The organism is uncultured Hymenobacter sp. (assembly GCF_964242765.1).
Lineage (GTDB): Bacteria > Bacteroidota > Bacteroidia > Cytophagales > Hymenobacteraceae > Hymenobacter.
The window spans coordinates 175174-275417 of the sequence record NZ_CAXTBM010000001.1; the positions used below are offsets into that span (position 1 = coordinate 175174).

Consider the following 100244-nt stretch of genomic DNA (forward strand, 5'->3'; position numbering starts at 1 on the left):
CAGTGAGACGGCGGGTAAACCAAGCTTGATGCGAAGACCAGGCAATGGGAGCAGTGTGCACCGCCTGCTGACGTACCCGTGCCTCATTAGCCCACGTGAAATACAGCCGCATATCAGCAGTAGTAGCCCGCCGAATGGATAGGGAATACGTGAGGTGCAATGCTGCAAATACCTGCTGATAGCGCTGAGCGGCGGCTCCGTCGAAAATAGCCCGCTGCCGGATCTGCATTGCACTGGCTAGGTCAGGCAGTGCATTATCAACTAGAGTAGGCAAACTTGGGAATAGTAGCGCCAGATTTGCATTGACGAGAAAATCTAGAATGCGCCGTTGGTTCTCGGCCGTAGGATAAAGCAGCAACAGTCCTCCTAGTGCGCAGCATTCATACGCCATGCCACTCGGTGGGCACACAAAAATCCCGCAGCTAGCCAACAATTCGGCCATTGCCGCTGCTGATAGATTGTGGTATAAGCGCACGGCTGGCTTATGAGCAGCGTACTCGTTTAGAATCTGTTGATGAGGATAAGCGGCCCCCGTAACCACTGCTACCTTTCGCTCGGGGAAGCGCTGCTGTAGTTGCTTCAGCACCAATAAAGTATGATTGTGAGGGTCAGCGCCGCCCATATTTAAAAAAATGCGCTTGGTGTCTGGTTGGTGAGTTGGACGTAGCGCGGCCTCCCGAAACGGCCGACGCAACAAGGCGTACGCTGGTCCTAAGCACAGGGTGGCACCCGGTTCAGGGGAGTAAAAAGCGCGTGTTATGCCTCCCGCAGCGTTAACGATAACATCGCACCAGCTGTGCTGCGTGCCCATATCGTCCAAGCAAATTAGTGCCCGCGACGTGCGTTTGAGTTCACGGCGATAAGCATCATCGAAATCATAGCCATCCAATACCAGGATGGTGGTAGCAGATACCTGTTGCTGGAGCCAAGTAGCTTCTTCTAGTAGCGTCAGGCCACTTGGAACCAGATCATAGGTGAAACCACTAGCTAGGATTTGGTCTTGTATAGCGCTATCTGAGTCTCGAATTATAAAGCGGCAAGCAAACTGCTGGTGCAGCATTTCAGCCAGGGCCAAGCACCGCATAAGGTGCCCCAAGCCGATACGCTGGTTAGCATCAGCCCGAAATACGACTTGCGGTAAGCTCCCAGCCATGCGCTACACCTTTTTTTGCTCGACGTGAGCATTCAGCGCGACCAGTTCCGGGTGCTGAGCCAGCAAAGAAATGAGTGAATCAGTAGAGAGAGTGTCTGCCTGGTACTGCTCAATCAGTTGCTGAATCAGGAGAAAATCCTCGGCTGTATCTACCGTCAGGCGGTATTGGCTGTGGTCCTGTGGAAGAACAACGTGTTGGAACCGAACTTTCCCCGACCGGTTCTGATGAATGTAGGGCGTAACATGTTCCCGGTCGGAATCTAGTGTAGCTTTTAAAGCCGCTTCTTCTACTAGTTCACGCGAGAAGATTTCAAAATCAAGGCCTCGCGGATACGTACGATGCAATACGTTTGACAGATAAAGCCGCGGGTCGTTCTGCTGCACATAGTCGTGTACACCTTGCGCAATGAGCGCACCATCTAATAGAGGGCAATCGGATGTAACTCGTACAAGTATATCGAGGTTGTACTGAGTTGCGCATTGCTGATAGCGGCTCAATACATCGTGTTCATTACCACGGGTAAAGGGTAGATTGGCAGCTAGAGCAAATTCAACCAGTGGGTCATCAGCAGCGTTTGTGGTTACGGCCAGATACAGCGGCAAGCCACTTTGCAGCACTCGTTTCACATGATAATGTAGCAGCGGCCGCCCGGCAATTGGTTGCAGTACTTTGCCCGGCAGCCTAGTGCTAGTCATTCGCGCTTGTGAAATGATGCCAATACGGGGAGAAGATGATTGCACAGGATCAGCGTTACGACAAAAACTTTCGAATGCAGGCAACAACGTAGTCTTGCTGCTCATCTGTTAAGCTCGGAAACATAGGTATGCTCAGGCAATGCGCATAGTACTGCTCCGCTCTTGGAAAATCACCAGTTTTCCAGCCTAGCTCCTGATAGTAGGGCATAGTGTGCACCGGAATGTAGTGCACTTGCGCATAAATCTGCTGCTCCCGCAGAAAGTCATACAAACCTTTACGGTCCTCAATCTGAATCACATACAAGTGATAGGCATGGCCAGCAGCAGCAGCCAGAGGCCGCACGCCGGGTAAATCAGCAAACGCGGCGTCATAACGGGCGGCCAGTTGTTGCCGCCGCGCTAGTCCTTCGTCGGCATGACGCAATTGGCTGATACCGAGGGCGCAGAGCATATCGGGCATTCGGTAGTTGTACCCTAATTCCTGCATTTCCATGTACCAGCCACCATCGTGGCGCTGCATTTGAGCGGGGTCTTTGGTGATGCCGTGGGTGCGTAGCTTCAGTAGTTCCTGGTAAAGGTCTTCGCGGTTAGTAGTGACCATGCCGCCTTCGCCAGTGGCAATGTGTTTAACGGGATGGAAGCTGAAAATTGCCAGATCAGCAAACTGGCCGTTTCCACATTGTTGTCTCTGGTTCTGAGAGTCAGTGAAAAAGCCCCCTGGCGCGTGACATGCATCCTCGATTATCCATAAGTCGAACTCATCGGCTAGGCGTCGGGCCTCCTCCATATCTACTGGTAAGCCAGCAAAATCGACCGGAATCAACCCATGGAAATAGCCTTGAGGATGAGCTTCAAGCAATGTGCGCACTGCTTTTAAATCAATTAGGGCTGTAGTTGGGTCAATATCTGCAAAGTGAACCTCGCCACCGCAGTAGCGCACGCAGTTGGCCGAGGCAACAAACGTGATAGGCGAAGTAATAACGCGCTGTCCGGGCTGTACATGAAGAGCAAGCGTGCAGAGGTGCAAGGCCGCGGTGCCATTGCTTACTGCTACCGCATAGCGGGCCCCAACATAAGCTGCAAACTTCTCCTCGAACTCTATTACCCTAGGGCCTTGCGTTAGAAAATCGGAGCGAAGAGCTTCTGTAACAGCTTGAATATCTTCTTCCGTGATATGTTGACGACCGTAGGGTATAGGGGGCATGAAAACAGTTTAAAAACTTGGTGCTCGACTACCTGCACAAAGGTCATAAATCAGGAAGTACTTGCAACTGATTTAGTGAATATGTTACATTTACCAGGAATATTTTTACATCTAAATATTCTTTTGCATCACTCTCAAATTTATCCGTTCCAGCTTACCAGTCAAAAATGAAGCACTTCTATCGAGTATCTATAATGCTGATCTTGGCATTGGCGAGTATTTGTACCCCTATTGCACTATATGCCCAGCGAGAGGCTACTATTTGGCACTTCGGCAACCAAGCCGGCGTAACCTTCGCCAGCGGAAGTCCGATAGCTGTTTCCAATAGTTCGCTTAGTTCCTACGAAGCATGTGCCAGTATTTCCACTTCCACTGGAAATTTGGTGATGTATAGTAATGGCGAGAATGTATGGAATGCAAACAATCAACTCATGCCGAATGGTACCAACCTTGGTGGACATACATCGGCCTCTCAAGGGGCACTACTTCTGAAACACCCCGGCAATTCAAGTCAATATTTCATCTTCATCGTCGATGCTATTGACAACAATTTAGTGGGCGGACTTCGCTACTCACTTGTTGATATGTCATTGCGAGGTGGCTTGGGTGATGTAGTTGCAGGCTCGAAGTCTATTCGCCTACCCACACCTACGCTTACTGGCAAAGTCACTGAGAAGCTTACAGCCGGACTTCATTCCAACGGTCGTGACTACTGGATTGTAGTTCATGGATGGCAGTCCAACACTTTTTATAGCTTCTTGCTCTCTGCTGATGGTATTAGTGCTACTCCAGTTATAAGTACTGTAGGACCTGTGCACACTGGAGGTGGCAGTTTTTTTGGTGCAGCAAATGCTGTTGGCTATATGAGAATTTCGCCTTTAGGAACTCACTTAGCACTTGCTCAAAGAGATAGACAGTTCGAACTCTACAGTTTTAACAATTCAACGGGGAGTGTTTCGAATTACGTTTCATTGCCAGCTTATGGTGATCATTATTGTGGGATAGAATTTTCGCCAGATAATTCTCGACTTTATACAAGCACCTATGTAGATGGTGGGTATGCGAGTACGATTTATCAATACAACCTGCTGGCAGGCTCGTCAACTGCTATCAGTAACTCGCAGCAAACTATTGCGAACTTGTCAGGGCTATCTGTGGTGTTACAAGTAGGACCAGATCGTAAAATCTACATTGCTCCTTTCAACACTCCTTTTCTGCATGCTATTAATTCGCCCAACTCTTTAGGCACAGCTTGCGGACTAACTCTGAACACAGTATCGTTAGGGCAGCGAATAGCGCAGGTTGGCCTACCCAACTTCCCCAACGCATTTGCATCTCAACCTTTATCTACTGCGTCGCAGAAGTTGGCAGAACAAGTAGCGGTGTATCCTAACCCAACTCAGGATGTGGTTTGGGTGCGCTTGCCAGCTACTCTGCATAAGCAATCGTCTGAGGTGGCTGTCTTCGACGCCTTGGGGCAAAAAGTGCTGCAAGAGAGGCTGCGCGTTTCTACCAACGAAGAAGGCACTGCCGTGAAGTTGCCAGCCATGCCAAAAGGAATCTACACACTTCAGGTCACTACGAGTGCTGGCCTCACCAGCAAGAAGCTTGTCATTCAGTAGCAAGCTGATGGGAGTGAATGACGGCCCACAGTAGCTTTCGGAGAAATAACGTCAGAAGTAGTAAGCAAAAGGACCTTCTCAATTGAGAAGGTCCTTTTGCTTACTACTTCTGACGTTATTTCTCCCAGCATTGCTCGGTCCTTTTTTACATAGTATAAGCAAGGAATGGCCTGGGTGGAATCAACTGCACCCGGTTTGAGGGTTGAGGCGATAGTCTAAACCGTGAAATTAGGGTCGACGTGCAAACGAATTTCTTCCCGAATTTCCTCGGCTGACAGCCAATGAGTGTTGTTGGCCGAATCATAGTGAAAACCTAATGGGACCCGCTGCCCATCGAATTGAGCGATAAACTGGTTGATGCTCCACTGAGGAGCAGCGGGCAGAATCACGTAGTATTTGTTTAGTTCCACTGTGCTCAGCGCATCAGTCGAGGTAATCATCTCCTCGTGCAACTTCTCACCAGGGCGAATTCCTACAATTTCCTGTTGGCAATTCGGGCCGATGGCTTGCGCCACTTCCGTTATTTTATAGCTCGGAATTTTAGGTACGAAGATCTCGCCGCCCCAAGCATTTTCCAGCGCGTAGAGTACTAGGTTCACGCCTTCTTCCAACGAAATGTTGAAGCGGGTCATGTCGGGGTGGGTGATGGGCAGCACCCCGGAGTGGCGGCGTTGCAGAAAGAAGGGCACCACCGAGCCGCGCGAGCCAATTACGTTACCGTAGCGAACCACCGAAAAACGTAAATCCCGGGCACCCTTCATATTGTTGGCGGCCACGAACAGCTTATCGGAGCAGAGCTTGGTGGCGCCGTAGAGGTTAATGGGAGCCGCCGCCTTATCGGTACTTAGCGCCACTACATCTTTCACGCCGCAGTCGAAGGCAGCATTTATCACGTTTTCGGCCCCGAAAATGTTGGTCTTAATGCACTCCATGGGGTTGTACTCGGCGGCGGGCACCTGCTTGAGGGCCGCGGCGTGCACAATAATATCAACCCCCTCGCAGGCCCGCTTCAGCCGCTCTCCATCCCGCACGTCGCCAATGAAGTAGCGAATGGCTGGGTACTTGGACTGCGGAAAGATCTGCGACATTTCGTACTGCTTCAACTCATCACGCGAATACACCACCAAGCGCCGGACCTGCGGAAATTTCTCGAACACGGTTTGCACGAACTGCTTGCCGAACGAACCGGTGCCACCGGTAACGAGAATAGATTTATTGGTTAGATCGAGGGCCATTAGGGAATGGGGATGAGAGACTAAGGGAAATAAATGAAGCAGCACAGCGCCCCACGGGCAAATCGGGTGGCAAAGGTACGTGTACTTAAGGAGTGCAGAAAGCCGGCAGGAACTGAAAAGCAAAGCCGTTGCTGGTTGCCGTTTTCTTTACCTGTGATTCTAGCGCTTACACTAAAAGTGTAACGAGCTGCTCGGTTAAGGCCTGGCGGGAGTAGCGCGTGTGGCTAAGAGCCGGCAGATCTAGGTTGGGATTAATGCGCCATTGTGCAACAAGTGATTCCAAGTATTCGAGCATGGCTTCGTAGGCATCATACGGCCAGGCGCGGCCGGCCCCGCATTCCTGCAACAGATGGTCAGCATCGGAACCGGTTGGGCCCACGCAGATAATAGGCTTGTTGGCAGCCAAGTACTCAAACACTTTGCCGGGTAGGATACCGAAGTTGTGGGGCACATCCGGAATGGCCATCAGCAGAACGGTCGAGCGCAGCAGGTGTCCCACGGATTGGTCGTGCGGCACAAAAGGCAGTAACTCGGTGACGTCGGAGAGGCCGCTTTCCACGAGTTGCCGCTGCACCCCTTCGGCCACCTTGCCCACAAAGCGCAGTCGCAACGGCACATCGGGGCAACGACGGCGGCACTCAGCCACGGCGCTTAGCAGTAGCTCAATATGGTAGGTTTCGGAAATAGTGCCGGTGTGCGTGATGAGTAGCGCGTCGGTAGGAGGGCAGGAGGGTAGCTGAAAATCACTCTCATCATAGCCGTTCGGCAGCACATGAAACTTGCTGTCTTTGAGCTTCGCCGATTTGCCTAGGAATAGCCGTTTTGTGTCGGCGCTAGTAGTGAGTACAATGTCGGCCTGCTCGAGCACTTGCCGCTCGTAGCGGGCATCCAGCCAACGAGCGGGCGCGGTTTGATTGATTTCGGCGCGGTAGTAGATATCAGTCCAGGGGTCGCGCAAGTCGGCTAGCCAGCGGAGGCCATAGCGGCGTTTCAGCTCCAACCCGATTAGCTGCGAGGAGTGAGGGGGCGAACTAGTAAGTACTGCGTCAAAGGTTTCGCCCTGTGCCAGCAACTCGGCCACAACTCGAAGCACGTGCGAATTCCAACCCCGCCGAGCATCCGGAATGAATAAGTTGCCGCGCACAAACTTGAAAAGCTGCTGCGTAATACTGGTTTTGCTTTCGCTGGCAAATCCGCCGTACGGAATCTGTTCCCGCCCCGTTAGTTTCTTGTAGCTCCCAAATGGTTCGGAAGTACCCGTCCGAATTACCCGGACGCTGGCGGGTATCTCAGCGGCCAGGGAATGATCCAGCACCGGATAAGCACCTTGGGCTGGGTCCACGGTGATTACGGTAGGCTCCACTCCCAGTCCGGGTAGGTGCTTCACAAACTTCAAGCTTCGTTGCACGCCTGCGCCTCCGGAAGGTGGCCAGTAGTAAGTAATAACAAGCAGACGGAGCGGACGGGCGGCAGACACAAGCAGATCAAATAGCGGTAAGACGCGCGAAGGTACACAGACGCGGCCTTTTGGGGTTTTCTGGTTACTTTTGAAAGCTGGATTCGTCTCCCTTCCTCTGATAACCTTTATGAAAGTAGAAAAGCTCTACAATCTTTCGGTTCAACGGGATTTCAAGGAGTTAAATGGCTCTAAGCAAGTTGGATTGGGACAAGCCGCAACGGAAATTGCTTCCGCCGCGCTATCTGTATCCGCATGTAACTCAGATGGTATCCTAAGTGCTAGGGCACCCTATTCGGTTGCGTAGTAGAAGCCATTTTCAATACAGCTAAATCAAGTAAATCACCGATTCAATGTTTGATAATCTAAGTACCAAACTCGATAAAGCCTTTAAAACCCTCAAGGGCCAGGGCAGTATCACCGAAATCAACGTGGCGGCCACCATCAAGGAAATCCGCCGCGCCCTCGTTGATGCCGACGTAAACTACAAGGTGGCCAAGGAAGTCACCGACAAGATCAAGGACGAGGCCATGGGCCGCGACGTACTGACGGCAGTGTCGCCGGGCCAGCTCATGACCAAAATCGTTTACGATGAGCTAACGTTGCTCATGGGCGGCGACAAGAAGGATATTGTAATCAAAGGCGACCCGGCCGTAGTGCTGCTTTCGGGCTTGCAGGGCTCGGGCAAAACCACCTTTGCCGGCAAGCTGGCCTCGTTCATTAAAAAGCAGAACCGCACGGTGCTGCTCGTGGCCTGCGACGTGTACCGGCCAGCCGCTATCAACCAGCTACAAGTACTAGGCGAGCAGATTGGGGTGGAGGTGTACGCCGAAGTCGAGAACAAAAATCCGGTGGAGATTTCGCGCAATGCCATCGAGTACGCCCGCAAGAACAACAAGAAAGTCGTTATCATTGACACCGCCGGCCGCTTGGCTGTGGATGAGCAGATGATGACCGAAATCGAAGCGGTAAAACGCGCCATCAATCCCTCGGAAACGCTGTTCGTCGTGGATTCGATGACGGGGCAGGACGCGGTAAACACGGCCAAAACGTTCAATGACCGTCTCAACTTCGACGGCGTGGTGCTCACCAAGCTCGACGGTGATGCTCGTGGCGGGGCCGCGCTCAGCATCCGGGCCGTGGTAGAAAAGCCCATCAAGTTCATCTCGACGGGCGAGAAAATGGAGGCGCTGGATATGTTCTATCCAGATCGGATGGCCCAGCGCATCCTGGGCATGGGCGACGTGATTTCGCTGGTCGAGCGTGCGCAGCAGCAGTTCGATGAGGACGAAGCCAAGCGTATCAACCAAAAAATCCGCAAAAATCAGTTCAACTTCGACGACTTCCTCTCGCAGCTAGAGCAAATCAAGAAAATGGGCAACCTCAAGGACCTGGTAGGCATGATACCCGGCATGAGCAAGGCCATCAAGGATGTTGATATCGACGACGACGCTTTCAAGCCCATCGAGAGTATTATCAAGAGCATGACGCCGCACGAGCGCGCCAATCCAGATGTGCTCAACGGCTCGCGCCGCAAGCGCCTTGCTAAGGGTTCGGGCACCGACATTCAGCAGGTTAATAACTTGATGAAGCAGTTCGAGGATATGCGTAAGATGATGCGGACCATGAACAAGATGAGCCAAACCAAAGGTGGTATGCAGCAAATGGCCCGCATGATGGGCGGTATGGGCAAAGGCGGTGGTAAGTTCTAGACGCTAGCTTCCAAGGCAAGAGAAAGGCCCGTACGTATAGTACGTACGGGCCTTTCTCTTGCCTTGGGAAGTTGGTCTGCAAACCTTCATCAATGAAACTGGCCGCCGCAGAAGTCTGCGGCGGCCAGTTTCATTGATGAAGGTTCGGAAATGCTAGTTGCGAATCATCGGTAGCGTGAAAACCGTTTCTGCGTTGCGCACCCGAATTAAGTAAGAGCCAAGCGGAAGGGTATTCAAGTTGAGTGAGTGCTCAAGCCCACCGACTAGCTGGAACTTGCCAACCACTCGACCCGATAAATCCAATACCTCAACCTGCGACTCCAGGGCAGGCAAAGCCGTGAGGTCGAGCATAGCAGTACCTTGGTGCGGGTTCGGATACAACGCAATAGCGCCCTTCGTTCCACGTTCGAATTTCACTACTCGTACCGGAGAGTAGCTGCTGCCTCCATCAAGGTCTACCTGACGTAGGCGGTAGTAAATTGACTTCAGCGATAAACGGCCGGCGCCAATATCGGTGTAGCGGTAGGAGGTTTCGTGGGCGCTTGTGCCCTGGCCTTTCACTGCCCCGATAGATTCGAAGCTATGCCCATCCAGGCTGCGCTCGATGTCGAAGTGGTCGTTCTGTAGCTCGCTGGCTGTGGCCCAGGTCAGCTCGGAGTTCAAATCTGCGGCCTTCACATTGAAGCTCTTTAGTTCTACGGGTAGTGGCCGGGCGATGGTTACATCTTCGGCAGTGCTACTGGTGGCTGTGTAATTGGAACCGCCTGCGGTTCCGGAGGTAGCATCGGTGCCCCCTGCGTAGTTCCCGCCAGGTTGAATGGTGCTAGTGGCGGTAGTGCGCAATGGATTGATATAGGCAACTGCGCCGCTGGCTTGATAAGCTTGGTTGTCATTGGCAGTAGCCGCAATGGCAGCCCGGAATGTAATACTTATAGTAGCGCCCGCCGGCAGAGTAGCTAAACCAAAGCTAGGCGTACTGCTACCGGTCGGGGCAGTGAAGCCACTTGGCGTGCCTGAAGTATTATCGGCTAGCGTTAGAGTTACCTGCGGTGTATAGCTGTTGTCGTAACTGAACACGTTAGCCGGCAAGCTAGCGAGGATGCTTAGGGTGCTGGCTTCACCTCCTGTATTCGAAACAGTAAGGGTGTACAAAGCCGGATTCACGGCGCTACCTGGCGCGCCCACTCGGGTTCGGTTCGGAGTGGAGGTTCGTAATCCTACTGTGAGCATAGGCAGGCAGCCACCCGTTCCGGCTACAGTGTTAGGTATATTCGCGCTAGTAGCCGTGGTGCTACTGCCCGCGTCGCCAGCCTCAGCACCGAAGGCTGTCGAAGTGCCATCTGTAGTGCCACCACTGGCACCGGCTGTTGTTGACCTAGCTGCTAAAGCGCTGTTAGCGTAGATGAATCCGCCGCCGCCGCCGCCCCCCGGACCTACGGCCGTAGGAGAATTAGTGCTAGCGCTGCCACCTTGGCCCCCATTGGCGCTCACCGTTAAGCCATTAAGACCATTCGCTACGCCCGTAGGAGGGGTTGCTAGCAGCATTACCGTACCCCCGGCGCCGCCGCCGCCGCCGCCTTCGGTTGAATTGGGTACACCAGGAGCAGCTCCACCGTTAGCCGTTATAGTGCCAGTGCCCGTTACCAAACCCGTCCGCAGGATAATGATGCCGCCGCCGATGCCTCCACTACTCAGATATTCGGCCACTGTTGTAGCATTGGTTGCACCAGCACCGCCGCCACCGCCCATCACCAACACGGAAGAGCTACCCGCGAAAGCAGCACCGCCAAAGGCGCGGGCTCCACTGCCATTAGTGCCCGTGCCGGCACCATAACCGCCTCTACCACCTTTGCCAGCGTTACTACCGCCGCCGCCACCCGAGTTGCCACTGTTATTGGTGGGTGAAGCATCAGTAGCGCCACCGCCCGCGTTGCCGGGAGCCCCTTGCGCGGTACTGCCGTTCAGATACCCTTCGGCAGCTGCTCTTGTTGTTACTGTTCCTCCGTTATACACATATCGGGGAGTCCCTGCTGTACCTTCGCCTTTCGAACCATGTGCTCCAGCGGATGAGGTTCCAGCTGGAGAGTCAATAGCTAGGTTGAGATAGTCGTCCGCATTATAGCCGTTAGCTACACCGGTGTACGCTTTGCCACCACCACCACGGAAGCCTTTAGCATCCATGTTTAAGGAGGCAGTACCGCTAAAAACGGTCTTGCCCGCTACGTCCAGGACCAACACGCCCCCACTGGTACCGTTCCAGGTGGCCCCCGTTATGCTGCCTCCCGAAATGGTAAGAGTGGAATATTGCGGCACCCGAATAACTTGAAAGCGGCGCTGGCCAGTTTGAGTGCCCGATATATTGCCGAAAGTGACGTTTTCGTAAGCGTAGGCAAGTGGCTTTTTCAGCGTAAGCGTAGTGTTGGTTCCAGAAACTGCTGTACCCTCAACAATAGCATATTCGTAGCGGCCAGCCGTTAGGTTAGCTGTTAAGTTTCCACTGGCCGCCCCACCGGCCACCCCGTCGCCGTAGGCATTGGTGTCCGTAACATTAAGGTCGGCACCCTGCATTTGCATAATCAGCACAACATCTCCGGCGGCTATCGGAACCTCTGTGCCAGCAGCGTTGCGTACTGCCCCCACTCGTACTGTTGTGCTGCCTGCTGCCACAGATAGGTTGCCCGAATAATAGGTGTTGACTATCTGATTTGCCGCAGTTACAGTCAACGGACCGTCTTTGCCGGGCGTGGCGCAGGACACGCCTACATTAGCAATGCCCGCAATGGTGGTGATAATTATGGCCGTGTTGTTAGCCGTAACCGGGTCTGGAATGGAGTTGGTAGAAGCGGCGGTGCCCGTGACGGTGCCGCTGTTGGGCACCGTAAAAGTTACGGAGTTGACTATTGGGGCGGCTCCGCTAGCTAAGCTGGTGACAGGCGTGAACGTGACCACACCCGTACCAGAATTGTAAGTGCCGCTGGATGGAGTCACGCTGCCAGCAGGTAGGTTAGGGGTGAGTTGCAGGCTGGGAGCCACATTCTCGGCCGTAACCGGCCCGAGGTTGCTCGTGCTTATGGTGTAGGTGATGATTGAGCCAGGGTTGGCCGATGTAGGACCGCTCACGGTAGTTGCTACATCAGCCCCTTGCACCACAATGGTGATGTTGGCTGGGCTCGAAGTGGAAGTTGTTTGATTAAGTACGTCGCTAACCGTGTACGGAATGGTTATCGTCCCGGCGAAGCTCCCAGTTGGAGTGAAGGTTACCTGACCATTAGTATCGGCCGTGAAAGTGCCGCCTGGCACTGCGAACGTGTTCTGAACGCCCGGTGTGCTGAAATCCAGGTCTAGAGAGCCAAGTTGAAACCCGGTGCCCGGAAATATATCGTTGCTGATAGCGTTTACCGTAACTGGCTGGTCGTAGCGCGTGGCCGCCAAGTCATCGTTGGCAAACGGCGCCTGCACGATATTCAAATTGCGAATTTCGTGGAAGTTAGTCGAGCCGCCCGTAGAGCCCGAAAAACCTAAGCGGAGCCTGTCTGGCGGTGTAGATACAGTAACATTATCAACAGTTGTGGTAACCACGTTACCATGCTGTATTCGTACAGTTATCCGATACGTTCTAGTAGCGCCAGAACCGATTGGTACCACGTCAATAAACGCCCGTCGGTAGTCTGGGGAACCCGGTTGCGCTCGGGCAGTAGGTACATCTAGGCTGAAGCCGAGTTGGTTTAAGGCTGTGCCAGCGATATAAGGGTAGTCAGTAGCGCTAGAACCATCGCCAGCACCCCGGATGGATACCGCATCAGGAGTGGGGCCCGGACCACCAACGCGCCCTTCGGTAGGGTTGGCATAGTTGCCAAATTCGTCGATACCAATACCAATATATCCTCTGGAAACGCCTGGGGCAACGGGGTCAATTGTTTTCTGGGCGTAACCTAACGACCCGCCCGTGGCACCAATACGGACGCCGGTGCTAGGCTGACCGGCTTCATCTACCAAGAATACGCTGAAGCCGTCAGCTCCGGTACCACCGTAAGCGAAAAATTCAAAAGAGATGGTAAAGCCGTCAGGAGCGTCAAAGCCTACATTATCGACAATAGAACCCGCAGTATTTTGGGCATTGCTGGTAAGGCGCAAATAGCCCTGGCCTATGGCATCATCACCAGCGGTGCCAGTGCCAGTGAGGCGTGCGCCACTAAGCGTGAAATTAGGTGCCGAGTCGGTTTTGAACGTTTCGTTGCGGGGAAATTGTGCCTGAGCAGTATGTGCCAAGCCTAATAACAAGGCTGCTGGCACTAGCGCTTTACCGGAAGATTTCAGATAGGCTCGCATCCGACTGAATGGGAGGTAAAGTGTTTTCATGTAGTACAGATTGTGGTAATTACTTAAAAGATATCAGGGCCAAGCCTGTAAGGACACTATCCAACATAATCAATCAACTCCAGTCCAATCATACGTCTAAGCAAGCCTAGGTCTCAAAGCAAATATAGAAGCCTTATTGAGGTTAGGCAATTGTACTTTGTTATTTATAGGTCAATAATATCCAATTGGTTGAAAAAAGTTCTTAAAACAAAAAAAGACAATTGATTTATGCTATTTATCAAGGTTTTAGCCTCTAAATTTGTATGACAACTGTCGGGATGCAAAACACCCTGCATCAACAAACCATTAAGTTTGCTGATGCAGGGTGTAATAATTTATAATAATTCCTAGTATTTATTTCTTCCTTCTTGGACTTCCCAAGCTTGGAAGCCAGCGGCCGCCTCGTCGCGCAACAATTCGGTCATAGCAATACGGCGTTGTGCAAGGGGTTTCTCTATTTCGTCGTAGATAAACTGATCATCGAAGCCAACAGCCGCGGCGTCTTGTTTCGTGTTGCCGTAAAACACGCGGCGTGGCCGGGCCCAGTAAATGGCGCCCAAACACATGGGGCACGGTTCACAGGAAGTATACAGGTCGCAGTCGTCGAGTTGAAAGCTGTTAAGCGTGGCGCAGGCTTTCCGGATGGCATCGACTTCGGCGTGGCAGGTAGGGTCGTTGGTGCTGGTGACTTGGTTGAAGCCGCGCGCAATGATGGTGCCGTTCTTTACCACAACGGCTCCGAAGGGGCCACCGTAGCCGGCCTGCATTTTTTCGATGGAAAGGCGAATGGCTTCGCGCATGAAGTCAGGATTGGGAGCTTCCATGCTGTTAATGGAAATAAGGTGAAAGGAAAAAGCCAATAGGCTAGAACTGCAAAGTACGCTACGCGTGATGGAGCGCCCGGCAATAGCGCAAAACTGTTGATTGAATTATCTATTTATATATTTAAACAAATCTCAGCCTTAGCAGTACTACTGAGTAGGTTCATTTCCACCTCCTTCTTCTAATTTGCTATGCAACAAAAACTTACGCATCTGCTGACTGGCTTGTTGATCTTGCTGCTCAGTTTCAACTCGCAGGCCGACCACCTGCGGGCTCACTTGCTGTTAGGCTCATCCTTGGATGGAGCGCAAGAAGTGCCAGCCGTAACAACAACGGCTCGCGGAGCCGCCAGCTTCACGCTGAATGCCAGGCGCGACACGCTGTTTATTTCCGGTTCTTTCAGTGGCCTCAGCGGCCCCATTGTCGCCGCTCACACGCACCTAGGCTTTCGGGGAGTGTCGGGTCCGGTTGTAACGGACTTGTTCCGTTTCATTCGGGGCAACCGCATTCAAGGGTTCCTCACCGGCGCCGATATCGACCGGGGGAAGCTGGACCGCTACCTGCGGGGCGGCTACTACCTAAATGTGCATACGGCCGCCAACCCAGGTGGTGAAATTCGGGGGCAAATCGAGTTGGAAAAGGATGAGGAGTTTGTGGCCACGCTTTCGGGCACACAAGAAGTACCACCCGTAATAACCAACGGTGTTGGTATCGGTACGTTCAATCTGTCACAATCCCAAGACAGAATCAAGTTTAGGGTAGTGGTAGCTGGCCTGAGCGGCCCTATCACCATGTCCCACTTCCACCAGGGAGCAGTGGGCGTAGCCGGCCCTGTGGTGCTGGATTTGATGCCTTATATTAGTGGTAACGTCATTGAAGGCGAAGTCACGCCTACGCCGGCTATTGTTGCGGCCATGAAGGCCGGACAGATCTACATCAATGTGCACACCGCCACTAACCCCGGCGGTGAAATTCGGGGACAACTATTCCAGGAAGCCCGCTTTATCAGCCATGATGTCCGCCTCGATGCAGCTCAGTTGGTGCCAGCTGGTACCGCAACGGGTAAAGGCGTGGCCGTGCTGCAACTCAACAGCACATTCGACACCCTGCGCGTGCGGGTAGCGCATACCGGCCTGAGTGCCGCGCCTACCACGCTTGATGTATATGCCAAGGAGGTTGGTCAAGCCAACACCCCAGCCGATCTAATAACCAGCATCAATTTAACGGGCGCTCCTTCTGCCTTTGGCATAACATTTACTCCGCCGACCGGCTCTTCCACGCTAGGTACAGAGTTAATTAATTTGTTTTTGACGGGTGGGGTAAACGTCGTTTTCACTACTGCGGCCAATCCTAATGGAGAAATCCGAGGCCAAGTATACCGGCTGGCGCGCGAGGGCTATACTATCTCCATGAACGGCTCGCAGGAGCGGCCCACGCCTAATCCGAGTGCAGGCTACGGCTCTGGCTTCGTGAGCATGGACCGCGACCAAAGCAACGTGCACTTCAGTTTGGCCTGGGGCGGCTTAAGCGGGCCCGTTGTGGGCGGACACTTCCATACTGGTTTGCGCAATCAGGCGGGCCCGGTGGTATTCGATCTAAGCCCTTTCTACACGCCAACTGGTGGTGCGGCTATCTCGGCCCAGGGCTTCTGGCAACCTACTGGTAATGTTACTCCTAACGCTACATCCAACTTCACGGCCCGTCGGGCACTGCAATTCCGGCGCGACAGCATCTATGCTAACATCCACACGGCTATGTACCCAGGCGGCGAAATTCGGGGCCAAGTGTTCCGTGGTGCCCGCGACCTAAGTATTGTACTCAGCAACCAACCCGCGGCCCTCGTAGCCGAAACGTTTGGTTACTATCCCAATCCTTTCAAGGAAGCTATTACGCTTTCTTTCGAGTCGCGGGCTGCTGGCATTGCTACCGTGAAAGTGGCCGACTTGCTGGGGCGTACGGTGGTCACCAAGCCAGTGCAAGTACGGGTAGGTGCTAATCAGCCGCAGCTCGATTTGCCTGGTATAGCCCCGGGCGTGTATCTGATAACGGTTGACGTAGCCGGGTCCCGGATTGTGAGCCGGGTAGTAAAAGAATAGCTTCAAAAAGCTTTAGTACGTAAAGCTCTTCTTTCTTTCAAGAAAAAGGTCTCCTGCGCTCGTTGCGGGAGACCTTTTTCTTGAAGAGGATAATCCAAGGCTAGGTATGAGATTTTCCTTAATGTTTTGGCCTGATAGTTGTTTGTGACTCTATCAGAAAGATTATTTTTTTAGGTGTTTTGGTTGTGGAAGAGGGACTGGCCGTTGGCTGGTCCTTCTTTGTTTTTAACGAGCATCCAGTTGTCTCTATGGTAGTACCAGTGTTACAAGAGAGCAGGGGCAAAGCAGAGGGTCTTACCAATAAAACTCTGATGCTTAAGTGAGTTCGGAGAGAAAATAAATGTCGAGGCAAGCGAGGTATAATCGCCTTCAGTAAGTAGTTGCCCGTCAGTAGGAGAGGTTCACTACACACCAGCGGCCCGAAAACGAAAGTTTCCGGGCCGCTGGTGTGTAGTAGTTACTTGGCGTCAGATAACGAGTTTACAACAACGGGTCGAAAGCTCCGCCCCAGGTGTTATTCTGAACAAGCTCCGGGTTGTTGTCGATGGCCGCCTGGGGCAACGCAAGGAAGTAGTATTCCGGCTTCCAGTTGATGCCATTAGGGAAAGTCGAAGCTGTATTTGTATCCAGTACCCGAGTCGTGATGGTGAAATAGTCGGTATACACTTGGTCGATGTTTAGGTTGTCGCGGGTGGTGGCGAAATCGGCGGGGACGCCGGTGGCCTTCAGGGTGATGATCAGGCCTGAGCGGCGCTTACCGTTGAGCGTGCTTTCCATCTTGCGCCAGCGCCGCAAATCCCAGAACCGCTTGCCTTCGAAGGCCAACTCAATCTGCCGCTCGTACAGGATGGCATCGAACATCTGCGTCCGGTTCATGCCCGCCTGCAAACCATAGTCGCCGGTGCCGGCTTCAATACCGGCCCGCGCCCGGATAGCCCGGAGTTGGGTGTAAGCCTCGGTGAGGTTGCCCACACCGCAAGCGGCTTCGGCCAGGTTCAGCAGCACCTCGGCATAGCGAATCTCAATCCAGTCGGTGCCGATAATATTGGCGTTATTAGCGGCTGCCGTTGGGTTGATGGCTTTGCGCAGGTAGAAGCTGGTAAGAGTGGCACCGGAGGGCTCTACGCTGGTAGTACCCCGCAGATAAGTCCAGATTTTGTAGTTGGCGTTGCCGTTCAAAGGCCAAGTTGCCCCGTTGTAGGCAATGGTTTTGCCAAACCGAGGGTCCCGGTTTTTGTAGAACTGCTGCAAGTTGTACGGATACTTGGTCGATTCGCCGCGCTTCTTGCCATCGAGCATCGGGAAGGCTTGCACCAAATCCCAGGTAGGCCGGTTGGAGCCGCCGCCGGTACCGGTGTAGGAAGGCCGCGTGCTGTTGTCGTACTGGTTGTTCTTAGCGGGCTGGGTGCCATTGGTGGTGGTATTGAAGCCCGTTACCAGCACGGCTTCCGGGTTGTTGGCTTCCTGAAACCACAGCTGGTCGAAGGAGGCATGCAGGCCGAAGCCATTGGCGCTTAACAACGTACGGGCCTGCTGGCTGGCGGCAAAGGCCTTTTGCCACTTGGCGGCCTCATCGGAGGGGTTGAACTGCGGGCTGGCGGCGTAGAGCAGGGCGCGGGCTTTGAAAGCCGCAGCGGCTCCGCTCGTGATGCGGCCCCAGGTGCCATTGGCGGTCCACTTGCCGGGCAGGTAGGCAATGGCCGAATCCAGGTCGGCGGTAATCTGGTTGAAGCATTCGGTGGTGGTGTTGCGCGGCAGATAGGCGGCGTCTCGGGCTTCCGGGCCTACGGCTTGCTGCGGCGTGAGCACCAGCGGCACCCCGCCGTACACGCGCACCAAGTCGAAATAGCGGTACGCGCGGAAGAACAGGGCCTCCCCTTTAAGCTGGTTGCGCGGCTGCGTCGGAATCGGCGACCGGTCGAGGCCCCGGATAAACATGTTGATGGTTCGGATCTTGCCGTAGTTGTTGTTGGCAGCCAGCGCGACGCCAAAATCCGTTACGGTATTCTGCGTCACCGTGCCTCGCAGGTAATCGTTGTCCGAGGCCGCTTCATCCGACAACCCACTCGGATTCTGACTACCAATGCCCACGCCCGTCTGGCCGAACCAGGTGGGTAGGTTCTGGTCGTAGATGTAGCTTAGGTTGAGGAAGGCAATGGTTTCGTTCTGGAAAACCAATTCTTCACTGGCGGCCGAAAGGTCAATCTTATCCAGGGTGTCTTTGCAGCCCGCTATGGTCAGCGCGGAAGCGGAAAAAGCGAGTAGAGCAGCTATGCGGGTGAATTTCATGAGTTCAGAAGAAATTAGAAGCCAACATTCAAACCCAGCGACAACGACCGCAACGTGGGGTACGCGTCGTAGGCGCCCCCATAGGTTTTGTAGCTGTAGGGATTGTAGAAGTTGATCGGATTCACGGCCACGAAGAAGACTTTCACGCTGCTGATGTTGGCGCGGCTCACGAAGGCGGTGGGCAGATTATAGGAGATAGTGGCGTTGCGCATACTAGCCGTCAGCGAGTTGCGGAACCAGAATTCCGAGTTCCGGTTGTAGCTGTTGCTGGTGAAGGGCGCGGGAAACTCAGCGTCCGGATTGTCGGGGGTCCAGTGGTCGGCCCAAAACTCGGGCCGGTTGGCGGTAGCCGTGGCTACCGTGCGGGCCGCACCTTCCACCAAGGCCTGGCCCCCAAACGACATGCCCATCGTCAGCTGAATGGTCAGGCCTTTGTAGCTCATGCTCGGGTTGAGGCCGACGCCGTAGTGGTTGCTGGCCTTTCTGTTCAGGTAGGTTTCGTCGTCTTCGGTGATCTTGCCGTCGGGCTCGGTGTACTGGCCCGAGGCATCTTTGGGGCCGCGGATGTCTTGGTAGTACAGCATCCCGGGCGCCGGCTTGTCGCCAAACAAGGTGTAGTTGGGATTTGCAGCCAGATACGCGTCAACATCTTCCTGGGTGCGGAACATGCCCAGGTACTGGAAACCCGATACGCCAGGGTCCTGTGAGCGGCCGGTTGGGTCGTTCCACTGCCCGATTTTACCCCGCTCCACGTCCACTTTAAGTTGCTTGTTGTCGTTCCACGAGAGGAAGGTGTTCACCCGGTACGACCAGTCGTTGGTGATTTTGTCGCCGAAGCCCACCGACAGCTCGTAGCCGAAACCGTCGATAGACGAGTAGTTTTCCGACGGCAGGGGCGCGCCAATCAGCAGCGGTGCCGAGCCCGTAAGAAACGTGAGCATGTTGCGGCGCTGGTCGTAGAACCCATCTGCGCTCAAGGAGAGGCGGTTGTCTAGGAAACGGGCGTCGATGCCCACGTTGTACTTGCGGTTGTCGTCCCAGCGTGCGGCCCGGTTGGCCAGCGCATTGTTGGGTGCCACCGTGAGGGTCCGGTCGGCGTTGCCGCCGAATACGGCGCCTTTGCCAATCTCGAACCGGTAGTTTTCCTGCCAGTTGTAGGCGCGGGTGGCATCACCCCCCAGCAAGCCCACCGAGCCGCGGATTTTCAGGAAATTAACGCCGTTGCCTTTCGGAAAAAATTCTTCCTCGGAAATCACCCAGCCCGCCGACAGCGAGGGGAACAGGCCCCAACGGTATTCGGGGGCAAAGTTGGTGGAGCCGTCGTAGCGCAAAGCCAGCTCGGCGAAGTACTTGTTGGCGAAGTTATAGTTGAGGCGGCCGGCGTAGGAAAGAATGCCCGATTCGCTTTCCGATTCCTCGGTTACTTGCTCACCCGTAGCAAAGCGCATGTTGTCGAGGCCACCCGGCACGACCCCGGTACGGTAGCTTTTCGTTTCGTCGAAGTGCGTTTCGGCCTGCTCGAAAAACGCCAGCGCCGAAACGTGGTGCCGGCCAAACTGCTGCTCGTAGTTCAGGTAGCCGTTGAACTGATACGTATCCGTGTAGCTCGGCACCACCCGGATAATGTCGCCGTTGCGCAGGGTGCGCTGCTGCACCACGTCCCCGCCCGGAATGTGCCGGTGCTCCCCCAGGCCCCGGTACTCGGTCACGACGTAGCTCGTGCCAAACTGCTTGCCGAAGTTGTTGTCGAGCGTGCGGCTGTAGAGCACGCGCGCCTTCAGACCTTTAAGGAAGGGAATATCGTAGTCGAGGTTGGCCGTCAGGTTCAGGCCGGTATTGCGCTGCGAGGTATAGTTGTTGGAGTTCTGCACTTCAAAGAAGTGGGTGGCATCCACGCTGTTCGTGTTGGTGAATCCTGGCGCCGTATAGGCCGGTTTGCCATCGATGTAGAAGGCCCCGAACTGCGGCGTCCAAAGCAACGACCTCATGTCGTTGTCCACGCTTTCTGAGCCTTGCTTGAAGTAGTAGGTCTGCGACTTGTAGATGTCGCCGCTCAGCGAGAGGCCCGCCTTCAGGCCGGTGGCTACGGTTACGTCGGTGCTGGCCCGGAACGTCCACTTGTCGGAATTGATGTTGTCGAAGTTGCCGTTTTGGCGGTTGTACGACACGCCCGCGAAGTACGTGGCTCGGTCGCTGCCGCCGCTCACATTCAGCGCGTTGCGGGTAAGGGTAGAAGGTTTCCACGCTTGCTTCAGCCAGTTGGTGCTGTTGTTGGCGAAATACTCCAGCTCATCGGGCGTATAAATCAACGGGTCCGTGGCCAGGCGGCCCCGGTAGAAATTGTAGTCGTTGAGGTAAGTGGCGTGCTCGAGGCCGCTCATCATACCCGGCAGCTGTGCCGCATCCGACGTGCCCACCGAGCCGCTGTACGAGAACTTGGCCGGGCCAGCCTTGCCCCGCTTGGTGGCTACCACTACCACGCCCTGGTTGGAGCGGGCCCCGTAGATGGCGGCAGCGGCGTCTTTCAGCACCGAAATGGCTTCCACCTCCGATTGGTCGAGCAGGTTGAAGTCTTCCTCGGTACGCACCACGTTGTCAATCACGTAGAGCGGGCGAAGGGTACCACCATCTTTGGAGAGGATGACAGGATTGCGAACCGTAATCTGGCCTTTGTCGCCGGGGCGGGCGGTGCCGCCACTCACGCCGACGCCCGGCTGTTGCCCGGCTATAGCCGTGGAGAGGCTACCGACCGGTAACTCCTCGATGGCTTTCATGTCCACGGTAGCCACCGCGCCCGTCAAACTTACCCTCGACTGCGTCCCGTAGCCCACTACCACTACTTCGTCGAGGGCCGCCGCGTCGTCCACCAACACGATGTCGAGCGAGGTGCGGCCGGCAATGTCTATTTCCTGTTTTTTAAACCCGATAGAGCTGAACACCAGCGTTTCGTTGCCGGTCGGCGCGTTGATGCGGAACACGCCTTTGGCATCGGTGGCGGTGCCGGTGGTAGTGCCTTTCAGCACCACGCTCACGCCCGGAATACCTTCGCCCTTGGCATCGCGCACCGTGCCAGTGAGGTTCATGAAGGCCACGGAAGCGGAGGGGAGCGGGGCGCCCGCCGCACTGCTAGCCGTGGCACTGACGGCCCCCGCACTCAGTAAAAAGCCTGCTAATAGGGCGTAGGCCGCTTGCTGACTAACGCTAAGCGGGCGGGTGGGAAGTTGGGGTACAAAACGGGTCATAGCAATTGATTTGTGGGAAAACGCATGCTTTGGAATGCTTGCTTACTTGCTGCCCTCGGCCGCCCGGCGGGCTTGCCAGTCTTTGCCGGCTTGGTTCATATCGATGCCCGCGGCCGAGAGGTAGTTGTTGATTTTGCCTTTGTACTTGCCAAACCACGCGTGCTTCTTCTCCGACGTGCTGGCATCCATGGCATGCTCGCGGGCTTCTAGGAGCCACGCCAGCATCTGCGCTTTTTGAGCTTCCGTCAGGTTGGGCAGCATCTCGTTGTAAGCGCGCATGGTGTTGGGCGCCACGCTGTAGGTCATGCCGTCTTTCACCTGTTCGATTTGCGCGGCCGAGAGGTGGCGCCCGAGCTTTTTCAGGTATTGCGCGTGCAGTTTGTTTAGCGCGGCGGTGGTTTCAGCTTCCACCTTGGCAGCTTCCACTTTAGTGGCCTCGTCCTGGGGTTTTGCTTTGAGGGCGGCTAGCTGCGTTTTCTGTTTTTCATGGATGTCGTTGAGCTGCCGGTACTGGTTGGCAACAACATCCCGCACTTGCATGGAGGCTTTCGAATTCAGCTCGCCGAGCGTGACTACAATCTTGCTAGCTCGCTCGGTGATGGTCCGGGTATAAGCAGCTTCTTTGGTTTCGGTTGGCGGGGTCGTCTGTGCCGAAGCGAGGGTAGCGCTGGATAAGAAGCCGGCTAGCAGTAGAACACTTAATGAATTCTTCATAATGACGTGTAACTTCAGTGCAGCAGCAAGTTACATGTACATCGGAGGGGCTATATACAGGTTTTAGCCAACTTGTTGTAGGATATTACCATATCCCATAAGGTGATTTTACAACTACTAGATAATCGAATACGTAAAGCGGCGGCGCTCTGAATTTCAGCTAGCTAAAGGAGAGCGTAAAAACTTTGAAAGCAGGCTTTGTAGCCAATAAATGACCTGACTATTCTGCTATTCGTTGGCTCCTGTCAGCACGTAAAGTAACCTGCCTAACTGGCCTGGAAAATAGACTTCAGGTAGGTGGTATTTGCGCCAAAGTTCTTCTTCACGTTACGGGCGTCGTTGGCGTCGCGCGAGCGTTCAATCACCAGCCAGCCTTCCCAGTTCATCTCGGCCAGCGTTTGCTTGACGCGCTTCATGTCGAGTCGGGTATTATTTTGCAGCCACACGCCATCCTCGTCGGTGCAGTGAATTTGGCAGATGCGCTTACGACCCAAGATTTTAAGCTCCTGGTGCAAGTCGCGCCCTTCTTTGAGCGGGTTCGAGAAGTTGAAATAGATCTGGATGTGCTTGGAGTTGATTTCGCGAAGCAATTCCACCTCGCCGGTAGCATCCAGCGCCGTTTCGATACCCACCACTACACCCGCTTTCTGCGCCATGCGGCCCACCACTTTCAGCCGCTCCACGATGGCCGGGCGCAGTTCGGGGTTCTTCACCAAGTCGCCTTGCGTACCGAGAGGCAAGAATGCCACCTTCACGTTCAAGGCCTTCATCGTGTCGATGCAGTCTTGCACCATGCGCTGGTAAGTGGGGCGTGTGGCAAACGATTGGGCGTAGAAGCCCGTCATGGCTAATGAGCAGATTTCCAGGTTCAGTTCGCGAGCTTTGTCGAGGAACTGTTGCCGGATTTCTGGTTTCGCCAGTTGGCTATCAAAGGTTTCGCGCTGGCCCAAGCCACCCATATCCACTTCCACGCCGTCGGCCCCGATATCCTTGGTGAGCTGCAAGGCGCCTAGCTTCTGCCGCTTCAGAATCATCAAGTCAACCACGGCAATCTTGTAGGACAGCTTCTTGCTCCGGGCCACCGCTGCCGACCACGGCAACAGCAGCCCCGCGGTTAGTAAGGCGCCCGATGTAAGAAACGCACGACGGGTAAGTACATTTTGGTGCATATACCATAGCGGTTAGTTAGTGGACACTCACCTTGAGTTCGGGCTTGTCGGTGCGGAACGGCCGGGCCGGCAGCCTCGAACTGGAAAACAGATTTGGCTGTGCGGCTTCGTGCCAGCCGAAGCGCACGGCTTTGGGCTCGGCCACGCCAGAGGCGGAAACCAGCACGGTTTTGCCCTTAATGCGCGCTTGCGCCGGTACGAATACCCCATCGGCGCCGGCCACTTGGAAGTTGGTAAGCGGCTTGCTGTCTTTGCGGATTAGGCGCCCACCCAGCGGCTTGAACGAGATGGTAGCCACCTTGCCTTTCACCGCCATGCTATTGAATATTGGCCCGGAAGCTTCCACATCTTTCCGGGCGTAGGTGGAAGCCAGCGCCACTAAGGCCAGCCGCCGCCCGATTTCCCACTTGAAAGGTGGATGAATGTCATCGAGCTTGGTTGCTAAGTCGGTGGTGACAATCATGCCCGTGTGCGGCAATTGCAGAACAGCTTCCTGCGCCTCGCGGAATTTGGGCAGCGTTTCCGGCGTCAGTTCCACTTTGCCTTTCGACTCCGAGTACTTGAACGGCGCCAGTTGCACATAATAGAAAGGCAGGGTAGAATCTTGCCACGCGGCGCGCCAGCTTTCTATCAGCGTCTTCATTTTGTGGGTGTAGGTGCTGGTTTCAGCCAGAAAGCAGTTGCTTTCACCCTGATACCACAAAAAACCACGCACCGCAAACGACACCAGCGGCCGAATCATGGGCTCGTAGAACTTGCCGGGGTCACCATCCACTTTTTGAGTGGCGTAATATGAATCCTGCTGGAAGGCCGCCTCCGCAATCCACGGCTCGATGCGGCTGCCCGGTACGGCCGAGGAAATGACGCCAATCGGCACATTCAAGCGCTGGTTCAGCTCTTTGGCGAAGAAATAGGCCGGTGCCGAAAACGACCGAAGCGCCGAATCCTGCGCGACGCTCCAGCCGCGGTGCAACGAATCGGGCTTGGCGAGCTCCTTGCGGTTCACCAGAAAAATCCGAATCAGAGGGTTGTGGGCGCGCTCTAGTTCACTGACCGGAGTGGCGTCTGCCGTTGGCGGGAGCGTCACCTTACTGCTCTTGCGCATGGTGTATTCCATATTCGACTGCCCCGAGCACAGCCACACTTCGCCCACCAGCACATTGCGCAGCCGAATGGTGTTGCGGCCACTAATCACCAGCTCCGCGGGAGTACTAGAAGTTGCCAAGGGTTGCAATAGCACCTGCCAGTGCCCAGTCGCATCAGCCACGGCGCTAACCTGTTGGCCTGCAAACTGCACCGCAACGGTTTCACCCGGCGCGGCTTGCCCCCAGATAGGAAGCGGCTTGTTGCTTTGCAGCACCATGTTGTGCGCCAGCACCCGCGGCAATACCACGTTGGCCTGCGCCGGTACGCTTACTAGCAAACCAAGCAGCGCCACGAATAGGACAGTGTAGAGACGCGACACTTCGCGTCTCGTCGTTGCTGACGTTGTTAATAATGCTTGTTTGAACGGCGCGGCTTCGGCAACACGAAGTGTCACGTCTCTACATAGTGTGCGGAGGCGGTGTAGAAGCTGCTTCATAGCTATTTCTTCTGCAGCCAGACCACTTCGGCGCCAGCGGGCTGCTTGGTTAAGGTGATGCGCTTGCCGCCTTTCACAGTCTCAATGGAGATAGAAATTTTGCCCGTTTTCGGGTCGATGTGGCGGACCACGAATGTGCCTTTCAGAGCCGACAAGTCGAGTTCAACTGGCGCCGCACTCTCACGGTACACCAACAAGCCGGTTTTGCCGTCGCTCATCAGCCATTGGCCGGCCGGCTGGCCGCTCGGCTCCACGGGCGCCATGCTGGCTACGGCCGCAGCAAAGCGCGCATCCGAAACCTGCGGCACCGACGCCAACGACCCGCCCGCGAGCAGCACCGCCCACCCAAAAGCATCGTAGCTGTCGGCGGAGTAGAAGACGGCTTTGTCGGGGAATTGCTTGCGGTACTCGCGCACGGCTCGGTACACTTGCTCGAACGAGCTGCGCTTGGGCTTAAGCAAACGGGCATGTTGGCGCGGCGCCAAATTCTGCCCGCCCGCTGGCGCGTAAGCGGTACCATCGGCTTGGTAGTGCCAGTAGTTGATGTCGATGACGTCAACTATGGCCGCTCGCGCGGGGTCGGCGAGAATGGCGTCTTGCACGTCTTTGGTGGTGCTTAGGGCAATAGTAGCCGCTTGGCCGGTTTCCGTTTCCCACTCTTTGATGGTATCCAGCCAGAACTGCACGAAGCTCAGCGGACCCGTGAATTCGGCCCCAATCAAGTGAATGACGCCGGTTTTGCCCACGAAGTTGTTGAGACATTGCCGGATGTACGCCCGGTGCAAAGGCCGCCGCGTAGGGTCTGAAACGTCGTAGAACTGCTCGGCCATGAAGATGCGCTTGTCGCCGGCGTAGGGAGCCGGTTCGGGGAAACCAGTGTTGTTGATGTTGTTGACGGGCCGCCACGGGAAATCGGCGTAGTGGGCGCCGGCTTCGATGATGTTGTGCTGAAAATAGTGCTGGTTGAGTAGCACGAGCCCTTTTTGATCGGCTAGGTCGGCAAACTCGGCCAGCCGGCTCCAGTACCAACGGTTGTACTTGGTGAGGTCGTAGCGGCTGAGGCCGTCCCAGGCGGTGCCCGTACCAGTCCGGGCGAAGGGAAGCTCGTAGAATGGCGGCCACACTTCGCCATCCATGCGTTTCACCCGTTCGTGGTCGTCGCGGCGGCGCTCATACCACAAGCCGTAGTTGTGCGCCAGCGCCACCACGTTGTCGGCCCGCATGGAATCCGTCATTTCCGGTAGGTCATCGGTGAGGCCGCGGCCCATCATGCCCGGCACGAAGCGGGTGACGTGCGGTTTGGGGTTGCGCAGCCCGTAAGGCCGGGCGCTACCGTTCCACCACGGCACTTCCTGCCGGCGGCCCGTCACGAGGGCGTTGCCGCGCATCACTACGCCGCGCTCCACATGCAGCGGTGCGGCGTAAGTAGGTTTGGCGGCCGGCTTTACCTTCAATTTATCGATGGTGGGCGCGGTAGTCTGAATGGCAATCGGCTGCCGGTTCGGGGCGGCCTGAATGAACGCCAGCACGGTAGGGGCAGCCTGCACCGACAATTTCGTTAGCTCTTGCGCTACGGATACCGGCGGGCTGCTAGAGGCCTCGGTGGATATCGGTAGCAGAATGGCGCGGCTGGCTACGGCGGCCCCGAGACGGTCTTGCAGCTGCGCGTAGTACAGGCTGCGGGGTTTAATGTGCTCGTTGGACTGTTCCCAGTGCCCGTTGCCGGCAAACTGCGCCCACGTGCCAAACGCCCAGTTTTGGGCCGTAGGCGGCTGGTAGCAGTCCACTCGTGCGGCGGTGCACTGCCAGAACACGCTGTTGGCGGCGGCCCACCCAGCACCCTGCCCGTCTTGCTCCCGATTGCCGAAGCGCAGGGCTTGGCCGTATTCTTTCACGATGTCAAATAGAGTGCCTGAAGCCCAACTATCAATGCTGCCGCTGAAACTGTAGGCGTCTTCGGCCTCGCACTGCACGAAAGCATTGGGGCCGGCCGCGCAGTAGCCCACGGCAAAATCGTGGTATCCGGATTGGGCATACAGCCGCTGAAACAGCGTTTGCTGGCCCTTGGTCAGAAAGGTATTGCGCCGCTCACCCCCAATCTCCGACACGGGCTCGGTGGAAATGCAGTTTTCTACGGTGAGGCGGCGGACGGTTTCGTGGGCCAGTACCGCCGAGCCGGCAAAGCGCCGAAACGCCACCTGCCGCACCCACGCATCTTGCACGTTTTCCAGCACCACGGCCATCCAGCGGTGGTCTTCATCTTTCGGGTTGCTGGCATCTACTGCTGATTCCAGCCGCAAATTCTCGACGCCCACTTGCGTTAGCAGCCCCGGCCACGTAGTGCGGGCTATGCTGCCGCCGCCGTAGGTTTTGTCGAGGGCCGTGGTGATGGGCGCGTCCAGCGTGAGGCCGACGGCATCTACGGCCACTACCTGCCGGTCCCAGAACAAGTCGCGCTGGCCGGGTTTCCAGCCTAGCGCCGACTCGCCTCCGCCGAACGATTGGGTGCCCAGCTTCTGAATCCAGGCCGCGGTGGAAGGCCGCTGCACCCGCACCCGGTCCCCGACTTTGAAGGCGCTAGGGTTGGCCACTTGCATTGTGCGGGCATTTACGGGCACGTAGTCGTTGGTTATCGGTTGGGCGGCGTCCAGTTTCCGGTCGTTGCGGCCGGCTATCGTTATCAGGTTGTCGCGGCTGTAGCCCGTCCCGATGACGGTGGTACCTTCTTCGCCCATGCCGCTGCCTCGCAACACCACGCCCGAGGCCCGCAGCAACAGCCGGCCGGCCACCTCATACTTCCCGCGTTGCAGCAGCACGGCCCCACGAAATCCATCTTTCCCCACGGGAAACCCCGCTACATAGTCCAGCGCCGCTTGAATGCGCGCCGTAGCATCTCCTGTCTGCACCGGCACCACCACCCGGATAGCCACCAGCGGCAACGCTTGCTCGCCGGCCCGGTAGCCGCAGTACGAGAAGTCGGGAATCCGATTGCCCAAGGAATCGGGCGCATACACTAGCTTTCCTTGCGCGTCACTGGAAATAGGCGGCAGCTCTTTGGGTGGTTTATTGCCTTGCGCATCCACCAAATTGATGGGTCCGATGCTGATCAGCAATAAGAGCAGGGGAAAAAGTAGGTTTGGTTTGCGCACAGTATGCAACTAGAAATCAGGATTCACTGAAAAAGACCGCCATGCTGAGCATGTGGCGCCTCAAGCCAGAGGGATGCAACGAAGCCAAAGCCTCGCGCGTGCTGACGTTGAGCAGAAGGTATTGTCATGCTGAGCGTAGGCGTTGCCGCAGTCGAAGTATCTCGCTCGAACGTCAGCACGCGCGAGGCTTTGGCTCCACTTGGCATGATGGTCTTCTCTTTCTTAGGGCGTTCTTATTGTAAGGTTCGGCAAGTATTTAGCCTGAAGATTTCAGCTTTGGGGCTTCACCTGCTTTATGGGCACGATGCTGTTCAGGTATTCCTCGATGTTGGTGTAGCCTTCTTTGCTGCGCACTTTGCTGGCATCGGAAGCATCTTTCGGGTTCAGGTTGTTCTTCTTTTCCCAATCATCGGGCATGCCGTCTTTATCAGAGTCCTTGTAAGGCGAGCCTTTGTACTCGGGGTAGCCGCCTACTTGGCTGATGTCGGTGATGATGCCTTGCTTGTAGGAGTCGATGGGGAGGCGGCGGTGCTTGAACTGCGTTTCGGGCAGCTTCACGCCTTCCTTGGCGTTGATTTTGCCGGTCCGAACCTGCTCCACCACCCGCGTATCCACCGGGTCGCGCTTGGGCAAAGTGGCCCCAGCATTTTCGAGCACGTAGGAAAATGCTTTTTCGGCGGGCAGAATGGTTAGGTCGGGCATGGGTAGCGGCTGCACCACTTTCATGTTGGGCGCGTATTGACCGGCATTGGCCATTTCTTCCACTTGTACGCCGCCGTCCCAGTTGTCGCGGGTTACTTTCTCGTTGCCTTCCACAATGTTGCCGGCCACATAGGCGCGGCCATACACCTGATATCCAAGCTTACTCCGGCCCGATTCAGGCTTGAGAATCCGGTAGCCGATGGGCGCACCTTTCGGGGTTAGCGGGCCGGGCTTGTAGTAGTTGTTGACGATGTTGTACATAGCCCGGTAGTCGCCGCCGTCGGTGGAGCGGTGTACCCAGTTGAAGACCACGTTGTTGGCGAAATTGAACACGCCAAACCAGCCAATAGACGGGTTGCGGCCCGCATTGTTGGCCCACAGGTTGCGCATAAACGTGCAGTTCTCGCCGCCCAGCGTGCTCCCGAAAGCGTGGTTCCAAGTATCGAGCGACTCCGCGAAAATCGAGTTCTGGATGGTGATGTTCACCGTCGGCAGCTTCTGCTCGGCAATGCCAGTGCTGTCGTTGTACATGTGCCGGTACATCGACATGTTTTCGTCGAGGCCCCAACTCGCCGACACATGGTCAATCATGATGTTGCCAATCGGGTTGCCACCGATGGCATCGTCGCGGCGGCCCACGTTGGTTTCGCCGCGGCGGAAGCGCATGTAGCGGATTATTACGTCGTGGGTGTTGATCCACACCGATTCGCCGGCCACGCATACCCCGTCGCCAGGAGCGGTTTGCCCGGCAATGGTGATGTAGGGCGCCCGGATGACGAGCGGGCTCTTGATGCGGATGATGCCGGCCACGTTGAATACCACGGTGCGGGCACCACCCTGCTCGCAAGCCTCGCGCAACGAACCGGAGCCGCTGTCGGCCAGGCTGGTCACCACGTACACCTTGCCACCCCGGCCGCCAAACGAATACGCCCCGCCGCCTTCCGCACCCGGAAATGCCGGGGTAGGTGACTGCGGCAAATCCACCGGCCGCGCCGCCCACGGAATGTAGGGCTTGCCCTGCCGGGCCTCCTGCTGAATGATGGGGTAGGCTTTAGCCCAGGCAAGGTCCGACTGCTTCCGCGCTTCGGCCATCATTGCGTCGCTGGCTTTCTGGATGTCGGGCGGGATTTGCGGATACTGCGCCAACGCAACCTGCTGCGTCGATACCAAAGCGGCTAGGGAGAAAAGGGAAGCAACGTGTTTTTTCATAAACCAGGTGGGTTTTTAACGGCAGCTAAGTAACGCCACAAAAGCGGCCGACACCTATATCATTTTCTCGACCCTCTGTAGGATGTTATCATGGATGAATGCCGAGGTATGCGCCACGCTTTCTTTCCTGGAAAAGGCGTATTGGTCACAGCAATGCCAGTTGCTGTTTTGAAGTCAAACACAAACACTACAACGGAAGGCAGAAGCGTGTTCCTAGCCCATCAACCAGGTGTTTAAGTTGAACTCCCCGGCTCGAATCAACCAGTCAATTAGGACGCGTATGTAAGTCTACAGTATACCCTGTTGAGTGGGCGGTAGCCAAAAAAGCTGTTTTTGGTGCCTATAGAACGGTCATGCTGAGCGCAGCCGAAGCATCTCGCTCGAATCGTTGAACCGACAAAAGGATTTATCACACTAGCGAGATGCTTCGGCTCCGCCAGCATGACCGTTCTGTTTTCTCGCTGCCCATACCCTGGTTTGCTGCACCAGAACAACAGGTTAAGCAATATGGAAAGGAACATCAAGACGCTTTTATTGACTGGTTTTTTCTGCTGCCAATACGACAAAACAATTGCCGAATAGCAAGCCAAGCGGGCGGTTTTGCGGATGGCAACATGCTACAACAGCGTGAGAATATTATATAAGCTAGCGGTGCAACGCCCAGGTATCTTTGATAACATCCGGACCTGCTGTCCGGCGGCCGATCAACCTACCCACCCCGCAGCGTGCCAACTACCCCCCGGTTGTGCGCCTGCAACACCTCGTAATACGAAGCCCCCATGAACTTGAGTGTATGGAAGTGTCTTGCTACTAGGTATTTTCTGTTGATTAACTGCCTGCTGCTAACTCAGGTCAGCGCCCAAGCCGCTCCGCCGCTCAAGCAGCCCACCCGCACCATTCTGCTGCCCAAAAACGCGCATTCCCGCGTGCAGTTCGGTGCTGCTCGGCTGGCAGCCAGCCTGCAAGCGGCCGGCTACGAAGTGAAAACCGTGCAGCAAGACAAACTACCCAAGAAAAGCGGGCTAATCGTGATTGGGCAGGCAACCGACGAACTGCTAAAGCAAGCCGCCGCCACGTACCATACCAGTCCGGCGAAAGAGCCCGGCAAAGAAGGCTTCACAATTGCCTCTGCCCCAAACACCACTGTCATCAGCGGCACCGACAACTCGGGGGTGCTGTACGGCTGCCTGGAACTGGCCGAGCAAGTGAAAACACTAGGCAAGCTCACCGACAACATCACCCTCACCGACCAACCGGAAATGGTGCTGCGCGGGGCGTGCATTGGGGTGCAGAAGCCCACCTACCTGCCGGGCCGCGGCGTGTACGAGTACCCGTACACGCCCGAAGCGTTTCCGTGGTTCTACGACAAGCAGCTCTGGATCAAGTACCTCGACATGCTGGTGGACAACCGCATGAACTCGCTCTACCTCTGGAACGGGCACCCGTTTGCCTCGTTGGTGCGCCTCAAAGACTACCCCTACGCGGTGGAAGTGGACGACGCCACGTTCAAGAAAAACGAGGAGATGTTCCGCTTTCTGACCGAGGAAGCCGACAAGCGCGGGATTTGGGTGATTCAGATGTTCTACAACATCATCGTCTCGAAGCCTTTTGCCGAGAAACACAACATCAAAACCCAAGACCGTAACCGGCCTATTGTACCACTCATTGCCGATTACACGCGCAAGTCCATTGCGGCTTTCGTGGAGAAGTACCCCAATGTGGGGTTGATGGTGGCGCTAGGCGAGGCCATGGAAGGAGTGGGGCAAGACGACGTGGATTGGTTCACCAAAACCATTATTCCCGGCGTGCAAGACGGCCTCAAAGCCCTCGGCCAAACCACGCAGCCGCCCATCGTGCTGCGCGCCCACGACACCGACGCGCCGCGGGTGATGAAAGCCGCCCTGCCGCTCTACAAAAATCTCTACACCGAAGCCAAATTCAACGGCGAGGCCCTGACCACCTACGAGCCCCGCGGTCCGTGGGCCGAGTTGCACCGCAGCCTAAGCCGCATCGGGACGGTGCAGATTGAGAACGTGCATATCCTGGCCAACCTGGAGCCGTTCCGCTACGGCTCGGCCGATTTCATCCAGAAAAGCGTGTTGGCTATGCACAACATCTACGAGGCTAACGGCCTGCACCTGTACCCGCAAGCCTCGTATTGGGACTGGCCCTACACTGCCGACAAAGTGCCCGAGCGCCTGCTGCAAGTGGATCGGGACTGGATTTGGTACAAGGAATGGGCGCGCTACGCCTGGAAAGCCAACCGCAACCGCCCCGCCGAAGTGGAGTATTGGGGCCGCCAGCTCGGCGAGATGTACGGCTGCAATGTGGAAGCCGGCAAGCAAATCCTGGAATCCTACGAGCAGGCCGGTGAAATATCGCCTAAGCTGCTGCGCCGCTACGGCATCACCGACGGCAACCGCCAGACCCTGACGCTGGGCATGCTCATGGGCCAACTCATCAACCCGAAGCGCTACGGCCTGTTCACGCTCCTGTATGAGTCGGAAGCGCCGGAGGGGGAGATGATTACCGAATATGCCGCCAAGGAAGCCAAGCAGGAACCGCACATCGGTGAAACGCCCCCGCAGATAGCTACCGAAGTGGTAGCGCACGGCCAAAAAGCCGTAGCCGCCATCGAGCGGGCCGCGCCGGCCATCACGAAAAACCAGGCGGAATTTGCGCGGCTCAAAAACGACATGTACTGCCAGGACGCCATGGCCAATTTCTACGCCGAGAAAGTGCAGGCTGCCTTGCGCGTGCTACGCTACAAGTACTCCGCTAACATAGCGGACTTGGAACAGGCCGTACCGTACCTGGAGCGCAGCATCGGGCACTGGAAGAAGCTGGTGGAACTGACTGAAGGCACCTATCTGTACGCCAACAGTATGCAGACATCGCAACGCAAAATTCCGATGCGCGGCGTGGACGGTACCTACAAAACGTGGGTGGAAATGCTGCCGGTGTACCAGAAAGAACTAGTGAACCTGCACCACAACATCGACTCGCTGAAAGCCGTGAAAACGGGCGCAGTGGCCAAGAAATCGGTAGCGCTATCAAGCGCATCGGTGACAATGCTTAGCAAAGCGGGCAGCTCGTACGCCGTTGCCACCAGCCAAGCGGCCTTCTCCGACACCACGGCTTTGATTACGGACCTAGCACCGGAGCTAGTGAAGTTGAAAGGCTTGCGCATGAACAAAGCGCAGCAAATCAGCGAAGGCACGGAGCTGCGGTTCACCACCACCAAGCCCGTGAAGCTGCTGGTCGGCTATTTCAACCAGAAAAGCCCCCGGTATCTACCGACGCCTCAACTGGAAACCGACGCCAGCGCCAACGACTACGGCCAGTCCGACATCAAGATTGCCAATGCCGTGGTGGTGCCGGGCATGCCCTCCGTGAACGTACACACCTTTTCCTTTAAAGCGGGCACCCACACGCTGAACATGGGCAAAGGCGCCTGCTTGCTCTTGGGCTTCGTGGATGCCAACCAGCCCATTCGCACCTACAACGCCGGCCTCGGCGGCGGGGGCGAGCAGGCCAAGGAAATAGACTGGTTATTTGAGTAAGAACTGCCGAAAGGCCTTAACCCCCACCATGCGGTTGCAAACCAAAGCCCTTCTCTTCTTCCTCGGATTTCTCGGCTGGCAAGCTCCCAACGCGGCTGTAGCGCAACAGCGCGCGCCCTTCGTGCTGACCACCGATAAGCTGCGTTCCAGCGTGGCTTGGTTCAATAGCATGGACCAGGAAACGGTCGTCAACCACGTGCCTAATGCGCAAGCTGCCGATTGGTTGGCCGAGCAAGTGCCGCTGTTTGAGTGCCCCGATTCGGTGTTGCAACAGACGTATTATTACCGCTGGTGGACTTACCGCAAGCACCTCAAGCAAACGCCCGACGGCTACGTTTTCACGGAGTTCATCACCCCAATGAACCACGCGGGCAAGCACAACACCATCAGCAGCGCCTTGGGGCATCACCTCAACGAAGGCCGCTGGCTACACGACCCGCAATACATCGACCAGTATCTGCGGTTCTGGCTATTCGCCGACCCCAAGCAGCCCAAACCCAAGCTGCACGCCTTTAGCAGCTGGTTGCAGGATGCCGTGTACAGTATGTATCTGGTGAACCCCAACAAGGCCATGGTGCAAGAGTTGCTGCCCGTGCTGAACGCCGATTACCGGCAGTGGGAAAAGGAAAAGATGCTGCCCAATGGCATGTTTTGGCAGTTTGATGTGCGCGACGCCATGGAGGAATCCATCAGCGGCGGGCGCAAGGAAAAGAACATGCGCCCCACCATCAACAGCTACATGTACGGCAACGCCAAGGCCATGACGGCTATGGCTAAGCTGGCGAAAAACGACACGCTGCAAACCAAGTATGCGCGGAAAGCCAAGCAGCTTCGTGCCGACGTGCAGCGCACCTTGTGGGACGAGAAGGGCACCTTCTTCAAAGTGCAATACGAAAAAGGTGGCCTCTGCGAAGCGCGTGAAGAACTCGGCTACATTCCGTGGTACTTCTCGCTGCCCGCCGACAAACCCACCTACGCCCAGCAGTGGACGCACTTAACCGACACAGCTGGCTTCCGGGCTCCGTGGGGCCTTACTACCGCCGAACGGCGCGCGCCCGGCTTCCGTACCCATGGCTCGGGCCACGGCTGCGAGTGGGACGGCGCCGTGTGGCCCTACGCCACCACTCAAACCCTGAAAGGCCTCGCCAACCTGCTCACCGAGTACAAAAACCAGGACGGCATGAGCGCGCAAGTGTACTATGATGAGCTGCGCAAATACGCGCAGTCGCACCAGAAAAACGGCGTGCCTTACATCGGCGAGTACCAGGACGAAAAGAACGGCGAGTGGCTAAAGGGCGACAACCCGCGCAGCAGCTACTACAATCACTCCGGTTTCGCCGACCTCATTATCACCGGCCTAATCGGCTTGAAACCCCGTCCCGACAATGTAGTGGAGCTATTTCCGCTGGTGCCACAAGGCAAGTGGGACTACTTCTGCCTCGACCAAGTACGCTACCACGGCCGTCTGCTCACGGTGCTCTGGGACAAAACCGGCACCAAGTACAACAAAGGCCAGGGCCTGCGCATCTTCGCCGACGGCAAAGAAATCTACCACGGCAAAGAACTGAGAAAAGCCACCGCCAAGCTTCCAAGCTGATGGTTGAATTCCCATTAAACCGTAGTAATAAGCGTCATTCTGAGCGTATGACGCATTCAGAACGGTCATGCTGAGCGAAGTCGAAGCATCTCGCTCGAATCGTTGCGTTTAGCATTGCAACATCAGCACGCGAGATGCTTCGACTTCGCTCAGCATGACCGTTCCGGGTGCTGTCCAGTATTAATGAATTAATATGAAACACCACTTCCTTCGTCTCAGTAGCCTTTGCTTGCTGCTCCTGCTTTGTGCTACAGCCGCACAGGCGCAGCAGTACTACAATGTGCTGAAATATGGCGCCCGCAACGACAGCACGAAGCTGGCTACGGCCGCTATCAAGAAGGCCATTGATGCGGCCGCCAAGGCCGGGGGTGGCACGGTGTACTTCCCGGCGGGCAAGTACCGAACCGGCCCAATTCACCTCAAAAGCAACATCACCATTGACATCGGCGCCGGCGCCGTGCTCTACTTCAGCGACAATTTCGACGACTACCTGCCCATGGTAGAGTCGCGTTACGAAGGCATTGATGTCAAGACGTTTTCGCCGTTTTTCTACGCCTACAAAGCCGAGAACATCACCATCAAGGGGCGTGGCACCATCGATGGGCAAGGCAAAAAATGGTGGGATTTCGCCGAGGGTGCCTCCCGCAAAAGCCAGGATTCGAAGTGGCAGCAGGAGTTCTTTCGCCTCAACGCTAACATCCTGAAGCCCGATCTGCCCGGGGTGATAGAGCGGGGCTTTTTGCGGCCGCCGTTCATCCAGCCGATGTACTGCAAAAACGTGCAGATTGAAGGCATTATCATTCGTAATTCGCCGTTCTGGACTGTAAACCCCGAGTTCTGCGAAAACGTGACCATCACGGGCGTCACCATCAACAACCCACCTTCGCCCAACACCGACGGTATTAACCCTGAGTCGTGCCGCAACGTGCACATCTCGAACTGCCACATCAGCGTCGGCGACGACTGTATCACCATCAAATCGGGCAAGGACCGGGCGGGGCGCAAGATGAACGTGCCGGCCGAAAACTACACCATCACCAACTGCACTATGCTCTCGGGACACGGCGGCGTGGTGATTGGCAGCGAGATGTCGGGCGGCGTGAAGAAAATCACCATCTCCAACTGCATCTTCGACGGCACTGACCGGGGTATTCGTATCAAAACGGCCCGCGGTAGGGGCGGGGTGGTCGAGGACATTCGGGTGGATAATGTGGTGATGAAGAACATCCGTGAGCAGATCATTGTGCTGGACATGCAGTACGCCAACTCCACGGCCGAGCCCGTCACGGAGCGCACGCCGCGGTTCCGTAACATTCATTTCAGCAACATTACGGCCGAGGGCAATCAAGCCGGCCTGCTGAGCGGCCTGGCCGAAATGCCCATCGAAAACGTCACGTTCAGCAACATGAACATCGATGCCAAGCAGGGCTTCACGGTGAAGGAGGCGCGCAACATCGCCTTCCACAACGTGCAAGTGAACCCTGCCGCTGGCCCCGCCGTGCGCGCCGAAAACGTGCAGCAGCTCTGGCTCGACGGCATCCGTAGCGCCATGCCCTCCACCGCCACCCCACTTCTGGAGCTAACCAACACCGAAGACGCCTTCGTGTACAACTCGTTTCCGGCCGCCGGCACCGAGACCTTCCTAAAGCTGAAAGGCGCCAAAACCCGCAACATCGTGCTGCAAAACAACAACTTCAAGTACGTGAAAGCCCCGGTAAGCCAAGACGAAACGGTGAAGGAAAAAGTAGCAGTGAATTGAACGGTGTAGAGACGCGTATTCGCGTCTCGGTGTTGCTGACATTGTTTATAATGAAGGACTTGAGTCGTTCAGCGCCAAGACGCGAATACGCGTCTCTACACCGTTCAAAATGCCATCTTAGAGCCCCATCCATGCTCCACCCCCGCCTCACCGTTCTTCTTGCTTTGTTGTGCTGGCTTATGGCTGGCATTTGCGCGGGGCAGCAACCGTTGAGGCTTTGGTACGCGCAGCCGGCCGCGAAGTGGACCGATGCCCTGCCGATTGGCAACGGCAGGCTAGGCGGGATGGTGTTTGGTGGGGTAGAGCAGGAGCGGATACAGTTCAACGAAGCTACACTTTGGACTGGCCGGCCGCGCAACTACAACCGTCTTGGCGCCGCGCAGTACTTGCAGCCCATCCGGCAGTTGCTCGCTGAGGGCAAGCAGGCCGAGGCAGAAGCCTTGGCCGCGGAGCATTTCATGGGCGTGAAAGACCATGAGGAAGAATACGACGCCCAAAAAGCCGCGTGGCTCAAACAGGTGCAAATTACCACCGTAGCCGAAGCTGCGGCTACAACCCACGCGTGGCAACCACTGAAGTTGCCCACACCTAACGGTTGGGAAAGTGCCGGCCTAGAAGGACTGGATGGGGCCGTGTGGTTTAAAACCACCTTCGAGTTACCTGCGGCTTGGGCGGGCAAGAACCTAACGCTCAGCCTAGGCCGCATCCGCGACGTGGACGTGACCTACGTGAACGGCAGGCAAGTCGGCACCGACGAAGGCATCAGCAAGAAGCGGCGCTACCAAGTGCCCGCCGCCGTGTTGCGACCCGGCGTGAATCAGTTGCTGGTGCAGGTGCTTAATTTCTACGACAAAGGCGGCCTGATTGGGGTGAAAGAGCAGCAACCGGTGCTGGTGGTGTACCCCGAGGGCGCCGACCCGGCTACCGGCGTGCCCTTGAATCCGGCCTGGCAGTATTGGATACAGGACGACAAGCCCCCGTTGTTTCCGAGCTTTCAGGCTTCGTACCAACCCTTTGGGGACGTGCTACTGGATTTCGTGCAGAAGGGTGCCGCCATGGAGTACCAACGGGAGTTAGACATCAGCCAAGCCGTGGCCCGGACGCAGTACAAACAAGGCGGGGTGACGTTCACCCGAGAATACTTCACCAGTGCCCCGCGCAATGCCCTTGTTTGCCGGCTGACTGCCGATAAAAAGGGCCGCATCAGTTTGAACGCTCAGCTGCAAAGCCCACACAAAAATCAGAAGGTATACCGCGTTGACGACCACACACTGGCCTTGGCCGTGCAAGTGCGCGACGGAGTGTTGCGCGGCGTAAGCTACCTGCGCGTGGAAACCACACGCGGCAAGGTAACAGTGACCAACGATCAACTTAAGGTGGAAAATGCCGACGAAGCTACTTTTGTCTTAACAGCGGCCACCAACTTCGAGAACTATCAGCAAGCAAATGGCCAGCCCGAAAAGCGAGTCGAGCAAACTTTGCGCAACGTCAGCGGTAAGTCCTTCGCCGACCTCAAAACCGAACACATCCGCGACTATCAAGGGCTATTCAATGGTTTTTCCGTTGACTTGGGGCACAGCCAAAACGAGAAGCTGCCCACCGATACGCGGATCAAGCAATTCAGCTCTGCTGCTGACCCGGCGTTGTTAGCGCTGTACATGCAGTATGGGCGCTATTTGCTGATTTCGTCGTCACGGGCAGGTGGGCAGGCGGCCAATTTGCAAGGCATCTGGAACGAGTCCTTGACGCCTTCGTGGGGCAGCAAGTATACCACCAACATCAACCTGCAAATGAACTACTGGCCGGCCGAAGTCCTCGGGCTATCGGCCTGCACGGCGCCGCTCATGCAGCTTATCAACGAAGCTACCGCGGCCGGTAAAGTCACGGCCAAAGAGCACTACAATGCCCGCGGTTGGGTGCTGCACCATAACACCGATTTGTGGCGCGGTACGGCGCCCATCAACGCGTCCAACCACGGTATTTGGGTGACGGGAGCGGCTTGGCTGAGCCAGCACATTTGGGAGCATTACCAGTTCACGCACGACCAGGAGTTTTTGCGTGAGCAATACCCCATGATGAAGGAGGCGGCCACGTTTTTCCTGGATTTCCTGGTACACGACCCGCGCACCGGTTGGTTGATCAGCACGCCTTCCAATTCGCCCGAGCACGGCGGCCTGGTAGCCGGCCCCACCATGGACCACCAGTTGATTAGGGAGTTGTTCAAGAATTGCAGTGCCGCCGCGCAGGCCCTCGGCACCGATGCCGATTTCCGGCAGGCCCTAACCGAAAAAGCCAGCCAGATAGCCCCCAACCAAATCGGGAAGCACGGGCAGCTGCAAGAGTGGCTGGAAGACAAAGACGACCCCACCGATACGCACCGCCACGTTTCGCACGTCTGGGGCGTGTTTCCCGGAACCGATATCACCTGGGATGCCAACCCGAAACTGATGCAAGCAGCGCAAACTTCCCTGACGCAACGCGGCGACGACGGCACCGGCTGGAGCTTGGCTTGGAAAGTGAACCTATGGGCGCGCTTCAAAGATGGCAACCACGCCCTACGGATACTGGAGAAGCTGCTCTCCCCGGCCGAAAACGCCACGGGCAGCGAGCAGGGCGGCGTGTACAAAAACCTGTTCGACGCCCACCCGCCTTTCCAAATCGACGGCAACTTTGGTGGCGCGGCCGGCATGGCCGAAATGCTGCTGCAAAGTCACGCCGGCTACCTCGACCTATTGCCCGCTCTCCCCACCACCTGGCCCGACGGCACCATCCGCGGTCTGCACGCCCGCGGAGGCTTCGTGGTGGATATGCAGTGGAAAAAAGGCGCGTTGCAACAGCTGGAAATTAAATCAGAAGCGGGACAAGAGTGCGTGTTGCACTACGGCTCTAAGCAACTGCGCTTCCCAACCAAAGCCGGCAAGACATACAAGTTGACTGCCGATTTGAAGTTGATTTAGACCAAGATGAAGCATGCGAATCATGCCCCATCAAACTAGAAACACCCCATAACAACGGTCATGCTGAGCTTGCCGAAGCCTCTCGCGTGGTGTCGTTGTACAGATGCCGTTGCCAAAGTAACTGTCATGCTGAGCGCAGTCGAAGCATCTCGCTCGAATCGTTGCAGCGACAAAAGGCTTTACCACCCTAGCGAGATGCTTCGGCTGCGCTCAGCATGACAATACCTTCTTCAGCGTCAGCACGCGAGATGCTTCGACTGCGCTCAGCATGACTTGATGCTTCGGCAAGCTCGGCAGGACGTTCTAGGTGGGTTGGTAACCTCAGTATGAAAATCGAAGCAGAATCATAGAATAAACAACAGAATCAAAGACCTTCTTATGCGAAGCCACTTGCGCCTGCTTACCTGCTTACTACCGCTGCTCTTGGCATTGCTGGCTTCTACGGCGGTGTTGGGGCAGTCGGGGATGCGGGTGGCGGTGCCGCTGACGGACAATTGGCGCACGGTGGCCGACGACAAGAACCAGCAAGCCTTCGACGGCTTCGAGAAGCCTGATTTCAACGACAAAAGCTGGCAAACTGTGGCGGTGCCCCACAATTGGGATGCCTATGAAGGCTACCGGCGCCTGCGCCACGGCAACCGCCACGGCTACGCCTGGTACCGCAAAACCTTCCCGATGAAGGCTGCCCAAAAGGACGCACGGTACTTCCTGTTTTTTGAAGGCGTGGGGTCCTATGCTACGGTGTGGCTGAACGGCCGGCCGGTGGGCACGCATGCCGGGGGCCGGACCACGTTTACTCTGGATGTAACCGAAGCCGTGCTGCTCGATGGCCGCCCCAACGTGTTGGCCGTGCGAGCCGACCATCCGGCTGGCATCCAGGATTTGCCGTGGGTGTGCGGCGGCTGCTCCGAGGAAAGAGGTTTCTCGGAAGGCTCACAGCCGATGGGTATTTTCCGGCCGGTGCAGTTGATTGTCACCGATCCGGTGCGGATTGAGCCGTTTGGTGTGCACATCTGGGCCGATTCCACCGTGTCGGCGCAGGCGGCGCAACTGCACGTGGATTCGGAAGTGCGCAACTATCACGGCAAGCAGCAGACCGTGATGGTGGTTAATCAGCTGTTTGATCGGGAGGGCAAGAAGGTTGCGGAAAGCAAATCCAAGCATAAGCTGGCGGCAGGCAAGACCGTGCAGGTTCGGCAGTTGCTGCCGACGCTCACGCAGCCGCATTTGTGGTCGTTGGATGACCCGTATCTGTACCGGCTCGTGACGCAAGTGCATGCGAAAGGAAAGGTGCTGGACGAGTTGGAAACGCCGTACGGGATTCGCTGGATTAGTTGGCCGATTGGACCGGCCGCGGCCAAGCACAAGCAGTTTCTGCTGAATGACAAGCCCGTTTTCATCAACGGCATTGCCGAATACGAGCACCTGCTCGGCCAAAGCCACGCCTTTGGGGCCGAGCAGATCCGGACGCGGGTAGAGCAAATGAAAGCCGCCGGATTCAATGCCTTCCGCGACGCGCACCAACCCCACAACCTGCGCTACCAAGCCAATTGGGATTCATTGGGCTTGCTCTGGTGGCCGCAACTGGCCGCCCACGTGTGGTACGATAACCCGGCATTCCGCCAGAACTTCAAAACCCTGCTCGTTGATTGGGTGAAGGAGCGGCGCAACAGCCCGTCCATCGTGCTGTGGGGGCTGGAAAACGAAAGCACGTTGCCCGAAGACTTTGCCCGCGAATGCACCGCCCTCATCCGCCAGCTTGACCCCACAGCCTCCAGTCAGCGCAAAGTCACGACTTGCAATGGCGGTAAGGGCACCGATTGGGATGTACCCCAAAACTGGACCGGCACCTACGGCGGCGACCCTAACACCTACGCCGCCGACGTGGAGCGGCAGGTGCTCATTGGGGAGTACGGCGCCTGGCGCACCCTCGATCTGCACTCCGAAGGCCCCCCAAAATTCAACAGCGGCCCGTTCAGCGAAGACCGTTTCACGCAGCTTATGGAGCTGAAAGTGCGCCTCGCGGAAGCGGCCAAAGACAAAACTGCTGGTCATTTCTTCTGGCTGTTCACCTCCCACGACAATCCCGGCCGGGTGCAAGGCGGGGAGGGCCAGCGCGAACTAGACCGCATCGGCCCGGTGAACTACAAGGGTTTGCTGACGCCTTGGGAAGAGCCGACGGATGCGTTTTACATGTTCCGCGCCAACTACGCCCCCAAGGACAAGGAGCCCATAGTCTACATTGCCTCGCACACCTGGCCCGACCGGTGGCTGAAACCGGGGCGCAAAGACAGCATTGCGGTGTACTCAAACTGCGACGAAGTGGAGCTGTTCAACGACGTGAATGCCGCTTCGCTGGGCCGCAAAACCCGCGCCGGCATCGGCACCCATTTCCAGTGGGATGGGGCCGACGTGCGCTACAACGTGCTATACGCCGTGGGCTACGTGGCCGGCAAGGCCGTGGTCCGCGACTACATCGTGCTCAACCACTTGCCTGAAGCGCCTGGGTTCAAGGCGTTTTTGGCCGAGGCGCAACCTATTACGGCACCGCAGCCAGGCCAGAACTACCTGTACCGGGTGAACTGCGGTGGGCCGGCGTACGTGGACCGCCACGGCAGCACCTGGCAAGCCGACCAGCCGCGCACCACTCCCCAAACCTGGGGTTCCGAGTCGTGGACGCAGGACTTCCCGGGCTTGTCGCCATTCTTCGCCAGCCAGCGCCGCACCCACGACCCCATCAAAGGCACCACCGACTGGCCACTGTTCCAGAGCTTCCGCTACGGCCGCGAGAAGTTGCGCTACTTCTTCCCGGTGCCTAATGGCGAATACCTGGTGGAACTGTACTTCGTGGAGCCTTGGCTTGGCACTGGCGGCGGGCTCGACTGCACCGGCTGGCGCTTGTTCGACGTGGCCGTTAACAACCTGACGGTACTCAAGGACCTGGACATTTGGAAGGAAGCGGGCCACGACCAAGCCCTGAAAAAGACGGTGAAAGTGCGCGTGACAGACGGGCAGCTCGTCGTGTCGTTTCCGCACGTAGCATCCGGGCAGGCCCTGATTTCCGGCATTGCCATTGCCAGCACCGACGCCAATGCGAAGCCCGCGCCCGCCCCGCAACCAGTCATCAGCAGCCTAACCGTAGCCGACCAAGCCCCGGCGGCGCAATGGGCAGCCCAAACCTGGCTGGATACGGGCAACTCTCCCTACACCAACGACCAAACCATGTTCAGCAGCCTGCCTTCCGCCTTGTACGGCGCCGAGTGGCTGCGTGCGCCGCTACTCCTAGCTTCCACAACCAAGCCTCGCGCTACCTTCAAGGTAACCACCGCGGCCGACGTGTACATCGGTCTAGATGCCAAGCAAAGCACCGCACCCGCTTGGCTGCGAGAATACGAGGACACCAAAACCACGCTGGAAATCAGCTACGCGGGTGGCCGAACGTTCCGGGTGTACCGCAAGCGGTTTCCTGCCGGCGCTGCCGTCACGCTCGGCCCCGATAGCCGCGCCACTACCCCGGACGCTTTGCCTTACCTCGGGGCCGTCAACCGGGCTACCACCATCGAGCCGGCCTACGACTTGAAGCCCGTAACTGGCTACAAGCCGGCTACGGCCCGTTTGTCGGGGGCAGGGGTGGTGAAAGACGTGGTGCACGAAAAGGAAAGTGTCACGTTCAAGGAAGCCGCCGGCGGGGCCGTGGAATGGACCATCAGCGTAGGCGTCGCCGATACGTATTCCCTGACTTTGCGCTACGCCAACCAGTTAGCCAAACCGCTGAAAGGCAAGCTTTCCGTGGCCCTGGCCGATGGCACGGTGCTCAAGGAAGAAGAGGTAGAACTGGTGCCTTCCAAACCCGGCAAGTGGAATTACCTGGCTAGCTCCACCGGCTCGATGATCAACGCGGGCAGCTACAAGATCAAATTCAGCGGCACCGATGCCGCCGGGCTCAGCGTATCGGGGTTGGAAGTGCAATAAAACCCGGAAAAATCTAGGGAAGCGAAGATGCTACAATAGGAAGGGAAAATCATACACCAACCCTGTAGCAGGGGCAGGTAAATTTGCTACTGATACTGCTATTGAAGGCTTCAGGCAAGGATTCTCCGCATTTCGACAAATATTGTCCCATGAACAATCTGCGAGTTCTCGACCTGGCCATTATTGCGCTCTACCTCGTGGCTATGATAGCCGTGGGGGTGTATTTCGCCCGCAAAAACAAGAATCCTGAACAATACTCCAGTGCCTCCGGCTCTATTCCGGGCTGGGCCATTGGCATGTCCATCTACGCTACTTTCCTGAGTAGCAACACCTTCTTGGGCGTGCCGGGCAAGGCGTTCGGTACCAACTGGAATGCCTTTGTGTTCAGTATCTCGATGCCGCTGGCGGCGTGGGTAGCGGCCCGCTATTTCGTGCCGTTCTACCGCAGCACCGGCGAAATTTCGGCCTATACGCACCTCGAAAAGCGTTTCGGGAGCTGGGCCCGTACCTACGCCGTGGTGTGTTTTCTGCTGACGCAACTAGCCCGCATCGGCTCTATCTTCTTCGGCATTGCCCTCACGTTGCAGGCCCTGACGGGCTTCTCGATGGAGATGATTATGCTGGTGACGGGCATTTGCATCATCGTATACACCGTGCTCGGCGGCATTGAGGCCGTTATCTGGACCGAGGTGGTGCAGGGCGTCATCAAGACCTTCGGCGCGCTGCTGATTCTGTATCTGATTGTCGAGAACATGCCGGGTGGCATCGCCAACATTGGCACCATCGGGCAGCAAAACGACAAGTTCAGCTTGGGTGGTTTCGCACCCGATTTCACCCAATCCACGTTTTGGGTGGTGTTGCTGTACGGCTTCTTTATCAACCTCAACAACTTCGGGGTCGACCAGAACTATGTGCAGCGCTACCACACGGCGGCGTCGGCCAAGCAGGCTGCCAAATCCATTTGGCTATGCGTGCTGCTGTACCTGCCGGCCTCGCTGCTGTTCTTCGTTATCGGCACGGCGCTGTTTGCTTACTACCAAGTGCACCCCGAGCTGATTGAGGCCGTGAAGCTGAAAGTGGCTGCCGAGCGGTTGCCGCTCACTGCCACCGCGGCCCAAATAAGCCAGACGGCCGCGCAACTGCTGCCCACCGACTACGGCGACAAGGTGATGCCGCATTTCATGGTCATCAAGATTCCACCGGGTTTCGTCGGGCTCATTGTGTCGGCTATCCTGTCGGCGGCCATGAGCACCATCAGCTCCGGGATGAATGCCTCGGCCACTGTTTTCACTGCCGACATCTACGAGCGGTATTTCAAGCCCAACCTCAGCGGCCGGCAAACCATGCGCGTGCTGCACCTCGGCACGGTGGTGGTCGGGCTGATGGGCATGGGCACCGGCATTGCCATGATTGGGGTGAAGAGTGTGCTGGATGTGTGGTGGGAGCTGTCGGGGATTTTTGCGGCGGGCATGCTCGGCTTGTTTCTGCTGGCCGTCATCAGTCGCCAAACCCGCAACCACGAAGCCCTCACCGCTACTGCCATTGGCGTGCTGGTCATTCTCTGGATGACGTTTTCGCCCAACCTACCCGAGAGCTTCGGCCCGCTCCGTAACCCGCTGCACAAAAGCATGATTATCGTGGTCGGTACGCTGACTATCTTTTTGATTGGACTACTGCTTTCCCGGCTCCGTAAAAGCCCGATGGTAGCCAGCCGGCCCGAGGAAATCGAGCAGCCCGTCCACTAAGTGCCCACTTGCTAACCTGATAGGCCCCGCGTGGCCCCACTACCGGACAAGTCGTCTACCCCAACCATGGAAAAAACGCCGAAGGGATTTATCCCCGTTATGCTTATGCCCTTTCAGAACGACGGGCAAATCGATTATCCGGCCCTTACTCGCCTGACAGAATTGTACTTAGAAGCCGGCGCCGCTGGTTTATTCGCCAATTGCTTGTCCAGCGAAATGTTCGAGCTGAGCGCGCAAGAACGGCTTGAAACCATCCGCCACGTGGTGGATGTGGTGGGCGCCGCCGTGCCCGTGGTAGCTACCGGCACCTTCGCCGGCGCCCTCAACGAGCAAGCCGATTTCGTGAAGAAAGTGTACGACGCTGGCACCGAAGCCGTCATCGTCATCACCGGCCTGCTAGCCGCCGAGCAAGAGTCGGACGCGGTGTTCGACGAGCGAATCTTCCGGCTCTTAGACTGGACGCCGGGCATTCCTATCGGCTTCTACGAGTGTCCCGAGCCATACAAACGCGTGCTGTCAGCCAAGCAGCTCGGGCAGTTCGTGGACACGGGCCGCGTGACCTACCACAAAGACACCTGCCTAGATATCAGGCAAGTACAGGCCAAACTTGCGGCTGTGGAAGGCCACCCTTTCGGTTTGTATGATGCCTATATGGGTCACGCGGTGGAGTCGTTGCGGGCCGGCGCGGCGGGATTGTCGTGCATCCAAGGCAACTTCTTCCCTGAACTGATTGTGTGGCTCTGCAACAACTACGACAACCCCCAAGCCGCGGCGGAAGTAGACGCGGTGCAGCAGTTCTTTATCAAGAACATGGACGTGATGCACAACGTGTATCCCATCGTGGCAAAGTACTCGCTCAAGCAGCGGGGCATGGATATTTCCACCTTTACCCGCCGTCGAGTAGGCACCTTCACCAGCTCGATTCGGCAGGGCGTGGAAGCTCTCTGCGGGGACTACAACGTCCTGAGCAGAAGCCTGGAACTAGTGTAAAAGGGGCACTGGTGTGAGAGGAAAAAGGCCATTATGCTGAGCACAGCTCACGCATAATGGCCTTTTTACGTTGGGTTGCTTACGCTGCGGCCAACTCTTTGTAGCTGTGCAGGTACTTCTTCTTGTATTCGAGCGGTGTCATTTTGGTGATCTTCTTGAAGTGCCGATAGAAGTTGGACACGTTGTTGAAGCCGCACTCAAAGCAGATTACCTCGGTGGGTAGCTTGTCCTCGATGAGCAGGCGGCAAGACTGGCTGATGCGAATCTCGATGAGGAAATCGTAGTAGGTTTTCTTGGTTATCAGTTTGAAGTACCGACAGAAAGAAGTCACGCTCAGGTTGCTGATAGAGGCAATTTCTTCGAGCGTGATTTCCTTTTTGTAGTTGGACAGTGTGTAGTTGCACACCTTATTGATGCGCTGCACATCCGACTCGTTGCTTTGCTTGAAGGCGTGGTGCTCCGAGGCAATCGTCTCGATTTCCGTCGTCTCCGACAGGATTTTCAGGATGGACAGGAAGATGATGATGCGGTCGAGGTCGGTGGCGTGCACGGCGGCCAGCATCAGGGGCGCCAGCCGGGCCTTGGCGTCGCCGCTGAGGATGAGGCCACTTTTCGCCTTCTCGAACAGCTTGGGAATCAAATACGCTTCGGGCAAACCTAGCAGATAACGGCCTAGGCATTCGGGCAGAAACTGGATAACCACAGCTTCCACTTCCAGCTCCGGATTGCACTGAAAATACTCTTCGTTGCAACGCCACGTGTGGGGCAGGTTGGCGCCTAGCAGAATAATCTCGCCCGCCGAAAAGTTGCTGATGTTGTCGCCTACCAAGCGCACCCCTTCCCCCCGAATCACATAGTGCAGTTCAAGCTCCGGGTGATAATGCCAGATGGTACCAAAGTTGGGCTTCCGGTCGTGGCGGATGCTGAAGGAACTCTGGTTGTTAACTGGAATTTTGTGAAAGTGGGCTTTCATGGGAAGGAAAGGTAAGAGTGGAAGGTAGAGCAATAAGTAACTGGCTACATAGCAGCCTCAGCAACCAGCTTATTCTAGGATCTTATCCTGGCATCAAATACCTGGAACCGATGCAAAAGCAAGGGCGGAAGTGGGGGAATTGCCACTAATATATTTTACGCTATCGATTGCACTCTCCTGTAGTCTACTGCCTGAATCGGTTGCGATACCTGAAATACTAGAATATTACGGGCCAACGCTGCCCAGCGCAAACCTTTGCGTGGCTGCGCCAAGCAAGGTCAGGATTCCCGTGATACCGGCGGCATGATAACATCCTATACTAAGTAGCTAATAATCGCTAGAGACCCCGCCTCAACTGCTAGCATATTTGTAGAGGAAGTCTTTCCTGCCTTCGCTGCCCTTTTGCCTTGCGAAAACAACCGCGGAATTCGTTGCAGTTGCTTTTCAGGTAGGGCGCCGAGCAGCCACCAAAATAAGTTGCCCGGCAGGTAAGAGCTTGTTTAACTGCATCTTCTACTCTTTAATTAGCAGCAAGCGTGAATCTCGTTTCCTCAAAGCAAGTGTTGTTAATCGCCAGCGGTGATTTGCGACTCGCGGCCAACCAGAATTGCTGGGCAGCGCAGTACGCCATGGAAGGACAGCTCGGTGCCGCCATTGCGCGCCAAGGCTGGTCGGTGAAGCGGGCCCACACCTACGACTTAGAAAAGCAGCACGGCTTCATCGACTCGCAGAAGATGGGCATGGAGGTGTTCCGCAACATTGACCCGCAGCAGCCGCTGATCGTGGCCGAAAGCGTGTGGCAGTACTCGCACCACGTACTGGCCGGCCTCACCACGCACCAAGGCCCCATCCTGACGGTGGCCAACTGGAGCGGGCAATGGCCCGGCCTAGTGGGCATGCTGAACCTAAACGGCTGCCTCACCAAAGCCGGCGTGGCCTACAGCACCTTGTGGAGCGAAGATTTCACCGACCCTTTCTTTGAAAGCAGCTTGCAGCAATGGCTGACCGAGGGCCGCATCACCCACGACCATAGCCACGTCAAGAGTTTTTCCGGCGTGAGTTTGCCTTCCGCTGATGAGGTGATCGGCCGCACGTTTGGGCAGAAGTTCCGGCAAAACAAAGCCATCATGGGCGTTTTCGATGAAGGCTGCATGGGCATGTACAACGCCATTGTGCCCGACGAACTGCTGCACCCCACCGGCGTATTTAAGGAGCGCCTCAGCCAAGCCACGCTCTACGCCGCCATGCGCGACGTAACCGACAGCGAAGCCCACGCCGTGCTCAATTGGCTGCTAGCCAAAGGCATGAAGTTCGCTTGGGGCACCAACGAAGAAACCCAGCTCACCCGCGCCCAGACCCTGGAGCAGTGCAAGATGTACATTGCCGCCGTGCGCATTGCCGCCGAATTCGGCTGCGACACCATCGGGATTCAGTACCAGCAGGGCCTCAAGGACTTGACAGTCGCCAGTGACCTGGTAGAAGGGCTGCTCAACAACACCGACCGGCCGCCCGTCTTTTCCAAAACCGGTGAGGAACTGTACGCCGGCCAGGCGCTGCCCCACTTCAACGAAGTAGACGAGTGCGCCGGCCTCGACGCCCTGCTCACCTACCGCTTGTGGAACGAGCTGGGCTTGTCAGGCGAAACCACGCTGCACGATTTGCGCTGGGGACAATCGTTTGATACGGGTGCTGGTGAGGAGTTTGTGTGGGTGTTCCTGATTTCGGGTGCTGCGCCACCAGCGCACTTTATTGGGGGCTATGAAGGGGCCGTTAGTGAGCGGCAGCCGCCCATGTATTTCCGCTTGGGCGGGGGCAGCCTGAAGGGCATCAGTCGGCCGGGTTCTTTGGTTTGGAGCCGGATCTACGTGATGAACAACAAGCTGCACTGCGACTTAGGCGTGGGCGAAGCCGTGGCGCTGCCCGCTGCCGAAACCGAGCGCCGTTGGCAGGAAACCACGCCGGAGTGGCCGATTATGCACACCGTACTCCGGGGCGTGAGCCGCAACCAGATGATGGCGCGCCACAAAGCCAACCACATCCAAGTGGTGTACACCCCCTACGAAGCCAAGGCGCATCAGGCCTGCCGCATCAAGGCGGCGGCCCTCGCCGAGCTGGGCGTGGAAGTGCACTTCTGCGGAGAAGTGGCCGGCATTACCACCCCAGCCAAGCAGGCACAAGCCGTGTTGCCCGGCTAAGCTTTTGTAATAACCTCACACCTATGATCTCCCCGTTTCCAAATTCCCATTTCTATGAAGTCATTTATTCCCATTCTGGCAGCCTCCACGCTGCTGGTTAGCGCTGCGCAGGCGCAAACCCGTTCCATCACGGGCCAAGTGCTTGGTGGTGACAAGGCCGAAGCGCTGCCCGGCGTGACGGTGCTAGTCAAGGGTACTACCAACGGCAGTAGTACCGATACGGAAGGCCGCTTCACGCTGCAAGTTTCCGACAAGCAGGACGTTACGTTGGTCGTTTCTTACTTGGGCTATAAGAGCCAGGAACTAATAGTAAAGCCCGACCAAACCCGACTGGAAGTGCGCCTGTCGCCGGAGTCGGCGGCGCTCGACGACGTAGTGGTGATTGGCTACGGTTCGGTGCGCAAGCGCGACCTGACGGGAGCAGTGGTGTCGGTGAAAGGGGAGGAAGTAACCAAGCTGCCCGTCACGACGATAACCGAGGCCTTGCAAGGCAAGATTCCGGGCGCGGATATCACCCGAAACAACGGGTACGCGGGGCAAGGTTCTTCGATCCGCATCCGGGGCAACCGCTCTATTGCCAACCCTGGCTCCTCCAACAACGTGCTCTACATTGTGGATGGAGTGCAGAACGTTAACGCCTCCGACATCGATCCGAACGATGTGCAAAGCATTGAGGTGCTGAAGGATGCCTCCTCGACGGCCATTTACGGTTCGCGGGGCGCTAACGGGGTTATCATTATCACTACCAAGCGCGGCAGCACCGGCAAGCCCAAAATCAACTTCAACGCCTACTCTGGTGTCACCAAAGTGGCCGGCTACGGGGAGTACATGAGCGGGCAACAGTGGATAGACTTCCGCCGCGAGGCCTTCCGCGCCGCCGGCACCTGGAACAGCCCCGCCGACGACGCGGTAGCCTTCAACCCCGCGCAGCGGGAAGCCATTGCGAACGAGCAATACTTGGACTGGCCCGACCAGGTGCTGCACAACGGCATGCAGCAAAATTACCAGGTGGGCCTTTCGGGTGGTTCCGAGAATACCAAGGTGTACTTTTCGCTGGGCTACTACGACGAGAAAGGTTTGCTGAAGCTGGACCGTTTCAAGCGGTATACCACCCGCGCCAACATCGACCAAACGGTGAACAAGTGGCTGAAAGTGGGTGTGCAGAGCCAGTTGGCTTACATCAACAACGACATCCGCCGCGACCCGCTCAACCTGGCCTCGCAGGCCGTTCCGCTGGGGCGCGTGTACGACGACGAGGGCAAACTTTTCTATAACCTGCTGGGTGGCACCCAAATCAACCCGCTGGCCGACGAGCAGCCCGGGGCTTACCAGCGCAACACCAAAACCAACCGCCTCACGGCCGCGGCCTACGTGGAGCTGACGCCTCTTGAGGGCTTGAGCTTGCGCTCCACTTTCGCGGCCAACTACGCCACATCGGAGGCCGGCAACTTCTACGGCCGCAACACCATTGATGGGCGCGGCGCCAACTCGCAGTCTTCGATTACCAACAACCAAAGCCGCAACTTGAGCTGGGAAAACGTGCTGACGTACCGCAAGGACATCGGCGACCATTCGCTCACGCTCACCGGGGTAGCCAGCGACCTGATTTTCAATACCACCAACAGCTTTGCGGGCGGCAACAACCAAGTGCTGCCCTCGCAGTCGTTCTACAATATTGGTGCGGCCAACCAGAACCCCTTCTACGGCAGTGGCTTTTCGCGCAACAATCTGGTTTCCTTTGCCGGCCGTATCAATTACAGCTGGAAGGGGCGCTACCTGCTGACGTTTACCAACCGCGCCGACGGTTCTTCCAAGCTGGCGCCGGGCAACAAGTGGGCCTACTTCCCCTCGGCGGCCGTCGGCTGGCGCATCATTGAGGAGTCGTTTATGCAAAACCAGAAGTTCCTGACCGAGCTGAAACTGCGCGGTAGCTACGGGGTGTCGGGCAACGACGGAATTGCTGCGTACGCCACGCAAAACTCGCTGACGAATACTTCCTTTTCCTTTACCGACGCCAACGCCGCGCCGACCTACACGATTTCGCCTCTTATTGGCAACGCCGATCTTGGCTGGGAAAAAACCTATACCACCGACATCGGGGTGGACTTTGGGTTGTTCGACAACCGCCTGACCGGCACCGTCGACTACTACGACGCGCAGACCAAAGATTTGATTTTCCCGTACACGTTGCCCGCGTTTACGGGCGTGGCCACGGTAAACCGCAACATCGGTCGCACCCGCAACAAGGGCGTGGAGGTGTCGTTGACTTCGCAGAACCTACGCGGCGACAACTTTACGTGGTCGACTACCCTGACCTACGCTCGCAACAAGGAAACCATTGTGGAACTGCCGACCGGCGACGTCATTGCCACCGATTACCGCAATTCGCTCATTGTGGGGCAGCCCGCCCAAGTGTACTATGACTACAAAAAGATTGGTATCTGGCAGCTAGGCGAGGAAACCGAAGCCGCGCAGTATGGCACGCCAGGGCAGTTTCTGCCCGGCGACATCAAAGTGGCCGACCTTTCGGGCCCGGATGGTGTACCCGACGGTAAAATTACGGCTGCCGACCGCACGGTTATCGGCTCGCGGGTGCCCAAGTGGACCGGCGGCCTGAGCAACGACGTGCGCTACAAGAACTTCGATTTGAACGTGTTGCTGGTGGCCCGCGTGGGCCAGTGGATCAGCTCCGACTATTACGCCAAATACAGCCGCAGCGGCAACAACAACGGGGCCATAGTAGATTACTGGACGCCCGAAAACCCCACCAACGAGTACCCGCGTCCGCACGCTACCCGCACCCTGAGCTACATTACCACCCTCACCGAGCGGGAGGCTTCGTGGGCCAAAGTGCGCAACGTGACCCTGGGCTATACCCTGCCGAAGAGCCTAGTAAGCAAGGGCAAAATCGACAATGTTCGGGTGTATGTGTCGGGCCGCAACCTTTACACCTTCAGCAACTTAGACGACTTTGACCCGGAAGGAGAAGGAGTTGTTGACCAGCCACTGAACCGCGCCTACGTGGTGGGCCTGAATGTGGGCTTCTAATTCGACCAGACCATCATGCACAACAAAATCCGCCCCCTAACTTTCGCTCTGTTGGCTCTGGCTGCTTCCGCCTGCCAAGAGCAACTCGAAGAATTCAACCCTAGCGGTGCCACCGCCGAGGCCGTGTTTACCACCCCCGAAGGCTTTGAAACCGCTATCAACGGCGCTTATACCTACAACCGCAACATCTACGGCAAGGAGTCGGGCTACGCGCTGCTGGAAATGGGCACCGATATCTGGACCAATGCCAACGACAACGACGCCACCGCCGTGGCCGGCGTACGCCCGCAGCCCTCGTTGATGAGCTATCAGGGCCTGAACACCGACAACCTGTGGGTGAGAGGCAACCTGTGGCAGCCCTGCTACGCGGGCATCAACCTGGTCAATCAGGCCTTGAAGTCCATCAACACGGCCGGCCTGAGCACCGCGCGGCGTGCTTCAGCCGAGGCCGAGCTGCGCTTCATGCGGGCCTGGTACTACTACCATTTGGTGGAAAGCTTCGGGCCGGTGCCGCTGCGCCTAGAGCCCACCGAAGGGGTGGTGGCTACGGCTACCCGCGCCTCGGTAGAAGAGGTGTACGCCCAGATTCTGGCTGATGTGGACTTCGCCGTGGCCAACCTGCCCGTGGCGCTGGCGCAGTATCCGGCCCCAGTCACCGCCAACGACTACGGCCGCATCACGCGGCCCGCGGCCGAGGCGTTTGCGGCCAAGGCGTATCTGTCGAGCGGGCAGTACCAGAAGGCAGCCAACTTCGCCCGCAAGGTCACTACGACGTATTCGGGGCAGGGCATCCGGCTCGTAACCAACTACGCCGACCTCTGGAACATCAACAACCAGCGCAATACGGAAGTACTGTGGGCGGTGAACTACTCCACCAACCTGACCTTCAACGCGGGTAGCAACACCGGCCACCAATGGTTCCTGATGAAGTACGACGACCAGCCCGGTATGACGCGCGACGTGGCCAACGGTCTGCCCGGCGTACGCTACATGCCGACGCGCTTCCTGCTCGACCTCTACAACGAACAAAACGACGCGCGGTATCTAGGCTCATTCAAGCAAGCCTGGATTGCCAACAACGCCACCAATATTCCTCGTTGGTCGGCGGCTGAGGTAGCCCAGAATGCGGCCTTGGCGCCGTTGCTGAACCAGCCCAAGTTCGCCGTCGGCGACACCGCCGTATTTGCCACCAAGCGCAGCATCGATGACTTCCAGCAGCGCTTCACGCGCCGCTACCGCTACAAGGTGTACGATATTGACGACCTCTACAGCGCCAACGGCACTTTGAAGGGCGAGCGGCGCTATTACCCCTCGCTGCGCAAGTTCGACGACCCAACCCGGGCCACGGCCACCGTGACGGAAAGCGCCCGCGACGCCTTTATGCTGCGTTTGGGCGACATCGTCCTCATCGGGGCTGAAGCGCAGGTGCGCCTCGGCAAAGCTGATTCGGCCGCTTACTACGTGAACCTGGTGCGCACCCGCGCCGCCCTACCCGGCCGCACTGCCGCCATGCAAGTCAACGCCAACCAGATGACCCTGGATTTTGTGCTCGACGAGCGGGCCCGCGAACTGGCCGGCGAGCAGGTACGCTGGCTGGATTTGAAACGCACCGGCAAGCTCACCGAACGGGTTCGCCTCTACAACCCCGATGCCCGCACCAGCATCCAGGATTTCCACACGCTACGCCCCATTCCGCAGAGCGACATCGACGCCGTAACCAACAAAGCCGAGTTCCAGCAGAATCCAGGGTACTAAGGGAAAGGATTGTCATGCAGAGCATTCTGCGCATCAAGCAGAGACGAAGCATCTCGCGTGCTGACTCAACAATAGTAACCAGACATCAGCACGCGAGATGCTTCGTCTCTGCTTGATGCGCAGATAAAAGCACCACTCACTATTATGAACAAGCGCCTTCTTTTCCTTTCCGCTCTTGCTGCTACGGCGTCTGCCCGGCCTGTGCTGGCGCAGTACCCTACCATTCCGCCTGACGTAGAAGCCAAGGCCGAAGCGGCGCTGAACGAGGCTAAGAAACGCTCGGATGAAGCCTGGAAAAAGGCGTTACCCATCATCGAGCAGGACGCCAAAGCCGGCAAGCCCTACGTGCCGTGGGCCGCGCAGCCTTCCGATTTGCCGCAAGCCAAGATTCCGGCTTTTGCGGGGGCGGAAGGGGGCGGAGCCTACTCGTTTGGCGGGCGCGGCGGCAAGGTCTACGTGGTAACCACGCTGGCCGATAGTGGCCCCGGCTCGTTGCGCGAAGCCTGCGAGCAGGGTGGGGCGCGCATCGTGGTGTTCAACGTGGCCGGCATCATCAAGCTGCAAAGCCCTATCATTATCCGGGCGCCCTACATCACGCTGGCCGGCCAGACGGCGCCTGGCGACGGGGTGTGCATCGCCGGCGAATCTATCTGGTTGAACACCCACGACGTGGTGGTGCGCTACCTGAGGTTTCGGCGTGGGGCCACGGAAGTAGGGCGGCGCGATGATGCGCTGGGTGGCAACCCGGTGGGCAACATCATGATTGACCACGTGTCGGCGAGTTGGGGGCTGGATGAGAACATGTCGATGTACCGGCACGTGTACGACAACCCGCAAACCGGCAAGGCCGACAAGCTGCCGACCGTGAACGTGACCATTCAGAATTCCATCTTCTCGGAGGCGCTGGATACGTACAATCACTCTTTCGGCAGCACGATTGGGGGGCTGAATAGTGCTTTTGTGCGCAACCTGTGGGCCAACAACATCAGCCGCAACCCCTCGGTGGGCATGTACGGCGACTTTGGTTTCGCCAACAACGTGGTGTTCAACTGGTGGAACCGCTCGGCCGACGGCGGCGACAACCGCTCGATGTACAACTTCGTCAACAACTACTACAAGCCCGGCCCCATCACGCCCCTCGACAAGCCTATCAGCTTCCGCATCCTCAAGCCCGAAGCCAGCCGCGACAAGCAGATTGGGCTGGTGTTCGGCAAGGCGTACGTGGCCGGCAACATCGTGGAAGGCAACGAGAAAATAACCAAAGACAACTGGGCCGGCGGCGTTCAGCTCGAAGATGTGCCCGAGCCCGAGAAAATCCTGGCTAGCATCCGCCAGAACGAGCCGCTGCCGTTGCCGCACGTCACGGTTATACCCGCGCAGGAAGCTTACCAGTACGTACTGGCTAACGTAGGCGCCACTTTGCCGAAGCGCGACGCCGTGGATGCGCGCATTGTGGAAGAAGTGCGCACCGGCAAAATCGTGTACGCCAAAGACGCGAAGCCGAGCGCCAAAAGCCCCTACATCAAGCGCCGCTTGCCCGATGATTCCTACAAGCAAGGCATCATCACCGACCCCGCGCAAGTAGGCGGCTACCCCACCTACAAAGGCACGCCCTACAAGGATTCCGACAACGACGGCATGCCCGACGCCTGGGAAACCAAGAGCGGCCTCAATCCCAAAAGCGCCGCCGACGCCAGCCTGGACCGCAACAAAGACGGCTACACCAACATCGAAGAGTACCTCGACAGCGTGGTAAAGCTGCAAACCGTCCGCCCGGAAACCAGCAAAAGCAAGTCCTGAGCTAGCCACATCATTTAGAGAACGTCATGCAGAGCGTAGCATCTTGCGGGCTGATGTTGCAACACCACTAGAACGTGATGCTGAGTGGTGTTGCAACGTCAGCCCGCGAGATGCTTCGGCTTTGTTGCACTGCACTCAGCATGCCAACTGACCTAATGAGTAGGCTCAAGTAAGAAAGTAGTTGCCAATCAAATGACTATACCCATTCGCCTTTCTTCTGCGCTGTTGCTGTTACTCATGGCCTTTGCGCCGGCCATTGAGTTGACGGGCAAGCTGAAAGTAGCCCCTAACGGCCGGTACTTGGCTACCGAAGCCGGTAAGCCGTTCTTCTGGCTCGGCGACACCGGCTGGCTGCTCTTCAACAAGCTCAAGCGTGAAGAAGCGGAAACCTACCTCGAAGACCGGCGCAAAAAAGGATTCAACGTCATTCAGGTGATGGTGCTGCACCAAGTGCCGAGCGTGAACGTGTACGGCGACTCGGCGCTGGTGCGCGGCAATGTGGCCCAGCCGCTGCTCACGACAGGCAGCACCCCCACCGACGCCGCGCAGTACGACTTCTGGGACCATGTCGATTACATCATCGACCTAGCCGCCAAGAAAGGGCTGTACATGGGCCTCGTGCCGGTGTGGGGCACCAACGTGAAGGCCGGCAAGGTCAATCAGCAGCAAGCCAAAACCTACGCCACTTTCCTAGCGCAACGCTATAAGAACCGGCCCAACATCATCTGGCTGAACGGCGGCGACATTGCCGGCTCGGACTCTCTGAAAGTCTGGAACGTCATCGGCACCACCCTCAAAGCCGTTGACCCCAACCACTTGGTGACCTACCACCCACGTGGCCGCACGCAGTCGTCGGACTGGTTTCATCAGGCTAAGTGGTTGGATTTCAACATGTACCAGTCGGGGCACCGGCGCTATGAGCAGGACACTTCGCGCAACGAGAAAAAGCTCTACGGCGAAGACAACTGGCGCTACCAACTAGTAGACAACAAGCTGACGCCCACTAAGCCTTCTATAGACGGCGAGCCATCGTACGAAGGCATTCCGCAGGGTTTGCACGACATCACGCAGCCCCGCTGGAACGACGCCGACGTGCGCCGCTACGGCTACTGGTCGGTGTTTGCGGGCGCCTTTGGCTACACCTACGGGCAAAACTCGGTGATGCAGATGCACAGTTCGTTTGACAAGGGCAGCGCCTACGGTTCGTCGGAGTTGTGGTCGTCGGCCATCAACGCGCCAGGGGCCGCGCAGATGGTGCACCTCAAGAACCTAATGCTTTCCCGGCCTTTCTTCGAGCGGGTGCCCGATCAGTCGTTGATTGCCAGCGAAGTAGGGGAGAAATACAATCGGTTGTTTGGTACCCGGGGCAAGAACTACGCTTTCGTCTACACCTACAATGGCCGCAACATAAAGGTGAACCACGGCAAAATCGCGGGGGCTAAGGTGAAAGCCTCCTGGTTCAGTCCGCGCGACGGCAAAACCACCGCCATTGGCACCTTCCCCAACAAAGGCACGCAAGACTTCAACCCGCCCGGTGAGGTGAAAAACGGCAACGATTGGGTGTTGATTCTGGATACAGTATAGCTCTTACTGAAACTGTAAAACGAAAGAACGTCATGCAGAGGCATGTGGCGCATCAAGCCAGGGACCAAAGCATCTCGCGTGCTGACGTTGGTTAGCATCACAACGAAGCGGGAGAGATGCTTCGGCATGCTTAGCATGACATATACTTTGGCAACATCAGTACGCGAGATTCCTCGCAAGCTCGGAATGACGTTGATTTAGATAATGTTCAAACCTAAACCCTTACGCTTTTTACCGCTACTGCTTGGTGCCGCGCTGCTCGCCTCGTGCTCGAAGGACGTGTATATGTTCACGTCGTTTCGGGAGCCGGCTACTGACGGGCTGCGGCTGCTGTATAGCCACGACGGCTACAAGTGGACGGACATGGGCAAGTCTTTTCTGACGCCGCAGGTGGGGCCGAGCAAGCTGATGCGCGACCCATCCATTGCCCGCGGGCCCGACGGCACCTACCACCTCGTGTGGACCTGCGGCTGGAAGGGCGACAAGGGCTTCGGCTACGCCAGTTCCAAGGATTTGGTGCACTGGTCCACGCAACGTTTCATCGACGTAATGGGGCACGAGCCGACCACGGTGAATGTGTGGGCGCCCGAAATTTTCTACGATGCGCCCACCAAGCAGTACCTCATTGTGTGGGCTTCCACCATCCCGTTCCGTTTCCCAAAAGGCATCGAAGAAGAAGACAACAACCACCGGCTCTACTACACTACCACCAAGGACTTTCAGTCGTTTACGCCGGCCAAGCTGTTTATCGACCCCGGTTTCAGCTCGATTGACGCCGTGGTAGTGCAGCGCGCCGCCAAGGACTACGTACTAGTAGTGAAAGACAACACCCGACCCAACCGCAACATCAAAGTCGCCTTCGGACCGAGCGCGCTCGGGCCGTTTCTGAACGTATCGGAGCCATTCACCGGCAACTTCACCGAAGGCCCGAGTGTGGTGCAACTCCCGCACGACGAGTGGCTGATCTACTATGACGCCTATAAGGAAAAGCGCTACGGCGTGATGAAGACCTCTGATTTCAAGTCGTTCACCGACGTGTCGGCGCAGACCAGCGTGCCGGAAGGGCACAAGCACGGCACCATCTTCTCGGTGCCGCGCAAGACTTTCAAAACCTTGTTGCAGAGCGCCCCCGCCGGGGCGGCCGCCGCAACGTCAACGAGCGGAACTCATGAGTAAGCACATAGCACCTCTCGCGGCTACAGCGTTAACTGTGCTGGGCAGTATTGCTGCCCGCGGACAGGAAACCATCCGCTACACCGGCACCACGCTCAGCAACGTGGACTACCACCACGGCCAGCTGCGGCCGGCCATCGGGACGCACACCCGGCAGGTGCTGCGCGCCAACCGCGAGCAGCCAAGCGCCGCCAACGGGGAGGGGTGGACCTACAACCACGCCCCCATGCTGGCGTACTGGAACGGGCAGTTCTACCTGCAATACCTCAGCAACCCGGTGGGCGAGCATATTCCGCCGGGCCGCACGCTGCTGCTCACCTCCAAGGACGGCGAAACCTGGACCAACCCCACGGTGATTTTTCCGCCCTACAAAATCCCGGACGGCGTTACCAAACCCGACCAGCCGGGCAAGGTCGCCAAGGACTTGGTGGCCGTGATGCACCAGCGGGTGGGCTTCTACGTGTCCAAGAAAAACCGGCTCCTGACGCTCGGCTACTACGGTATTGCCCTCGATGCCAAAGACGACCCGAACGACGGCCAAGGCATCGGGCGGGTGGTGCGCGAGGTGCTGCCCAACGGCAAATTCGGCCCAATTTACTTTCTGCGAAACAACAAGACCTGGGACAAGTCGAAGTCCACGTACCCGTTCTACACCAGCAGCAAAGACAAGAGCTTTGTAGCGGCCTGCGAGGAAATTCTGGCCTCGCCGCTGATGATGCAGCAGATGGTGGAAGAGCAGGACCGGGACGACCCGTTGATTCCGCTCAAAAAAGAATACAAAGCCTTCAGCTACTACCACCTCCCCGACAACCGCGTGGTGGGCCTCTGGAAGCATGCCCTCACCACCATCAGCCCCGACAGCGGCAAGACCTGGCCCAACCCGGTCATCCGAGCGCCGAAATTCGTGAACAGCAACGCCAAGATTTGGGGCCAGCGCACCTCCGATGGGCGCTACGCCACGGTGTACAATCCCTCGGAATTCCGCTGGCCGCTCGGCATTTCCACCAGTGAAAACGGGCTGGACTACTCAGATTTGTGGCTGGTGCACGGCGAAATCACGCCCATGCGCTACGGCGGCAACTACAAGTCGTACGGCCCGCAGTACGTGCGCGGCATCCTGGAAGGCAATGGCACGCCCCCCGACAAGAAAATGTGGCTGACCTACAGCGTCAACAAAGAAGATATCTGGATTGCCTCTGTGCCCGTGCCCGTGCGCGCCAAAACCGAAACGCAGGCCAACGAGGTATTTGCGCAGCTGCCCGCCGGGCAGGAACTCGTGAACTGGAACACCTACAGCTTGGTGCAAGCGCCAGTGGAAATCGGTAAGCTGCCGGATGGTACGAAAGGCTTGGTGTTCAAAGATTCCGACAAGTTCGATTACGCTAAAGCCGAGCGTGTCATTCCGGAAGCCAAGAAAGTGGTGGCCGAGTTTTCGGTGGTGCCCGCCCAGAACGATAAGGGCCTGCTGCAAATCGAGTTTCAAGACGGCAAAGGCACGCCGGCTGTGCAACTCACCTTCGATGCCGAGGGCAACTTCCGCCACAAAGCCGGGGCCCGCTTCAAGAACATCACCAAGTACCAAGCCGGCCAGCAGTACGACGTGCGCGTCTCCCTCGACGCCGATGCCCGGTCCTTCACGGTGTCTATCAACGGCAAGCCCTCCGGTACCTACATCTTCTTCGCGCCGGTAGCTTCCTTCGAGCGGATCATGTTCCGCACCGGCGAAGCCCGCCACTTCCCCACGCCCGACACCCCCGCCGACCAAACCTATGATCTACCCCAAGCCGGCGAATCGGACCCGTTGGCCACTTTCTACCTCAAGTCGCTGAAAACAAGCATACCAGATGCCGCAACCGGCTCCGCCGCGAAAGGCCTAGGGTCTAACTAGACAAGACGACAACGCAAACAGAACGTCCTGCTCTATCAAATAGACGCCTGTCGAAGCAACTGGTTTGCTGGCGTTTATCAATGTGTACGTCATGCTGAGCACAGCCACAGCATGCTGCCTGCTGACTATGCCAAAGTAACTGTCGTGCTGAGCGGAGCCGAAGGCGCAGTCGAAGCATCTCGCCAGTGTGGTAAACCCTTGTTACTGCAACGGTTCGAGCAAGATGCTTCGGCAAGCTCAGCATGACAATAGTGTTGCAATGTCATCTGTGCAATGGCGGCACGCATGATGCTTCACTTCGCTCAGCATGACAATACCTTCTTTAGCATCAGCATGCGAAATGCTTCGGCTGTGCTTCTGCATGACGAACGAGTTCGTGATTTGATCTTCGCTTACCCAATTCCATCCCAATGTCCATCACTTCTACTGCGTCTAAGTTCGTTGCGCTGCTGCTCTTGCTGCTGCCTTTCACTCAGTTGCATGCACAGGGCACCGAAACGATGTTCCTGTCTGGTACCGACAAAGACCACACGAAGAAGTGGAAATTCTACTGCACCGCCGGGCGCAATTCCGGCAAGTGGACCACTATTCCGGTGCCCTCGAATTGGGAGTTGCAGGGCTTTGGCAAGTACAACTACGGCCACGATAAGGACACTGCGCGCGGCAAGGAAAAGGGCCTCTACAAGTACCAGTTCAAAGTGCCCGCCAGCTGGAAGGGCAAGACGGTGAACATCGTGTTCGATGGCTCCATGACCGATACCGAGGTGAAAATCAACGGCCAGTCGGCGGGGGCGGTGCACCAGGGCTCGTACTACCGTTTCAAGTACGACATCACCAAACTGCTGCAATACGGCAAAACCAACTTGCTCGAAGCCAACGTGTCCAAGCATTCCGCCAACGAATCGGTAAACGATGCCGAGCGGCGCGGCGACTTCTGGCTGTTCGGCGGCATCTTCCGGCCGGTGTTCTTGGAGGCGCTGCCCGCCACGCATATCAACCGCGTGGCCGTGGACGCCAAGGCCGACGGCTCGTTCAAGGCCGACGTGTACGTGAACGGAACATCCGCTGATGAAGTAATAGGCCAACTCTACACGCTCGATGGGCAGAAAGCCGGCGGTGAGTTCAAAGCCACCGTAGCCGGGGGCGCGGCCACGCGCCTGCAAACCACCTTAACCTCGCCGAAACTCTGGACGCCAGAAGCTCCCAACTTGTACCGCGTAGCCTTCACACTTCGCAAGGCCGGTCAACCTATGCACACCCTCGACAAGCGCGTGGGCTTCCGCACGGTGGAGCTGCGCGAGCGGGAAGGCTTCTACGTGAACGGCACCAAAATCAAGTTCAAAGGTGTGTGCCGGCACTCGTTCTGGCCCACCTCGGGCCGCACCACCAGCAAGGCGCTCAGCATCACGGACGTGAACCTGATGAAGGACATGAACATGAACGCCGTGCGCATGTCGCACTACCCGCCCGACGACCATTTCCTGGCCGCCTGCGACTCGTTGGGCCTTTTCGTGCTCGATGAAGTAGCCGGCTGGCACGGCAACTACGACACGCTCACCGGCACCAAGCTCACCGAGGAAATGGTAGTGAAAGACGAAACTCACCCCAGCATTGTGGTGTGGGTGAACGGCAACGAAGGCGGCCACAACTTCGACCTGGACCCCGTCCTCGACCGGATGGACCTGCAAAAGCGCCCCATTATTCATGCTTGGCAGGTGTTCCGCGGCACCGATACGCAGCACTACATCAACTACGATTACGGCAACGGGACCCACCTCAACGGCCACAACGTGGTGTTCCCCACTGAGTTCCTGCACGGCCTCTACGACGGCGGCCACGGCGCCGGCCTGCAAGACTATTGGGAGCAGATGTGGGCGCACCCCCTTTCGGCTGGTGGTTTTCTGTGGGACTTCTCCGACGCCGGCGTAGTTCGCGCCGACAAGGGCGGCATCCTCGACACCGACGGCAACCACGGCGCCGACGGCATCCTCGGCCCGTACCGCGAGAAGGAGGGGAGCTACTATACCATCAAGGAAGTATGGTCGCCGGTGTTCTTCGAGCGCCGCGAAATCACGCCCACTTTCGACGGCTCATTCCGGGTGCAAAACCGTTTCCACTTCACCAACCTCAACCAGTGCAAGTTCACCTGGAAGCTCACCCAACTACCCGGCCCCGGTAGCAAGGCCGTGCCCGTTACCAAAACCGGTACCGTGGCGGCACCGTCAGTGACGCCGAACGGCACCTACGGTACTCTGCAACTCGCCTTGCCCACCGACTGGCAGCAGCACGACGTACTCTACATCACGGCCCAAGACCCGGCCGGCCGCGAAATCTACACCTGGAGCTGGCCCATTGCCCGCCCCGCCGCGGTGGCGCAGCAACTCATCCGCACCGAAGGCCCCAGCGCAGCCAAGCTCACCGAAACCGACTCTTCGTATACTGTAGCCGCCAACGGCGTGGAGCTGACGTTCAGCCGCAAATCCGGCTTGCTGCGGCAGGTGCGCAACGCCAAGGGCATCATCCCGCTCACCAACGGCCCGGTACTGGCCGAGGGCGAAACGGCTTTCGAGGGCCTCAGCCAACGGCAGGACGGCCAGAACGTGGTCATCGAAGCCAAGTTCAACAAAATCAGCCGCTACCAGTCGTTGCAGTGGACGGTGTACCCCTCGGGTTGGGTGCGCATGAGTGCCAAGTACTTCCCTAAAGACTATGATTTTGCCCTGGCCGGCCTGAGCTTCACCTACCCCGAAAAAGAGGTGCGCGGTGCCCAATGGCGCGGCGACGGGCCCTACCGCGTGTGGAAGGACCGCATGAAAGGCACCACCCTCGGCGTGTGGAACAAAGCCTACAACAACACCTCAACCGGCGAAACGGAAGGCACCCGCGGCCCCGAGTACCCTGAGTTCAAGGGCTACTACTCCAATTTCTACTGGCTCACCTTTCAAACCACCGGTCAGCCCTTCACCATCGTCTGCGACCAGGAAGACGTGTACTTGCGCCTGTTCACGCCGCGCTTCTCGGCCACGCCCTACAACACGGCCCCGGCTTTTCCGAGCGGCAGCATCTCCTTTATGCACGGCATCACGCCCATCGGCACCAAGTCGCAGAAAGCTGAAAACATGGGCCCGATGGGCAAAACCAATATGTACTACGACTACAGCAAAGACCCATCCTACGCCAAGGAAATCACCCTCTACTTCGATTTTACCGGCCAGCAGGCCACCCCGGCGGCAGTAGGCAAGCGGTAAGGAATGTATAGCTCGAATGCAGCAGCGGGTAGTGAGCCAACGAGGTTTGCTACCCGCTGTTTGTGTGCTGAAGGTAGAAACTCGTTATTTGAACTCGGTTATAAACTTTAGAAATATCAAGATGGCCAGGAAGCAGGAAGATCTTAAAAACGAATCGATTAAAAGTTATTCTTTCCTGAAAGAGATGTACAAAGACTCGTACTTCCCAAATAAGCTTGTAGACAAGGGTAAAGCTATTTTGGTAGGCTTGTGCTTTAAAGTCGAGCAAGGACAGCCTAAGTCATTAGATGAATTGTATGAATTGACTCACGCTGCCACAGACAAGTTCAATGATTTGCAGGAGGTTTTTGAAGAAGCTGATAGCGAGATAGAAACGGGTGCTAGGGAATGTATTGCCGAGAATTTCTACTTCGTGGCCAAAGCGTATGGCTTCGATGCTGATAGAGAAGAATTGATAGCAACAAGAGAGTGGTGAGGCTAGTAATCAAGTTATGAAGGCAATCCAGCGGTAGGAGAGAATCAGCTTGGTAACTGTCGGCGCTTAAGTAGCGGGCAGCAAATTCATTCGGTATATTACTCGCTTCTCATTTTTGATGAATCTAAAATGCAACCGATTACCTCACACTCGAGTCAAGCCGATTACTATTTCGGCGTTTTGAGCAACTTAAGCGCCGACAGTAAGTTGGACTTAATTTCTCGACTATCCCAGTCGTTAAAAGAGGCGCAGCCGCAACCGGTTCCGAGTTTGGCAGCTCTCTTCGGGGCATATCATAGCGAAGAAACCGCGGAAGAAATTATAGCCGCTATCAGAAATTCCAGAGTTTCTAACCGAGACATTGAGTCGCTTTGAAAAATTATCTGCTGGATACTAACATCTGCATCTATTTCATAAAGGGCTTATATCAGCTTAATCGTAAGATTGAAGAAGTTGGGCAGCAGAATTGCTTTATTTCCGAGATGACAGTAGCAGAGCTGAAATACGGAGTCGAGAATAGCAAGACGCCTGAGGTAATGAGGCCCATTGTGGAAGCCTTCATTCCCAAGTTTGCTGTTATTCCGGTTTATGACGCCTTGGATGTGTATGCTTCTGAAAAAGCTAGGCTGCGCCGGCAGGGCCTGATGGTGGATGACTTTGACATTCTGATCGGGGCCACGGCCATCGTCAATAACATGGTTATGGTATCCAATAACCACAAGCATTTAAGCCGCTTAGCCAATATAGACTTACAGGACTGGACAACGGCCGAACCACGTCGATAGACCAGAAGTTTTAAATCACCCCACCATGCCCAAATCCTAAAGCATTATGCTAAGATCGTAGAATGAACGAGCGGGAAATTTGGCGAACTATGGTACTTGAAAAGTGCCCTGCACAAACCCGCGGACTGCGCCTGCCAATCGTCAGGCTTTCCCTTTCCGAAAAGAGAGGAAACCGGGGGTAGGGTCATTCCCTATGAATGCGAAACGCCTGCTTGTCTTTCTTTGTACGATCTTACTGCTCACGGCTTTCCGGGCGAATAAGCCCGCCGCCGTGCAGCTCCAACGCCTGCGCTGTGAGTTGCTCACCAACCCCGAAGGCATCGACGTAACCGCGCCGCGCCTGAGTTGGGAGGTCAGCAGCCCAGAGCGCAACCTGGAACAAACCGCCTACCAGGTGCTGGTGGCCTCGTCGCCGGAGAAGCTGGCCGCCGACGAAGGCGACTTGTGGAACTCGGGCAAGGTGAATTCGGGGCAGTCGGTGCACGTGGCGTATGCGGGCGCGCCGCTGCGGAGCCGGGCGCAGTGCTATTGGAAAGTGAAAACCTGGACCAACCAGGGCGAAACCGCCTGGAGCACGCCGGCTTGGTGGAGCGTCGGTTTGCTGAACTACCTCGACTGGAAAGGCCGCTGGATTGGCTTCGACCGGGCGTTTGCCTGGGACAAAGAGGAAAGCCACGCCCGGCTGTCGGCGCGCTACTTCCGCAAGGAATTCAAAACCGAAAAACCCATCAAGCAAGCCACGGCCTATATCATCGGGCTCGGGCTGTACGAGCTGTACGTGAACGGGCAGCGGGTAGGGGACCAAGTGCTGGCGCCCGGCCCCACCGACTACACCAAGGGCGTGAAGTACAACACCTACGACGTGACGCCGCTGCTCAAGCAGGGCCCCAACGCGCTGGGCACCGTGCTCGGCAACGGCCGGTTCTACGCCATGCGCCAGAACTACAAGCCCTACAAAATCAAGACCTTCGGCTACCCCAAGCTGCTCATGCAGCTGGAAGTGACCTACGCCGACGGCACCCGCGACGTCATCAAAACCGACGATACCTGGCAGGGCACCGCCGACGGCCCCATCCGCACCAACAACGAGTACGACGGCGAAGAATACGACGCCACCAAGGAAATGCCCGGGTGGAGCACCGCCGGTTTCGACGCCAAGAAGTGGCTGAAGGCCGAGCTGGTGCAGGAGCCCGGCGGCGCGTTTGAGGCGCAGATGAACGAGAACATGAAGGTGATGGAAACCATCAAGCCGGTGTCCATCAAGCCCCTGGCCGGCGGCAAGTATATCCTGGATATGGGCCAGAATATGGTGGGCTGGCTCCGGCTGCGCGCCAGCGGCCCGAAAGGCCAGAAGGTGACGTTGCGCTTCGCCGAGACCTTGCAGAAAAGCGGCGAGCTGTATGTGGCCAACCTGCGCGACGCCCGCGTAACCGACGTGTACACGCTCAAAGGTGGCGGGCGCGAAACCTGGGAGCCAACCTTCGTTTTCCACGGCTTCCGCTACGCCGAAATCAGCAACTGGCCCGGCGCCGCGCCCACCGTAGCTGATTTCGACGGCCGCATCGTGTACGACGACATTGCCACCACCGGCGAGTTCACCACCTCCGATGCCACCATCAACCAGGTGTATAAGAACGCCTACTGGGGCATCCGCGGCAACTACAAAGGCATGCCCATCGACTGCCCGCAGCGCAACGAGCGGCAGCCCTGGCTCGGCGACCGAACCACCGGGGCCTACGGCGAGAGTTTCGTGTTCGACAACTCGCGCCTCTACGCCAAGTGGCTCACCGACATCGAGCAGGCCCAGAAAGCCGATGGCAGCATCCCCGACGTGGCCCCCGCGTTCTGGCGCTACTACGGCGACAACGTGACCTGGCCCGGCACCTACCTCACCATTGCCGATATGCTCTACCGGCAGTACGGCGACGCCGCCCCGCTCACCCGCCACTACGACTCCATGAAGCGCTGGCTGACCTACATGCGCCAGAACTACTCGGAAAACGGCCTCATCACCAAAGACAAATACGGCGACTGGTGCGTGCCGCCCGAGTCGAAAGAGTTGATTCACTCCAAGGACCCCGCCCGTAACACCGACGGCGTGCTCATTGCCAGCAGCACCTACTACCACATGTTGGGTTTGATGCAGGGCTTTGCGAAGGTGCTCGACAAGCCGCAGGACGCGCAGGAGTTTGCCAAGCTGGCCGCCGACCTGAAAACTGCCTTCAACCAGAAATTTCTGAACAAGGAAACCTGCCAGTACAGCAATGGCACCGTCACGGCCAACCTGTTGCCGCTGGCCTACGGCATGGTGCCTGAGGAAGATCAGGGCAAAGTATTCCAGAACATTGCCGACAAGATTCTGGTAGAAAACAAGGGCCACATCAGCACCGGCGTAATCGGGACGCAGTGGCTGATGCGCAGCCTCACCGAGCACGGCCGCCCCGATATTGCCCTGCGCCTTGCCACCAACCGCGACTATCCGAGCTGGGGCTACATGGCCGCCAATGGCGCCACCACCATCTGGGAGCTATGGAACGGCAACACCGCCGACCCCGCCATGAACTCCCAAAACCACGTGATGCTGCTCGGCGACCTGCTGGTGTGGTACTACGAAAACCTGGCCGGCATCAAGTCGGCCCCCGAGGCGCCCGGCTTCCAGCAATTGGAAATGAAGCCCACGCCCACGGCCGGCCTCACGTCGGTGCACGCCTCGTACCGCTCGGTGCGCGGCCTCATTAAGAGCAGCTGGAAGAAAGATGCCAAGCGCTTCACCTGGAACATCACCGTGCCTGGCAATACCAAGGCGCTGGTTTACATCCCGACCAAAGACGCGAAAGACGTGCAGGAAGGCGGCAAAAAAGTGTCTGGCGTGGCGGGTGTGAAGTTCGTGCGCATGGAAGGCGACCGGGCCGTGTTCGAGGTTGGGTCCGGGGACTACGCTTTTGTGGTCAATACTAAGTGATTGATTTAAAGAATATGAACGATAATTTCGCCGGGCGTTGGATAGCAGTATATGGCATAGCTAGTGCGCTGATTGCGTCGCCGAGCTTCGGTGGGCCGCTGTTCGACCACGACTTAATTGAGCTAGCTGACCCCGCTGACCCGCGGGCCCCCAAAAAATGGTCGGAGCGGATGATGGTGTCGGTGCTCAACCGCAGCCCTTGGATGGCCGACGCTGCGCAGAAAGACACCTGGGGCTACACCCAAGGCCTGATCATTCATGCGCTAGAAGAAGTGTGGCGCAAAACCAAGGACCCGAAGTACTTGGCCTACATCCAGCGCTACGGCGACAAGATGGTGGACGAGCAGGGCGCCATCAAAACCTACAAACCTGAAGACCTCAGCCTCGACAACCTCAACTCCGGCAAAGTCCTCTTCAACCTCTACACTCTTACCAAAGACGAGAAATACCGCAAGGCCCTCGACCAGCTGCGCTACCAGTTGAAGTGGCAGCCCAAAACCACCGAGGGCGGCTATTGGCACAAGCTGAAGTACCCCTGGCAGATGTGGCTGGATGGCGCCTACATGGCCAGTCCGTTCCTGACCCAATACGCCAGCACCTTCCACGACGAAGCCGCTTTCGACGAGGTGGCCCGGCAGCTGATCCTGATGGAAAAGCAGCTGCGCGACCCCAAAACCGGCCTGCTCTACCATGGCTGGGACGAAAGCCGCATGCAGCCGTGGGCTAACAAGCAAACCGGCGTATCTAGCAACGTGTGGGGTCGGGCCATGGGCTGGTACGCCATGGCGTTGGTAGATGTGCTGGATTACTTCCCCTCAACCCATCCGCAGCGCAAAAACCTGCTCGCCATCCTGGACCGGGTGGCCGTGGCCGTGCACAAATACCAAGACCCGAAATCCGGCCTCTGGTACCAGGTGATGGACCAACCCGAGCGGGCCGGCAACTACCTAGAGGCTTCGGCTTCGTGCATGTTCGTGTACGCCCTAGCCAAAGGCGCCAACCGCCACTACCTCGACAAAACCTACCTGCGCGCCGCCGAAAAAGGCTATTCTGGCATCCTCGACCGGTTCGTAGAAACCAAGCCCGACGGCGAGCTGAACCTACTGCAAGTGTGCGAAGTAGCAGGCCTCAGCGCCGACCGCGACGGGTCCTATGAATACTACATCAAAGAGCCCATTCGGGTAAACGATCCGAAAGGCACTGGCCCATTTATTTTGGCTAGCCTGGAGCTAAACCAATAGTTCGGGCTGCAATAAGACCACTGCATGAAAAAGATACTTCTGGTTGTAATTGGGGGTTTGCTGGCGGGCAACCTAGCGGCGCAAACCAAGCCGTGGAAGCAAGGCATTCTGACCGATGAGTTCATCTTCGAGAAAGCGCCGTTTCCGGAAAGCCACGCCGCCACCATTGCCGAAACGCCCAAGGGCCTCGTGGCGGCTTGGTTTGGCGGCACCAAGGAGCGCAATCCCGACGTCGGGATTTGGGTGAGCAGGCAGGAAAACGGTCGCTGGACCACGCCCGTGGAAGTTGCCAACGGCGTTGTGAACGAGACGCTGCGCTACCCCACCTGGAACCCGGTGCTCTACCAAGCTCCCGGCGGCGACCTGCTGCTGTTCTACAAAATCGGCCCAAAACCCTCGGATTGGAAAGGCTGGCTGAAAACCTCGAAAGACGGCGGCCTGACGTGGTCGGCGGCCGAGGCGTTGCCGGAAGGCTACATCGGGCCAGTGAAAAACAAGCCGGTGCTGCTTAAGAACGGCACGTTGCTGAGCCCCACCAGCACCGAAGGCAGCGGCGGCTGGCGCGTACACTTCGAAGCCACCCCCGACTTCGGCAAAACCTGGACCATGACGGCTCCCGTCGAGAATGGCCAGACGCAGGGCGCCATTCAGCCGAGCATACTAGTGCACAAAAAAGGTCGCTTGCAGGTACTCTGCCGCAGCCGCGACCGGGCCATCCTGGAATCATGGTCCAACGACAACGGTAAAACCTGGTCGCCACTTGCCAAAACCAATCTGCCCAATAATAACTCCGGCACCGACGCCGTGACCCTGGCAGACGGCCGTCAGCTGTTGGTTTACAACCACGTATTGCCGCCCGGTACCCTCGCCAAAGGTCCTCGCACGCCGCTGAATGTGGCTGTGTCCAAGGACGGCAAAACCTGGTACGCCGCCGCCATCCTCGAAGACTCGCCCATTAGCCAGTATTCCTACCCTTCGGTAATTCAGACGAAAGATGGCCTCGTGCATTTTGTGTACACCTGGCGCCGCAAGAGCATTAAGCACGCCGTCATCGACCCGAAAAAGCTGAAACTGATCAAGATCGAGAACGGCCAGTGGCCCGCTATGAAAGGCTGCCAAGCCCCCTCCGCCACGGCCGAAATTACTCAGGATTAAGGCCTATCGTGCGCCTCACCCCCTAGCCCCTCTCCGAAAAGGAGAGGGGGACTAGTCCTAGACTTTTAAATAGAAACTAAGACTAAAAACTAGTTCTCCCTCTCCTTTTCGGAGAGGGGGCTAGGGAGTGAGGCGCACGATAGAACACTATCACAACCCACGCACCATGTCCAGAATCCTTCACCTGCTTTTTGGCTTACTGCTGACTGCATCCGTCGCGGCTCAAACCTCGGACGACCAGTACCGTCTGCCGCTGCAAACGGTGCTCGACCAGATTCAGCAGCGCTACGGCGTGAAAATCAGGCCTGACGCGGCCATGGTGAAGGACAAGTGGGTGACCTACGCCGAGTGGCGCTACCGCCCCGACGTAGAGGAAACGCTGAAAAACGTGCTGGCCCCGTTTGACCTCCAGGTGTCTAAAACTGGCGACAAAGCTTATAAGCTCAAAACCTTCCAATACCACCTAAAAACGCCCGAGGAAGGTGCCGAGCAGCTCGCCTACCTCGCCACTCGCTACCACGACGCCGCCACTTGGGAAAAGCGCAAAGCCGAGCTGCGGAGCTGCATGTGGGAGGCACTGCGCCTCTCGCCGATGCCGCCCAAACCCACCAGCAAACCCATCATCACCAACAAGCGCCAGTACGACGGCTACACCGTGGAAAACCTGGCCCTGGAAACCATGCCGGGCGTGTACGTAACGGGTTCGTTGTATAAGCCGCTCAAAGCCAAGGGCAAAGTACCCGTTATTATTAGTCCGGATGGGCACTTCGGCGACGGCCGCTACCGGGCCGAAGCGCAGTACCGCTGCGCCACCCTGGCCCGCATGGGCGCCATGGTGTACAGCTACGACCTGTTTGCGTGGGGCGAATCCTTGCTTCAGTTCAAAGGCGAAGACCACCGCCGCAGCCTCGCCATGACGGTACAGGCCCTGAACGGCCTGCGTAGCCTGGATTATCTATTATCGTTGAAAGACGCCGACAAAACCCGCGTGGCTATTACCGGCGGCTCCGGTGGTGGCAGCCAAACCATGCTGCTCACCGCTCTCGACGACCGTATCAAAGTAAGCGTGCCGGTCGTGATGCTCTCTACCTACCACAACGGCGGCTGTCCGTGCGAAAGCGGCATGCCCGTGCACCTCTGCGGCAACGGCACCAACAATGCCGAATTAGCCGCCATGGCCGCCCCGCGTCCCCAATTAGCCATCACCGACGGCGGCGACTGGACCGCCCACACGCCCGAAGTGGCGTACCCGTACCTCCAAAAAATCTACGGCTACTACGGCAAAACCAGCCTAGTCCAGAACGTACACCTCCCCAAAGAAGGCCACGACTACGGCGCCTCGAAGCGCCAAGCCATGTACGAGTTCCTAGCTAAAAACCTGACCCTAAACCTCTCCGCCGCCGAAGACAAAACCGGCAAGCTCGACGAGTCCAAAGTCGCCATCGAAAAAGAAGAAGCCCAAAAGGTGTTCGGCAAAAACGGCGAGCTACTACCCTCCACCGCCCTAAAAGGCTTCGATGCTTTGCAAGCCGCTTTCAACAAATCAACGCCGCAACCTTCTGCCGCTGAAGCTAAAAACTAGAGTCAGAGAGCTTGTAATCTTCCTCTTGCAAACTCTGTGCATCAAGCGTGTGGAGTAGTCAAGGCCATTTCTGGTCATGTTCCGCGTGTCATCCTGAGGCGGTAGCCGAAGGATCTTCTCACGGCCGAGCAGCAAACGTGCCAACGACTCATCCTACGGGTAGAAGGTCCTTCGGCTACCGCCTCAGGATGACAGGCCAGAGTAGAGGCAGTACTCAATTGAGAATCCTCAAATGAAGTTAATGAGACAATCGATTTCATGTGGCTTGCTATTCACGTTTAGCCTGTTGACTGCCCAAGCTCAGGCGGCTGATATATGGGTGTCGCCAAAAGGCTCTGACCGGGCTGCTGGTACGGCCGTGCAGCCGCTGGCTACGGTGGCGGCTGCCTTGCGGCAAGCGCGGGATTTACGCCGGTTGAATGATCCTTCGGTGCAAGCGGGTGTGCATATTTGGGTGCGCGGGGGCGAATATCGACTGCACGAGCCGTTGTTTCTGCGGCCCGAAGATGCTGGCACTGCCACCAGCCCGACGCTGATTGAAGCCGCTCCAAATGAGCAACCTGTGTTAAGCGGTGGTGTGCCCGTAACTGGCTGGCGCAAGGATGCCAGCAAGCGGCCCGGTTTGCCAACTGCCGCGCAAGGGCAGGTGTGGGTAGCCGATGTACCGATGGTAGGTGGCCAGGCCTTGGCATTTCGGCAGCTGTGGGTGGATGGCCGCAAAGCCGTCAGGGCCCGCACCCCCAACAACGACAACCTGCCGCGCCTGCTCACGTGGGACGTGGACAAGCAAGAAGCCTGGATTCCGACCACCGCAGTGGGCGCGCTACGGCAGCCCGGCCAGCTGGAAATGGTGCTGCACCAAATGTGGGCCGTGAACGTGCTGCGCATCAAGACGCTGACGGTGCAGGGCGCTAAGGCCCGGGTGACGTTTCATGAACCCGAAAGCAAAGTTCAGTTCGAGCATCCCTGGCCCCGACCCATCATCGACGGCAAAAACGGGAGCTCAGCCTTCTACCTAACCAACGCCGTCGAGCTACTTGACCAGCCTGGTGAGTGGCACTACGATGCGCAACGCGGGGAGGTGCTGTACTGGCCCCGGCCGGGCGAAACCATGAGCACCGCCCACGTGGTAGCGCCGGTGCTGGAAACTCTGGTGCAAGTATCGGGCAGCCTCGACCAGCCGGTGGCTTATGTGCAGTTCAAGGGCCTCACGTTTGCCTACACCACCTGGCTACGGCCCTCCGAGCAAGGCCATGTGCCGTTGCAGGCGGGCATGTATTTGCTGGATGGTTACTCATTGAAAAAACCCGGCACCCCCGATAAAGCCGGCCTCGAAAACCAGGCTTGGATTGGCCGCCCGCCCGCGGGCGTGGAGCTTTCGGGTGCCCATCACACCCGCTTCGAGCGGTGCCAGTTTCTGCATATGGCCTCGGCCGCCCTCGACTACCAAAGCGGCACCCACGACGATGTAGTAGTGGGCTGCACCTTCCGCGACGTGTCTGGCAATGGCATCCAACTCGGTAAGTTCTCCGACGAAGGTACCGAAACCCACCTACCCTACAATCCCAAAGACGAGCGCGAAATCTGCACCAACGAGCTGCTGGAAAACAACCTGCTCACCGATTGTGCCAACGAGGATTGGGGCTGCGTGGGTATTGCCGCCGGCTTCGTGCGCAATACCACCATTCGCCACAACGAAATAGCGCAGGTGCCCTACACCGGCATCAGCGTAGGGTGGGGCTGGACCAAAACTGCCAACTGCATGCGCGACAACCGCGTGACGGCCAACTACATTCACCACTACGCCCGACACACCTACGACGTAGCCGGCATCTACACCCTCTCCGCCCAACCCGGCACCACCATCACCGAAAACCGCGTCGAAGAAATCGGCCGTGCGCCCTACGTGCACGACCCCGACCACTGGTTTTACCTCTACCTGGATGAGGGTTCGTCCAACATTACGGTGCAGGATAATTGGTGCCCGGCCGAGAAGTTCCTCGCCAATGCCAATGGCCCCGGCAACGTCTGGAAAAACAACGGGCCGATGGTGTCCGAAGCCATCAAGCAAGCTGCCGGCCTAGAGCCAAAGTACCAGGATTTGCGCGGTGCCGCAACAAAGAAATGACAAGCAATTATATGATAAGAAGATTGTTCACGCGGTTCGCCTCACCCCCCCGCCCCCTCTCCAAAAGGGAGAGGGGGAGCCGAACGACTCGACACCGTGCCACCGTGGCTCCCCCTCTCTTTCGGAGAGGGGGCCGGGGGGTGAGGCGCCCACGTCTGCTGACTGCCGCGCTCCTGCTCCTGCTCCTGCTCACCGCCAATACCGTTCAGGCCCAGCAAGCCGCCAAGGCTACCTGGATTTGGTACCCTGGCGACTACGAAATCTGGCTGAGCAACCAGATGCAGAACCGCCGCACTGAGCGGGGCACGTTCTTTCCGCCGTTCTGGCGACTGGATAGCCACTATTCACTCATCGATTTTCACCAGGATTTCGAGCTGAAAGCGGCCGAGGAAGTGGAGTTGCGCGCTGAAGGCCAGTACAACGTGAAGCTTGACGGCAAGCTGCTGTCGGGCTCGCCTATGCGCCTGACGGTGCCGGCGGGAAAGCACCGGCTCAACATCAAAGTGTATAACCAAGCCAACGTGCCGACGGTGTTCGCGCGCGGCAAAACCATCGGGACGGACGGGAGCTGGCTGGTGACCTACGAGGACAAGGAGTGGATTGACGCGTCGGGCAAGGTGTCGGACCAGTCGGGTACAACGTGGCTGACGGCCGGCAGCTGGAATTTCAATGAGGCGCAGGCGCTGCCTTCCACCTTCAAGCTCAAGACCGAGCCCCAGCGCGCGGCCAGCGTCACGCGCACCGCGGGCGGCGGCATGCTGGTGGATTTCGGCCGCGAAACCTTCGGGTACGTGCGGCTGCACGGGCTGAAAGGCAAGGGGCAGACCACGTTGTACTTCGGCGAATCCAAGGAAGAGGCGCTAAGCACCGAGGACTGCGAAACGCTGGAGCGCCTGGACGTGAACCAGCCGCAGAAAGGGGAGAAGCTGACTTCGCTGTCGAAGGCGTTTCGGTTCGTGAACATCCAACCGGAGGCGGGCGTGACCCTGGATTCGGTGTCGATGCTGTATGAGTACGCGCCCGTGGTGGAGCGGGGCCGGTTTCGGTGTTCCGACAACCAGCTGAACAAGATTTGGGACGTAGCGGCCTACACTATGCACCTGAACACGCGGGAGTTCTTCATCGACGGCATCAAGCGGGACCGGTGGGTATGGTCGGGCGACGCCTACCAGAGCTACCTGATGAACTACTACCTGTACTTCGACACGCCGACGGTGAACCGCACCACCTTCGCGCTGCGTGGCAAAGACCCCGTGACCAGCCACGTCAACACCATCATGGACTACACCTTTTACTGGTTTATCGGCATCTACGACGCCTACCAGTATACCGGCGACAAAACCGTGGTGACGCAGCTCTACCCGCGCATGCAAAGCCTGATGGACTACTGCCTATCGCGCCGTAACAAAGACGGCCTGATGGAAGGCCTGGCCGGCGACTGGGTGTTTATCGACTGGGCCGATGGGCTGAGCAAAAAGGGCGAAGTAAGCTTCGAGCAGCTGCTCTTGTGCCGCAGCCTGGAAAGCATGGCCCTGTGCGCTAACCTGGTAAACGACCAAGCCGGGGCGCAGAAATACCAGCAACTAGCCGCCGACCTCAAAGCCAAAATCTTCGCCACCTACTGGAATCAGAGCAAAGGCGCGCTGGTGCACAGCCGCGTGAACGGCCAGCCCACCGACAACGTGACGCGCTACGCCAACATGTTCGCCATCTTCTTCGACTACCTCAACAACGAGCAGGAGCAACAGGTGAAGAAGTCGGTGCTGCTGAACCCGCAGGTGGCCAAAATTACCACGCCCTACATGCGTTTTTATGAGCTGGAAGCCCTCTGCGCGCTGGGTGAGCAGCCCTACGTACTCAAGGAAATGAAGAGCTACTGGGGCGGCATGCTCAACGAAGGCGCCACGTCTTTCTGGGAAGAATATGACCCTGCCAAGAAGGGCACCGAGCACTTGAGCATGTACGGCCGGCCCTTCGGCAAGAGCCTCTGCCACGCCTGGGGTGCCAGCCCAATTTACTTGTTGGGCAAGTACTACCTGGGCGTGAAGCCCCTTTCGGCTGGCTATGCCACCTATGAAGTGGTGCCCAACCTCGGCGGCCTGCAATGGATGGAAGGCACCGTGCCCACGCCGCAAGGCGACATTACGCTGGCCGCCACACTCAAGCAGTTTAAAGTAAAGGGCGCCGTTGGCACTGGCACGTTGCGTTTTCAGAGCAAGACCAAGCCGAGCTGCAAAGGCGCGAAAATCCAGGCGAAAGGCAACGGGCAGTATGAATTGCAGCTGGAAAAAAACCGCGAGTATGTGGTGACTTATCAAGCGGTGTAATGGAACAGCCACAACTTGATAATCAGAACGTTGTAGAGACGCATACTTGCGTCTCGGCGTTGCTGAGGTTGTTGGGCTCGCGCAGCACCTGTCGTTCAGCACCGAGACGCAAGTATGCGTCTCTACAACGTTTCCTCCTGGCCACGCTTTTGTTGCTGTTCTCTATCGTTTCGGCCAGCGCGCAAACAGGTGGGAAAGCAGCTATCCTAGAAGTGGTCGGCTCGGGCGCGGCGCCGGTTGCAACCGATAAGCTGCTGGCGCTATGCGAGCAGTACCAGGTGCCCGCTTCCAGCGTGTATCGGTGGCAAAACCACTTGGTTATATATGGTCCGGTGGCCAGCATCCAGAAGCTACAGCAGCTATTAACAGCCGCTTACCGCAATGCGGCGGTGAAGCAGTACGCCGCGCCGTTCTACAAATTCGACCGGCAGTGGTGCACCAACAAAACGGTCAGCCAGCAGTGGGACAACATTATTCTGACCGCCAACTTGGTGCGCGACCCAGCCAAGCAGCAGGAATACTTGCGCTACCACGCCACGCAGTTCGAACAGTGGCCGGAAGTGGCTGCTGGTTTCTGCAAGGCTCGCTTTCAGCAGTTGCTGGTATTCCGAAACGAGCGGCAGCTCATACTGGTCATTAGCATCCCGAAAGGCGCCAGCCTCGACGAGCTGAATCCGAAAACCACCGAGAACAACCCGCGCGTCAATGATTGGAACGCGCTGATGAAGCAGTATCAGGAAGGCATACCCGGCACCAAGCCCGGCGAGGTTTGGGTGTTTCTCAAACCCGTAGCTGTGCCGGTAAAAACCACCGTCAAATAACAACAAAGACCGTCATGCTTCATCTCGCGTGCTGATGTTGCCAGACTAACCGTCATGCTGAACGCAGTGCAACGAAGCCGAAGTATCTCGCGTGCTGAGGTTGTGGTATTAGCGCAACCTCAGCACGCGAGATGCTTCGGCTGCGCTCAGCATGACGATAGTAATCTAAGGTCCGCACGCGAGATGAAGCATGACGGTCATTACCATACTCAACTAAAATTTAGAATGCTGAAGTTAGGAATCCTGGGCCTGGGTGAGGGGCGAAGCACCATGTCGGCCGCGCTCAACAGCCCGAAAATATCACTGCAAACCATCTGCGACCGAAACGAAGACTTGTGCCGGCACCGGGTCGCGGAGTTTCAATTTGAAGGCCGGGTCACGACGCAGTACCAGGACATGCTCGAGGACCCGGAAATCAACGCCATTGCCATCTACACGCCCGACCACCTGCACGCCGAGCACGTGAAGCTAGCGCTAAAGCACGGCAAGCACGTGGTTTGCACCAAGCCCTTCATCGACGATTTGTCGAAGGCCAATGAGCTGCTGACGTTGGCCGAGCAATCGGGCAAGAAGGTGTTCATCGGCCAAAGCTCCCGCTTTTTCGAGCCCATGAAGCGCCAGCGGGCTGATTTCGAGGCGGGCTTGGTAGGGGAGCTTATTACCATTGAAGCCTACTACCACGCCGACCACCGCTGGTTTTTGGAGAAAGGCTGGTCGTTGGAAAATGCCTTCAAGTGGCTGTACGGCGGCCTTAGCCACCCCGTAGACTTTATTCGGTGGTACCTGCCCAACATCGAGGAAGTCATGGGTTACGGCATGCTTAGCTCGAACGGCGCGAAAGGCGGCCTGAAGCACCAGGACACCATGCACTTCATTTTTAAAGCCACTGACGGCCGCGTGGCCCGGGTCAGCGGCGCCTATACTGGCCCCGTCCAGCCCGTCACCCGCGACTCGGAAATGAGCTGCATCCTGCGCGGCACCGAGGGCTGTAGCCAAGGCGACTACATGGACTTGCGCTACGCCATCACCGACCGCACCGGCGAAGAACGAATAGTGACCTGGGAGCATAAGCTGAAGCATTATTTCCGCTTCGAAGGTAAAAGCCACCACGCCGGCGAATACCAAAACTACCTGGAGTACTTCGCCGATTCCATCGAGCAGAACTTCACCGCCTACCCCGATATCCGCGAAGGCATCGGCACCATTGCTCTCCTGCAAGCCATGGACCGCTCCCTGGCCACCGGCCAACCCGTGAAAGTTCGCGACGTGCTAGCCGAGCATGGTGTAACGCTATAGAATAGATTATACCCGTTTGACCGTTATGCAGAGCACAGCGAAGCATCTCGCGTGCTGACGCCAGCATAAGTAATTGCGTTTTTGATGAGCTACTACGTCTACCTGCTGACCAATCCTACTCGCACCGTCTTGTACACCGGCGTCACCAATGACGTGCAGCGCCGATTGCAGGAGCATGCACAAGGGTTAGAAAACGCGGGTAAGTTCACTGGTAGATACCAGTGCAATCTGCTGGTGTACTTCGAAACATCCCCTGATGCTCGGCAAGCTATTGTCCGCGAGAAAGAAATCAAAGGTTGGAATCGAGCCCAAAAAGAGGCACTGATTGCAACGCTTAATCCAAGTTGGGCTCCTATCGACTTGCACACCTGGACAGGAGGGTAATGTTACCTGACGTCAGCACGCGAGATGCTTCGCTGTGCTCTGCATGACGGTATTTTTCTATTAGTACAGCTTCTAAATCCCACTCTAACCGCTACTCCTATGGGGAACAATCTACTTGGCCGCTTGACAATCTGGGATTACGCCATCGTCGTGGCTTATGTGGTTATCTTGTTCATCATTGGGTATAAAGCCAGTTTTTCCGATTCCAAGAAGACGGACGGCTCCATTTTTTTGGCCAACAAATCGTTGGGGTGGGCCAGCATTGGCTTCAATATGTGGGGCACCAACGTGGGGCCTTCCATGCTGCTGGCGTTTGCCTCGATTGGGTACAGCACGGGCATTGTGGCGGTGAATTTCGAGTGGTACGCTTTCGTGTTTCTGTTTCTGCTGGCAACGGTATTTGCCCCGCGTTACTTGGCCGCCAACGTCAGCACCATGCCCGGCTTTATGGGCCGGCAGTACGGCGACTCCACCCAAAACATTCTCGCCTGGTACGCCCTCATCAAGATTCTGATATCGTGGTTGTCGTTAGGCTTGTTTGCGGGCGGCTTCCTAGTCCGGCAGATTCTCGGGATTCCGATGTGGCAGTCGGTGATTGTGTTGGTGCTGTTTGCGGGGCTGTTTGCGTTTGCGGGTGGCTTGAAGGCCATTGCCCGGGTGAATGTGTTTCAGATGATTTTGCTGATTGCAGTGTCGCTCACGCTCACGGTTATTGGCGTGGCGAAAGTGGGCGGGCTAGCTAAAGTGTTTCACAGCGTGCCCGGCAACTATTGGAATCTGCTGCACCCGGCTTCCGACCCGAAGTATCCCTGGTACGCCATTCTGCTCGGGTATCCGGTGTCGGCGGTGGCGTTTTTCTGCACCGATCAGGCTATGGTTCAGTCAGTGCTGGGGGCCAAAAGCTTAGAGCAGGGACAGTTGGGGGTAGCGTTCATTGGCTGGCTGAAAATTTTGTCGTTGCCGCTGTTCATCCTCACCGGCATTTTGTGCTACATCCTGTTTCCCAACCTTAAGGACCCGAGCGAAGCCTACATGACCATGGTAACCAGCCTGTTTCCGCCGGGCATGAAGGGCCTAGTAATTGTGGTGCTGGTTGCGGTGCTGGTCGGCACGATTGGCTCGTCGCTGAACTCGCTGAGCACTGTGTTTACCATGGATGTGTACGCCCGCAACATCAACCCGCAGGCTACCAATCAGCAACTGGTTGCGGTGGGGCGGGCCACCATTCTGGTCGGGTGCCTATTTGCCATCCTGATGGCGCTGGCCATTGACAGCATCAAGGGCCTGAACCTGTTCGATGTGTTTCAGTCGGTGCTTGGGTTTATTGCGCCGCCGCTTTCGGTGGTGTTCCTGCTGTCGGTGTTTTGGCGGCGCACCACCCGGCGCACGGTGAACATGGTTCTGTCGCTCGGCTCAGCCTTTAGCCTGGGCGTTGGGGTGGTGTATTTGTGGGTGCTGCCGCCCGATAAGTACAGCTTCTGGCCGCACTACATGATGCTGTCGTTCTACATCTTTGCGGCCCTCTTCCTGGCGGCCGTGCTGCTTTCCCTCACCGATAAAGCCGGCCAAGAAAGCCGTGAAGCCGTGGATTACGGGGTGCTAGTGAAGCCCACGAAGCGCGTCCGCATCCTGTGGGGCGCACTGGCGGTAGTGATGGTAGGGTTGTACCTGATTTTCAACGGGCATTGAGGCCTACCTAGCTATTAGGCTGAGGAGAGCCGAAGTATGTGGCACACTGGCGTTTGAGTAGTAACTCTCATGCTGAGCGCAGTGTAACGAAGCCGAAGCATCTCGCCTGCTGACGTTGCCACACTAACTGTCATGCTTGATCTGGCGTCCGCTTGTCGAAGCATCTCGCTCGAATCGTTGCACCGGTGATTGAGGTTACCACACGAGCGAGATGCTTCGGCAAGCTCAGCATGACAATAACCCTTCCCAACATCTCCTGACTTATCAATCCACCACTATGTCCTTGCGGCGCGACTCCGGTGTCACCTTTAGTATCTGAACCTGGCCATCCTTAACCACAGCTTCTACGGTGGTTTGGTAGGGAGCGTGGAGCTTGAAATGAACGTCCCAGGTTCTGGGCCAGGCGGGAAGCAGGAAAATGCGGCGGCTGTCGGTTTGCAGCAGCATTTCTTGAAGGCCAAGCATGCCGGAACCGCCCCAGTTGTGGTCGGGTGCCCAGTCGTAGCCGGGGCCCCAAAAGGCGGGGAAGCGGCGGCCAGAGTCTTGCAGCTTCTTCACGGTTAGCTCGGCGGCTTCTTCGGTCAGGCCGAGGCGGGCGGCGAAGATGTTATGCTGCTTCCAGCCGATGTGGCTGCGAAATTTCTGCACGTCGGAGTCGTAGCGGTAAGTATTGACGGCCACCGCTAGGTCCGGCTTGCTGAGGCCGTAGATTCCCCACGGAAACACGGGGTAGAGCTGCGGACTTTCCACGTTGTTGATTCGCTCCCAGGATTTGGCTGGTGCAATTAGCTTGTGCCCTTCCACCTCTCGCAAGCTGATGTCTGGAACCCGACTGAGCATGGCAGTCCACATCGTGCGCTGCTCGGCAGTGCCGTACGTGGCCGGCAGTTCCAGCAGGCACGTCAGCACGGTGCGCAAGGCGGCAATGGTAGAGGTGGAATTGTAGGCCATCTTGTAGGTTTCGGCGCCGGAGCCAGGGTAGAGCACTAAGTGACCTTCACCATCGAGGGCTTTGGCGCCGCGCTGGCGAGCCAAGTACTGGTAGTGCTCGTCGAAGAAGGTCAGGCAGCTTTCTACGAAAGGCAGGTAAGTGGCCACGTCGTGGCCGGCGTAACGCTCGGTTTCGAGCATCATCAAGCAGAACTCCAGCACCGTATCCCACTCGTATTCCAGCCAGGCGTTGTGCTCTAGGCCGGGGTCGAAGCCGGGCGGGCGTTTCCAGTTGTACTCGGCGGGGTTGGGGAGGCCGAAGTTTTCGAGCTGCTCGGTGAAGCAGGCGCCTTTGTGGTGCCAGTACGTTTCGCTGCGTAGCTCGGCGTTGCGCAGGAGGCGGAGGTAAAAATCGAACTGCGGCTTGAGTAGGGCCGCATCGCCGCTTTTGAGTAGGGGCCAGTACACCAGCCGCTGGTTTTGGGCGGTGTGGGTGCCGCCGCCCCAATTGCGGAAGTCGGGCGTGAACTTCAGCGTGGAGTCGGTCAGTGAAGGGTCGTAGGTGAACAGGCCGCCGTTGAACTTGGTGGGGTAAGCGCCGAAAGCATTGCAGCCTAGCATATAGCGCATTAGCTGGTAGTTGCGCCCCGCTTGCCACTCTGGTGCGTTGGCGGCCCGCTGCCCCGGCTGCACATACACGAAGCTGCGGTTCCAGTAGTCGCGCCACCAGGCGAGCGTGCGTTGCCGGCTCTCTTTCGAGTTCTGTTGCGAAGCTGCAAGGGTTTGTTGCAAGCTCTGCCGCCACAAATCCGCGCTTGGCGAATAGGCAGTGTGCAGCGCCACTACGATAGAGTGGGAGCGGGCTGCCACGCGGCTTTTTAGCTTCCAGCCAGTGTAGGGCGTATCGAGGTACTTGCCGGTGTAGGTGCCGGCCGGAGCGAAGTTGCGGCCTTGCAGCGCGCCCCCAAAAATCAGGTTTTGCAGCGGGTTGAATAGCTGCGACTTCACCGCTGCCAGTCCCTGCTGCTGCACCGTCACGTCGAATACCGTTTGGGCGCGGTTGCGGTGGAAGAATTCCACGCCCTGACGGCGGAAGCGGATGCTGTCTTGCAGCGTTTTCACTTCGCCCTGCGGTGCCCACTTGTAGGAATTTTGGTTGTTTTCCTTGCCCTTAGTCGGGTGGTCCTGGTAGCGCCAGCTTTCGTAGCTGGCTTCGGCTGCCAGCTGCTCGGAGCTGCTGACCTCGACGTGCACCACGGGCCGGAACACATCCACCCAGATGTGCACCTGCGCCGAATTGTTGCCAGCGGTGCCGCTCAGCGTTACGTCGCCGGTTTGGAGGTTAAGTTGCTGTTTGAATGTTCCGCCTTGAAACGGGTTCGGCGAGAGCCGCAGGCGTACCCGGCCCAGCTTCAAGAGGGTATTGTTTTCGTCGAAGGTGCCACTGCGAGCCACGTAGAACAGCACGTCGCCTTGTTCCACCCACACGTTCAGGCCCATGTCGCCGCCACCGCAAGGCATAGATTCGCCAGCGTTGCGGCTCGGGCTGGTCCAGGTGATGTTGCAAGCGGCTAGCTCAGGGTCTGCTGCCGCGGGCTTCTGGCCTTTGGCAGCGAAGGGGAAAAATGCCAGCAGAAGCAGTTGAGGCGCACGGCAAAACCTACTCATTGGGCCCAGTCATCGGTGCGGAAAGAGGATACAGGCAGACCCTCGGTACCAAACAAAGTGGCGCGGGTGAAGTCCTGGAAAGCGTAGCGCACCGCCACTGGCGCCTTCACCGCGTCGGACGATACGGTGATGCTGCTGCCGTTGATGGTAGCTTTGGCGGGGTAGAATTTCTGGTCGGCGCCGGCCATCTCGAAGCCCGTTAGCTCCTGCCCGAAGCTGGTCATGCCATTCGGCGCGTTTTTAAAGCGCACAGCCACCGAGTTGTCTTTCACCGTCATCAACTCGTAGGTTGGGCTTACGGCGCCGAAGCCTTTGAGTCCGTAAGTTTTAGTTAAAGCCAGCAGCGCCAAACGCGTGCCGCCGGGCTCTTTGCGCATGGGGTGGATGGACGTTTCCTCACCGATATCCAGCAGGACGGCCATGGCGGTATTGGGCACCTGATCCTGCAATTTGCGCTGCGTATCACGGATGAAAGCCGAATTGTACTTGCCGCCCTTATTAGTGGAAGTGCGGGTGTAATCGAACGGCGCAATCTGGGCGTAGTAGAATGGAAACTCCCCGATACCCCACTGCGTGCGCCACTGCTTCACCATGGCGGTAAATAGCTTGGCGTATTCGTCGGGCCGGTCGTAGTTGGATTCGCCCTGGTACCAGATGGCGCCCTTCATTCCGTAGCCTTCAATCGGGTGCAGCATGCCGTTGAACAGCGTGGTGGGCGTGCGGCTGACTTGCTTGATGATGTCGCCCTTGGCCGGAATCTTCACCCCGGCAAACTGCCGCAGGTTCTCGGCGTCCATCCACGCTTCAATGTAGGAGCCGCTGTAGCTGCAATGAATCAGGCCCACCGGCACGTGCAGTTGCTCCTGTAGCAGTTGACCGAAATAGTAGCCCGTGGCGCTGAAATTGGCCACGGCCTCCGGTTCGGCCAGGCGCCAGGGAGACGGTTTGCTGTTTTCCTGGGGTTCCGTCACCGATGAACGAGGCACGGTATAGAGGCGAAGCTGGTGGTTTTTCGAATGCAGAATAGCTTCGTTGGAACCTAGTACGGGTTGGCCCTTAAAGCCTTTCATGGGCATTTCCATGTTCGATTGCCCGCCACACAACCATACTTCTCCCACCAGCACATTCTTCAGTTTTAAGGGCGTACCGTCACTGATAGTCAGCTCATAAGGCCCGCCTGCCGTCGGGGTCTTTACCTTCAGCCGCCACTTGCCGGCCGCGTCGGTCTTGGCGGTGTACTTCTGCTTGCCCCACGAGGGCGCAACCGTCACGGTGCTGCCCGCCTTGGCCCAGCCCCACACCGCGCACTCCGCCTGCTGCTGGAACACCATGTTGTCGGTGAAGATGGAAGGCAGCTTAACTTCGGCCCAGAGCAGGGAAGGCGCTAAAAGCAAGAGGAAAAGGGCAGCTGTTCTCATCGCTCTAGCGTGGGGCCTCACGGGACCCCTATGGGGCCGGCCCCCTTTCCGAAAAGGAGAGGAGGAGCCACGGCGGTGCAGTTTGGCAGGGTAAGTATCTATGTGAAATAGTAGCATCTTAATTCCAATCAATTTAGGTTCGTCGGGCTCCCCCCTCCTTTTCATTCCGCGCATCAAGCGGCGTAGGGGGCCGGGGGGAGGCCCCACGTACGGGCCTCTACCGGCTCACCGGAATCCATACTTGCATGTCGGTGTGGCCACGGTTGCCCCAGGCGTAGTAGGGGATGAGCGTGAGGGGTACGGTGGTGGGCTTGCGGTTGGAGAGCGGACGGTAGAGCTGGCTGCCCCACTGCGGGTCGGGTGTCAGTTCCCCTTTGCCAGTTAGGGTCATTACGCTGCTGCCTTCGATGCGGAGTTGCTTCGGCGAAAGGCGGGCGCCCGCGGGAATGGTGAGGGCCGAGAGTTTCTGGCCGGCTGGAAAATCCTTGGTTTCCGCGCAGTACACGATGGGGCCGCGCTGCACAGCTACCTGGTTGCGGGTTTCCTCCACCAGCGGATTGGCTTCTACTAGTTGCGCGGGCATCGGCAGTTGCAGTTCCACTTGGTCGCCGATGTTCCAGGTGCGGTTCACTTCGGCGTAGGTGCCGGGCGTGAGGCGAGTGGTTTGGGTTTTGCCGTTCACCAGCAGCTTTGCGCCCTGGCACCAGCCCGGTACGCGCAGAAACAACGAAAACGGCTTGGCAGGGGCTTCGTTCAACGTCAACTTCACGGTGCCATCCCAGGGGTAATCGGTCACCTGGCTCATGCGCACCGCCGCGCCGTCCTTGAGCTTGGTTGTGATGGTGTTGCCACCATACAGGTTCAGCCATAGTCCTTTATCCGATACGCTGTAGAGGTAGTTGCTGACCTCGGCAATGGTGCGCACCACGTTGGGCGGGCAGCAGTTGGAAAGGCTGATATAGTCCACCCGGTCCTTGGACCAGCGCTGATGAAACGGCAGCTCGTCGGAGTAGGCCAGCGGGTTAGTGTACAGGAACTTCTTGCCATCCAGACTGACACCAGACAAAACGCTGTTGTAAAGGGCGGTTTCCAGCACGTCGGCGTACTTGGCGTCGGCGGTTACTTGCAGCATCCGCCAATTCCAAAGCACGTTGCCGATGTTGGCGCAGGTTTCGCCGTGGGCCGTGTAGTTGGGCAGCTGATAGTCGCGGCCGTAGGCTTGGTGGATTTTCTGCACCGTGTCAGGCTTATAGGCGGTGCCGTCGGGCGAAACGCCGTCGTAGAGGGCTCCGCAGGCCCCCGTAACGTACATTTTGTGGCTGGTTACGTCGTTCCACATCTTGTCTAGGGTGGCAAGCAGCGTTTTGTCGCCGGTTTCGGCGTACACATCGGCCACGCCCGCAAACAGGTAGTTGGCGCGCACGGCGTGGCCGCCAGCTTTCTGCATTTGGCGAAACGGAAGGCGGTCCTGGTTGTCGTCGGTACCGTTTTCCACCATGCCCCGGATGTTGATCAGGTTCTTGGCCAGCTCCAGGTAGCGCGGGTCGCGGGTGGTGCGGTACATTTCCACCACGCCCATGTAGTGAGAGGGGCAAATGGCGTTGCGGGCCAGCTCCGGCGAAGAACGCTGGTAAAAGTTGTACAGGTAGTCGGTGGCCTTTTTCGCCAGGTTTAGCATGGTGGTTTTGCCGGTGGCGCGGTAGTGCACGCAAGCAGCCGTCATCAGGTGGCCCAGGTTATAGCTTTCGAAGTTGAGCCGGTCCTGAAACTCGGTTACCTTGCCGGTGTTAAGCGCCGCAATAGTGGCTTGCGTGTTGAGGTAGCCGTCGGGGCGCTGGCACTTGGCAATAACGGCAATGGCCTCGTCCATCATGCGGTCCAACGCCGGGTCTTGGGTGGTGGCGTAGGTGGCGGCTACGGCCTCGAACAGCTTATAAAAATCACCATCGTGGAAGGGCGGGCCCTTATGCTCGCCTTTCTCCAGCCCCGCCGCAATTTCAAAATTGCGGAAGGAATGGTTCTTTACCGGGTCGTGGTAGAGCGTCCACATAGTCGGAATCATTGATTCGCGGCACACCTTGAACCGGTCGGCCCAGAAGCCCTGCTGCCAGGTTACGCTGCCTACATCCACGCCGCTCAGCTTGGCATGGGCGCTAGCCGACGTATTGACCAGTCCTTTGTCTTGGGCTGATGCCAGTTGGGCTACTGTCGCAGTAAGAAGCAGGGCCGCTAGGAATTTATGGGTGGGAAGGTTCATAGCAATAAGGTCAGAAACAGAAGTTAAAAAAGGCCATTGTGCTTATCTGGCATCCGTTTATAGGCATTTTGCCTGTTGGTAGTATCCATGTAACGTTGCCAAAGTAACCGTCATGCTGAGCTTGTCGAAGCATGACGGTTACTTTGGCAACGTCAGCACGCGAGAGGCTTCGGCTCCGCCTCTGCATGACGTTCTTTATTGAGGGCGTTTATTTCGTTGATTCAGTGGAAACACCAATGCTCACCGGCCCGAGCAAGCCAGCCGGCAGAAGTGGCTTGCTGTTGGTTGGGGAAGGCGCGGGCGTCCAGGTTTGGCGCTGGTCGGTGGGTAGGGCTTGGTCGCCGATGAGGCGGTTGGCCCAGGTGTTGGTCACGAGGATGCGAAGCTGGTTGTCGCCTTTGCGCAAGGCATTGGTGATGTCGATGCGGTAGGGGGCAGTCCAGGAAATGCCGCATGGCGTGCCGTTTACCTGCACTTCGGCCAGGTTGGCGAGTTGGCCTAGCTCCAGCCATACGCGCTGCTGATTATGTTTCTTAACCTTCCAGCGGAAAGTCTTGGTGTACTCGGCGGTGCCCGAATAGTGCCGGATTGCAGCGTCGGGGTGCTTGCTCCAGTCAGTTAGTTCATTGAAAGTCAGGGGCTGCGTTGGCCCACTGGCTTTGGCGTCGAAGGAAACCTGCCACGGTCCGGTAATGGTTTGCACTAGCTTCACGTCCGTCCAGTTCCGGCCTGTACGGGCGGCTTGCTGCGTGGTCGGCTCGCGGAACACCACGAACACTGATTCGTTGCGGTTCAGGCGCACCGGCAGCCGGGTTCGGCCGTTCTCGATTTGCCAGTCTTGCGCAAGGCGCGTTTCGCCAGTCACCGGGTCCCATAGTTCCGGCCGCCGTCCCGTTACGCGCAACGATAGGTCGATGGTCTGAACGGAGTCGAGCTGGTTGGAAATAAAGTAGATGTCGAACTGCGGATCGGTGCGGTGGTTCCAGGCAATGCCGCGGGCGCGTTGGCCGGTAGCATTGGTCGCCGAAACGTCCCGCGTTAAACCTAAAGCTTCAAAGGAATCAGCGGTGAAAGGGCCTTGCAACACTCGGCCTTGCCCGAATGAGAGCGGCGTTGCCGACGTGGAAGCTACTGGCCCATTGGTGCGGGGCAGTTGTGCCGTTAGCTGCTGCAACTCTTTATCAGCGGCTGGAAAGTTGCGCAACTCCGGGGAGCGAGTGGGTAACCGGTCGAGGAGCACGGTGGCGCCGGCCTGCACTAAGTTGCGCAGACGATTTGCCACTTCCGGCGTCATGGAGGTGCTATCGGGTGACAGAGGGTGCGCGCCCGGTATCACCAACAAGCTGTAGCTGGCTCCACCCGGCAGCGTGATTTTGCCGTTCTGCACCGTGGCGCGGTTCAGCAGCACGTCCTTGTTAAAGGAGTCGTAAGCGTAGCCGTGCAGCGGGTCCACGAGGGTTTCGGCTGTGGCCATGTTGGCAGAAGCCGATACCTTCTCGGGCAATTCCCGCATAGGTAGACCGACGTTGGCGAGGCGCTGCTTTTCACTGGCTACCGTGGCCGCCCCGAAAATGCCGGGCAGCGTCGAAACCAGCCGGTCGGGGAGGATGGCGCGGCGCGGGGTTTCCTCGCCCGTGAATACCGCTACGTCTGTTACGGGGTGGCCGAGTTGGAGCAGGGCCTGGCAGCGGCGGGCGTAATCCACCCAAGCGCGGCCGGGTTTCCACCAGGTTTGGTCGCGCTGGAAAAACAGGCCGATGCCGCTCAGCGTCATACCGGGCTTGCGGTTCAGCCATGGGTTGTGCACGAATACGTGGTACACCATCCGGTTGACGCCCAGCGCGTAGTTGCGGTCTTGCAGGGCCTTGAGCATGCCGGGGTGCTCGTCCCAAGCTAATCTTAGCTCGGTGAAGGCTTCGGCCTGCACGATGTTCTTGCCGTAGATGTGCGCGCCCGAAATAGCGTCGAGCATGTCGTTGGGCTTGTCGTGGGTGGGGCTGCGCAGCCAGAATTCGCCCATCGGCACGTCGGCGTGCTGGTAATGCAGTAGGCCGTCACTGACCATCGTAGGCGCAATGGCCTCGGCCGAAAACGTGCAACCCTTGGCGTGCGCCTGCTCTTTCAGCGTTACATAAAACTTGTCGTTCACCAACTCGGCAATGGTATGGCGCACATCAAACAGTACCCGCTCCGATACGTCGGCGCTTTCCAGCGGCACCCCAGTCAATACAGGTAGGTAGGGCAGCAAGTCGTAGCCGCGGCGCTGCTGGAACTCGGTGGCAAAGTTGGTTGACCAATTCTGCGAGCCGCATTCCCAGCTGTCCACGTGAAACATTTTCAGCACCCGACCAGCCAGCTCTGGCCCGCCCTGGCGGATGGCCTCGCCAAACCAACTGTCGAATTGCAGCTTCACGGCCGCCGGGTTGAACTTGTCGCACTCCAAGCCGCGGGCCCCGCCGCCCGTGGTGTTAATTTGACCCGTAGAGCCGTGCCCGACGCGCAGCACCGTCCAGTTGCCGGGCGGGGCCTGCCAGGTCAAGCGGCCGTTGGCTTCCATCTTGCTGGTCAGATTGACGACCTTATTGAGCGGCACGCACAGCGAATCGGGCAGTTGCTGCGCAGTCGTGCGCTCACTCACTCGCCACACCTCGCCGTTTTTGCCTTCGTACTGATGGATGCGCGCCTCGCCCGACAGCCGAATTCCTGTCACCTTCAATGACTGTTTCCACTTGGCTGCGTCCAAGTCTTCGGCGCCCGGTTCCGAGCCGGCGGGGTCGTACACAAACCGGAAAAATCGCGCCGTAGTGGCCGGAATGGCATGCGTCACGGCGCTGCTGTCCTGCCAGCCGCTGCGGGGCGGCGTCAGTTGCACGACAGGCCGAAAGGTGCGGCCATCGGTGCTAGCTTCCACCCGCAGGCGGTTGGCCTGGTAGTTATAGCCCGTCGACCGAATGCGGATGGAGCGGCAGGTAAACGGCTGCGCGTAGGCGTATTGAATCCAGCCCGGCTCACTGGTTTTGAAGCCTTCTTTATTGCCAGCTACGGCTAGTAATTCTGGCTTGGTGCCTGCTATGCTGCAAGTAACCTGAAGTTTAGCGGCGGCAGTAACAGTAGCGCCCACAGGAGTAGGGTAGGCGTACACCGAGATGTCGCGGTAGTAGTTCTGCACGGTGGTGGCTTTCGACAGCACCTGGATGATACGCCGGCCGCCCTGCACATGGGTTTGCGTGTACACCACCTTCTGCATCGACAGCTCAGGCGTAATCCAGGGGCCGCCGGCCAGCGCAAACCCGTCGCTGACGTGCATGGCTAATTTCAGGTTGAGGCGGTCGGCTTCGCTCATGGCGTGCTTCACCATTTTCCACCATTGCGGCGAGAGCTGCACGGCTGGCGGCGTAATAGCCGGCGGATTTTCGACGCCCTTAATCGGCATGAGGTACGCCCCGCCGATGCCTGCTTCGCGCATAGCTTCCAGGTCGGCCGTAATACCCTCAGGCGTTACGGCAGCGTTCATCCAGTACCAGAACACCCACGGCTTGGCAGCGTCAGGCGGGTTCTGAAAGGCCGCTTGCAAGTCAACAGGCGCTGTGCTGGACTGCGCCCGCGCCTCTTGGCTGGCCACACAGGAGGCAAGGCTGAACAGCAGGCCGCACGTAAAGGAAGAAGGAGAGAGCCTACGGTTCATGCTACAGTTTGCCGGTGCTACCGACGGTAGACGTTTTTCCTTCGCGAACCTGTGTTTTGCTGTTGAACCGCACCTTCCGCGCCAATGCGCCGACATCGGCTTTCTTGCCATCCAGCGGCAGCAGGTAAAAGCTGTAGGTGTAGGGTTTGGCGGGCAACTGGTACTTGTCGATCGGCGCGGCTTGTGCATCCCAGCTGGTGTTGCCGCCGACACCCATCTGCGCGAGGTCGATGTTCAGGGTGACGAAACCCGCGTCTTCAAGCTTGTTGGTGTGGCGGGCCGCTTGAATGTTCTGCTCAGTATGCGGCCAGGCACTCATACTCAATAGGCTGTCGGCCACTACTAGTAGGCCGGTTTTCTTCTTGTCGGCGAGCTGCATCCAGCGGACATCGGTGCGGTTGGCGTACTCCATGGGCACCACGTAGGAATCGGCAAATTCGCTAAGCGGCTGGCTGTAGATGCCCGCATCGAACCCGTAGCGCCGGTCGATGTAGTTTTCCAACGGGCCACGGCCGTAGTAGCTGATTTGGTCGTAGCTGCGTCGAATACCAACCTGCATGCCCACCTTCGGGATGTTCGGCAGGCCCGCGGCGGGCGTCAGGGCGTAATCCACCTTCAGCACACCGTCGCCGTTGACGGTGTAAGTCACCCTGACCGTGGTTTTGTCTTCGATGAGGCGGTAGGTGCTCGTGAGGCTAGCTATGCCAGCGCCTGACTTATCAAGCGTCATACTTTGCAGCTTGGGAGCGGCCGTAAACCATTCTTTCAGCTTCTTATCGGCTTTCCAGCCGCGGCGGTCGTTGTCGGTGAGGGGGCGCGTGAAGTGGGGCAGGAGCGGGGTAGCCAACTGCTCGGTGCCCCGGTGACGGTAAGAAGTTAGCGCGCCGCTGGTTTTGTCGAAGGCCACCTGAAAGTCCTTGCCGCTCAGCGTGTAGGTATTGGCCTCTTCGCGCACGGCTACTGCCGGATACTTGGCGGCCGGGGCCGATGGTTGCGCCAACCCGGTCAGCGCAAATTGGTTGCTGGCTACCTCATGGCCTTTGGGGGCCCAAGTGGCTTGCTCCGGCAGCGTAAAGGAAATAGTGGCTAGGTACTCGGCGCCGGATTTTATTTTCGGCAAGAAGGGCTTGAGGGAAAGAACCGTGTCGCGGCCCGCCGCTAGTTGCAGGCGCGGCAGCATCTTGGTTGAAACTACCCGGCCATCCTCCCGCACCGTCAGCGCCACCGTGTAGTCACGGAGCGACTTGCTGGCGTGGCGGTTTTCAATTTTCAGCAAGCCTTTGCCAACGTCGGTCAGCGTGCATTCTGCTGGTTGGTACACCCGCTTGCATTCGTAGATGGCGGCGTGGGGTTTGCCGTCGGAGGCCACGATGCCTTTGATGGTGAAGTCGTCGTAGTACTTCTCTTGAAAGTCGCCGCCGTAGGCGTAGAAAGGCGTGCCAATAGAGTCTTTTTTCAGTAGTCCCTGGTCTTTGAACTCCCAAATACAGCCCCCAATCACCCTTTTGGTGGCGCGCCAGCCGTCCCAGAATTCCTTCATATTGCCGGTGGCATTGCCCATGGAGTGGGCGTACTCGCAGAAGAAGATGGGCCGATTGTCGCCGTTTTGCTGGTTGGCTAGCAACTCGCCGGTAAACAAGCCAGGGTACATGCGGCTCACCATGTCCACGTAGGCTTGGTCGCGGGGCGTTTGAATGCGGTAGGCGTGGTTTTTTGGGTACTTGGGGTCGGACGGGTCGATGTAGCCTTCCACGTGCGGGTCGCCCATGGCCGGCTCGTAGTGGATGGGGCGGGTGATGTCGAAATCGTGGAGCCAGGCGGCCATGGCGGCGTGGTTCGGTCCGCGGCCCGACTCGTTGCCGAGGCTCCAGAAGATGATGCTGGGGTGATTTTTGTCGCGCAGGGCCATGCGCATGCTACGCTCTTGGTAGGCTGTCGTCCAGACGGGGTCGTTGCTGAGTTTGGAGCCCAGACCGTGGGTTTCTAGGTTGGCTTCGTCAATAACGAGGATGCCGTATTCGTCGCAGAGGTCGTAGAAGTAGGGGTCGTTGGGGTAGTGGCTGGTGCGGATGCAGTTGAAATTGAACTGCTTGAGCGTCTGCACGTCTTGCCGGATGTCGTCCCTGGTCACGGCCATGCCCTTGGTGGGGTGGTGGTCGTGGCGGTTGACGCCGTAGAGGTAGGTTAGCTTGCCGTTGATGAGCAGCTTGCCGTTGTCCTTGGAAAACTCGATGCTGCGGAAGCCTACTTTGCAACTCTTGGCTTCCAGCACGTTACCGGCTTTGTCGGTGAGCGTGAGCACCAGCGTGTAGAGGTTGGGTGCCTCGTCGCTCCACTTGGCGGGGTTGCGGATGGTGGTTTCCAGCAAGCCAAACTTGGCATTATCAAGGCGCGGATACGGCTCGTTGATGATGCTTTCGGCCGTGCGTTGTAGAGGTTTGGCCAGTACCGCCGCACCTGATTTGTCGTAGAGCTGCGCTTTTAGCTGATAGCCGCTTAAATCGTTGTTGCCGGTCAAGTTTTCCAGCCGGGGCCGGATGCTCAGCACTGCGTCTTTGTATTGCTTATCGAGCTTGGCCTGCCAGTGGAAGTCAGCAATGCGAAACTTCGGCTCGGCCAGCAGCAGCACTTCGCGGTAGATGCCGCTGAGTCGCCAGTGGTCCTGGTCTTCGAGGTAGGACCCATCCGACCAGCGCATTACCTGCACTGAGACAATGTTTTCGCCGGCTTGCAGATAAGGCGTTACGTTGAATTCCGATGGCAGGCAGCTGTCCTCGCCGTAGCCCAGAAACTTGCCGTTCACCCACACCTTAAATGCCGAGCTGACGCCGCCGAAATGCAGCGTCACGTTCTGTTCTTGCCAGCCAGCCGGCACCGTGAACGTGCGTTGGTAGGAACCCACACCGTTGTAGTCTTGCGGCACGAAGGGCGGCGTCACGGGCCGAAAGGGGTACTTGGCGCTTTTGTAGATGGGTAAGTCGTAGCCGTTCATTTCCCAGTTGGCGGGCACAGTCAGCGGTTTCCAGCCACTCACGCGGCTTTTGTAGAAGTCCTTGGGAGCGTCGGCGGGCTTGCTAGCGAAGCTGAAATCCCAGTTGCCATTCAGGGAAAGCAGCCGCGGTGTTTTGGTTCGGTCGCCGAGTAGGGCGTCTTTTTCAGTTGGAAAAGAGTACGCCGTGGCCCGGGCCGCGTCGCGGTTTAGCTCGGTAATCTGCGGAATCTGGTAGCCGTCGGCTTCGCCAGGATACACTTTCGGCGGATGAGAAACGCCCGGGAAGAAGTACACGCTAGCTTCCTGTGCATGGAGTAGCGTGGGCAGCAGGAGTAGCAGGAAAAAGCAGACGTGGCGCCTCACCCCCCGACCCCCTCTCCGAAAAGGAGAGGGGGAGCCACGGCGGCGCAGTTTGGTAGGGCAAGTATTTATGTGAAACTTCATCTATGTTGTTCTTAATCAATGTTGTTTCGTCAAGCTTCCCCTCTCTTTTCCGGAGAAGGAGGCGCTTGTTAGCGTCACGGAGGCCGGCGTCAGGCCATCGGCGGTGGCCTGCACCGTGATAGTTCCTTCCTTCTCCGTTGTTTGGATGATGGCTAGGCACATGCCGTTGTAGGCTTTGCGCGAATCAGCCTTGAACGGCTCCAAACTGGCCTGATAGCCGTTGTCGACGCCGGCAATTGCGCCTGGCCCAGTGGTGGAAAAGCGTACTAGGTTGGCTGCGTCGGGTACTAGATTGCCGGCGGCATCCAGCACCCGTACGGTGATGAAGGACAGGTCTTTGCCGTCGGCTTGGAGCTTGCTGCGGTCTGCGGTTAGCTCGATTTTGGCAGCGGGGCCGGCCGTGTTGATGGTGCGCGTCAGCACGGTTTGCCCGCCTTTGCGCGACACTGCTTGCAGGGTACCAGGGGCGTAGGGCACGCGCCACATTACGTGCAGGTCGTTGCCTTGCTTTTTGCGGGTGCCCAGCGACTTGCCGTTGAGTAGGAGTTCCACTTCGTCGGCTTGACTGTAGTAGGCCCACACGTCCACGGTTTGGCCGGGGCGCCAGTTCCAATGCGGCAGCAGGTGCAGTACGGGCTGGTTGGTCCACTCGCTCTGGTAGAGGTAGTAGGCATCCTTGGGGAAGCCCGCCAGGTCGATGACGCCAAAATAAGAGCTATGCGCCGGCCAAGGGTAGGGCAGCGGCTCACCGAGGTAGTCGAAGCCCGACCACACGAACAGGCCACTCAAGTGTGGATTTTGCTTGATGGCGCCCCAGGCGGCTTCGTGCGTAGCACCCCAATAAGGTCGGGCGTTGTCGTACGATGAGGCTGTGAAATCGGGGTTGCCGATGGTGAACTTGGTTTTGCCATCCTTAGGCCAGATACGGATGCTGTCGGACGGCATGTCGTAATGGCCTCGGGTTTCGAATGCCGCTGCGGTTTCGGTGGCCAGGAATATTTGGCCGGGAAAACGCTTGGGTAGTTCCGGATAGCCCTCGTGTTTGTAGTTGAAACTCAGTACATCGAGCACGCCCGCTTGGCTGATGAAGTTTTTGTCGGGCTCCTGCTCCGTTAGGGCCGACGTGACGGGCCGGGACGGGTCGAGGCGCTTCACGGTGGCCGTCAGTTCCTTGGTGAGTTGCACGCCGGTACTGTCGAATTGCTCCCGGATTTCGTTGCCGATGCTCCACATAAACACGCTGGGGTGGTTCCGGTCGCGCCGGATTTGGTCTTCCAGGTCGCGGCGGTGCCACTGCTTGAAATCGAGGTGGTAATCTTTGCCGTTTTTCTTTTTCTGCCACATATCAAACGCCTCGTCCAGCACCAGGAAGCCCATTCGGTCGCAGAGGTCGAGCAGTTCGGGTGCGGGCGGGTTATGCGCAGTGCGGATGGCGTTGCAGCCCATGGCTTTCAGGATTTCCAACTGCCGCTCCATGGCCCGCAGGTTCACGGCCGCCCCCAGCGCACCCAGGTCGTGGTGCTGACACACGCCCAGAATCCGGAGCGGCTGTCCGTTCAGGAAAAAGCCGCTCGGGCCAAACGCTGCCGTGCGCACACCTAGCGGCGTATCGTAAGTATCCACCGCCTTCTTGCCCTGGAACACCGTGGTTTGCACCCGGTAGAGGTAGGGCTGCGTGGTTGACCAGTTTTGCGGGTTTGAAAGGTTGATGTTCTGCGCCACGCGGGTGGTAGAATCGGTGAGTTTGATGCTTTTCGTGAGCTGCCGAGTTACTTCTTTGCCCTGCGCATCCAGCACCACCGTTTCCAAGTTGACTTGCTGCGACTTGCCTGCTGCATTGCGGATCTGCGTTTGCACGGCTACCGTTGCGGCCGTCGAACTTACCTGCGGCGTCGTCACGAAGGTGCCCCATTGGTCCACAGCCACGGTATTGGTGGTCACCAGCCGTACGTTGCGGTAGATACCCGAGCCGGTGTACCAACGGGAGTTCGGCTGCGCGGAATTGTCGACGCGCACGGCCAGCACGTTGGGCTGCCCGGTGGGGCGGAGGTAGGGCGTCAGGTCGTAGCGGAAGGAAATGTAGCCGTTGGGCCGGAAGCCCAAGGAGCGGCCATTCAGCCAAACTTCGCTACGCTGATGTACCCCGTCGAACTCGATGTAGACCCGCTTGCCTTTGGTAGCGGGCAGCGTGAAGGTCTTGCGGTACCAGCCAATGCCAGTAGGCAAGCCGCCGCCTTCGGGCTTGGCGGGGTTCTTCTCGTCGAATCGGCCCTCGATGCTCCAGTCGTGCGGCAAGGTGAGGAGCCGCCAGCTAGCGTCGTTGAACGCTCCATCTTTGGCCTGCGCCTCGTCGCCGAGAAAGAACTTCCAGTCTTTATTGAACTCCACTACCACCCGCGGCTCTGGCTGCGCTCCAAAAGCGGCGCTTTGGGTGCCGAGAAGGAGAAGCAGTAGGAGGGAGAGAAGGCGAGTCATAGGGCGGGTTTTCGAGGGCTGTAGAGACGCGACACTTCGCGTCTTGTGGTTGCTGAGGTTGCTTGAAATGAGCGGTTCCGGTGGGAGACGCGAAGTATCACGTTTCTACATCGTTTAATGGTTTAGCACACATCAACCACTTCTAGGTGCAGCAACTGCCCCAGCTTTTCCAGCTTCGAGCGGATGTGCCCGACGCCGACTGCGCAGTGGTGAGCCGGGCCGTAGCTGTTCCAACGGTTGACGAACTTGCGGGCGCCGATAGAAAATTTGTAGCGACTGTTGGTGTTGCCGATTTCCAGGATGGGGCCCGGCACCGATTCACCCTCGGCCACGAGCAGCATAAGCTTGCCACCCGCCTTTTCCACTACCGAAAGCAACGTCACCGGCCCGTTCTTCACCGACATTTCCACCGATAGCCCGCGGCCGACTTTGCCGTGATACACGCCCAGGGGCCGCACTTTGGTTTTGCCTTCGGCAATAGCCAAGTGGCCCGGTCCGTCGTGGCCCATGAGCACCACGTCTGCCTTGAAATCGAGGGCGTAGTACTCCGTGAACGAGCCGCCGGCGCCGAAACTGTCCATTATTTTCATGGCCTGCGCGTTCTTTACCTCGTACTCGCCGGCCACGGGAATGCCACGGGCCGTGAGCAACGAATTGCCCAGGATGATGGAGCTGATGGTGTCTTCGTTGTCGAAGTTGCCGGTTCCTTTGTAGAAGTAAGCCAGCGAGCCGAGCTGGTAACGTTCCACCAGCGCATCCAGGGCCACGGAGGTGCGGGCGGAGCGGGCCAGCTCGTCGGGAGGACAGTCGGGCTGCACGTCGAAAGAAGCCTGGAAATGCTGCACCCGCTTCTGAATCTGCTCGTCGGTTACCTGCTTGCGCAGGTCGGCCAATTCGTCTACTTCCAGCAGCTCGATGTGGCCACCGAAGGTGGCGTATTGTTGCGTGAGGTCGGAATAGATGTCGAGCATGCCGCTGTAATAATGGCCCATCAAACCCAGGCGGTTGTAGCTCATGGTGTGCGCCACGCGGGCGGCTTCCACCCACTCCGTTACTTCCTGCCAGCACTCGGGGTCGTCGTGCAGCATGCCGGTAATCTGGTGGAAGGTGATGCCGGTGCGGTTGAATACGTTGGCAATTTCCGGCACCGGGCACGCCGAGCAGTAGGCCAGCCATTCGCCGGTCATCTGGGTACGGTCGGTCATCTGGTTGAACGCTGCGTAATCAATAGCCGCTTCGGGTGCCAGGTTCAGGATAATTACCGGCACTTTGGCCCGCTGCACCACCGGCAGCACCGTGCTCGACAGCGCGTAGGTGGTTACGTACAGGAAAATCAAATCCACTTCCTCGCGCCGGAACTGGCTGCCGGCTTCAAAGGCCTTTTCCGGCGTATCCACCAAGCCCGCGTTGACAATGTGCGGATGCACGGCCGCCAGCTTGTTCTGCACGGTGGTGAGGTAGCCTTCCAGTCGTTCTTTCAAGCCGGCGAATTGCTCCCAGTACGCATCCAGACCGATGCCAAAGAGGCCAATTTTTAAAGTATGCTGCATTAGTTGGTAGCGGCTTTAGGGGTTGCTTTAGCGTCGGTTTTGGGTTTTTTGACGGGCGGGGCAATGAAGGTGAGCTTGCTCTTGCCCAGGTCTTTGGAGGTAGCCACGGCAATGCCGCGTTGGTCGGGCTTGTTCACGGCGCAGTAGTAGTGGTACACCACGCCCTTGTGCTTCACCACAAACGACTTATGAGCAAATAGCTCGTCGTAGGGCTCGGAGGGTTCCACCAGGTTGGCGCCGGTCCAGTCGGTCCAGTTCTTCAAATCGTAAGAGCAGGCGAAGCGGTTGACTGCGCCGCTCACACCAGGGTAGAAAGCGCCGAAGTAGAACATCACCCACAGGCCGTTATCCATTTGTTGCAGGTAAGCGTCGCCGCTGATGCCTTTGTGGTGGTTGATAACCGGGTTGCGCATATACCGCGACCAATGCGTCATATCGTCGGAAACGGCCATGCCGATGCGCTCGGCCCCGCGTTTGGTGTCTAGCGAGTCACCGTTGGCGTTGTAGTACATCACAAAGGGGTGGCCCGTTTGCTTGCTTTTGTCCCAGATGATGGAGCTTTTGTAGATGGTGTGGTTTTCCCACCAACGCACGTCGGGGTCGGTGGCTTTGAGCACCGGCTGCGGCAGGCGCTGCCATTGGTGCACGGTGGTGGGGTCCTTGGTGGTGTAGGCCATGCCGATGGAGAGCAAGCCCTTTTCGTAGCCGCGGGAGTTGCCGCCGAAGTACGACAGCCAATACTTGCCCTGGTAGGGTTGCCACTCGTAGCTGCCGCCCCATTTGTGGTCTTGCAGGGCCACATAGCCCGCTTTTTGGTTGGTATCCCAGTCGGTGGTATCGGTGAAAGCCATGATTTTGCCTTTCGTTTCCCACTTCAGCAGGTCCTTGCTTTGCGCCAGCCAGGTTTCGTAGCCGCGGCCGTCGTAGATGATATAGGTCATGTACCACTTGCCGTTTTTACGGAACACGCTCGGGCAGTCCATCTTCTTGCGGTTGTCGTCGGTTACGAGCACGAGGCCGTACTTATGCGGCGTTTTCACTTCCTCATACACCTTCTGCATCACGTCGGCCGGCACCACCTGCGGCTTCACTTGCGCCCGGGCTTGAGGCTGGCTCAGCAGGCCAAGCAGCAACAGATAGGCGTATTTCAGTTTCATGATATGGAAAGTTTTACTATCAGATTTATCGTCTGTCCTGCTTGATCTGGCGTCCTTTTACCGAAACCTTGGGCGTGCTGCCGTTGCCAAAGCTATTGTCATGCTGAGCACAGCCGAAGCATCTCGCGTGCTGGTGTAGTGGTGCTAGATGAGTTTACCACACGA

The 100244-nt window shown here is 57.7% G+C and carries 53 protein-coding genes; 30 read left to right on the forward strand and 23 right to left on the reverse strand.

Features of this window, described 5'->3' with window-relative positions; translation table 11 throughout:
- The 3 genes from pseG to pseC all read right to left on the reverse strand — a co-directional run.
- Positions 1-1153, reverse strand: a 1153-nt coding sequence (gene pseG / locus ACFE7X_RS00635) for a UDP-2,4-diacetamido-2,4,6-trideoxy-beta-L-altropyranose hydrolase (protein ID WP_375433713.1), incomplete at its 3' end; no start/stop codon positions are given.
- Positions 1154-1156: 3 nt separating this feature from the next.
- Entirely contained in the window at positions 1157-1894 is a 738-nt protein-coding gene (locus tag ACFE7X_RS00640) for a cytidylyltransferase domain-containing protein (RefSeq protein ID WP_375433714.1), read from the reverse strand.
- 10 nt (positions 1895-1904) lie between these two features.
- Positions 1905-3053 carry a UDP-4-amino-4,6-dideoxy-N-acetyl-beta-L-altrosamine transaminase gene (gene pseC, locus ACFE7X_RS00645; protein WP_375433715.1) on the reverse strand — a complete coding sequence of 383 codons (1149 nt, stop codon included), beginning with the start codon at positions 3051-3053 and terminating at the stop codon, positions 1905-1907.
- A 167-nt stretch (positions 3054-3220) separates the two neighbouring features.
- Here pseC and ACFE7X_RS00650 point away from each other — a divergent pair, with 167 nt between their 5' ends.
- Positions 3221-4675, forward strand: a complete 1455-nt coding sequence (locus ACFE7X_RS00650; RefSeq protein WP_375433716.1) for a T9SS type A sorting domain-containing protein — start codon at positions 3221-3223, stop codon at positions 4673-4675.
- Between the two features lie 215 nt (positions 4676-4890).
- Here the strand turns inward: ACFE7X_RS00650 and pseB are convergent, their stop codons facing one another.
- On the reverse strand, positions 4891-5910 hold the full coding sequence (gene pseB, locus ACFE7X_RS00655) for a UDP-N-acetylglucosamine 4,6-dehydratase (inverting) (RefSeq protein WP_375433717.1): 1020 nt from the start codon (positions 5908-5910) through the stop codon (positions 4891-4893).
- A gap of 166 nt (positions 5911-6076) precedes the next feature.
- Complete coding sequence (locus ACFE7X_RS00660; protein ID WP_375433718.1) at positions 6077-7387, reverse strand: glycosyltransferase family 4 protein; 1311 nt, start codon at positions 7385-7387, stop codon at positions 6077-6079.
- 332 nt (positions 7388-7719) lie between these two features.
- On the opposite strand from ACFE7X_RS00660, the gene ffh reads away from it, so the two are divergent.
- Positions 7720-9078 (forward strand): signal recognition particle protein, encoded by a 1359-nt coding sequence (ffh, locus tag ACFE7X_RS00665; RefSeq protein WP_375433719.1) that lies wholly within the window; start codon positions 7720-7722, stop codon positions 9076-9078.
- A 153-nt stretch (positions 9079-9231) separates the two neighbouring features.
- Here ffh and ACFE7X_RS00670 read toward each other — a convergent pair whose 3' ends face one another.
- Both ACFE7X_RS00670 and ACFE7X_RS00675 read right to left on the reverse strand, forming a co-directional pair.
- Positions 9232-13437 (reverse strand): Ig-like domain-containing protein, encoded by a 4206-nt coding sequence (locus tag ACFE7X_RS00670; RefSeq protein WP_375433720.1) that lies wholly within the window; start codon positions 13435-13437, stop codon positions 9232-9234.
- A gap of 347 nt (positions 13438-13784) precedes the next feature.
- Positions 13785-14261: a nucleoside deaminase gene (locus ACFE7X_RS00675; protein WP_375433721.1), complete on the reverse strand. Its 477-nt coding sequence runs from the start codon at positions 14259-14261 to the stop codon at positions 13785-13787.
- 189 nt (positions 14262-14450) lie between these two features.
- Here ACFE7X_RS00675 and ACFE7X_RS00680 point away from each other — a divergent pair, with 189 nt between their 5' ends.
- On the forward strand, positions 14451-16355 hold the full coding sequence (locus ACFE7X_RS00680) for a CHRD domain-containing protein (protein WP_375433722.1): 1905 nt from the start codon (positions 14451-14453) through the stop codon (positions 16353-16355).
- A 480-nt stretch (positions 16356-16835) separates the two neighbouring features.
- Here ACFE7X_RS00680 and ACFE7X_RS00685 read toward each other — a convergent pair whose 3' ends face one another.
- From ACFE7X_RS00685 to ACFE7X_RS00715, 7 genes are all read right to left on the reverse strand, one after another.
- Entirely contained in the window at positions 16836-18644 is a 1809-nt protein-coding gene (locus tag ACFE7X_RS00685) for a RagB/SusD family nutrient uptake outer membrane protein (RefSeq protein ID WP_375433723.1), read from the reverse strand.
- Positions 18645-18658: 14 nt separating this feature from the next.
- Positions 18659-21886 (reverse strand): SusC/RagA family TonB-linked outer membrane protein, encoded by a 3228-nt coding sequence (locus ACFE7X_RS00690; RefSeq protein WP_375433724.1) that lies wholly within the window; start codon positions 21884-21886, stop codon positions 18659-18661.
- 42 nt (positions 21887-21928) lie between these two features.
- Positions 21929-22600, reverse strand: coding sequence for a DUF3826 domain-containing protein (locus ACFE7X_RS00695; protein WP_375433725.1), 672 nt, complete (start codon positions 22598-22600; stop codon positions 21929-21931).
- A 266-nt stretch (positions 22601-22866) separates the two neighbouring features.
- Positions 22867-23769: a sugar phosphate isomerase/epimerase family protein gene (locus ACFE7X_RS00700; protein WP_375433726.1), complete on the reverse strand. Its 903-nt coding sequence runs from the start codon at positions 23767-23769 to the stop codon at positions 22867-22869.
- Positions 23770-23785: 16 nt separating this feature from the next.
- On the reverse strand, positions 23786-25234 hold the full coding sequence (locus ACFE7X_RS00705) for a sialate O-acetylesterase (protein WP_375433727.1): 1449 nt from the start codon (positions 25232-25234) through the stop codon (positions 23786-23788).
- Between the two features lie 119 nt (positions 25235-25353).
- Complete coding sequence (locus ACFE7X_RS00710) at positions 25354-28500, reverse strand: DUF6298 domain-containing protein (protein WP_375433728.1); 3147 nt, start codon at positions 28498-28500, stop codon at positions 25354-25356.
- Between the two features lie 270 nt (positions 28501-28770).
- Positions 28771-30411 carry a polysaccharide lyase family 1 protein gene (locus ACFE7X_RS00715; protein WP_375433729.1) on the reverse strand — a complete coding sequence of 547 codons (1641 nt, stop codon included), beginning with the start codon at positions 30409-30411 and terminating at the stop codon, positions 28771-28773.
- A gap of 824 nt (positions 30412-31235) precedes the next feature.
- On the opposite strand from ACFE7X_RS00715, the gene ACFE7X_RS00720 reads away from it, so the two are divergent.
- The 7 genes from ACFE7X_RS00720 to ACFE7X_RS00750 all read left to right on the forward strand — a co-directional run bounded on the left by ACFE7X_RS00720 (position 31236) and on the right by ACFE7X_RS00750 (position 46994).
- Positions 31236-33974, forward strand: coding sequence for a hypothetical protein (locus tag ACFE7X_RS00720; RefSeq protein WP_375433730.1), 2739 nt, complete (start codon positions 31236-31238; stop codon positions 33972-33974).
- A 28-nt stretch (positions 33975-34002) separates the two neighbouring features.
- Entirely contained in the window at positions 34003-35571 is a 1569-nt protein-coding gene (locus ACFE7X_RS00725) for a glycosyl hydrolase family 65 protein (protein ID WP_375433731.1), read from the forward strand.
- 193 nt (positions 35572-35764) lie between these two features.
- A complete protein-coding gene (locus ACFE7X_RS00730) occupies positions 35765-37330 on the forward strand; it encodes a glycoside hydrolase family 28 protein (protein WP_375433732.1) in 1566 nt (521 codons plus the stop codon).
- Positions 37331-37461: 131 nt separating this feature from the next.
- Positions 37462-40287, forward strand: a complete 2826-nt coding sequence (locus tag ACFE7X_RS00735; RefSeq protein WP_375433733.1) for a glycoside hydrolase N-terminal domain-containing protein — start codon at positions 37462-37464, stop codon at positions 40285-40287.
- A gap of 378 nt (positions 40288-40665) precedes the next feature.
- Positions 40666-44259, forward strand: coding sequence for a malectin domain-containing carbohydrate-binding protein (locus ACFE7X_RS00740; RefSeq protein ID WP_375433734.1), 3594 nt, complete (start codon positions 40666-40668; stop codon positions 44257-44259).
- Positions 44260-44408: 149 nt separating this feature from the next.
- Positions 44409-46004: a sodium:solute symporter gene (locus ACFE7X_RS00745; protein WP_375433735.1), complete on the forward strand. Its 1596-nt coding sequence runs from the start codon at positions 44409-44411 to the stop codon at positions 46002-46004.
- Positions 46005-46070: 66 nt separating this feature from the next.
- Complete coding sequence (locus ACFE7X_RS00750) at positions 46071-46994, forward strand: dihydrodipicolinate synthase family protein (RefSeq protein WP_375433736.1); 924 nt, start codon at positions 46071-46073, stop codon at positions 46992-46994.
- A 79-nt stretch (positions 46995-47073) separates the two neighbouring features.
- Here ACFE7X_RS00750 and ACFE7X_RS00755 read toward each other — a convergent pair whose 3' ends face one another.
- Positions 47074-47967, reverse strand: a complete 894-nt coding sequence (locus tag ACFE7X_RS00755) for an AraC family transcriptional regulator (protein WP_375433737.1) — start codon at positions 47965-47967, stop codon at positions 47074-47076.
- Positions 47968-48527: 560 nt separating this feature from the next.
- Here ACFE7X_RS00755 and ACFE7X_RS00760 point away from each other — a divergent pair.
- The 20 genes from ACFE7X_RS00760 to ACFE7X_RS00855 all read left to right on the forward strand — a co-directional run bounded on the left by ACFE7X_RS00760 (position 48528) and on the right by ACFE7X_RS00855 (position 81503).
- Positions 48528-50162 carry a fucose isomerase gene (locus ACFE7X_RS00760; RefSeq protein WP_375433738.1) on the forward strand — a complete coding sequence of 545 codons (1635 nt, stop codon included), beginning with the start codon at positions 48528-48530 and terminating at the stop codon, positions 50160-50162.
- A gap of 54 nt (positions 50163-50216) precedes the next feature.
- Positions 50217-53210 (forward strand): SusC/RagA family TonB-linked outer membrane protein, encoded by a 2994-nt coding sequence (locus ACFE7X_RS00765; RefSeq protein ID WP_375433739.1) that lies wholly within the window; start codon positions 50217-50219, stop codon positions 53208-53210.
- Between the two features lie 15 nt (positions 53211-53225).
- Positions 53226-54965 (forward strand): RagB/SusD family nutrient uptake outer membrane protein, encoded by a 1740-nt coding sequence (locus ACFE7X_RS00770; RefSeq protein ID WP_375433740.1) that lies wholly within the window; start codon positions 53226-53228, stop codon positions 54963-54965.
- A gap of 144 nt (positions 54966-55109) precedes the next feature.
- On the forward strand, positions 55110-56765 hold the full coding sequence (locus ACFE7X_RS00775) for a polysaccharide lyase family 1 protein (RefSeq protein WP_375433741.1): 1656 nt from the start codon (positions 55110-55112) through the stop codon (positions 56763-56765).
- Positions 56766-56957: 192 nt separating this feature from the next.
- Entirely contained in the window at positions 56958-58349 is a 1392-nt protein-coding gene (locus ACFE7X_RS00780; RefSeq protein ID WP_375433742.1) for a glycoside hydrolase family 140 protein, read from the forward strand.
- A gap of 204 nt (positions 58350-58553) precedes the next feature.
- A complete protein-coding gene (locus tag ACFE7X_RS00785) occupies positions 58554-59525 on the forward strand; it encodes a glycoside hydrolase family 43 protein (RefSeq protein WP_375433743.1) in 972 nt (323 codons plus the stop codon).
- The gene (locus tag ACFE7X_RS00790) at positions 59518-61410 is read left to right on the forward strand and encodes a six-hairpin glycosidase (protein ID WP_375433744.1); all 1893 of its coding nucleotides are present in this window, start codon (positions 59518-59520) and stop codon (positions 61408-61410) included. The genes ACFE7X_RS00785 and ACFE7X_RS00790 overlap by 8 nt, the downstream gene beginning before the upstream one ends.
- A gap of 410 nt (positions 61411-61820) precedes the next feature.
- Positions 61821-64658, forward strand: coding sequence for a glycoside hydrolase family 2 TIM barrel-domain containing protein (locus ACFE7X_RS00795; RefSeq protein WP_375433745.1), 2838 nt, complete (start codon positions 61821-61823; stop codon positions 64656-64658).
- Positions 64659-64722: 64 nt separating this feature from the next.
- Positions 64723-65133 (forward strand): DUF5713 family protein, encoded by a 411-nt coding sequence (locus ACFE7X_RS00800; protein WP_375433746.1) that lies wholly within the window; start codon positions 64723-64725, stop codon positions 65131-65133.
- Between the two features lie 371 nt (positions 65134-65504).
- Positions 65505-65918 (forward strand): type II toxin-antitoxin system VapC family toxin, encoded by a 414-nt coding sequence (locus ACFE7X_RS00805; RefSeq protein ID WP_375433747.1) that lies wholly within the window; start codon positions 65505-65507, stop codon positions 65916-65918.
- Between the two features lie 193 nt (positions 65919-66111).
- On the forward strand, positions 66112-68880 hold the full coding sequence (locus ACFE7X_RS00810; RefSeq protein WP_375433748.1) for a family 78 glycoside hydrolase catalytic domain: 2769 nt from the start codon (positions 66112-66114) through the stop codon (positions 68878-68880).
- Between the two features lie 14 nt (positions 68881-68894).
- Positions 68895-70121, forward strand: coding sequence for a glycoside hydrolase family 105 protein (locus tag ACFE7X_RS00815; protein ID WP_375433749.1), 1227 nt, complete (start codon positions 68895-68897; stop codon positions 70119-70121).
- Positions 70122-70145: 24 nt separating this feature from the next.
- On the forward strand, positions 70146-71276 hold the full coding sequence (locus ACFE7X_RS00820) for an exo-alpha-sialidase (protein ID WP_375433750.1): 1131 nt from the start codon (positions 70146-70148) through the stop codon (positions 71274-71276).
- A 166-nt stretch (positions 71277-71442) separates the two neighbouring features.
- The gene (locus ACFE7X_RS00825; RefSeq protein ID WP_375433751.1) at positions 71443-72858 is read left to right on the forward strand and encodes an acetylxylan esterase; all 1416 of its coding nucleotides are present in this window, start codon (positions 71443-71445) and stop codon (positions 72856-72858) included.
- A 286-nt stretch (positions 72859-73144) separates the two neighbouring features.
- Positions 73145-74986, forward strand: coding sequence for a right-handed parallel beta-helix repeat-containing protein (locus tag ACFE7X_RS00830; RefSeq protein ID WP_375433752.1), 1842 nt, complete (start codon positions 73145-73147; stop codon positions 74984-74986).
- Positions 74987-75090: 104 nt separating this feature from the next.
- Positions 75091-77313, forward strand: a complete 2223-nt coding sequence (locus ACFE7X_RS00835) for an alpha-rhamnosidase (protein WP_375433753.1) — start codon at positions 75091-75093, stop codon at positions 77311-77313.
- A 149-nt stretch (positions 77314-77462) separates the two neighbouring features.
- Positions 77463-78134 carry an L-rhamnose mutarotase gene (locus ACFE7X_RS00840; RefSeq protein ID WP_375433754.1) on the forward strand — a complete coding sequence of 224 codons (672 nt, stop codon included), beginning with the start codon at positions 77463-77465 and terminating at the stop codon, positions 78132-78134.
- Positions 78135-78359: 225 nt separating this feature from the next.
- Positions 78360-79430, forward strand: coding sequence for a Gfo/Idh/MocA family protein (locus ACFE7X_RS00845; protein WP_375433755.1), 1071 nt, complete (start codon positions 78360-78362; stop codon positions 79428-79430).
- 84 nt (positions 79431-79514) lie between these two features.
- Positions 79515-79814 carry a GIY-YIG nuclease family protein gene (locus ACFE7X_RS00850; RefSeq protein ID WP_375433756.1) on the forward strand — a complete coding sequence of 100 codons (300 nt, stop codon included), beginning with the start codon at positions 79515-79517 and terminating at the stop codon, positions 79812-79814.
- A gap of 99 nt (positions 79815-79913) precedes the next feature.
- A complete protein-coding gene (locus tag ACFE7X_RS00855) occupies positions 79914-81503 on the forward strand; it encodes a sodium/solute symporter (protein ID WP_375433757.1) in 1590 nt (529 codons plus the stop codon).
- A 264-nt stretch (positions 81504-81767) separates the two neighbouring features.
- Here ACFE7X_RS00855 and ACFE7X_RS00860 read toward each other — a convergent pair whose 3' ends face one another.
- The 8 genes from ACFE7X_RS00860 to ACFE7X_RS00895 form a co-directional block, all read right to left on the reverse strand.
- Positions 81768-84101 (reverse strand): DUF5703 domain-containing protein, encoded by a 2334-nt coding sequence (locus ACFE7X_RS00860; protein ID WP_375433758.1) that lies wholly within the window; start codon positions 84099-84101, stop codon positions 81768-81770.
- A complete protein-coding gene (locus ACFE7X_RS00865; RefSeq protein ID WP_375433759.1) occupies positions 84098-85495 on the reverse strand; it encodes a sialate O-acetylesterase in 1398 nt (465 codons plus the stop codon). The genes ACFE7X_RS00860 and ACFE7X_RS00865 overlap by 4 nt, the downstream gene beginning before the upstream one ends.
- Before the next feature lie 241 nt (positions 85496-85736).
- The gene (locus ACFE7X_RS00870; RefSeq protein ID WP_375433760.1) at positions 85737-87776 is read right to left on the reverse strand and encodes a glycoside hydrolase family 127 protein; all 2040 of its coding nucleotides are present in this window, start codon (positions 87774-87776) and stop codon (positions 85737-85739) included.
- A gap of 208 nt (positions 87777-87984) precedes the next feature.
- A complete protein-coding gene (locus ACFE7X_RS00875) occupies positions 87985-91461 on the reverse strand; it encodes a glycosyl hydrolase (RefSeq protein ID WP_375433761.1) in 3477 nt (1158 codons plus the stop codon).
- 1 nt (position 91462) lies between these two features.
- A complete protein-coding gene (locus ACFE7X_RS00880) occupies positions 91463-94897 on the reverse strand; it encodes a glycoside hydrolase family 2 TIM barrel-domain containing protein (protein WP_375433762.1) in 3435 nt (1144 codons plus the stop codon).
- Between the two features lie 15 nt (positions 94898-94912).
- A complete protein-coding gene (gene galB / locus ACFE7X_RS00885; RefSeq protein WP_375433763.1) occupies positions 94913-97372 on the reverse strand; it encodes a beta-galactosidase GalB in 2460 nt (819 codons plus the stop codon).
- Positions 97373-97494: 122 nt separating this feature from the next.
- Positions 97495-98922, reverse strand: a complete 1428-nt coding sequence (locus ACFE7X_RS00890; protein WP_375433764.1) for an arabinose isomerase — start codon at positions 98920-98922, stop codon at positions 97495-97497.
- Entirely contained in the window at positions 98922-100079 is a 1158-nt protein-coding gene (locus tag ACFE7X_RS00895; RefSeq protein ID WP_375433765.1) for a glycosylase, read from the reverse strand. The genes ACFE7X_RS00890 and ACFE7X_RS00895 overlap by 1 nt, the downstream gene beginning before the upstream one ends.
- Positions 100080-100244: the final 165 nt, after the last annotated feature.

What these genes read in the sequence shown, in the direction of transcription:
- pseC (WP_375433715.1), bottom strand. Translation starts at nt 3,053, where the DNA reads ATGCCCCCTATACCCTACGGTCGTCAACATATCACGGAAGAAGATATT.
- ACFE7X_RS00650 (WP_375433716.1), top strand. Translation starts at nt 3,221, where the DNA reads ATGAAGCACTTCTATCGAGTATCTATAATGCTGATCTTGGCATTGGCG.
- pseB (WP_375433717.1), bottom strand. Translation starts at nt 5,910, where the DNA reads ATGGCCCTCGATCTAACCAATAAATCTATTCTCGTTACCGGTGGCACC.
- ffh (WP_375433719.1), top strand. Translation starts at nt 7,720, where the DNA reads ATGTTTGATAATCTAAGTACCAAACTCGATAAAGCCTTTAAAACCCTC.
- ACFE7X_RS00670 (WP_375433720.1), bottom strand. Translation starts at nt 13,437, where the DNA reads ATGAAAACACTTTACCTCCCATTCAGTCGGATGCGAGCCTATCTGAAA.
- ACFE7X_RS00675 (WP_375433721.1), bottom strand. Translation starts at nt 14,261, where the DNA reads ATGGAAGCTCCCAATCCTGACTTCATGCGCGAAGCCATTCGCCTTTCC.
- ACFE7X_RS00680 (WP_375433722.1), top strand. Translation starts at nt 14,451, where the DNA reads ATGCAACAAAAACTTACGCATCTGCTGACTGGCTTGTTGATCTTGCTG.
- ACFE7X_RS00685 (WP_375433723.1), bottom strand. Translation starts at nt 18,644, where the DNA reads ATGAAATTCACCCGCATAGCTGCTCTACTCGCTTTTTCCGCTTCCGCG.
- ACFE7X_RS00690 (WP_375433724.1), bottom strand. Translation starts at nt 21,886, where the DNA reads ATGACCCGTTTTGTACCCCAACTTCCCACCCGCCCGCTTAGCGTTAGT.
- ACFE7X_RS00695 (WP_375433725.1), bottom strand. Translation starts at nt 22,600, where the DNA reads ATGAAGAATTCATTAAGTGTTCTACTGCTAGCCGGCTTCTTATCCAGC.
- ACFE7X_RS00700 (WP_375433726.1), bottom strand. Translation starts at nt 23,769, where the DNA reads ATGCACCAAAATGTACTTACCCGTCGTGCGTTTCTTACATCGGGCGCC.
- ACFE7X_RS00715 (WP_375433729.1), bottom strand. Translation starts at nt 30,411, where the DNA reads ATGAAAAAACACGTTGCTTCCCTTTTCTCCCTAGCCGCTTTGGTATCG.
- ACFE7X_RS00725 (WP_375433731.1), top strand. Translation starts at nt 34,003, where the DNA reads ATGCGGTTGCAAACCAAAGCCCTTCTCTTCTTCCTCGGATTTCTCGGC.
- ACFE7X_RS00730 (WP_375433732.1), top strand. Translation starts at nt 35,765, where the DNA reads ATGAAACACCACTTCCTTCGTCTCAGTAGCCTTTGCTTGCTGCTCCTG.
- ACFE7X_RS00735 (WP_375433733.1), top strand. Translation starts at nt 37,462, where the DNA reads ATGCTCCACCCCCGCCTCACCGTTCTTCTTGCTTTGTTGTGCTGGCTT.
- ACFE7X_RS00740 (WP_375433734.1), top strand. Translation starts at nt 40,666, where the DNA reads ATGCGAAGCCACTTGCGCCTGCTTACCTGCTTACTACCGCTGCTCTTG.
- ACFE7X_RS00745 (WP_375433735.1), top strand. Translation starts at nt 44,409, where the DNA reads ATGAACAATCTGCGAGTTCTCGACCTGGCCATTATTGCGCTCTACCTC.
- ACFE7X_RS00750 (WP_375433736.1), top strand. Translation starts at nt 46,071, where the DNA reads ATGGAAAAAACGCCGAAGGGATTTATCCCCGTTATGCTTATGCCCTTT.
- ACFE7X_RS00755 (WP_375433737.1), bottom strand. Translation starts at nt 47,967, where the DNA reads ATGAAAGCCCACTTTCACAAAATTCCAGTTAACAACCAGAGTTCCTTC.
- ACFE7X_RS00765 (WP_375433739.1), top strand. Translation starts at nt 50,217, where the DNA reads ATGAAGTCATTTATTCCCATTCTGGCAGCCTCCACGCTGCTGGTTAGC.
- ACFE7X_RS00770 (WP_375433740.1), top strand. Translation starts at nt 53,226, where the DNA reads ATGCACAACAAAATCCGCCCCCTAACTTTCGCTCTGTTGGCTCTGGCT.
- ACFE7X_RS00775 (WP_375433741.1), top strand. Translation starts at nt 55,110, where the DNA reads ATGAACAAGCGCCTTCTTTTCCTTTCCGCTCTTGCTGCTACGGCGTCT.
- ACFE7X_RS00780 (WP_375433742.1), top strand. Translation starts at nt 56,958, where the DNA reads ATGACTATACCCATTCGCCTTTCTTCTGCGCTGTTGCTGTTACTCATG.
- ACFE7X_RS00785 (WP_375433743.1), top strand. Translation starts at nt 58,554, where the DNA reads ATGTTCAAACCTAAACCCTTACGCTTTTTACCGCTACTGCTTGGTGCC.
- ACFE7X_RS00790 (WP_375433744.1), top strand. Translation starts at nt 59,518, where the DNA reads ATGAGTAAGCACATAGCACCTCTCGCGGCTACAGCGTTAACTGTGCTG.
- ACFE7X_RS00795 (WP_375433745.1), top strand. Translation starts at nt 61,821, where the DNA reads ATGTCCATCACTTCTACTGCGTCTAAGTTCGTTGCGCTGCTGCTCTTG.
- ACFE7X_RS00810 (WP_375433748.1), top strand. Translation starts at nt 66,112, where the DNA reads ATGAATGCGAAACGCCTGCTTGTCTTTCTTTGTACGATCTTACTGCTC.
- ACFE7X_RS00815 (WP_375433749.1), top strand. Translation starts at nt 68,895, where the DNA reads ATGAACGATAATTTCGCCGGGCGTTGGATAGCAGTATATGGCATAGCT.
- ACFE7X_RS00820 (WP_375433750.1), top strand. Translation starts at nt 70,146, where the DNA reads ATGAAAAAGATACTTCTGGTTGTAATTGGGGGTTTGCTGGCGGGCAAC.
- ACFE7X_RS00825 (WP_375433751.1), top strand. Translation starts at nt 71,443, where the DNA reads ATGTCCAGAATCCTTCACCTGCTTTTTGGCTTACTGCTGACTGCATCC.
- ACFE7X_RS00845 (WP_375433755.1), top strand. Translation starts at nt 78,360, where the DNA reads ATGCTGAAGTTAGGAATCCTGGGCCTGGGTGAGGGGCGAAGCACCATG.
- ACFE7X_RS00850 (WP_375433756.1), top strand. Translation starts at nt 79,515, where the DNA reads ATGAGCTACTACGTCTACCTGCTGACCAATCCTACTCGCACCGTCTTG.
- ACFE7X_RS00855 (WP_375433757.1), top strand. Translation starts at nt 79,914, where the DNA reads ATGGGGAACAATCTACTTGGCCGCTTGACAATCTGGGATTACGCCATC.
- ACFE7X_RS00860 (WP_375433758.1), bottom strand. Translation starts at nt 84,101, where the DNA reads ATGAGTAGGTTTTGCCGTGCGCCTCAACTGCTTCTGCTGGCATTTTTC.
- ACFE7X_RS00870 (WP_375433760.1), bottom strand. Translation starts at nt 87,776, where the DNA reads ATGAACCTTCCCACCCATAAATTCCTAGCGGCCCTGCTTCTTACTGCG.
- ACFE7X_RS00875 (WP_375433761.1), bottom strand. Translation starts at nt 91,461, where the DNA reads ATGAACCGTAGGCTCTCTCCTTCTTCCTTTACGTGCGGCCTGCTGTTC.
- ACFE7X_RS00880 (WP_375433762.1), bottom strand. Translation starts at nt 94,897, where the DNA reads ATGAAGTTTCACATAAATACTTGCCCTACCAAACTGCGCCGCCGTGGC.
- galB (WP_375433763.1), bottom strand. Translation starts at nt 97,372, where the DNA reads ATGACTCGCCTTCTCTCCCTCCTACTGCTTCTCCTTCTCGGCACCCAA.
- ACFE7X_RS00890 (WP_375433764.1), bottom strand. Translation starts at nt 98,922, where the DNA reads ATGCAGCATACTTTAAAAATTGGCCTCTTTGGCATCGGTCTGGATGCG.
- ACFE7X_RS00895 (WP_375433765.1), bottom strand. Translation starts at nt 100,079, where the DNA reads ATGAAACTGAAATACGCCTATCTGTTGCTGCTTGGCCTGCTGAGCCAG.